Raw genomic sequence first — 112,761 nt, 5'->3', positions numbered from 1 at the left:
CCAAATCAGCCTGACCACCGCGGCCGTCCTGTGGCTGTTCACCGGCGGTCTCGCACCGGGCGTGGATGCTGCGCAACTACGCGCTGACGTTCCTCGCGGTCACCTCACGCGTCCTCGTGCCCGTGTTCCTGCTGGTGCAGGTGCCGTTCGGCGGAGTGGACGCGGGATCTGCCGAAACGCTGATCCCGGTGGGCCAGGCAGCAGGCTGGATCATCAACCTGCTCGTCGTCGAACTCCTGCTCCGGCGGGGTCAGCGGCCGCCGACGCGCTCTCCCAGGCGTACCAAGCGGTTCGCGACGCGACGGGACGCGCCGGCGGCGTAGTCCCCGAGCCGTTCGGCGGCGCGGTCGGACAGCTTCGCGACCCGCCACGCGACGTCGTCCGCGCGATCGCCCGCTTCGTCGCCCGCGGTCGTGATCCGGTCGGCCAAGCGGCCGGTGCCGGCGGCGAGCAAGTCCTTGAGTGCCATGGCTTTCCCCTTGCGTCTAGAGCATCCCGGCACGGCGCCACAGCACCGCGCTCGGGCCGCCGATCAGGTCGTTCTCCCGCAGGAACCGGACGAGCTTCCGAGCCCCGAACGCCAGCGTCTCCCGCCGGTGCGCGCTCGACCGGGCCGCCTGGACCGCGACACCGGGGTCGATCCCCGCGCGCAGGTACTGGCGCGGCCGGGACAGCAGCCGCGACATCAGCAGCGCGCCGACGGCGACGACGATCCGCGCGAACTCCTTGCGCCACCACGGCGCCTCCGCCAGCTCGCGGACGAGGTCGTCGCGCGCGTACCGCACGTGCCGCGCTTCTTCCGTCACGTGGATCCGCATCACCGCGCGGACCACCGGCTGCACCGACTCGTCGTCGAGGTGCTCGCGCTGCAGCGCGTCGAAGATCTCCTCGCCGATCAGCGTCGCGACCCACATCGCCGGCCCGTGGAGGAGTGCCGGGAGGGCCTGCGCGGACCGCTGCAGCCAGCGGTTGTTGCGGTAGGGCCTGCCGTCGACGCGCTCGATCAGCCGCGCGAACATCGTGGAGTGCCGGCATTCGTCGGCGATCTCGGTCAACGCGTAGTGCACGTGACGGGTCGTCGGGTCCTGGCGGTAGGACGCGCGCAGCAGCATCTGCATGAGGATGATCTCGAACCAGATCCCGACACTGACGGTGTTCACGAGCTCCTGGCGCGACAGCTCGATCCGCTGCTCGCGGCTCAGCGTGTCCCACAGCGGGGTGCCGTAGAGGGAGACGAGCTTTTCGGGGATGAAGAACTGGTCCTCGTTCAGCGGAGCGGCCCAGTGGACGTCGACGTCCGGGTCGTAGGAGAGCCGGGCGCTGGACTTGAGCAGCCGCTCGGCCGTCGCTTCGCGATCACCCATGCCACACCTCCCTGTGTCGTGTAACACTAGAACGCATGAAACATTTTCCGTCAAGTTGTAAACCAGCCTAGGGTTGAGGCATGCGCGATCTCCTGAAGCACGCGCTCGAAGCCGAGCTCCCCGGCGACGAGACCGCGGAGCGGATCATGGGCGCGGCGCTGACCCAGGCCGAGGACTTCGGGCTGCGCCGGTTCACCGTCGACGACGTCGCGCGCCGCGTCGGCCTCTCACGGGTGACGATCTACCGCTACTTCCCCAAGAAGGACCAGCTGCTCAACGCGCTGGTCCTGCGGGAGATGAAGCGGTTCCTGACGAAGGTCGACGCCGTCGTCGAGGCGCAGGCGACCCCGGAGGAGAAGCTCATCGAGGGGTTGAGCTTCTCCCTGGGGTACCTGCGCGGGCACCGGCTGCTCACCCGGCTGCTGCGCACCGAGCCGGAGCTGATCCTGCCGCAGCTGACGGTCCAGGCGGGCGGCCTGTTCGCGGCGGCCCGCACCCGGATCGCGGCGCACTTCCACGCGGAAATCGCGGCGGGCCGGCTGCGCCTGCCGGCCGAGGACGTCGACGGCATGGCCGAGCTGCTGATCCGGATCGTCGTGTCGCTGGTCCTGACGCCGGAAACGGTCCTCCCGGTCGACGACGACGTCGAGCGCCGCCGGGTGGCGGAGCTCTACCTGGCGCCGATCGTCCGCTCGCTGCGGCCGGCCTAGTCCGAGACGGCTTCCGAGATCCAGGGCGCCACCGGCAGGTCGCGGTCCAGGCACTCGACCGACAGCCGGATCGTCCACCGCAACGCCTGCAGCACCAGGCTGTCCACCTCGTCGGGCGCCGCGTTGGCCAGGGCGATCTCCACCTGCTCCTGCGCCGCTTCGGTGTTGCCGTGGACCTCCGCCAGCAGTGTCCGCACCGCGGTCCGGACCGGCGGGTCGGCCTGGTCGATCGAGACCTCTTCGCCGTCTTCGTCGAAGACCTGGACCTTCACCGGCGCGCTGCCGCCGTCGCCGAGGGTGGAGACCATCGCGCTGCACTCGCCGAACAGCAGCAGCATCAACGCTTTCGTCTCGTCCGCGCGGGCCTGGGGTTCGGCGGCCGTCGGCGCGACCTCGACGAGGGCTTCGGCGTCGTCACCGAGGCTCAGCGCCGTCAGCGCGCGCTGAGCCTTCTCGACGAGCTCCTGCTCGTTCCAGTCCGCATCCACGTGCCCCATCAAACACCAGCGACGGCGGTCGTGGGGATACCTTGATCCGGGTCGGTCATCCGGCCGCGCGGAGCGCACCCAGCGCGAGCCGGGAGAGCAGTTCGGCGAGTTCCGAGTCACCGAGATGGCGGTTGTACGGCGTCGAGTTGATCAGTCCGAACACGGCGTGTGCCGCCGACCGCGCCTCGCGTTCTCCCAGCTCCGGCATGGCTTCGCGGATCGCGCGGACCCACACCTCGACGTACTGCCGCTGCAGCGCGCGCACCTGCTTGCGATCGGCGTCGGTGAGGTTCGCGAGGTTGCGCTCCTGGACGGTGATCAGCGCCGGGTGCGCGAGCGCGAAGCCGACGTGGAACGCCACGAGCCCGGTCAGCGTGTCGTCCGAACTGCCGGGCCGGTTCGCCCACGTCGTGCCGCCGTCGAGCAGGTAGCGGCTGATCGAGTTCAGCATCTCGCCGAGGATCGCGTCCTTGCTGCGGAAGTGCCGGTAGAGCGCGGGCCCGGAGATCCCGACGGCGGCGCCGATGTCGTCGATCCCGACACCGTGGAACCCGTGGTGGGCGAACAGCTCGGCGGCCGCGGACAGGATCTGTTCGCGTCGGTTCGCCTTCTCGCCGTTCACGAGCGGAGTGGGGTTGGCCGGCATCCGGCCATACTAGAGCCGCAGGTTAGCGAGCGCTAACACCCCGTGGTCCGGGCTCGGCCGGAGTCGACGGCGACCGCGATGGCCGGCTCCGTCTCGTCTCCACTGGCCCGGGCGGCGAGCGTCCCCTGGTTTCCGGCTCGACCCGGAGTCGATCATCGCGCAACGGTCGTAGTGCCCACATCGGGAATGCCCTGTTCGGCGCACTCGGCCGCCCCCTGAAGACCCTCGGGACCCCTGGTTAGCGAGCGCTAACACTGTTCCCGTCTTCCGGCGTGGGCCGAGTGGGTTACTTACAGGTAACTAGGGGTTCCTCGTGGGGCTTCCACATGCTGTGCTTTTGGGGTCGGTTCTGTCACAAAGGAGTGGCCCATGGGGGTTCCGATCCGTCTTTCCCGACGGTTTGTCGCAAGGTTGAGCACGGCTCTCGGGGCCGTCGTCCTGTCCACTCTCGGCGTCACGGGTCTCGCCCACGCCGCCGGGACCGTCTACGCCGCACTCGGCGACTCCTACTCCTCGGGAGTCGGGGCCGGCAGCTACGGCAGTTCCGGGAGCTGTTACCGCAGCTCCAACGCCTACGGGCAGCTGTGGGCCAACGCCCACAGCGGCACTTCGTTCACCTTCCTGGCCTGCTCCGGTGCCAAAACCGGGGACGTCATCAACCAGGCCAACTCCATCCCCTCGAACGCGACCCTGGTCACGGTCACCGTGGGCGGCAACGACGCCGGCTTCAGCGACGTGATCCAGACCTGCACCCTCGGCAGCGACGCGACCTGCACCGCCCGCGTCAACACCGCGAAGACCTACGTCAACAACACCCTGCCCGCGTTGCTGACCAACACCTACAACGCGATCAAGGCCAAGGCGCCCGGGGCTCGCCTCGTCGTCCTGTCCTACCCGCGGTTCTACACCGTTCCCGGCTCCTGCTGGGTCGGGCTCAGTGACACCAAGCGGTCCGCGATCAACTCCGGCGCGGACACCCTGGCGTCGGTGATCCAGTCCCGGGCGGCGTCGGCGGGCGCGACGTTCGTCGACGTCCGGCCGTCGTTCGTCGGGCACAACATCTGCTCGTCGTCCGACGACTACCTGCACAGCCTGACCTGGCCGGTGATCGAGTCCTATCACCCGACCGTGGCCGGGCAGTCGGGCGGCTACTACGCCCCGCTGCGGGGCGCTATCGGCTGAACCCGGTCCCCTCCGGTCGTGAAGGCCATCCCGGCGTGCCGGGGTGGCCTTCACGGCGTCCGGGCGACTGGACACCCACGTTAGCGGTCGCTAACATCGAGACGGAGGTTAACGACCGCTAACGTCGAGGGAGCCCATGGACACGCCGGCACTGGGGACCACCGCTGCCCCGGACAGCGAGGCCTACGCCCGCAACGCCACATCCCACGCGGAGCTGGTCGAGGACCTCCGCAAACGTTTGTCGAGCGCCCGGCTCGGCGGGCCCGAGAAGTCGCGCACCCGGCACGTCGAACGCGGCAAGCTGCTGCCGCGGGACCGCGTCGACACGCTGCTCGACCCGGGTTCGCCGTTCCTGGAACTCTCGCCGCTGGCCGCGAACGGACTGTACGACGACGAGGCGCCCTCGGCCGGGATCATCACCGGCATCGGGCGCGTCTCCGGCCGCGAGTGCGTGGTCGTCGCCAACGACGCCACCGTCAAGGGCGGCACGTACTACCCGATGACGGTCAAGAAGCACCTCCGCGCCCAGGAGGTGGCGCTCCACAACAACCTGCCGTGCGTCTACCTGGTGGACTCCGGCGGCGCGTTCCTGCCCCGGCAGGACGAGGTCTTCCCGGATCGTGAACACTTCGGCCGGATCTTCTACAACCAGGCGACGATGTCCGCGCGCGGTATCCCGCAGATTGCCGCGGTGCTCGGCTCGTGCACCGCGGGCGGCGCGTACGTCCCGGCGATGAGCGACGAAGCCGTGATCGTCCGGAACCAGGGCACGATCTTCCTCGGCGGGCCGCCGCTGGTGAAGGCCGCGACCGGCGAGGTCGTCACGGCCGAGGAACTGGGCGGCGGCGACGTGCACTCGCGCCAGTCCGGCGTCACCGACCACCTGGCCGACGACGACGCGCACGCGCTGCGGATCGTCCGCCAGATCGTCTCGACGCTCGGCCCGCGCACACCGCGGCCGTGGGACGTCCTGCCGACCGAGGCGCCCGCTGTCGACCCAGCCGAGCTGTACGGCGTCGTCCCGACCGACCCGCGCACGCCGTACGACGTGCGCGAGGTGATCGCGCGGATCGTCGACGGCAGCCGGTTCGGCGAGTTCAAGAAGGAGTACGGCGCCACCCTGGTCACCGGGTTCGCCCGGATCCACGGCCACCCGGTCGGGATCGTCGCGAACAACGGCGTGCTCTTCGCCGAGTCCGCGATGAAGGGCGCGCACTTCATCGAGCTGTGCGACAAGCGTTCGATCCCGCTGCTGTTCCTGCAGAACATCACCGGCTTCATGGTCGGGCGCGCGTACGAGGCGGGCGGCATCGCCAAGCACGGCGCGAAGATGGTCACCGCGGTGGCCTGCGCGCGGGTGCCGAAGTTAACGGTCGTTATCGGCGGCTCGTTCGGGGCCGGCAACTACTCGATGTGCGGGCGGGCGTACTCGCCGCGCTTCCTCTGGATGTGGCCGAACGCGCGGATCTCGGTGATGGGCGGCGAGCAGGCGGCGTCGGTGCTCTCGACGGTCCGGCGCGACTCGATCGAGGCCCGCGGCGGCGAATGGTCCACCGAGGACGAAGAGGCGTTCAAGGACCCGATCCGCGAGCAGTACGAGGCGCAGGGCAGCCCCTACTACTCCACCGCGCGGCTGTGGGACGACGGCGTCATCGACCCGGCGGACACCCGCACGGTGCTCGGCCTGGCGCTCTCCACCGCGGCCAACGCGCCCCTGTCCGATGTCAACTACGGCGTCTTCCGGATGTGATGATGTTCGACTCAGTGCTGGTAGCGAACCGCGGCGAGATCGCGGTCCGGGTCATCCGCACGCTGCGGGCGCTCGGCATCCGCGCGGTCGCGGTGTACAGCGACGCGGACGCCGAAGCGCGGCACGTCCGCGAGGCGCACACCGCGGTGCGCATCGGCCCGGCGGAAGCGTCGAAGAGCTACCTGTCCATTCCGGCCATCGTGGACGCCGCCGTCTCGTCGGGTGCGCAGGCCGTGCACCCGGGTTACGGCTTCCTGGCGGAGAACGCCGAGTTCGCGCGTGCCTGCGAGGCAGCCGGGCTCGTGTTCATCGGCCCGCCGGTCGCGGCGATCGAAGCCATGGGCGACAAGATCCGCGCCAAGGCGACGGTGTCGAAGGCCGGGGTGCCCGTCGTGCCCGGCGCGTCCGATGTGGACATCCCCGCCGGCGGGTTCGCCGAGGCGGCAGCCAAGGTCGGTTATCCGCTGCTGCTCAAGCCGTCCGCCGGGGGCGGCGGCAAGGGCATGCGGCTGGTCCACGAAGAGTCCGAGCTGGACGCCGCCATCGAGTCGGCGCGGCGCGAGGCCAAGGGCTCCTTCGGTGACGACACCCTGCTGATGGAGCGGTTCGTCACGACGCCGCGGCACATCGAGATCCAGGTCATGGCCGACCGGCACGGCGCCGTCATCCATCTCGGCGAGCGCGAGTGCAGCCTGCAGCGGCGGCACCAGAAGATCATCGAGGAAGCGCCGTCGGTGCTGCTCGACGAGGCCACGCGCGCGAAGATGGGCACGGCCGCGGCCGAAGCCGCGCGCTCGGTCGGGTACGTCGGCGCGGGCACGGTCGAGTTCATCATGTCGGCGCACGACCCGGACGAGTTCTTCTTCATGGAGATGAACACCCGGCTGCAGGTCGAGCACCCGGTCACCGAGCTGGTCACCGGTCTCGACCTGGTCGAGTGGCAGGTCCGGGTGGCCGCGGGCGAACACCTCGCCATCGCGCAGGACGACGTCGTCCTCAATGGACACGCTGTCGAGGCGCGCGTCTACGCCGAAGATCCGGCGCGCGGGTTCATCCCGACCGGCGGAACGGTGCTGGCGGTGCACGAGCCGGCCGGCGAGGGCGTCCGCGTCGACTCGTGGATGACGCGCGGCGCGGTGATCGGCTCGAACTACGACCCGATGCTGGCCAAGGTCATCGCCTGGGGCCCGGACCGCGCGGCCGCGCTGCACCGGCTCGACCGGGCGCTGGCCGACACGGCGCTGCTGGGTGTCGGCACCAACACGGCGTTCCTGCGCAGCCTGCTGGCCGACGACGACGTCCGCGCCGGCCGCCTCGACACCGAGCTGGTCGACCGGCGGCTGTCCGATCTGGTCTCGTCCGACGTGCCCGCGGAGTTCTTCGTCGCGGCCGCGCTGGACCGGTTCCTGGAGCTGCAGCCGTCGGGGTCCGTCGTGGACCCGTGGGACGTGCCGGACGGCTGGCGGATGGGCGGCTCCGGCGGGGTGACGTTCCGCCTGAAGTCCGGCCAGGCCAAGGCCGTCGTCCGGGTGCAGGGCACGCCGTCGGGCGCGACGGTCGTCGTCGACGACGCCGGGCCGGTCGAGGTTTCGGCCCGGCGTGACGGCGACGTGCTCGAGATCCGGCACGCCGGCGGTTTCCACCGCTACCGCCACGCCTGCGGTCCTGATCGGACGGTCTGGCTCGCCCGTGACGGACTGAGCTTTCCCTTCGGGGAGCAGGAGTTCGTGCTCTCGTCGCGCGGCGACGACGCCGGCGGCGGGCCGGTCACCAGCCCGATGCCGGGCACGGTGCTCGTCGTGAAGGTCGCCGCGGGCGACGTCGTGAAGGCCGGCACGCCGTTGCTGGTCGTCGAAGCGATGAAGATGGAGCACACGGTCACCGCGCCGATCGACGGCGTGGTCAGCGAACTCCCCGTCCGCGTGGGCCAACAGGTCGCACTGGACGAAACCCTTGCCGTAGTGACGCCCCAAGAGGAGCAGCAGTGATCGACTTCCGCCTGGACGAGGAGTACGAGGCCCTCCGCAAGACCGTCGAGGACTTCGCGCACGCCGAGGTCGCGCCGGTCATCGGCGAGCTGTACGAGAAGGAAGAGTTCCCGTACGCGATCGTCGCGAAGATGGCGGAAATGGGCCTGTTCGGGCTGCCGTTCCCCGAGGAGTTCGGCGGCATGGGTGGCGACTACTTCGCGCTGTGCCTGGCGCTGGAAGAACTCGCTCGGGTCGACTCGTCGGTCGCGATCACCCTGGAAGCCGGGGTTTCGCTCGGCGCGATGCCGATCTTCCGCTTCGGGACGCAGGAGCAGAAGGAGCAGTGGCTGCCGTCGCTGTGCGAGGGCACCGCGCTGGGTGGCTTCGGCCTGACCGAGCCGGGCGGCGGTTCGGACGCGGGCGCGACCCGCACCCGGGCCACTTTGGACGGTGACACCTGGGTCATCAACGGCAGCAAGGCGTTCATCACGAACTCGGGCACGGACATCACGCGCCTGGTCACGGTCACGGCCGTGACGGACGTGATGGAGAACGGCCGCAAGGAGATCTCGGCGATCATCGTCCCGTCCGGAACCCCGGGCTTCGAGGTGGCACCGAAGTACTCGAAGGTCGGCTGGAACTGCTCGGACACGCACGAGCTGTCCTTTTCGGACGTCCGCGTCCCGGCGGAGAACCTGGTCGGCGAGCGCGGCCGCGGGTACGCCCAGTTCTTGTCCATTTTGGACGAAGGTCGTGTCGCGATCGCGGCCCTGTCGGTCGGGCTGGCGCAGGGTTGCGTCGACGAGTGCCTGCAGTACGTGAAGGACCGCGTCGCGTTCGGCAAGCGGATCGGCGAGTACCAGGCGATCCAGTTCAAGATCGCCGACATGGAGGTCCGCACGCACACCGCGCGCCTGGCGTACTACCAGGCGGCGTCCAAGATGCTGCGCGGCGAGCCGTTCAAGAAGGAGGCGTCGATCGCGAAGCTGGTCGCCTCCAACGCGGCGATGGACAACGCACGCGACGCGACGCAGATCTTCGGCGGCTACGGGTTCATGAACGAGTTCCCGGTGAGCCGCTTCTACCGCGACGCCAAGATCCTGGAGATCGGCGAGGGGACCAGCGAGGTGCAGAAGATGCTGATCTCGCGCCACCTCGGCGTCGCCTGACGTGCCACGAGGGGCACCTCTCGCGGAGGTGCCCCTCGGTGGTCACTGCGGTTGTTGCTGTTGCTGCTTCTTGTCTTCCTCGGCCCAGGCGGCCTCTGCCTGCATCTGGATGTCGGTGAGACCGCGGTCGACCTGCACGATGTCCTTGCCGGCCCAGCCGACGAAGTTCTTCGAGCTCTTGGCGTCGGAGAGGGCCTTCAGCATCGGGTAGTAGTCCGGGGCCTTGGCCTTCAGCCAGTCGTCGACGAACTTCATCTTCTTGTAGCTGTCGCCGAACTTCGTCTTCAGCCAGTCCTCGTGCTTCTTGATCGTGGAGACGTCGTGGTCGCTCAGGTGCGACTTCGGCGGCGTCGGCTTCGGCGGGGCCGTCGGCGGGGGCAACGGCCGCGAGAAGTTCGGCGTGGTGCCGTCACCCGGAGGCCGGGTGCTCGGTGTGGCGCCACCTCCAGGGCCGTCGTGGGTCACAGCGGTGCCCGGTGGAGGCAACGGCCGCGAGAAGTTCGGGGTCGTGCCGTCGCCCGGGGGCCGGGTGCTGGGCGTCGCACCGCCGCCGGGGCCGTCGTGGGTGACGGCCGTGCCCGGCGGCTTCGGCAGCGGCCGCGAGAAGTTCGGCACCCCGCCACCGTGCGGCGGCAGGTTGCTCAGCTCGTGGCCCGCGCCCGAGGAGCCCGGCTTCCCCTTGACCAGCTTCGACAGCCCGGTGAGCCGGGCCAGCGTGCGCCCGGCGTAGGAGACGACTTTGGCGAGCTTCGCCATCATCGCCGCGACCTGCACCGAGACGGTCGCGACGCACTTGGTCACCCCGACGGCGATCGACGCGCCGAAGGTGGGGATGGCGAGCGCGAGGGCGATCAGCATCGTGGAGATGATGTCGCCGAGGATCGTCGTGATGATGTCGCGCAGCAGCGAGCGGACCGCGCCGATCAACGCTCCGGTGGTCTCGACCATGTAGCCGGCGACGTCGGCCGCCTTGGCGTTGGCGTCGATCCAGCCCTTCCGGTCGTTGATCGACTTCAGGAAGCTGTCGTAGCCCTTGCCCTCCCACTTCGTGATCGTCGCCTTGAGCGTGTCGTCCAGCGAGGTGCCGGTGTTGCGCAGCGACTCGCCGATCTTGTGCAGCTCGTTGGCGACCTTCGTGACCTCCGCGGGGTTGCCCGCGACCTGGTCCAGCGGCCACTTCAGGAACGAGACGTGCTCGATCAGCCAGCCCAGGCCCGCCGCGATCAGCTTCGCCAGCGGGTCCATGACGAACGCGACGGTGTCGAGCGCGGCGCTGATGACGTTGATGCCCAGCTCGACGCTGACGGCCGCGAGGTCGCCGCCGTGCTCGGTCTGGACCTTGCCGATCGAGTCGCCCACCTGCTTCCAGCTGTCGAAGACGCCGGCCCCGGTCGTGGAGTTCGATGCCGTGATGGGAACGGTCACTTGCCCAGCTCCGTCTCGAAGGTGCTCAAACCCTTGGCGGTGTTCGAGTCGTGGGTCGCGTAGGTGTCGGCGGCCTTCTTCACGTCGTCGGCGGACTTCCCGATGTCACCCACGAGTTTGTTGATCTCCCCGGTGATCACCGCCATCGTGATCCGCGAGGGCACGGCGAGCACCTGCGCGAGCAGGATGCCGAACGCGGCGTTGTCGAACCCGTTGGCCGCCTGCATCCGGTTCGCGGCGTCCTGCACCGCCGGTTGCGTGGTGCCCGACAGGAACTGGCTGAACTTCTGCAGCTCGGCCGGGTCGACCGAGAATCCTTCTCCGGAAACCACCGGTTCTCCTCCGTCCTACCAGGGGTTGCTCTCGTCGTCGTCCTCGTCCGGCGCGGGCCGGGGACGACGACGCGGCGGACCTTGCTGCGGTGGCGGCGGGCTCGGCGGGCGGTGTGGCGGCCGCGGCGGGCGGTCTTCGGCCTCCTGCTCCGGCAGGAACACGTCGCTCTTGTCCGGGGGCGGCGGTCCCTCGTCGGGAGCCGGCAGGAACTCGTCCAGCAGTGCGCGGGCGTCCGAGCTCTCGCCGACCATGCCGCTGAACGCGTCGGCGACCTGGGCTGAGACCTTCTGCTGCGCACGGCCGATCAGCTGCATCACCAGGCCGGACAAGGCTTGCGGCGGCCGCTCGTACGCGCGGGGGCCGAACCGGAGCTCTTGCAGGACGCCGCTCGGGCCGACGGTCACCGAGACGGCCCCGTCCGGCGCCTGCACCGTGGCGACGGCGGTGCGGAGTTTTTCCTGCGCTGCTGCGGCTTTTGCCCGAATTTCGTCGAGGTCGGCGGTGAACGCGGCCAACGGATCGCCGCCGGGCACTGACTCTGTCAATTTGTCCTCGTCGCAAGAGAGGTTGTGAACAGGGAAAGTCAATCAGCGCACCTTGAACTCCGGATGACACGGACAGAGCCACCGGCTGAACGCGACGGCCGATCGCCGACTGGATGCCAATATCTATACCGGTATAGTTATCGTCATGGTCGAGATCAAAACCGCAGCCGAGCTGGCGGTGATGCGCGAAGCGGGGCGAGTGGTCGCACGGGCGCTGCACGCCGTGAAGGAGGCCGCCGCGATCGGCGTCTCCCTGCGTGAACTGGACGAAGTCGCCGCGCAGCTGATCAGCGAAGCCGGTGCCAAGCCGTCGTTCCTGCACTACCAGCCGCGCTCCGCGCCCACGCCCTACCCGGGTGTCATCTGCGCCAGCGTCAACGACGTCGTCGTGCACGGCATCCCGACGGCGTACCGCATCCAGGACGGCGACCTGGTCAGCATCGACTGCGGCGCGATCGTCGACGGCTGGAACGGCGACGCCGCGATCAGCTTCGTCGTCGGCACCGCCGACCCGCGCGACCTCGCGCTGATCGAGGCGACCGAGCGCGCGCTGGCCGCCGGGATCGCCGCGGCCCGGCCCGGCGCGAAGCTCGGTGACATCTCCGCCGCGATCGGCGCCGCCGGCCGCGCGTCGGGCCACGGCATGCTCGACGACCACGGTGGTCACGGGATCGGCCGCGCGATGCACGAGGACCCGCACCTGGCGAACGAAGGCCGCGCGGGGCGCGGGATGCGGCTCAAGCCGGGCCTCGCGCTGGCGATCGAGCCGATGCTCACCCGGGGCGGCGACGCCTACCGGTACGCCGAGGACGGCTGGTCGCTGCACACCGCCGACGGCAGCCGCGCCGCGCACGTCGAACACACCATCGCCATCACCGAAGACGGCCCGCGCGTGCTCACCGTGCGGTAGACAAGGGGGATGGACAACACCGTCATCCGATCGGGTGATTCCGGGGACGCTGACACGCTGCTCGCCTTCTTCGACGAGGCCGTCGAATGGCTCGTCGCGCGCGGCAGCTCGAAGCAGTGGGGGACCGAGCCGTGGAGCCGGGTCCCGAAGCGCGTCGAACGCGTCAAGGGGATGGCCGCGGACCCGGGCCTGCGCATCGCGATGGTCGACGGCGAAGCGGCCGGCGCGCTGATCGTCTCGGAGGAGCACGACCCGCACGTCCCGCCGGTTGACGAGCGTGAACTGTATGTCCGATTGCTGATCACGTCCCGGCGGTTCACCGGGCGGCGCGTCGGCGGGCGGCTGATCGAGTACGCGCTCGACGAGGCGCGGCGGCGCGGCATCGACCTCGTGCGCGTCGACTGCTGGGCCGGCGGCGACGGCGACCTGCAGCGCTACTACGAGAGCCAGGGCTTCAAGCCGACCGTGCAGTTCCACGTCGAGGAGTGGGTCGGGCAGGTTCTCGAGCAACGCGTGGGGTAGCGCGATCGCGGGCCAGGGGTGACACTGTTGACGCGTTGCCAACAGACGAAGGAGTCGCCATGGCCGAGGAGCTCGCGGGCAAGGTCGTCGTCATCACCGGGGGCGGGCAGGGGATCGGCGCGGCGACCGCGTCGGCGCTGTCCCGGCTGGGCGCGCGGGTGGTGATCGGCGACCTCGACCAGGTCCGGGCCGAGAAGACCGCAGGGGAGCTCGACGCCGAGGCGCTGCCGCTGGACGTCACCGACATCAAGGGGTTCACCGAGTTCCTCGACGAGGTCGAGCGCCGCCACGGCCGGATCGACGTCCTGGTCAACAACGCCGGGATCATGCCGCTGGCCCTCCTCGAAGAAGAGAGCGACGCGACGACCCGGCGTCAGCTGGAGATCAACCTGCACGCCGTCATCCACGGCACCCGCGAAGCGGTGAAGCGGATGCGGCCGCGACGGTCCGGGCACATCGTGAACGTCGCTTCCTTCGCGGGCAAGGCCGGTTTCCCCGGCGCGGCGACGTACTGCGCGACCAAGCACGCCGTCGTCGGGCTGTCCGAGGCGGTGCACCTGGAGCTGCACGGGTCCGGCGTGCACATCTCGTGCGTGATGCCGGCGATCGTGCGGACCGAGCTCGCGAGCGGGCTCGGCGAGGCGAAGCTGTTCAAGTCGTCGCGCCCGGAAGACGTCGCCGACGCCATCGTGGCCACGCTGCGCAAACCCCGGTTCGAGGTCTTCGTGCCCCGATCCGTGGGAACTATGGGCAAGCTCACCCGGCTGCTGCCGCGGCGGGCCGGTGAAGCGCTCGCCCGTGCGCTGAAGGCGGACCGGCTTTTGGCTTCAGCGGCCCATTCCCCGGCTCGCGCGGACTACGAGGCGCGCGCCGCCGAGAGCGCACCCGGGGCGGGCACGGAGTAACTCGGACGGCCTAGCGTCTGTCCGATTTGGACGTGGGCGGTGTTGAGTCCCTCGGCGTGACCGGGCAAGATTGAGCGGAAGTGCCCGGGGGACGTCGCAGGAGGCTCGAGGAAATGGTTTCACCGCCCGCACGGCTGGCCGCCGCGGCGTCGAACGTGGTCGGCAAGGTGCTGCACGGCGGGGTCGCCGACCTGCGCCCGATGCCGCGGGTGCTGATCGATCAGGGGCCCAACCGCTCGGTCTACCGGATGACGCACAGCAGCCGCCCGGTGTCCGGGCCGCCGATCCTGCTGGTGCCGCCGCTGGCCGCGCCGGCGATCTGCTTCGACCTGCGCCGCGGCTGCAGCCTCCTCGAGCACCTGGTCGAGGGCGGCCGCAACGCCTACCTCGTCGACTACGGCATGGTCGCCTTCTCGGACCGCCGCCTGGGCATCGAGCACTGGATCGACGAGGTCCTGCCGCGGGCGATCCGCAAGGTGAGCGCGGACGCCGGCGGGCAGCCCGTGCACCTCGTGTCGTGGTCGCTGGGCGGGATCTTCTCGCTGCTGGTGAACGCCGACCAGCCGGACCTCCCGATCGCGTCGATCACGGCGATCGGCTCCCCGGTGGACTTCACGGCGATCCCGATCGTCGCGCCGTTCCGCCCGCTGGTGGACCTGACCGGCGGCCACCTCCTGACGCCGATCTACCGCGCGTTCGGCGGCGCACCGTCCTATTTGGTCAGCCGCGTGTTCCGCGCGACGGGCATCAGCAAGGAGATCACGAAGCCGATCGCGATCCTCTCGCACCTCGACGACCGCGACTACCTCGCGCAGATCGAGGCGGTCGACCACTTCATGAGCAACATGTACGCCTACCCGGGCCGCACGTTCGGCCAGCTGTACCACCGGTTGTTCCGCACGAACGACCTGGCGGAGGGCAAGGTGGACCTCAACGGGCGCATCATCTCGCTGTCGTCGGTCCGGGTCCCGACGCTGGTGGTGGCGGGCGAGAACGACACGATCGCCCCGCGGCCGTCGGTGGAGCGGGTGGTGGAGCTGCTGGACAAGGCCCCGGAGGTCCGCTTCAAGACGGCACCGGGCGGCCACCTCGGAGTGCTGACGGGCCGCAAGGCGCGCGGCACGACGTGGCGCTACCTGGACGAGTTCCTCGACGACCAGGCTTCAGCCGACTAAGTCGATCTCGAACGGCTCGGCCGCGCTGTAGCGGACGTCCGCCCACACCGCGCCGGGCAGGTCGTAGCGCCGGTGCGACGTCAGCTTCGGGTCGTGGCCCGGGATCTGCCCGGGGTTGTGGCCGACGCCCGCGCGGTCCGAGCCCCACGCGTAGATGTTCGACACCCACATCGGCCGCGCGAAGCCGTCGCCGCCCAGCCGGGGCCGGATGACGATCGCCCCGCCGGGACTGCCGGCCAGGTGGACGCGGACGATGTTCTCGCCCGCGTCCGGCGGCGTGACGGTGATGCGCTCGAGGATCTCGACGCCCACGTCGGGCGCGGTGACGGTGGGGTTGGCGGCGCGCTCGCGCAGCCAGTTCGTGTCGATGCCGACGGGGTCGATCTTGCGGCCGACGGGAACGCAGACGTCCTTGTGCCCGGCGTAGCGCTCGAGACCACGCGACATGTACCGCAGCAACGCGGCGACGAGCTTGGGGTAGGCGTCCCGTTGCGCGTCCGTCCAGCCTCCGGCACCCGCGGACTCGGCTTCGATGCCGAGGAACTCGTCGTTGACATCGAGGAACCCGAGCCACCGCGACGCACCGGCGTGGTAGGCACACCCGGCGGCGACGACGTAGACGGTGCCACTGCGCCCGAGCCCGAGGTTGCACAGCGGCCCGGCGAGATCGGCCCGCCCGTGCGTGACGACGTCGAGCGAGGGGTAGTCACCGGGAGCGGAGTCGGCGGTGGCGGTGTGGTGCCCGACAACCCCTTCGACAACGCGCATGCCCCCGTGGCCCCGGGTCTGCCACCCGGGCACTTCGACAACGGGGTAGCCGGTACTGCGAGCGGCGTCGACGAGCCAGGGGACGTAGATCGCCATCAGCCCTCCACCGCGTCGTAGGCACCGGCGTCGGCTTCGGTGTCGGGCGCGTCATGGGCGTCGATCCGCGAGGCGAGGGCTTCCCGGGCTTCATCGAGCGTCTTCGGGTCCTGCCGCCCGGCATCCCAGCCTTCGGCGTCCCATTCCTCGGGCGTCTTGATGGGGGTCGGGTCACCGGGCTCGTAAACGCGGGTCTCACTGGGGTCAGTCACAGTCGGCCTCCGGACCGCGAGGGTACCGGAGGCCGACGTACCGGCGCTTCACTTCAGTTCGGCGGACGACTTCCCGAGGATCCGGCGAGCCACGATGAGCTGCTGAATCTGCTGCGTCCCCTCGAAAATGTCGAGGATTTTGGCGTCCCGGGCCCACTTTTCGAGCAAAGACTCTTCGCCGTAAGCCCCGGTCAGCTCGACGCACTTCAGCGCGATCTCGACCACCGATCGCCCCGCCTTGGCTTTCGCCATCGATGCCTGCAGGGAGTTCGGCTTGCGGTTGTCCGCCATCCACGCGGATTCCAGCGTCAGCAAGTACGCCGACTCGTAATCCGCCTCCAGACGAAGGAACTCGGCCGCCGCCGCGTGCTGGGAGTTCGCCGGGCGGTCGTAGTCGATCTCCACGCCCGCCTCGGTGAGAATGCGACGAGTCTCCTCCAGTGCCGCCCGGGCCACGCCGATCGCCATCGCCGCCACCAGCGGACGCGTGTTGTCGAACGTCTGCATGACGCCCGCGAAACCCTTGGCCGTGTCGATTTCCGGCGTGCCCAGGAGGTTCTCCTTGGGCACACGGCAGTTCTCGAAGCGCAGTACTGCCGTGTCGGAGGCGCGGATGCCGAGCTTGTGCTCGGTGCGCACCACCTCGAAGCCCGGCGTACCCTTCTCCACCACGAACGACTTGATCGCCGCGCGGCCCTTGGACTTGTCCAGCGTCGCCCACACGACCACCGCGTCCGCGCGCTCGCCCGACGTCACGAAGATCTTCTCGCCGTTGATGACGTAGTGGTCGCCGTCGAGCCGGGCCGTCGTGCTGACCGCCGCCGAGTCCGATCCGAAGGACGGCTCGGTGATCGCCATCGCCGCCCACATGCCGGAGAAACGCTGCAGCTGCTCGTCCGTCGCGACCGAGCCGATCGCCGCGTTGCCGAGACCCTGGCGCGGCATCGACAGCAGCAGGCCGACGTCGCCCCAGCACATCTCGATCGTGCCGAGGACGACGTTGAGGTTGGCGCCGTTGCGGTTGCCCTTTTCCTTGTCCGGGCCGGACCGGCGGACACCCGCCGCGCCCGCGCCGCCCTCGCCGGAGGAGTTGAGCCCGTCCAGCAGCGCCGCGAACATGTCCAGCTCGCTCGGGTAGGTGTGTTCCGCGCGGTCGTACTTGCGCGAGATCGGCCGGAACACCTCGGCCGCGGCCTGGTACGCCTGGTTGATCAGGGCACCGGCCTTCTTGGGAGCTTCCAGGTTAATCATCGTTAACGCCTTTCGCGAAAGCCTAGAGAAGGACGGCGCCTTCCATGACGCCGATGGCGCGCAGGTCCCGGTACCAGCGCTCGACGGGGTGCTCCTTCACGAAGCCGTGTCCGCCCAGCAGCTGCACGCCCGCGCTGCCGATCTGCATGCCCTTGTCCACGGCGAGCTTGCGCGCCAGCGCGACCTCCCGCGCGTAGGGCTTGCCCTGCTCGGCCCGCGCCGCCGCGCGCAGCGTCACCAGGCGCAGGCCCTCCAGCTCGATCGCGATGTCGGCGACGGAGAACGCGACCGCCTGCCGGTGGCTGATCGGCTCGCCGAACGCCGTCCGCTCGTTGACGTAAGGCACGACGTAGTCGAGGACGGCCTTCGCGGTGCCGGCGGCCAGCGCCGCCCAGCCCAGCCGCGAAAGCCGGACGAGGTCGGTGAAGACGTCGAGCTTGCCGCCGCCGAGCAGCGCGCCCGCCGGCAGGTTCACGTGCTCGAGGTGCAGCTTGCCGGTCGCGGCGCCGCGCAGACCCATCGCCGGTTCGGACTCGATGGTCACGCCGGCGTTCGACGACTCGACGAGGAACAGTGCCGGTCCGCGGCCTTCGAGGTCGGCCGAGACGATGAACAGCTCGGCCTGCGCCGCGCGCGGGACCAGCGACTTCACGCCGTCGAGCTGGTAGCCCTTCGGCGTGCGACGCGCCTTCGTCGCGGGCTTGAACGGATCGTAGAGCGCTTTCTGCTCCTGCAACGCCAGCGCCGCGGCCGGCACGTTCTCGCCGACGAACGCGGGCAGGTAGTCGGCCTGCTGCTGCTCGTCACCCCAGCTGACCAGCGCGGTGCTCACCGCGGACGGCGCGAGCACCGCGACCGCGAGCCCCAGGTCGCCGTGCGCGAGCGCTTCCGCGACGAGCGCGTTGGTGACGACCGAGCGTTCGGTGCCGACGCCGCCGAGCTCCTCGGGGATGCCGACCAGGCTGATGCCCAGCTCGGCGGCCCGGGTCAGCAGGCCTTCGGGTGCCTCGAGCTTGGCGTCGGCGTCCGCGGCGGCCGGACGCAGCTGCTCGGCGGCGAACTCCGTCACGGTCTCGACGATGAGCTGCTGGTCTTCGCTCGGCGTGAGGTCGAACAGCCCGGTGTCGCCGGCCGGGGTGAGCCGGGCGGGCTTGCCCAGCTTCTGCACCGACTTGAACGACCGGGTCGCCGCGCCGGCGACGCGGAAGCCGTTGCGCGTCCCCGCGGTGACCAGGCCTTCGATGGGCTTGCGCAGCCCCGCCCGATCGACGACCTTGCTCCCGGCCAGCCGGGTCAGCGCGGACAGGCCCCAGCCCATCGCGTCCCGTTTCCTTGGCGCAGCCATGTGGCCCTCCATCCGTTACCTACTCGTGAGTAGGTTAACGCGGGAGGCGGCGCGGCGCCAGTGTGGGCTCACTTACGAGTGAGCCGGGCCGAGATCGCCCACAGTTCCCGGGCGTCGTCGTGGTCCCGCCGTCGTTCGAGCCGGGGCCGTCCGCCGTTCCGGTCACCCGGGCCGACGTAGGAGTTGCCGGGGACGTCCTCGGTCGCGGCGAACAGAATGGGCAGCGCGCCGTACTCGGCCTTCTTCTGCGCGATGACCGGGTAGAGCGCCCGCAGGGCCAGCGCCTGCACGCCGCCGTAGTTCCGGTCGATCCCGGTCCGCGCGACGCCGGGGTGGGCGGCGACGGCCCGGACGCTGCTCCCGGACTCGGTCAGCTGCCGGTGCAGCTCCTGCGTGAACAGCAGGTTCGCCAGCTTCGACTGGTTGTACGCGCCCAGCGGCGAGTAGCGGCGGTGCTCCCAGTTCAGGTCGTCGAGCTGGAGCTTCCCCCGCCGCGCGAGGTTGGACGAGACGGTAACGACCCGTCCTGTCAGGTGTGGCAGCAGCAGATTCGTCAGCAGGAACGGCCCGAAGTGGTTGACGGCCATGTGTGTCTCGAAGCCGTCGGCGGTCTTCGCGTACGGCACGGCCATCACGCCGGCGTTGTTGACCAGGACGTCGAGGTCGCCGGTCCAGCCGGCGGCGAACTCACGCACCGACGCGAGGTCGGCGAGGTCGAGCCGCCGGACGTCGGTGTCGCCCGGCGGCGGCGTGACGCGGGCGGGGTCGCGCACGGCGAGGACGACGCGGTGACCCCGGGCGGCGAGGTCGCGGGCGGTGATGGCGCCGAGGCCACCGCCGGCCCCGGTGATGAGGTAAGTGGTCATGGCTCGAGCGTCGCGGCGCCGGGACAGTCGTGGCAGAGCGCGTCGATCGGGGGATCGGCGATCCCTGGCACCGGCCGGGAGAGCGCCGATAATCGAGGACGTGGACCGTGCCGAACTAGCCGATTTCCTGCGCCGACGCCGCGAGGCCCTGCGCCCGCAGGACGTCGGGCTGCCGCCGGGGCAGCGCCGCCGAACGTCCGGGCTGCGCCGCGAGGAGGTCGCGACGCTGTCGGGCATGTCCACCGACTACTACACGCGGCTGGAGCAGCAGCGCGGGCCGCGGCCGTCGGAGCAGATGCTGGCCGCGATCGCCCGCGGCCTGCGGCTGACGCTGGACGAACGTGACCACCTGTTCCGGCTGGCCGGGCACACGGCGCCGTCCCGGGTGTCGCGCGCGGACCACGTCAGCCCGGCGTTGATGCGCGTGCTGGACCGGCTGCACGACACGCCCGCGCAGGTGATGTCGAACCTCGGCGAGACGCTCGTGCAGAACCGGCCGGCCCAGGCGCTGCTCGGGGACGAGACCGGCCACACCGGACCCGCGCGCAGCGCAAGTTATCGATGGTTCACCGACCCGGCGGAGCAGCTGCTCTACCCGCCGGCTGACCGCGCGCGCCACGCCCGGTTCCTGGTGGCGAGCCTGCGGGCGTCGTCGGGCAGCGACCCCCGCGCCGCCGAGCTGGCGCGGTTGCTGGCGGCGAAGAGCGCGGAGTTCGCGAAGCTGTGGGAGGCGCACGAGGTCTCGGTGCCGTTCGAGCGGCGCAAGACGATCGTGCACCCGGGCTTCGGCGAGATCGCGCTCGACTGCCAGCTGCTCCACACCGACGACTTCGCCCAGGTGCTGCTGGTCTTCACCGCGACACCCGGCACGGAGGACGCGGAGAAGCTGCAGCTGTTGTCGGTCGTCGGCCCGGAGCTGTTATGAGTGCTCGGTGTGCACCTGCCGCCGCCACTCGGCGAACCGGAGGCGTTCGAACCCGATGAGCCCGAGCACGATCCCGGCGACGACGAGCAGCAGCACGGCGGCGGGCACGTGTTCCAGCAGCGGCGTCGCGGCGACCAGCAGGATCCCGACGGTCAGCCGCTGGACGTTCCAGCTGCCGAGGTTGCGCTTGCGCAGAGCGCTCAGTGCGACGAGGTAGAGCGCGAGCCCGCCGGTGAGCGTCCAGATCGGCACGCCGTGCAGGGCCTCGCCGGGCGTGTGGTGCTCGGTGTCCGCGATGTAGAGGAAGGCCTTCTTCAGCCCGAGGGCGACGAGCACGATCCCGGCGATCAGCGGCAGGTGCAGGAAGGTGTAGGAGTCGGTGGCGAGCTTCGTGCGTTCGGTGCCGGTGGCCCGGGTCAGCCGGTGCTCGGAGACGCGCGCGACGACGTCGAAGTAGGTCCACCACATCCCGGCGGCCAGCGCGAGCCCGCACACGGCGGCCCCGACGACCAGCCACGACATCGGCAGCGACCCGATCCCGATCCCGATCGCGACGATCGACTCCCCGAGCGCGATGATCACGATCAGCCCGAACCGCTCGGCGAAGTGCGCGGGCGAGTTCAGCCGCCAGCCCTCGGGCCCGCTGAGGTAGACGTTGAGATAGTCGGCCAGCAGAGCGACGACCCAGAGGCCCAGCTGCCAAGGACCGGTCAGCGCGGTGCTCACGGCGAGCAGCACAACGGAGGGCAGCAGCCCGACGAACATCTTGAGCAGCACCTTGCGCAACCCGGGATCATGCCGCGCGGCCCCGAGGTAGGCGACGAGGTGCAGCAGCCGCACGAGCGCGTAACAGACGACGAAGAGCACGGGAGCGAACAGCCCACCGGGGAAGTCGACGAAGGCTTCGGGAATGGTGAGCGAGACGAGGAACATGACGGTCATGGCCCCGAACATCGCCAGCCGCGCGATCCCGTGATCGACGTGGATGGTGGTCCCGAGCCAGGCATAGGAGCACCAGCACCACCAGAGGACGGCGAGCATGGCCAGCCCCTGCCCGACCCCGAGGGGGCTCAGGTGGTCGGCCATCAGCTGGGTGGTCTGGGTGATGGCATAGACGAAGACCAGGTCGAAGAAGAGCTCGATGGTGGAGACGCGGTGGTCCTCATCCGCGCCAACCAGGTGCAGTCGTCTCGTGGGCACGCCGAATTATGGACGAAACAAGGACAAGGAGGTCTGGTTTCCGTGTAACGCCCTGCGCGAACATGGCCGAGCGTGCATGTGTCTGGGACACTGAGTGCGGGACGGGGAGGTGTTGTGCCTGTGCATTCAGCTGCGCTGCACCGGACGATCATGGCCGTGGACGTCGCCGGATACAACAACCCGAGTCGCACGATGGCGCACCTGCGCGAAGTGCACGAGGGTCTGTGGCGGGTCCTGCGCACGTCGTTCGCCGAGACGGGTATCCCGTGGGACTCGTGCTTCGTCGAGAACACCGGCGACGGCGCGATGATCCTACTGCCCCCGGACATCGCGAAGGCGGATCTCGTCGCCGAGTTCCCCGGCCGCATGCGCGACGAGCTGCGTCGGCACAATCACCTCCACGCGCCGGGGGCCCAGGTTCAGCTCCGCTTGGCGGTGCACGCGGGTGAAGTGGCGGAGGGCAGCCATGGGCGGATCAGCAAGGCGGTGAGCTTCACCTTCCGCATCCTCGACGCCCCGGAAGCCAAGGCCGTCCAGAAAGAAGCGGAAGCCGACCTGGCGGTGATCGCATCGGAACTGCTTTACGAGGACGTCGTCCGCGAAGACCCGGCCGCCGAGCCGGCGTCGTATCGCCGGATCTCGGTCAAGGTGAAGCCCGGGGAGACCCCCGCGTGGGCCTGGCTCCGCGTGCTCGGCGCCGTCACCAACGGCGGGATCGTCGCCACTCCCGCCTTCGCTCCTGCGGTGGCGCGCCGTGATGCTTTCCCGCTGTTGGTGGAGGCACTGCTCGCGGTGCCGTGCGTGCGCAAGGCGGAAAGCCGTCGGCTGCTGCTGGAGCTCTTCCCCCGTCGGGAAATCGCCGACGTCGTGCCGTACCACGCCGAGGACCGGCTGCACGTGATCGCGCTCGCCCGCACGTGCCAGCGGTTTGCCGACGGGCTCGCCGATCTGCTCGGCGCAGTGAGGACCATCGAGCCGGAATCGCCCCAGGTCGCGGCCCTCGCGGTGGTGATCGCGAACTGGCCGGCGCATCCGTTGAACTGATTCTTGTCCTACTTTTGCCCCTTTTCCGGCGCTGCCGGATCGGTAAACTCACGTTTCCCGGGCTCGCACGACGGGGGAGGTGGTTCGTCAGGTGTCGGCCGGCGAAAGGTTGTACGGACCAGGCCAGGAGTATCGGGCCTGGCCGGGCGCCAGAGTCGCGGTCCGTGAAGCGATCGTGAACGTTCTCGCCTCTGCCGGACTCGCCGTCGATCCGGCCGGTCGGGCGTTGCTCTTGGACCTGGTCCGCGACGATCTGGGTTTTCCGTTGACCGTTCCGGAGCAGGCCACCGGGCGGGACCACCTCATCGAAGTCGTCAACGCCTGCGCGAAAGCGGACGGCGGGATGAGCGCGCTCGCCGGAGCGGTCCGGATGATGCGCCCGGGCTCGCCGGAATCCGACGCGATCCGCCGGCTCACGCACCGGCCGAGAATGCACGACCTGCTGCCGGAATCGGAATCGTCGTGGCTGCACTCGGTGCTGGCCGGTGTCGTCCCGGTCCGGCTGGCGGCGCTGATTCGTCGTGCCGCGGGTAATGCGGGCCCGACGCCTGAGGTGAGAGACGCGTGGGAGGCCTTCTGTGTGCTTACCGACTTCAACACTCCACCGAGCGGGCTACCACCGTCGTTGACGTTCATCGAACTGGTCGCCGCGCAATGTCCACCGGAACTCGGCGACCGGCTGAGGGAATGGAATACCGCCCAGGCACGGCGGTTGCAGGCGGATGCTCGGCTGCACGAGCTACGCGTGGAACGGGAGCAGGCCGTGCCGGAAGAAGCCCGGCTGCACCTCATGATCGTCGTACAGCCGGATGGGATAGACCCGAGCCGGAGCTTGGTTTCCCATTGGCGGCAAGAGGACCCGTCGGAATGGCCACCGGCGCGCGGCAGCCTCGTCACGGTCGCCGTCGAACAGCTCGAACACCACGTCGACACGCTCGTCGTCGAAGCCGAGCGAGCTTGGTCGGAGTACCGCGGCGAGGTCGCGCTCGAGTTCGTGCTGCCGCGTTCGTTGTTGCACCTGCCGGTGCACTTGTGGTGCAAGGAGCACGAAACCGGCGATCCCCGGCCGCTGGTTCTCGACTACCCGATCGTCGTCCGTTCACTGGAACGGATGCGGTCTCGCCAATGGCATCGTGCCTGGCGGGTGCGCTGGGAAACGATGATGGCCGACCCATCGGCTGAACGAGTGTATTTCTGCGCGACCGAAGATACCGGGGAACGGCACCGCCTCGACGCGATTCTGAGCGACGAGAAATGGGTCGTCATGTTGCTCGACTGCGCGCCGCCGCTGCGTCCGAGACCTGGCGCGGACGCACTCGCGGCCGGACTGCGATCGGGTCTTCCGGCTCTGCTGTGGCACCCCGATGCTTCGCTGGATCTCCTGCGAGAGGTGGTCAAGTGGCTCGTCGAGAGCGGCGGACTCGACGATCTTCCGCTGCGCGTACAGGCTTCCCGGAGAGCGGCCTTCCGGGAGATGACCATTCCGGTGGACCTGACCGTGGCACGCAATCTGGTGATCCTCTGGGACGACCCGGACCGGCTGGTCTTCCTCGACGGGCCGCCGTTCCCGCCCGGCTCGCGGAAAGGGAGCCCCGATGAGCGAGACTGCGCATCCTGACGGCCGGCCGAGCTGGTGGATCTACCGGGGCACGGGTCGGCCACTGGGCGACATCGGCCTGATGGACCTGCTGCCACCGGCGCCGCCGTGGCGGAAGTTCGACGCCGGCCCGGCGCCCGAGGCGGGCCCGGCGCCCGAGGACGACCGTGAGACCGACCGCCGGCTCGGCGCTGCCCACCACCTCGCCGCCCGCCTCGTCGACCCGCACGAGATCGAGATGGTCAACGCGGCGCTGTACCTTCGGCGACCGCTGCTGGTGACTGGGCAGCCGGGCAGTGGGAAGTCCAGTCTCGCCTACCGGATCGCGCGAGAGCTGCGGCTCGGGCGGGTGCTGCGCTGGCCGATCGGCTCTCGGACGACGGTCAAGTCGGGCCTGTACGGCTACGACGCGATCGGCCGTGCACAGGCTGCGGCAGCCCGCTTCTCCATGGCCGGCGACCGGACCGGCGCGGTCGCCGAGCCGCCGATCGGCGAGTTCGTCCGGCTGGGTCCGGTGGGGACCGCGTTCCTGCCGCGGCGGCTGCCCAGGGTGCTGCTCATCGACGAGCTGGACAAGTCCGAGGCGGACCTGCCCAACGATCTCCTCAGCCTCTTCGAGGATGGCGAGTTCGACATCGCCGAACTGGTGCGGGTGCGCAGCCGAACGCCCTCGGTCGAGGTGTTCACCGCGGATCCGGATGGCATGGCCGAGATCATCGGCGGCCGCATTTGCTGCCACGCATTTCCGGTCGTGGTCATCACGAGCAACGGGGAGCGGGACTTCCCGCCCGCCTTCCTGCGCCGGTGCCTCCGCTACGAGACCAAGGAACCCAACGCCGAGCAGCTCGCGGCGATCGTGGCCGCGCACGCCCTCGAAAGCTCGGAGACGTCGCGGCTCGTCGAGGAGTTCGTCGCCCGCAGTGTGGCCGTGGGCAGTCTCCCGGCGGACAAGCTGCTCGACGCCGTCTATCTGGCCACGTCCGGAGCGTACCGTCCGGATGACGAAGAATCGTGGCCACGGCTGGTAGACGCCTTGTGGCGGCAGCTGAACCCCGCGGCTCGCTGACATGCACCGGCCGGACGGCGAGCCACCGGGTTCCGGAGTGTCCTGGAACGAGATCGGTGACGCGCTGTGGCTGGCCGCGGCGATCAAGGACGCTGATACCCACGCCCCACGCGAGGCAGAACCGGACGATGTCCGCGCGGTTGTCCCGGCAGGGCGAGATGAGCCGGCCGCGCCGGCTCCCGAGCCGCCCGAACCGACGACCCCGGAAGCCCGGCCTCCGCACCGGATGGTCGCCGGACTCTCGCGCGAAGCCGTCGCGCTGCTCTCAGCCGGCTCTGGGACCAGCAGTTCGCGTTCGGCGCCCGCCCTGCCCGGCGCGACGGACATCCTCCGTGCCCTCCGGGCGCTCAAGCTGACCCGGTCGTCGGAACGGGAGGAGGACGTCGTCCTCGACGAAGACCTCACTGCGGAGGCCGGTGTCGATGGCGGGATCTGGCTGCCGGTCACGGTTCCCGGGCGGGTCCGCGCGCTCGATCTCACGGTCGTGATCGACTCGGGGCCCTCCATGGCCTTGTGGCAGCAGGCGATCGACGCGTTCCTCGCCGTCCTTCGGCAACTCGGCGCGTTCCGGTCGATCCGGGTCCGGCTCCTGACCGCCGAAGGCGATCCGGACAGCGGCCCGGTGCGCCCCGTTCTCCGCGGAGGCACGTCGGATGCGCCGGCGCGCCGGCCGGCCGAGCTGCTGGACCCGACCGGGCACCGCGTCCTGCTGGTTCTCACCGACGGAGCCGGCCGGCTTTGGTACGACGACCTCGTCGCACCGATGCTGGCCCAGTGGGGCCGCACGATGCCGGTGGCTCTCGTGCACCTGTTGCCGCAGTGGTTGTGGAGTCAAGGCGGGCTGAACCCGCAGCAGGCCTTACTGGTCACGCCCGGGCCGCTTCGGCCGAACGGGACCTACGGCGTCGAATTGCCGGACGCCTGGCTGACCGCCGAAGAACCGCCAGGCTCGGACGCGCGCACGGTGCCGATCCCGCTGCTCGAGCTGGACGCGCGGTGGCTGGGCTGGTGGGCGGGGCTGATCACCCGGCCACACCGCGAGCCCCTCACCGGGACGGTGCTGCTGGTGTCCGACGAGCCGAACCCGATGCCGCGCATGGCGGACGAGCGAGCGGCTTCGGCAACCCCGTACGAACGTGTTCAACGGTTCCGAGGTGTCGCGTCGGAACCGGCGTTCCGGCTGGCCAAGCTGCTGGCCGCGGTCCCGGTCAGCCTGCCGATCGCCCGTTTCGTCCAGACCGAGCTGGTGCCCGGGGCTCGGACGACGCACCTCGCCGAGGTCTTCACCAGCGGTCTGCTGGAGATGCCCGCCGACACCGGTCAGGACGCCTGGGATGAGGTTGTCTTCGAGATCGCGCCTCCGGTCCGAGCCGCGCTGCTGGCCGTCAGTCGGCGGTCGGAGACAGCCGATGTCGTGATCGCGGCCACCGACCGGTTCGGTGCGGAGTACCCGGTGCTGGTGCGGCTGAGGGACGCGCTGGCCGATCCCGACGAGGCCCGCTTGCCCGCACGGGCCGTCGAACTGGCGCCGGAGGTGCGCTTGGAACAGGCCGTCATGCGGGCGCTCTCCGGACCGTACCTGGCCAGAGCCGATCGGCTGCGCATGCTGGAGCTCGAACTGGCCGCGGCCGGACCACCGGTGACCGAAAAGCGAGCTCGGCCGGTGGACGACGAAGCGGAGCCGTCGCCCCTTCGCCCGGGACCGGTGAACACCGACTCGCCCGTCGTCATGGGCGAGGTGCCCAGCCGCAACCCCGCGTTCGTCGGCAGGCGCGGACTTCTCGAATCACTGGCTCGCGAACTGGACCGCGAGTCCAGGGCGGTTTTGCACGGCATGGGCGGGATCGGAAAGACGCAGCTCGCGATCGAGTACGTCCACCGCCACCTCCAGGAGTACGACGTCGTCTGGTGGATCCGCGCCGCGCAGGAGATGCAGATTCGGGCGTCGCTGACCGAGCTGGCGCGCCAGCTACACCTGCCGGGCGCGGACGAGTCGGTCACCGCGGTTCCCGCGGTGCTCGAAGCGTTGCGGACGGGGTCGGCTTACTCGCGCTGGCTGCTCGTCTTCGACTCGGCCGGTAAGCCGGAGCGGCTCGCCCCGTTCCTCCCCGACGGTCCCGGGCGGATCCTGATCACCTCGCGCGAACCGGACTGGGCGGACACCTTCGCGGAACCGCTCGAGGTCAGTCTGTTCGACCGGGGCGAGAGCAAGGAACTGCTGTGCCGGCGGGATCCGGTGATCACCGACGAGCAGGCCGACCAGCTCGCGGGCAAACTGGGCGATCTGCCGCTGGCGCTGGCACAAGCCGCGACTTGGCGCGCGGAGACGGGGATGCCGATCGAGGAGTACCTGCGGCTGTTCGACGAAAAGGTCGCGGAGATTCTCGAAGCTTCGCCGCCGGCCGAGTACGAGGTGCCGATCGCGGCCGCCTGGAGCGTATCGTTCGACCAGCTGCGAACTCTGGACCCGGCCGCACATCAGCTGTTGCAGGTGTGTGCGTTCTTCGCGCCCGAACCCATCTCCCGGAACCTGTTCACCGGCGTGCACGGTGTTTCGATCGCCCCGGAGCTCGACATCGCCCTGCGCGATCCCATGCGGCTCGGCCGAGTGCTGCGCGACATCAACCGGTGCGGGCTGGCCCGGCTCGACCACCGCAGCGATACCCTGCTTTTGCACCGGCTCGTGCAGTTGGTGCTGCGCAACCGGATGTCGCCCGCGCAGCGAACAGTCATGCGGCACGGTGCACACATGCTGCTGGCCAAAACCGACCCGAACTCACCGGCGTCGACCGGGGAGTGGCCGCGCTACCAGGAGATCGTGCCGCACATGTACGCGGCCGAGCTGATCGGCAGCGACGAACAGTGGGTTCGCCGCCTCGTGATCAACCTGATGAAGTTCTTGTACCACTGGGGTGATCACCAGGGCGCCGTCGCACTTGCCCGGCGTGCTGTCCGCCGCTGGTCCGAACGATCGCGGGAGCGGAACGACGAGCGGCCGGATCCGCAGACGCTCGAAGCTTCCGAGCGACTCGGATTCTTCCTCTGCATGCTCGGCGGTTACGCCGAGGCGGCCGAGATCAACCAGCGTACGCTGCGGCTGTACCGCGAGATCGCCGACGAAGACTCGGAAGAAGTGCTCAACGCGCAGCTTTCGGTAGCCGTGGACAAGAAGGCCGCGGGTGAATTCTTCGAAGCCAGGGATCTGAACCTGCGAACTTACGCCAAGGCCACCAAGCTGTTCGGCGTCGATGACCCGGTCACGCTGGATGCCGCGTCCGACCTGGTCGTCTCCTGGCTGCTCACCGGTGAGTACGAAAAGGCGCACCGGCTTTGCACGGAGACTTACCGGCTCCGCCACCAAGTGCTCGGGCAGGACAATGCGGCGACGATCACGACGTTGACCCTGCTGGTGATCAGCCGCCGTGAGCTGGGCGACTTCGCTTGGGCCAGGGTGGAGCAGGAGAGGCTGGTCAAACGCGTCCGCGAACTGTTCGGAGAGGGCACGGTCGGAGTACTGCGGCGCAACCACTTTCTCGCCGTGGCGCGGCGCAAGGACGGTGACTACCCCGCGGCATTGACGCTCTCAGACAGTGCACTCAAGCAGTTCCGGCTCAGCTACGGCGAGGGACATCCGAACGCGATGGCGTGCGCGCTCGCCCATTCCATCGATCTGCGGCACGCGGGACGGCTCGACGAGGCGCTCGAGCTCGGTCTGCGGGTCCTCGAGCTCTACCGCCGCAGTCTGGGCGAGCACCACCCGCACACTCTCGTCGCCGAGGTGGACTTGGCTGTCACCTTGCGGCAGCGCGGAAGTGCGGAAGCGGCTACGCAGCAGGACGAGCGCTCCTTCGAGCGGTTGCGCGGCCGGCTCGGGGACGACCATCCCCACGTCATCGCCAGCGCGACGAACCTGGCCAACGGCTGGTACGCGCTGGGTGAGTTCGAGCGCGCCTTGTTGCTGGACACCGAAGTGCTGCTTCTGGCTCGTCATGCCCTCGGTGAACACCATCCCGGGACCCTGGCGACCCGGCTGAACCGGGCGCTCGATCTCCAGCGGCTCGGCCGAACCCCGGAGGGGCGGGCCGAGCAGCTGGAGGTGGTGGCCCGGATCCGACGCGTGCTGCGGAACGGCCATCCGATGGTGGCCGCGACCGAGCGGGGCATCCGGGCCGAGTGCGACATCGACCCGATGCCGTTGTAGCACCTGAGGTTCAGGCAGGGACCCGGCCGATCCACGCGGCGAGCTCCTCGACCGCGGGGGGCACCGCCGTGCCGGCCCGGAGGTCGCGGTGCACGGCACGGACCAGCTCCGGGCAGCCGAGCAGGGCGCGCGCCGCCGCACTGTCCTTTTCGGACAGTGTGAGACCGAGGCCGACGAGTGCCGCCGGGTCGTCGGGATCGGTTTCGAGGACGGCCCGGTAGCCGGCCACAGCGTCTTCGGTGCGTCCGTCCACGTACGCGTAGTCGGCGCGGACGGCGCCGGGCACCCGGTGCCAGAGTTCCGCCAGCCGGGCCTCACCGTGCTCGCCGAGCGCCAGCCGGACGAGGTCCGCGCGCGCGTTCTCCCACGCGCCGTCCGAGACGGTGTCCAAGACTACGGACCCCGTGAGGTCGACCGCGGGTGGCTGGGCGTCGCCCGCCAGCCACGCGCTCACGAGCTCCTTCACCGTGTCCAGTGCGGGCCGGAGATGGCGGGCCCGCCAGCCGGCGTAGTGGTCGGCGGCCAGGTTGTCGGCCCAGCGCGCGGCGACGGTCTGGACGGGCTCGTCCTGCCACAGCCCCAGTCGTTCAGCGATCCCATCGAGGAATCGCCGCCCGGCATCGGTCAGCGCGGGATCGTCCCGGACCGTCAGCAATGTCCGCCACGTCTGGCCACGCCAGTGTGCGAACTCGAAGGCCGCGAGGCGATCGTCCGGTGCCGCCGCCGAGAACGCCATCCAGCACCAGGTCACCCCGAAGAAGGCGTAGATGCCGTGCACGACTCCGCCCAGCGGTCGGGGGTCCTCGCGCCAAGGCGCGTAGAGCCGTTCGGTGCGGTCGTCGTTGTGCAGCCGGACCAGGTGCAGCAGTCCGCCGAGGCGGATGTGGTGGAACTCGTGAACCAGAGCGGCGGCCAGTTGTGCCGGGTCATCCGGCTCGGCGATCACCGCGCTGCCGAAGGCTTCCCCGGTCGACGCGCTGGGCAGCCGGAACGGGACGGCGGGTGCCGGGACGATCGAGTCGAGCCCTGCCGGCAGTGCCGCGGCGAACTCCGGCAGGTGGTCGACGATCAGTCGCCAAGCCCGGCTCAGCATGCCCCGCCAAGCCTCGAACGCCTCGGTGCTCAGCCGGTCGGGGCCGATCGGCTCGAACAGCCCGCGGTAGGGGTCGAGGTCATCGATCCGCAGCTTCAGCACGGCTGCCCCGGTGACGGGCGCGACCGGCCGGATACCGGACCAGCCCGCAGTGTCGGCTGCCCGGTCGGCGGGCACCGTTACGGACCCGTGGTCGTTGGCAATGCACACGATGCCGTGATGACTGCGGACCTGGGCGACCGAGAAGGTGTCCGGGTGGGTCAGCTGAGCCAGTCCGAGAGTGGGCAGCGCGACCCTTCCTTGCCAGGCCGGGACCTCGACGGCGAAGTCGAGCCCCGCGCGGATGGCCGCGGCCGCCGCGAGGGCGTGGACATGCCCGATGATCGCCCACGGCGGCTGAGCCGGGGTCAGCTGTTCGTGCAGCATCCGAGTCGCGTAGCCGGCCCAAAACCCGGTGTAGGGGTGAGCGAGCACGGTGTTCACTGCGTCCGGGGCCGCCGCCTCCGCCTGGCTCAGCAGGTCCCATGCCGCCTCCGGAGAAGGCAGCGGCTGGGCCGTTCCGAGTGCATTTTCCGCTTCGTCGATCAGCCAGCGGAGCAAGAGCAGCCGCCGGCTGCGTTCCGCCGCTCGCAGCGCGCGCACGCCCTCGGCGCCGCCTTCCCCGCGTGACAGCTGGTCGAACACCGACCAGGGCAGAGTGTGCTCGGCCGGTTCGGGAACTGTGCTGCACGGTGTCGGCACGCGAAACTCTTCCTAGGTCAATCGACCCGCTTGGCGCCGCCGCTCGAACTGGCGGTGACAGGAATGTGGGCGGTCCGCTCGACGGCATGACGCAATGAGCGGCGAAGCGCGGCGGAGTCGTATGCCCGTAGCACGGAAAGCGGCATGGCACCGAGATCGAGGAGGTCGGACGAGATCTCCGGGTCCCCGTTGCTGCCCGGCGATCGCATCGCGACGTCCCCTCTCAGTGGAGCCGGTCTGGAGGGGTGAAAAGTAGCAGGTGACGTCGTAGAGTGCCCGTGCAGGCTCCTGTGCGGAGTGCCGTGCAGGCAAGGTTACCTCTCCGAGCGTTGCGGAGATATCCCGATCCCGCTCGGCCCGATGTCACCCCTGAACCGTCCTCGTGTCGCGGGCGCCTCGGCAGCGTTCCCGGCGGCAACTCCGATTGCCGCGACGAGCGGCAGACGTGCCTCGACCGGGTCGCAATCGTGACCGTGCAGGTGCCCGGTGGCGTGGTTCGGGCACACAAAGTCGAAGTTCGCTGACCGTGTCACCTTTTTGCCCTTTTGTGACTACGCCGAACAGGTAAACTCATGATCTTCGGTGCGCTTCTCGGGGGTGGGAGGTGGTACTTCAGGTGGTGGCGAGGCAGGGGCAGCCCGGCCCGGGTATCGCGGTCCGCAAGGCAGTGGTGGACGTGCTCGTGGTGGCCGGCTTCGCCGACGACAAATCCATCCGCACGCTCATGGTGAGCGAACTGCGCGAGGCATTGGATCATCCGTTCACCTTTTCGGACCAGCTGACCGGACGTGACCAGCTGATCGAAATCGTTTCCGCGTGCTGCCGCATCGTCGAGGGCCTGAATGTGCTGGCAGGCGTGATCGAATTCCTCCGACCCGGCAGCAAGGAGTGCGCCGAGGTGCGCACTCTCGTGTCCTCGGTCCGGATGCACGAGGTCGTCCCGGAATCCGAGCAGGAGAAGCTGCGCGACCGGCTGGCGGGTTTCGCGCCGCCGGGTCTCGGCCTGGCCGTACGCCGTGCGGCCAGGTACGTTTCGCCGCCACCGTGCTACGAAGACGCGGCGGCCGCGTTCTCCGGGCTCGCCGACTTCAACGCGGGTCCCGGCGAACTCCCGCCCCTGCTGATCTTCGTCGAACTGATCGCCGCGGAATGCGAAGACCGCCTCGCCGGGGAACTGCGCGCGTGGGCTGACGGACAGGTCCGGCGGCTTCGCCTGGGGGACGCGCTGGAGCTGCTGCGGGAGGAACTGGCCGCGGCGCGGCCGGCGCCGTCGAGGCTCTACCTCCTGATCGTCGTACGGCCGGATCCCATCGAGGACGACCTGTACGAGGTGTCCTGCTGGCGGCAGGACGACCCCGAAGACTGGCCGCCCGTCAGGGGAACGACGACGCTCGTTCGCGAGAGCCGGCTCGAGGGGCACGTCGACGAGCTGGTCGCCGAATCCGAACGCGCGTGGTCCGAGGTGGCATCCGACGTCGTGCTCGAATTCGTCTTGCCACGTGCGCTGTTGAACCTGCCGGTGCATTCCTGGGCGACCGAGCGCGCCTCCGGCTCACCCAAGCCGCTGTACCTCAGCTACCCGACGGTCGTGCGATCGCTGGAACGGATGAGCTCCCCGCGCTGGCACCGCGTCTGGCGGCAGCGGTGGGAGTCGTGGATTGGCGACCCTTCGATCGAACGGGTGTATTTCTGTCGTTCCGGTGACCGCGACGATCGACTTCGGCTCGAAGCGATATTGAGCAATGAGCAATGGGGGATGACAGTGTTGACGGAATCGCCGCCGGTCAGCGCGACTTCGAGCCAGGACGAGCTTTTGCCGGCATTGCGCGCGGGAGTACCGGTCATCGTCTGGCACCCCACAGCCCCTTCGGAAGCCGTTCGTGAAGTGGTAGCCTGGCTAGCCGAAAGCAGTGGCGGATTGGGGGATTTGCCCGCGCTCGCAAGGGAGTCTCGGCTGGACGTACTTCGCGATCCGCCGTCGTCGAGCGATGGCGGCGCACTCACGGACCTGGTGGTGCTATGGGACGACCCCAACCGGTTGCTTCCCCTGGGCGAAACCGGGGTCATCGGGCACCCCGAAGGAGGTGCCGAGCGTGACCGAGCTTCCTGACAGCCGGATCGGCGGGTCACGGCATCCGGACAGTCCACCCGATTGGTGGATTTACCGCGGTACCGGGCGGCCGCTTCACGACGTCCGGCTGGCCGACCGGCTGCCCGGTCCGCCGCCGTGGCGGACGTTTCGAGGAGCCACGCTCCCGGAGCGGGACGCGGTCCCGCCCGACGACGGCGAAGCCGAACGCAAGCTCGGCACCGAGCTCAGCTACTCCGCCCGCGACGTCGACCAGCACGAGGTCGACATGGTCAACGCCGCGCTCTACCTGCGGCGGCCGTTGCTGGTGACCGGCCGGCCGGGAAGCGGCAAGTCGAGCCTCGCCTACCGCATTTCCCGCGAACTGGGGCTGGGCCGGGTACTGCGCTGGGCCATCACTTCGCAGACCACGTTCAAGTCGGGGCTGTACGACTACGACGCGATCGGCCGCGTACAAGCCACCGCGGCCCGGAAGGAGCTCGCCCGCGCCGATACCGGCGCGGAAGCGCCCACCGAGATCCCGATCGGCGAGTTCGTCCGGCTGGGCGAACTGGGCACGGCCTTTCTGCCGCGGCGGCTGCCGCGCGTGCTCCTGGTCGACGAGCTGGACAAGTCGGAGTCGGATCTGCCGCACGATCTGCTGGGGTTGTTCGAAGACGGTGAATTCGTGATCCCCGAGCTGGCGCGGGATGCCCGCCGTTCGACGTCGGCCGAAGTGTTCACCGCGGATCCCGGGTACACCGCCGGAATCGACCACGGGCGGGTTCGGTGTTCGGCCTTCCCCATCGTCGTCATCACCAGCAACGGCGAACGAGAGTTCCCGCCCGCGTTCCTCCGGCGGTGCTTGCGCTTGGAAACCCGGGAGCCGGACGCCGACCAGCTCGCGGCGATGGTCGCGGCACACGCGCTGGATCCGGCGAGCGATCAGGCCGGGCTGATCGAGGACTTCGTGACGCGCAGTGCCGCCGTCGGCGGCTTGCCCGCGGACAAACTGCTCGACGCGATCTTCCTGGCCACTTCGGGCGCCTATCGGCCCGAAGACGAATCGTGGTCGCGTCTCGTCGATGCTCTTTGGCGACAGCTCAACCAGCAGGTGCCGTGACATGCCGGAGCGGCCGGATCCCACCGCGGGCGACCACGACCTGACGTGGACCGAGTTCGGCGACGGTTTGTGGCTCATGGCGGCCATCGGTGGAACCGCGGATCCGGCTTCCCGCCCGCCCGAATCGCCGAAGCGTCCGGGCACTCGAACGCCGGAGTATCCGGCGGACCGGGGAGAAGGCCCGGAGCCCGTCCCGCCAGACGCCCGCGAACCTCCGCCCGACAGGGAGACCGCCGGGGACGGAACCCACCCCGATCCGCCGGTGGCGGATCGCCCCGCGTTCACCGAGCAGACCGCCGGAAGCGGCGGCCTGCTCACACTCGATCCGGAACGCGACCGGCCGGACGCGGACCTCGCCGGGGAGTCGGCCGCCCCGATCCTGCCGGGCGCGGCCGAACTCGTCCGCGCGCTGCGTCCTTTCAAGCGGAAGGTGGTCTCGAAGAGCCCTGCCGACGTGGAACTCGACGTCGACCGTACTGCGGAGGAGGCGGCCCAAACCGGGATCTGGCTGCCGGTCACCCGCCCGCAGCGTGGCCGGTGGCTGGACCTGACGCTCGTCGTGGATTCGACGCCGTCGATGGCGCTCTGGACACCGACGGTCAACGCGTTCGTCCGGCTGGCCGAACGGCTCGGTGCCTTCCGAACCGTTCGCGTCCGGCTGCTGGAGACCGGCAAGACCGGACCCTCCGAAGGCGGTGCGGTGCTCGGCCCGACCCTGCGCGGTGGGACCGCCGACGCCCCGGCGAGGGGCGCCGGGGAATTGATCGGCAAGGCGGGCCGCAGCGTGCTGCTGCTGATCACCGATGGTGTGAGCGACGCATGGCACCGGGATCTGATCTCACCGATGCTCGCCAGGTGGGGCCGGTCCATGCCGGTCGCGATCGTGCACCTGCTGCCCCAGCGCCTCTGGGCGCGGGGCGGGATGGAAATCCACCAGACGGTGCTGACCGCGCCGGGCCCGCTGCGGCCCAACGGGACCTACGACGTGCGTGCGGCCGACCCGTTGCTGAACCCGGCCGAAGCGGAGGAGGTCACCGCAGGCGCGGTGCCTGTGCCGGTGCTGGAACTGCACGATCGCTGGCTCGGCTGGTGGGCCTCTCTGGTGACCGGAGTGGGCGGCACTGCGAAGAAGGCGCCCGTCGTGCTGGCTCGCGACGAGCCACGGCCGGCCGACATCGACGCCGAACCGGCGATCGAACGGTCCGCACGCGAAAAGGTGAAACACTTCCACAGTTCTGCTTCGCCGTCGGCGTTCCGGCTCGCAACGCTGTTGGCCGCGGTGCCCGTGGACGTGGGTGTCGCCAGGATGTTGCAAGCCGAACTCGTCCCGGGTTCCGGGCCGGACCACCTCGCCGAGGTCTTCACCAGCGGGCTGCTCGAACGGGCCCGGGACGGAACCCCGTGGGACCGCGCACAATGGGAGTTCGCCGGTCACGTGCGGCAATTGCTGCTGCGGGGCGCCCGTCGGTCGGACACGGCGCACGCCGTGATCAGCGCATCGAGGCGGTTCGGCGACCGTAAACCGGTGCTCGTGCGGCTGCAGGCGGCACTGGCCGCTCCGGACGCCACACCGGATCCCGTTCTTCCCGCCGCGACGCCGGCGGAGATAGCGTTGGAACGTGACTTGATGCGCGCGTTGTCCGGTCCGTATTTGTCAAGAGCCGACAGATTGGAGAGCCGGCTCGCGGGCATTGGTCAGCCGGAAGAACTGGCGCACTCCGGTGTCCACGGGAGTAGGCTAGGGGTTGGTCAGCCCGGCTACCGACCCACTACCATCCCGGCGGTGAGCGAGACGATGTCGCAGGAACTCAAGCCGTCGGGTTCCTCGAGCGAACCTGTAGCCGACGTCCATCCCGATACCGAGACCGGGGGCAATTCGTCGTCGGCGGGCGACACACCATCGACGGTACGGACGAGGATCCTCCGGGAGATCGCCGACTCGACGACCCGGAGCGAACGCCGGTCCGGCGACGAAGCACCACCCGTTTGGGGCACAGTTCCGCCCAAGAATCCGAATTTCACCGGAAGGCGTGAACTGCTCGATCAATTGGGCGAACGGCTCGGTGCGGGAACGACGGCGGTCCTGCCTGCGGCATTGCACGGAATGGGCGGTATCGGCAAGACGCAGATGGCGGTCGAATACATCTACCGGCACCTGCAGGACTACGACATCGTCTGGTGGATCCAAGCCACCCAGTCCACGCAGATCCGGAAGTCGCTCACCGAACTCGCCCAGCACCTGCGGCTGCCAGGCGCGGACGAAGCCATCACCGCCGTACCCGCGGTCCGCGAGGCGTTGCGGCTCGGCCGGCCGTACCGGCGGTGGTTGCTGGTTTTCGACTCCGCTGAAGATCCCGAGATGGTCCGCCCGTTCTTCCCGGTCGACGGTCCGGGGCAAATCCTCGTCACTTCGCGCAATCCCGGCTGGGCCGGGATCGCGCGGCCGCTCGAGGTGGCCGTCTTCCAGCGCGAGGAAAGCAAGAACCTGCTCGGTATGCGCCGCTCGGGGCTGGTCGACGCCGACGCCGACCTGATCGCCGACAAGCTCGGAGATCTGCCGCTGGCCATCGAGCAGGCGGCGGCTTGGCTGGCCGAGACCGGTATGACGGCCCAGGAATACCTCCGGCTGTTCGACGAAAAAGTCACCGAAATCCTCGACACGTCGGCACCGAGCGACTACGAAGTGTCCGTCGCCGCGGCGTGGAACGTCTCCTTTGACGAGTTGAGTTCGCGGAGTCCCGCCGCTCACCAGCTTTTGCAGGTTTGTGCGTTCTTCGCACCCGAACCGATCTCGAGAAGCCTTTTCGTCGGGGGGCGCGGGATTTCGGTCGCGTCCGAGCTCGATGCCGCGTTGAGCGATCCGATGCGGCTGGGTCGCGCCATTCGTGACATCAACCGCTACGGCCTGGCGAAGATCGACCACCGTAGTGACACTCTGTTGCTGCACCGATTGGTGCAGCTCGTACTGCGAAACCGCATGAGCGAGCAGCACCGGCTGGAAATGCGCCACGGCGCGCACCAGCTGCTGGCGAACCTGGACCCGAGGAATCCCCCGTCGCCGCAGCACTGGCCGCGTTATCAGGAGATCCTGCCGCACATCTACGACGCGGAGCTGACCGAGTGCACCGAGCCTTGGGTGCGTCAGCTGGTGGTCAACCTGTTCGCGTTTCTCTATCACTGGGGTGACCACCAGGGCGCGCTCGCCCTCGCCGAGCGGGCGGTCAATGCCTGGGCGACGGATCGAGAGCAGCGGGAAGCACGGGGCGAGGAGCTTATTGAGAACCCGCCTCTGCTGGAGCTTGGCGCGTCCGAGCGGCTGGCCTTCTACTACTGGGTCGTCGGTCGCTACGACAAAGCGGCTGAAGTTGCGAAGGCGACACTTGCTCGATACACCGAAGCTGTGGGCGCGGACAGCGAAGAAACGCTGAAAGCTCAGCTCACCTACGCGGTCATCCTGAAGGCACGTGGGGATTTCTCGGAAGCACGACGACGCAACGGTGAGATCTACGAACGGGCCAGCAGCCTGCTCGGCAACGACGATCCGATCACTCTGGGAGCCGCACACGAGTTCATCGTTGCCCTGCTCCTGACCGGCGAGTACACAAAAGCTCGCGAGCTTGCCGAGGAAACCTACAGCAGGCGTAGTCAAATTCTCGGGTTCGACAATGACAACACGATCGGTACGCAGGTGTTGTTCGTGCTCGCGCGCCGTGAGCTCGGGCATTACCCATGGGCGCGGATCGAGATGGAACGCATCGCCGAACGCGCCGAGCAGCTGTACGGTGGCGACAGTGTCGGCACGCTCCGCCGCCGCTACTACCAATCAGTGGCCTGCCGCAAGGACGGTGACCACGATGCCGCACTCGAGCTGTCGAGGGACGCACTGCGCAGGTTCCGCATGCGCTACGGGAACAACCACCCGAACGCGATGGCTTGTGCGCTGGGTCATTCCATCGACCTCCGGCACGCGCGTAAGTTCACCGAAGCCAAGAATCTCGGCGAAGAGGTCTTCGACCTCTACCGCCAGAATCTCGGGGAGAGCCACCCGCACACACTGTCCGCGGCACTCGACCTCGGCGTGACCCTCCGGCTCAGCGGCGACCCGGCAAACGCCCGCGTGATCGACGAACGGTCGCTGGAGCAGTTTCGGGACAAGCTCGGCGAAGACCACCCGCACACGATCGTGTGTGGGATCGACGTGGCGAGCGATCTGTTCGCCCTCGATCGGGTGGCGGAGGCCGCGGAGCTGGATGCCGATCTGCTGGACCGGTCACGGCGCGTTCTGGGCGATGATCACCCCACCACGCTCGCCGTGCAGCTCAACCGTTCGTTGGACCTGCGGGCCATCGGCGAAGCTGTCGAGGCGGACGTTCTGTTCGAAGACGTGGTCAAGCGATATCGCTTCGTGCTCGGGGAGAACCACCCCGGCACGGAATCGGCAACACGCGGCGTCCGGGCCGACTGCGACATCGACCCGATGCCGTTGTAGTCGCTGGTGTCAGGTTCGAGCCGGTCAATGGGTGAACCGGCCGAGCCAGCCGGCGATCGCTTCGACGGACGGAGTGGGTTCCGGCTCGTCGAGCAGTAGACGGCGGTGCACCGCCCGGACCAGTTCCGGGCGGTGCAGCAACGCTCGTGCCGCCGGCCCCGTGCTGTGGGCCGAGAGGGCAAGACCCAAGCCTGCCAGCGCCGCCGGGTCGTCCGGGTCCGCGGCCAGTGTGCGACGGTAGCCGGCTGCCGCTTCCAATGGCCGTCCGGCGACGAAGTGCAGGTCGGCCTCGGTCGCTCCGGGGACCGAGGAACCATGCGCGAAGGCGCGGGCGGCGCCGTCCGGGCCGAGCCGGAGCCGGATCAGATCCGTACGGGAGTCTTGCCACTCTCCGTCCGGCACAGGCGTCGGCACTCGCGGTTCCGGCATGCCCACGCCGAAGAGTCGCGGTCGCGAGAGCCCGGCTCTCCAGGCCGCCGTCAGTTCGGCGACCGTGCCGGGGTCGGGTCGCAGGTGCCTGATCCGCCAAACCGCATAGTGGTCTTGGGCGGCGAAACGTGCCCACGTGCTTGGACCGGACGCGACTGTTTCGTCTTGCCACGGCTGGAGTTTCGCGGCGACGCACTCCAGGAACCGGCGGCCCGCCGCGGTGAGGCTTTCGTCAACACGAACCGCGGCCAGCGTGCGCCAGACCTGTCCGCGCCACAGTGCGAATTCGAACGCAGCGAGCTCGTCCGCGGGATCGGCCGCGGCGCAGGCCCGCCAGAACGCGGTCACGCCGAAAAAGGCGTAGATACCGTGCAGGACGCCCCCGAGGGGACGAGGGTCGTCGCGCCACGGTGCGTACAACCGCTCCCTGCGGTCGTCGCGGCTCAGCTGTACCAGGTGGAGCAGGCCGCCCAGCCGGATGTGCTGGAATTCGTGCACGAGCGCGGCCGCGAGTGTGGCGGGATCGTCGCCGTAAGCCACGATCGCGCTGCCGAACGCCTCGCCGGTCGATGCGCTGGGTTGTCGGAAAGGAACAGCGGGCGCGGGGACCAGCGAATCAAGCCCGACCGGGAGAGCCTCGGCGAGCTCGGGCATTCGCTCGGTGAGCAGCTGCCAAGCCTTGTCGAGCACCGTTCGCCACGATTCGAGCTCCGTCGGGTTCAGTCTCTCCGGTGCGATCGGTTCGTACAGTCCGCGATAGGGATCGAGGTCGTCCAGCCGGACGGCGAGCCGCTGATCCCCCGACCACGACACAGCTTCCCGGAGACCGAGCCAACCCGGTGCATCGGTGGAGGGGCGGGCCGGTAGCCGGACTCGCGAGTTCCGAGCGCGGATTTCCACGCCCCCGGGGCCCCCTCGGATCTCGGCGACAGTGAACGGTGCTTCGGCAGGCAGGTGCGCCATTCCGAGCGTCGGCAGGGCCACTTTCCCGCGCCAGACCGGCAATTCGGTTTCGAAGTGGATCTTGGCGCGGACAGCGGCTGCGGCCGCCAAGCAGTGCACGTGCCCGGCGTGTACCCAGAACGGGCAGACGCCGGTGACGTCCTGACGGTAAAGCCGCGTCGTGTAGCCGACCCACGTTCCGGTGTACGGATGGGCGAGTATGGCTTCGAGTGCTTGCGGGGCTGCTCGTTCGACCCTGGCCAGCAGTTCCCACGCCGTTTCGGGGGAGGGCAAGGGACGGTAGAGGTCTTCGGACTTCGTCGCGACCTCGACCAAGCTCCGGATCAGGAGCAGCCTCCGGCTGCGTTCGGCTGCGCGAAGTCTGCGCAGAGGATCGGCGCCGGCATCGCCGCGGGCGATCGCGTCGAAGTCCGGCCACAGCAGCTGGTGGCGACTCAGCTCCGCGCCGGAGTAGTCGGGTTCGACCGACTCCATGGTCAATCGACTCGTTTCGCGCCTTGGCTGCCACTGGCTGTCACCGGAATATGAGAAACGCGTTCCACCGCATGTCGCAATGCTTTGCGCATTTCGCCGCCGTCCAGCGTGCGCAGTCTGGCGAGCGAAACGCCGCCGAGGTCGACAAGTTCCGATTCGATTCCTTGTTCCACGCCGGCACGTGCTGCCTGCATCGCGCTTTTCCCCTTCCGCAGGGAGAGCGGACCCCGTCGGCCCACTTGGTATTGTCCCGCATTCCCCGCGCTTGCAACAGGGACGCACGCCTTAGGCCGTTCGGGTCACGCCGAGCACGGTCTGCAGCAGTGTCGTCAGCTCGGCTTCGAAATTCGGCCGCGCCGCCAGGCGTCGGGTGCGGGCCAGGTCGTTCGCGATCGTCAGGGCCGCGTGGACCGTGATCTTCGCTTCCCTTGCGGGCAGCTCAGGGCGGACCGCCGATAGCAGCGTCACCCACTGGGCCACGTAATCCCGTTGCACGCGCAATAGGTCCGCCTTGTCGCGGTCCGGCATCGTCACGCGGTCGGCGGAAAATGACACCAGCAGTTCCGGCGTGTGCAGAATCGTGTGCACGTACGACGCCGCCAGCCTGTGCAGTGCCGCGCGTTCGTCGGTGGCCTGCAATGCCCGCTCGGCCGCGAGGGCCAGGCGGTCGGCCGCTCGGTGGCCGATCGCCACCATCAGGGCCGCCTTGCTCGGGAAGTGGCGGTATACGCTCGGGCCCGCGATGCCCGCAGCCGCTCCGATGTCCTCCATGCTCACGTCGTGGAAGCCGCGCTGGGCGAACAGGGCTGTTGCCTCCGCCAGGACCTGCTCTCGGCGGGACGGCGTGCCCAAGCGCAAGGACGGCGTGTCGGGAGGCGCCGTCGCGGGCGTCGGGAGTGTGGCGTTGAGCACACCGAGGGCCAGTTCGACCAGTAACTGAGCGAAGCGGCGGCGGGCCACGGTGGTGTGGTGGACCGACACGCTGCCGAACACCGACAGTGCCGCCCAGCAGAGCAACTCGGCGTCCTCGGCGGATAGCTCCGGTCGTTGGACGAGCAGCGCTTTCGACCACGCCGCCAGCGCCAGCGTCGAACGGCGGGCGATCTCCCGCTGGTCCTCCTTCGGCAGGTGACGCCCCTCCCAGCGCCACAATGCCGCGATCTCACGGCGTTCGACCGCCTGCGTCGCGAGCCGGCCGAGGAGGGATTCCAGCTGGTCGGACGCAGGAATCGAGTCCGATAGCGCCGAAGCCGTCGCCGCCTCCAGGTCCTCGAAGCCGCTCAAGACCACGTACGCCAGGATCGCCTGCTTGTCCGCGAAGTGCCGGTACAACGCCGGCCCCGTGACGCCCGCTGCGTCCGCTATGTCCTTGATGCCGACCCCGGGGAAGCCGCGCGCGCGGAACAGCTCCGCCGCCACCGCGGCCAGCTGGGCCTTGCGGTCGCGGGGGCGCACGCTGCGTACGGAGTCGGTCATGGTGAAAGAACGATAGCGGCTAACGGCACACCTGCAACCCATTGACACCATGGGGTTATCCGGCGATATGTTAATGGCCATTAGCACTACTGGCCGGTATCATCGGCCACGGTACGAAGACGTCCCACCCGCTCGCGAGGAGTTGTTCTGTGAGTAGCGAGGCCTACATCTACGAGGCGATCCGCACGCCTCGCGGCAAGAACAAGGGCGGTGCCCTGCACGGCACCAAGCCGGTCGACCTGGTGGTCGGCCTGATCGAAGAGCTCAAGGTCCGCCACCCGAACCTCGACCCCGCCGTGATCGACGATGTCGTGCTCGGCGTCGTCTCGCCGGTCGGCGAGCAGGGCGCGGTCATCGCGCGCACCGCCGCATTGAACGCCGGCCTGCCCGAGACCGTCGCGGGCGTGCAGCTCAACCGCTTCTGCGCCTCCGGCCTGGAGGCCACCAACACCGCCGCGCAGAAGGTCCGCTCCGGCTGGGACAACCTGGTCATCGCCGGCGGTGTCGAGTCGATGTCGCGCGTGCCGATGGGCTCCGACGGCGGCGCGCTGTTCATGGACCCGGCCACCGCGTACGACAACTACATCGTCCCGCAGGGCACCGGCGCCGACCTGATCGCGACCATCGAGGGCTTCTCCCGCGAGGACGTCGACCGCTGGGCCGTCCGCTCGCAGGACCGCGCCGAGGCGGCCTGGTCCGGCGGCTACTTCGCCAAGTCCGTCGTCCCGGTCAAGGACATCAACGGCGTCACGGTCCTCGACCACGACGAACACCGCCGTCCCGGCTCCACCGTCGAGGGCCTCGGCAAGCTCAAGCCGGCCTTCGCGGGCATTGGCGAGCTGGGCGGCTTCGACGCCGTCGCGCTGCAGAAGTACCACTCGGTCGAGAAGATCAACCACGTCCACACCGGCGGCAACTCCTCCGGCATCGTCGACGGCGCCGCGCTGGTGCTCGTCGGCTCCGAGCAGATCGGCAAGACCTTCGGGCTGACGCCGCGCGCCCGGATCGTGGCGACCGCGTCGATCGGCTCCGAGCCGACGATCATGCTCACCGGCCCGACCCCGGCCACCGAGAAGGTCCTCAAGACCGCGGGCCTCAAGCCCGAGGACATCGACCTGTGGGAGCTCAACGAGGCGTTCGCGTCCGTCGTGCTCAAGTGGATCAAGGACCTGCACCTCGACGAGGAGAAGGTCAACGTCAACGGCGGCGCGATCGCCATGGGCCACCCGCTCGGCGCCACCGGCGCGATGCTGGTCGGCACCGTGGTCGACGAGCTCGAACGCCGCCAGGCGCGCCGCGCCCTGGTGACCCTGTGCATCGGCGGCGGCATGGGCGTCGCCACCATCATCGAGCGGGTGTGAGGACACTAATGGCTGAGAGCAAGACCATCCGCTGGGAGCAGGACTCCGACGGGATCGTCACGCTGACCCTCGACGACCCCAAGCAGTCGGCGAACACGATGAACGCCGACTTCCGCGAGTCGCTCGGCGTGACCGTGGACCGCCTGGAGGCCGAGAAGGACTCCATCACCGGCGTCGTCATCACGTCCGCCAAGAAGACCTTCTTCGCCGGCGGCGACCTGAACGACCTCATCCAGGCGAAGCCCGAGAACGCGGTCGAGTTCACCGAGTCGTCCGGCCTGATGAAGGGCCAGATGCGGCGGATCGAGCAGCTCGGCAAGCCGGTCGTCGCGGCCATCAACGGCGCCGCGCTGGGCGGTGGCCTCGAGATCGCGCTGGCGACGCACCATCGCATCGCCGCCGACGTCAAGGGCAGCCAGATCGGCCTGCCCGAGGTGACGCTGGGCCTGCTGCCCGGCGGCGGCGGTGTTGTCCGCACTGTCCGATTGCTGGGCATCCAGAGCGCGCTGCTGAACGTCCTCCTGCAGGGGCAGCGGCACCGCCCGGCCAAGGCGCTCGAGCTCGGCCTGGTGCACGAGCTGGTCGGCACGGTCGAGGAGCTCGTCCCCGCCGCGAAGGCGTGGATCAAGGCGAACCCCGAGGGCGGCGTCCAACCGTGGGACGTCAAGGGCTACAAGATCCCGGGCGGCACGCCGTCGAACCCGAGCTTCGCGGCCAACCTCCCGGCGTTCCCGGCGAACCTGCGCAAGCAGATCAAGGGCGCGAACATGCCGGCGCCGCGGGCGATCCTGGCCGCCGCGATCGAAGGCGCGCAGGTCGACTTCGACACCGCGATCCTGATCGAGACGCGCTACTTCATCAGCCTCGCCACCGGCCAGGTCTCGAAGAACATGACGAAGGCGTTCTTCTTCGACCTGCAGACCATCAACTCCGGCGGCTCGCGGCCGGACGGTTTCGAGAAGTACACGGCCAAGAAGGTCGGCGTGCTCGGCGCCGGGATGATGGGTGCCGCGATCGCGTACGTGTCCGCGAAGGCCGGCATCGACGTCGTCCTCAAGGACGTCTCGCTCGAGGCGGCCGAGAAGGGCAAGGGCTACGCGGAGAAGCTGGAGCAGAAGGCCCTTTCGCGCGGCAAGACCACGCAGGAGAAGTCGGACGCGCTGCTGGCGAAGATCAAGCCGACCGGTGACCCGGCCGACTTCGCGGGCGTCGACTTCGTCATCGAGGCCGTGTTCGAGAGCGTCGAGCTGAAGCACAAGGTGTTCGGCGAGATCGAAAGCGTCGTCAACGCCGACGCGGTGCTCGGCTCCAACACCTCGACGCTGCCGATCACCACCCTCGCCGAGGGCGTGCAGCGGACCGAGGACTTCATCGGGATCCACTTCTTCTCGCCGGTGGACAAGATGCCGCTGGTCGAGATCATCTGCGGCGAGAAGACGTCCCCGGCGACGCTGGCGAAGGTCTTCGACTACACGCTGCAGATCAAGAAGACCCCGATCGTCGTCAACGACAGCCGCGGCTTCTTCACCTCGCGCGTCATCGGCACGTTCATCAACGAGGCCGTCGCCGCGCTGGGCGAGGGCGTCGAGCCGGCGTCGATCGAGCAGGCGGGTTCGCAGGCCGGCTACCCGGCGCCGCCGCTGCAGCTGATGGACGAGCTGACGCTGACGCTGCCGCGCAAGATCCGCAAGGAGACGAAGGAGGCCGTCGAGGCCGCCGGCGGCACCTGGAAGGCGCACGCGTCGGAAGGCGTCATCGACCGGATGGTCGACGAGTTCGACCGCAAGGGCCGCTCGACGGGCGCGGGCTTCTATTCCTATGACGACGAGGGGAAGCGCGCCGGTCTCTGGCCGGGCCTGCGTGACGCCTTCAAGTCCGGCTCCGCCGAGGTCCCGTTCGAGGACCTCAAGGAGCGGATGCTGTTCGCCGAGGCGCTCGAGACGGTGAAGTGCTTCGACGAAGGCGTGCTGACGTCGGTGGCGGACGCCAACATCGGCTCGATCTTCGGCATCGGCTTCCCGGCGTGGACCGGCGGTGTCATCCAGTACATCAACCAGTACGAGGGTGGCCTGCAGGGCTTCGTCGACCGGTCGCGCGAGCTGGCCGCCCGGTACGGCGACCACTTCGAGCCGCCGGCTTCGCTCGTGGAGAAGGCCGCCAAGGGCGAGATCTACGAGTAAGGGCTGACGCCGGAGGCCGTCACCGGGAGTCCCTGGTGGCGGCCTCCGTCATGTCACTACTGCGTGGACTTGAGTTCTTGCCGTCCTTCATTCAGCCAGCGCAGCCCCATCACGGTGCCGTCTGCGCCCATCGACACCACCCCGCCCCAGTCGCTCTCCACCTCGGCAGAGCGATCGGTCCATTGTTTGAACGCGCGCGGAGTCTCCTCCAGGTAGGAACTCAGGTCCTTGTCCCGCGCGAGAAGGGTGTGAAGAACCTTGGGCACACCTGAGAACACTTCGACCCGGCGACGATCGAACCGGAAGACGTGATCGGTGCCGACCAGTTCCGTGCCGCCGAGGGAGACGTGGACGTCGCATTCGGCGTTCGTTGCGTGCTGGGAGTAGTCGTCTCCCAGACGTGACTGCTGTCGCGCGGTCAGGTAATGCCCGGCGCTCTCGCGGTCTCCGACGAAGGCGAGAACCCCGGCCGCTGCAGTGCGCACCAGAACGCGGGAGAACCATTCGTAGTCGGCAGCGGGGATGTTGAACCCCGACCGGATGCCGGGCTTACCATCGTTCGTGGGCTGTGGGATCTGCGGGAATGCGTTCAGCTGCTCGACTGGCCCAGTCAGGTCGGGCACTGGAGCGCCCGCACCTTGCAGGATGCCGTCGCCAGGTGGATCGAGCACACCGATGGCGATCCCGCCTTCTGCAGCCAAAGTTGTCGACATGAGCAAACTTGGTGCCGGACCGCCGTCGAGTGCTACCGCATGCACGCGTTCGGCAGCTCGCGCTAGTTGTTCGAGCTGCATGTTCGCTCGGCCGTGCGTGCCGCGGCACTCGACGATGACCAGGCGGAGCGGTCCGTTGGCTTTCCTGCCGACGATGAAGTAGCCGGGCCGGGTTCGAGTGTGATGAGAACCCTTCGACTCCTTGCCACGCAGTGCCCAGCCTGCTTCGAGGGCGACTTCGGCGTCGACGACTTCGAAGTGGTGACCGGGAGCTGTCCGACTCAGTACCTCACGAGCCGCACGGAGCGCGAACGCCGTTCCAAGATCCTGAGCCTGAACCGATTTACGGTGGTAGCGCGGGTGCTTTCCATTGGCGGAGAGCTCCATGCGACCGTGGTGGTTGCTCTGTAGCGTCGTCAGGTACCGGAGGTAGTTCCAGTGCTGGGAAATGCCGCGAGAAGGGTTCTGCCCAGCGAGTACGGTCGCCCGCCCGAGCGTGTGGAGTAGTTCCCATGGTGTGGTCGCCATGCCGTGTCGGTGAGCGGCGGGCGCAAGTGGGATCAGCGAAGGCTTCCGAGGTATTTCCCCTTTTTCCTCCTTGGCTCGCTTGTCGGCTTCCTTGCCTGCAAGTCGCTCGACTCGGCCGGCGAGGTCCGCTGTCGATTCGATGGCCACGTGCGCCCGCTGCCGGAGTTGTTTCATCGGATCTTCGATCATCAGGTCTTCCCTCCCGCTCGTCCTGGATGTCGCCCCTTCCATTCACCTGCTTGCAATCGATGTTGTCTGCCGCTCATCCGGTCATTCACCGCAGCAGGTGCGTCACTTTCAGTGATTTTTCGAAGGTGTCGCCGAGGAGCGCGACGCCGTGGTCTCCTGGTTGGCGCCTTCGTCGTGTCCGTCTGTTTGTCCGCTTCCGTTCGCCCAAAAGCCACGGATTGCGGGTTAATCTCCGCCCATGCGCCGTCCTGTCACGGTGGCACTGGCCGCCGCCCTGCTCGCCTCGACGTTGACAACGATGTCGGGCGCCGCTGACCTCAGCGCCGCCGACTACGTCGACCCGCTGATCGGCTCCGCCGGGGACGGCAACACCTATCCCGGGGCCACCGCGCCGTTCGGGATGCTCGCCTGGAGCCCCACCAGCACGCGCGGCGACCAGACCAGCACCGGTGCTGCCAACGGCTACCAGTACGACGCCACCCGGATCCGCGGCTTCGCGTTAACGCACGTTAACGGCGCCGGTTGCAACCCCGGTGCCGCCGGTGACGTGCCGATCCTGCCGTTCGCCGACGACGTCACCTCCTCGCCGACCGCCGACACCACCGACGCGATCTACGCGAGTAACTTCGGTCACGCCGACGAAGCGGTCACGACGGGACGGTACCGTCTCGGCCTGCAGAACGGCGTCACCACGGACGTCGCAGCCACCGAACGCACCGCGATCGGCACTCTGCAGTACCCCGCGGGCAAGCCCGCCAGCCTGCTCTTCCGCACGTCGAACTCGCTCAACGGCAGCGAAGACGCCGAGACCCACCTCGACGCGGCGAACCGCAAGGTCACCGGCTCCGTCCTCACCGGCGCGTTCTGCGGCCGCCGCGCGAACGGCGGCGTCAACAACCGCAAGTCCTACTACCGGCTGTACTTCACCGCGCAGTTCGACCAGCCCTTCGTCGGGACCGGGACGTGGAAGGACGCGACCCTGCAGCCGGGCGGCACCGACCAGACCGGCGGTGAGGGTTACGCCACCGGGAAGGACCGGGCCGGACGCGGCTCCGGCGGTTACGTCACCTTCGCGCCCGGCAGCAAGGTGACCATGCGGATCGCGATCTCCTACGTCTCGCTCGAAGGCGCGGAACGCAACCTCCGGGCCGAACAGCCGGTGAAGTCCACCGTGGACAGCATCGCGGACAAGACCAAGAAAGCCTGGAACGCCGAACTGAGCCGGGTCGACGTCCAGGGCGGCACGGCCAACCAGCGGATCGTCTTCACCACCGCGCTCTACCACAGCCTGCAGCAACCCAACCTCGTCAGCGACGTCGACGGCCAGTACCTGGGGATGGACCGCAAAACCCACCGCGTCGAACGCGGCCAGGACGCGCAGTACTCCAACTTCTCCGGCTGGGACCAGTACCGCGCGCAGATCCAGCTCTTGGCCCTGCTCGAACCGCGCGTCGCCGGGAACTTCGCGCAGTCGCTGTACAACTACGCGAAGCAGAACGACGGCGTCTGGGATCGCTGGGTGCACGTCAACGGCGCGACGCACGTCATGACCGGCGACCCTTCGGCAGCGACGATCGCAACCTTTTACGCCATGGGCGTCCGCAACTTCGACTACCGCAGCGCGTTCGATTCGCTGTACAAGCAGGCGACAGTTCCGCGTCCGGAGGGCCTGCAGGACGGCGGCTGTCCTGGCCAGTGCGTCGGCCAGCGGCCCAACCTCGCGCAGTACCTGTCGTCCCACTACGCGCCCAACGACGTCTGCCACTGCTGGGGAGGTGCCGCCGAGACACTGGAAGACGCGGTCGCCGACTCTGCAATCGGACATTTCGCAGAACAACTCGGCCGCACTCGCGAAGCTGCGGAGCTGCACGCCCGGGGTGCTTACTGGCTGAATGTGTTCAACAAAGAGACCGGGTACGCGCAGGCCCGCAACGTCGACGGCAGCTGGGTGACGCCGTTCGACCCGGCGAGCGACCGCGGCTTCGCGCAGGGCAGCGCTGCCGCCTACACCTGGATGGTCCCGCAGGACGTCTCCGGACTCGCGGACGCCATGGGCGGCAAGGCGAACGCCGTCACGCGGCTCGACGGCTTCTTCCACGACGCCAACGGGAACTGGCAGCTCAAGGGCGGCGGCCCGCTCAAGTACGACCCGACCAACGAGCCCGACATCCACGCGCCGTGGCTGTACAACGAGCTCGGGCAGCCGTGGAAGACGCAGGAGACCGTGCGGCAGCTGGTGAACTCCGTCTACACGACCGGACCGTCCGGGCTGCCCGGCAACGACGACCTCGGCACGATGTCCGCCTGGTACGTCTTCGCGGCCCTCGGGATCTACCCGCGGACGCCGGGCTCGGGCGAGCTGCTGCTGTCGAGCCCGCTGTTCCCGGCCGCCGTGATCCGGCCGGCGGGCGGCGCGCCGATCCGGATCACGACGTCGGGGAGCGGGAAGTACGTGGCCGACGTCCGCCGGAACGGCAGGCCGCAGCGCGACTGGAAGGTCGACGCCTCGTTCCTGCACGGCGGAAGCCTGGACTTCCGGCTGTCCGAGACGCCGACCGGCTGGGGGAGTTAGGGCTCCAGCGCGACGTGCGGCAGCCGGCGGTCCAGCCACCGCGGCAGCCACCACGCGCGTTCCCCGAGCAGCCGCATGATCGCCGGGACGAGTAAACAGCGGATAACCAGCGCGTCCAGCAGCACCGCGACCGCCAGGCCGAGGCCGAACTGCGCGAGCATCCGCGACGGGTCGAGCAGGAACGCGCCGAACACCAGCACCATGATCGCGCCGGCCGCGGTGATCACGCCGCCGGTCGAGGCGAGTCCTTCGCGCACCGCGAGCCGCGCGTCGCCGGTGCGCCGCCACTCCTCGTGCATCCGCGACACCAGGAACACCTCGTAGTCCATCGACAGCCCGAACACGATCGCGAAGATCATCACCGGCACGAACGCCTCGATCGGGCCGGGTTGCGCGCCGAACCAGCCGTCGCCGAACACCAGCGTCATGACACCCAGCGAAGCGCCGATGCTCAGCAGGTTCAGCAGCGCCGCCTTGAGCGGGATGAGGATCGACCGGAAGACGACCATCAGCAGTAGCGCGGACAGCCCGACGACGACCAGCACGAACAGCGGCAGCCGGTCGGCGACGGCGTCGGCGAAGTCCGTCGCGGCGGCGACCGACCCGCCGACCAGGTAGTGCCCGGGCAGCGTAGGCAGGACGTCGGTACGCAGGCGAGTCACCAGCTCTGCCGTCGCCACGTCCTGGGGTGACGTCGTCGGGAACAGGAGGACGGTCTGGTTAACCGGCGTTAACACGTGCGCGACTCCGGGCGTCGTAGCCAACTTCTGCTGCAGCGCGACGGGGTCGCCGTCTTGGGTGACGATCGCGAGCGGACCGCTGAAGCCCGGCCCGAAGCCCTCGGCCAGCAGGTCGTACGCCTGCCGCGTCGTCGAGCCCGCCGGGTCGGTGCTCGCGTCGGCGAACCCTAGCCGCATGCCCGCGGCGGGGATGGAAAGCCCGACAAGCAGTGCGAGGCCGATCGCGAGCGGAGCCACCGGACGACGCTGGACGCCGTCGGCGAGCCGTCGCCATGCTTTGCCGTGGTCACGCCGCGCGGCGTGCCGGCGGATGCCGCGTTCGAGCCGCTTGCCGAACAGCGACAGCAGCGCCGGCAGGAGCGTCACCGACGCGAGCATCGTCATCAATACGGTGAGCGCGACGGCCAGCGCCACCCCGCGCAGCCCGCCGAGCCCGAGTGCGAGGAGGCCGAGCAGCGCGATGATCACCGTCGTCCCGGCGAACAACACCGAGCGTCCGGCCGTGTCGAGCGCCCGGCGGGCGGCGGCGTCGCGGTCGTACCCGGCCAGGATCTCGCTTCGGTAGCGGGAGAAGATCAGCAGCGCATAGTCGACGCCCACCCCGAACCCGACCAGCATCATCAGCGGTGAGGTGTAGCTCGCGATGTCGACGAAGTGCGAGACGACCGTGATCACGCCGAGCGTGCTGCCGACGGCGAACACCGCGGTGAGCACCGGCAGCCCGGCCGCGAGCAGTGAGCGGAACAGGAACACGAGGATGACGAGCGCGGCGAGCAGCCCGACGCCTTCCGCGGGCCCGCCGCCTTCGGAGATCCGCTCGATCGGATCGCCGGCGAGCGCGACGGTCACCGGCCCGGCTTGCTTCGCGGTGTCGGCGAACTTCACGATGTCGTCGTACGGGAGATCGGTCGAGGGCACGTCGAAGGTGACGGTCGCGTAGCCGATCCGGCCGTCCGACGACAGTGTCTCGAACGGCCCGGTCACCGACCGCACGTGCGGCTGCAATCGGACATTTCCCAGAGTGTTTTCGACCGCGGCGCGCTGTGTCGCGAGCCCGTTGTCCTCCTTGAACACGATCTGCGCGGTCGCTCCGGACTGCGCGGTGTTCTTCAGGAGGTCGACGACCTGCTGCGACTCGGTGCCGGGCAGCGAGTTGTCGTCGTGGAACGCGCTGCCGGTGAGACGGGAGGTGAACGTGACGCCGATGAGGACCAGCGCCCAGAGTGCGACGGCGAGCCACCGGTGGTGCTGCGCCCAGCCGGCCAGGCGGGCCAGCCTTCCCCCAGTGGGGCGAGTGATGGTGTCCATGGGGCACAAGGATTCGCCGGCGGGACACTACTGCGCGTCGCGCAGCGGAGGACACTTGCCCTGCTCCCGGCGGTGTCCCTTAAGGCGTTTCCCGTACCCCCGGGGGAGTACGGCTAGGGGGTGAGCCACCGCGGCGTCACCGCGCCGGACTCGTAGGCGAGGACGACGAGCTGCGCGCGGTCGTGCGTGCCGGTCTTCGTCATGATGCGGCTGACGTGCGTCTTCGCCGTCGCCGGGCTGAGCGTGAGCTCGCGCGCGATCTCGTCGTTCGACAAGCCGGCCGCGACCAGGGAAAGCACCTCGCGCTCGCGGTCCGTGAGCCGGTCCAGTGCCGGAGCGGGAGAGGGGCGCGTGACGCGCGCGGCGAACTCCGAGATCAACCGCCGGGTGATCGACGGCGCGAGCAGCGCGTCGCCGCGGGCGACCACGCGCACGGCGTGGATCAGCTCTTCGGGCTCGGTGTCCTTGACCAGGAACCCGCTCGCACCCGCGCGCAGGGCGCCGTAGACGTCTTCGTCGAGGTCGAACGTCGTGAGGATGACGACCTTCGTTTCGTTCAGCGAGGGGTCTTCGAGCAGGTGCCGCGTGGCGGCGAGACCGTCGAGCACCGGCATCCGGATGTCCATCAGCACGACGTCCGGACGGTGGTCGTGCGCGGCCTGCAGGGCTTCGCGGCCGTCGGCGGCTTCCGCGACGACGTCGATGTCCGCCTCGCCGTCCAAAATGGACCGGAAGCCGGCGCGGACCAGCCGCTGGTCGTCGACGAGCAGGACCCGGATCATCGGGTCATCATCGCACCGGCAGCCGGGCGCGCACGCGGTAACCGCCGCCCTCACGCGGTGCCGCGGTCAGTTCGCCGCCGAGCGCCCGCGTACGCTCCGCCATGCCGCGGATCCCGGTGCCCGGCGGGGCGTCGCCACCGCTTCCGTCGTCGTCGACCTGCACGGACAGCGCGTCGGCGCCGTAGCCGAGCCGGACGACGACGGTCTTCGCCCCGGCGTGCTTCGCGACGTTCGTCAGCGCCTCCTGCACGACGCGGAACGCGGCGTGCTCGACGTCCGGCGGCAGGTCCCGGGCGACGCCGTCGATCTCGGTGCGCACGGTCAGCCCGGACGCGCCGACCGACTCGGCCAGCTCTGCCACCCGCGAAAGGCTCGGTTCGGCCTGGCGGAGCATGCCAAGCGTCGCGCGCAGCTCCTGGAGCGCGGTCTTGCTGGCGTCCTTGATGGTGCCGAGGGCTTCCTCGGCCTGCGCGGGGTCGCGGCGGTGCAGCGCGGCGCCGGCCTGGACGTTGATCAGCGCGAGGTGGTGGCCGAGGACGTCGTGCAGCTCGCGGGCGATGCGCAGCCGCTCGTCGGTCGCGCGGGTCCGGGCCTCGGCCTCCTTGGTGCGCTCGGCTTCTGCGCGGTAGTGCGCGACCGCACCCCCGGCGACGAGCGCGACGAACCAGCCGGTCATCAGGAAGAAGGCGAAGTTGTCGACGTGCCGTCCGCTGCGCGAGCTGATCTCCCCGGCGGCGACGCCCGCCATCGCGGCGACGACGAGCAGCGCGGCCCCGCGGATCCGCCCGGCCGCGGCGGCGTTGTAGAGCGTGTAGGCGAAGGCCAGCAGGACGAGGCCGTCGGGATCGGTGAGCGGGTAGTAGAGGGCGCAGCTAACGAGCGTTAACGCGGCGACGCCCAGCGGGTACTTCCGCCGGAAGAAGACCGCGGCGCAGCCGAGAACGGTGAGGACCCAGCCGAGCGCCGCGTGGTGGGCGGGCTTGGCGCCGTCGTTCAGGACGGTGAACAGCGAACCGGCGAGCACCGCGACGGTGACCGCGAGCTCGGGTGCCCATCGCCGCAACCAGGACATGCGCCGAGTCTAGGCGGCGTAACAAACCTTCCGGGGCGAGCGACTTCGCGGCATTGATTGGCATGGCTAAGGAGTCTTCGTGAGCAAGAAACTGGGGTTGGTCCTGGCCGCGGGCCTGCTGGTCGCGGGCTGTGGCGTCGGCGCTGTGTCGCCGAAGGACGCCGGGAACGTCGGAGTCCTCGATGCTCCGACGTCGACGTATTCGATGCCCACGTATTCCGTTCCGGTCACGACCGCACCACCCACGTCCGATGCGCCGGTGGTCACCACTACGCCGACCCAGGCGCAGGCCGTCGCGCCGAAGACGACAGCCGCCAAGCCCAAGGCAGCGCCGAAGACCACCGCGCAGGCCGCGCCGAAGCCGGCCGAGTGCGGCGCCGACTACTACGTGAACTCCTCCGGCAACTGCGTCCACCGCCCCAGCGACAACCCGTCCGGAGCGACCGCGCTCTGCAAGGACGGCAGCTACAGCTACAGCCAGCACCGCTCCGGTACGTGCTCCGGCCACGGAGGCGTGCGCACCTGGCTGTGACGAGAGCACCAATCGAGCGGAAAACCCCCGGAGCGTAGGTACAGTGCATGAAGTTGCATGATGCGTACTAACTACACACCGGGGGTGTGCTGGTGTCCCGACCCGAAGGGTCCGGTCGCGCGATCGTCGTGGTGCTCGCTTCGTGCGGGCTGGTCGCGTCGTTCATGCAGACGCTGGTCGTGCCGCTCATCCCGGTGTTCCCGCGGCTGCTGAACGCCTCGGCGGCCGACGCGTCCTGGGTCGTCACCGTGACGCTGCTGGCCGCGGCCGTCATCACCCCGGTCAGCGGACGGCTCGGCGACCTCTACGGCAAGCGGCGGATGATCCTCGTCAGCCTCGCGCTGCTCATCGCCGGTTCGGTCGTCTCGGCCACGAACAGCGAGCTCGTGTTCCACATCATCGGCCGCGGGCTGCAGGGCTGCGCGATGGGTGTCATCCCGCTCGGCATCAGCATCATGCGCGACGAGCTCCCGCCGGAACGCGTCGGCGGCGCGATCTCCCTGATGAGCGCGACGCTCGGGGTGGGCGGCGCGATCGGGCTGCCGGTCGCGGCCATCGTCGCCGAGAACGCCGACTGGCACGTGCTCTTCTGGATGTCCGCCGCCCTCGGGCTGTTCTTCGTGCTGCTGATCGTCAAGTTCGTGCCGGAGTCGCCGGTGCGCACGCCCGCGCCGTTCGACTACTTCGGTGCGCTCGGGCTGGCCGCCGGCCTGGTCTGCCTGCTGCTGCCGGTGGTCAAGGGCGCCACGTGGGGCTGGACCAGCACGCCGACGCTGGGGTTCGCCGCCGCGGCCGTCGTCATCCTGGCCGGCTGGGGCACCTACCAGCTGCGGCGGCGCGACCCGCTGGTCGACCTGCGCGTGTCCGCCCGCCGCCCGGTGCTGTTCACGAACCTGGCGTCGATCATGGTCGGGTTCTCGATGTACGCCATGGCGTTGTCGTTCCCGCAGCTGCTGCAGGCGTCGGCGTCGACCGGGTACGGGCTGGGCCAGACGATGGTCGAGTCCGGACTGTCCCTGGCGCCGAACGGCCTCGTGATGATGCTGCTCTCGCCGGTCTCGGCGCGGCTCATCACCCGGTTCGGCCCCCGCCCGACGCTGATGACCGGCGCGCTGGTGATCGCCCTCGGGTACCTGTTCGCGATCGTGCTGATGGACAACGCCGCCGAGCTGATCACGGCGTCGGTGATCATCGGCGCGGGCGTCGGGATCGCGTACGCGGCGATGCCGGCGTCCATTATGGGCTCGGTGCCGGTCACCGAAACGGCGTCCGCGAACGGCCTCAACTCCCTGATGCGGTCGGTCGGCACGGCGATTTCGAGCGCGGTGATGGCGGCGATGCTCGCCCAGCTGACGATCACCGTCGGCGGCCTGTCCGTGCCGTCGCTGTTCGGCTTCCGCGCGACGTTCGCCGTGGCGGCGTTCGCCGCGCTGGCGGGCGTGCTGCTGGCCGGGCTGGTGCCGAAGACGCGGGTGGCGCCGGAGCTGGTCGGCGTCGCTTAGTCCTTGCGCGCCACCAGCGCCAGCCCGCCGCACTCGGCCGGGTTCGCGGGCACGTCGGCCGGGTCGTCCGGCCGCCACTGCGGGATGAAGACGATGCCCGGGTCGAGGATCTCGAAGCCGTCCACGAGCGCGCGCAGCTCGTCGGCCGTGCGGGGCGTCACCGGGTTCGCGCTCTTCTGGTACATCGCGACGGCGCGGGCGGTGCCGTCGCTCTGCTGCTCCGGGGTCGCCGATGACATCGCCAGGTAGCTGCCGGGCGCGAGCGCGTCGCGGTAGGCGCCGATCAGCCGGGCCGGGTCGCGCTCGTCCGGGATGAAGTGCACGAACAACGCCATCACGACCATCACCGGCTGGTCGAGGTCGAGCATCATCTCGGTGGTCTCGTGCTCGAGGACGTCGTCCGGGAACTCGGCGTCGGCGTGCACCATCACCGCGTTCTCGTTGTCCTCCAGCACGATCTCGCTGTGCGCCACGGCGACGGGCTCGTTGTCGACGTAGACGACGCGCGCGGTCGGGTCGATCCCGTGCGCGACTTCGTGAACGTGCCCGACGGTCGGCATGCCCGAGCCGATGTCGAGGAACTGCCGGATGCCCTGGGCCATCCCGAACCGGATGGCCCGGCGCAGCCACTGCCGGTTCAGCTGCGCGCGCTCCCGCGCGTTCGGCTGGGCGGCCAGCACCTGGTCGGCGAACATCCGGTCGACGGCGTAGTTGAGGCGGCCGCCGAGGATGTAGTCGTACACGCGCGCGGGGTTCGGCTTGTCGAGGTCGATGCCGCGCCGCGCGTACTCGTCTTCACTCATCCGCCGCTCCAGTGATCGTGGTGACGGCGAGGATAGCGGGTCATCCGATCAGGTGGCTCGTGTCGTTCAGCGTGTGCAGTGTCCGATTGCGGAAGCGGTCGTCCTCGTGGAGCACGGTGATGCCGCCGGCACTCGCCCGGAACGAGGCGTACGCGCAGGCAGCGACCGGCAGGCCGAGCCACGCCGCGACGACCCAGCTCAGCGAGCCGCCGTGGGTGACGACCACCTGGTGCTCCTCGCCGGCGGAGCGGATGCGGTCCATCGCGCGGTACACGCGGGTCACCCACTCGAGCTTGGTCTCGGCGCCCTCGATGCCCTCGTCGTGGTCGAGCCGCTCACCGGTGGCCGGGGGCGGCACGAACCGCTCGTCGAGCCAGGACTGCGGCTGCCCGCCCGCTACGCCGTAGGACTTCTCCCGCAGATCGGGCACGAGCGTGGGCTCGACCCCGAAGAGGCTCGCGATCGGCGCCGCGGTCTCGACCGTGCGGCGCAGGTCGGAGCTGTACAGCCCGATCCGCGCCGCGCGGGGGACGAGGTCGTGCAGCCGGGCCGCGACCGCCCCCGCGTGCAGGCGGCCGCGAGCCGTGAGCGCGGAGTCGAACCAGCCGCCGACCCGGCCTTCGACGTGGTGCGTGGCCTCCGGATGCGTGACGACGTAGACCCGGCGCATCCCTAGTTCTTGCGCGCCACCAGCGCGAGCTGGCTCGCCAGCTCCGGGTGCTCACCGACCTCGTCGGGGTCGTCCGGCCGCCACTCCGGCGTGAACACGATCCCCGGCGGCAGGATCTCGAAGCCGTCCAGCAGCGCACGCAGCTCGTCTCGCGAGCGCGCCACGACGTTCGTGCCGCTCTTCTGGTACATCTCCGCCGCGCGGCGGACTTCCTCGCCCTGGCCCTCGAACGTGCCCGACGACAGCGCGAAGTAGCTGCCCGGCGCGAGCGCGTCGCGGTAGGTGGCGATCAGGCCGGCCGGGTCGCGCTCGTCCGGGATGAAGTGCACGAACGCGGCCATGATCAGCATGACCGGCTGGTCGAGGTCGAGCAGCATCTCGGTGGTCTCGTGCTCGAGGACGGCCGCCGGGAACTCGGCGTCGGCCTGCACCATCTCCGCGTTCTCGTTGTCCTTCAGCACGATCTCGCTGTGCGCGACGGCGACCGGCTCGTTGTCGACGTACACGACGCGCGACGCGGGGTCGATCGCCTGGACGACCTCGTGCACGTGCCCGACGGTCGGCATGCCCGAGCCGATGTCCAGGAACTGGCGGATGCCCTGCTCGGCGCCGAAGCGGACGGCCCGGCGCAGCCAGCGCCGGTTCATCAGGGCCAGCTCCTTGGACTCCGGCCGCACCGCCAGGATCTTCTCGGCGAACATCCGGTCGATGGCGTAGTTGAGCTTGCCGCCGATCAGGTAGTCGTACACGCGGGCCGCGTTCGGCTGGTCGAAGTCGATCTCGCGCTTGGCGTGCTCGTCGGTCATCGCTGCGCCACGAGCGCCAGCCCGCCCGACTGCTCCGGCGGATCCTCGAGCGGGCCGTCCGGGCGCCACTCGGGGGTGAAGACCACGCCCGGCGGCAGGATCTCGAAGCCCTTCATCAGCGCCCGCAGCTCGTCGGGCGACCGCAGTGTCAGGGGCGTGCCGCTCTTCTCGTACAGCGCAACCGAGCGCTGCGACTCCTCGCCCTGCCCCTCCCACGTGCCCGACGAGAGCGCGAGATAGCTGCCCGGCGCGAGGACGTCGCGGTAGGTGGCGATCAGCCCGGCCGGGTCGCGCTCGTCCGGGATGAAGTGCACGAACGCGGCCATGATCACCATCACCGGCTCGCTGAAGTCCAGCATCGCCTCGACGGTCGGGTGCTCCAGCACCTCGTCCGGGTACTCGGCGTCGGCCTGGACCATCGCCGCGTTGTCGTTGCCCTCCAGCACGATCTCGCTGTGCGCGACCGCGATCGGCTCGTTGTCGACGTAGACGACCTGCGCCGCGGGATCGATCGCCTGGACGACCTCGTGCACGTGCCCGACCGTCGGCATGCCCGAGCCGATGTCGAGGAACTGCCGGACACCCTGCTCCGCCGCGAACCGAGCCGCGCGGCGCAGCCACGCCCGGTTGACCAGCGCCATGTGCCGCGCGTTGGGCAGCACGCCCAGGATCCGGTCGGCGAACATCCGGTCGACGGCGTAGTTGAGCTTGCCGCCGATCATGTAGTCGTACACGCGCGCCGCGTTCGGTCTTTCGAGGTCGATGCCCCGCTTCGCGTGTTCGTCTTCGCTCATCCGCCGCTCCCGGGGCTCAGGTGTGACGGCGAGGATAGCCGGGTCAGAGCAGCGGCGGCACCACTGCGTCGATGAGGTGCGGACCCGGTTCCGCGAAGGCGCGCTGCAGCTGCTCGGCGAGCTCTTCGGCAGTCGTCGCGCGCGTCGCCGGCACGCCCATGCCCTCCGCGATCTTCACGAAGTCCATGTCCGGCCGCGACAGGTCGAGCAGCTCGTTCGCCTTCGGCCCGCCCTGCGCGCCGACCCGCTGCAACTCCAGCCGCAGGATCGCGTACGCGCGGTTGTTGAGCAGCACCGTCGTGACGTTCAGGTTCTCGCGCGCCTGCGTCCACAGCGCGGAGATCGTGTACAGCGCGCTGCCGTCCGATTGCAGGTTCAGGACGGGACGGTCCCGTCCCGCCACGGCCGCGCCGGTGGCCACCGGCATGCCGTAGCCGATCGCGCCGCCGGTGAGCGTCAGCACGTCGTGCCGCGGAGCGCCGGCCGTCGCCGTCGGGAGCAGCAGGCCGGACGTGTTGGCTTCGTCGGCGATGATCGCGTTCTCCGGCAGCAGCGCGCCGATGACGTCGACCCAGTTCTGCGGGGTCAGCGGCCCGCTCGGGAGCGCGGGCCGGGACGGCTGCTGCAGCACCGGCTCGGTGTCCGCGGCGACGAGGTCCGCGACCTCGTTCAGCGCGCGCGTGACGTCCTGGCCGACCGCCGCAAGCGTGTGCACCTGGGCGCCTTCGGGCACCAGGTCGCTCGCCTTGCCGGGGTAGGCGAAGAACGACACCGGCGCCTTCGTGCCCGCGACGACGAGGTGCTTGACCCCGTCGAGCTGATAGGTCACCTGCTCGGCGAGATAGCCGAGCCGTTCGATCGTCGGCAGGCCCGCACCGCGCTCGAGACGGGACGGGAACGTCTCGACGAAAACCTTCGCGCCGGTCGCGGCGCCGATCCGGCTCGCCGCGCGCAGGCCCTCCTCGCGGCACGCCGCCCCGCCGATGAGCAGCGCCACCGACTCGCCGGTGCCGAACACCGCGGCGACGTCCTTGACGGTGGTCGCGTCGACGGCCTGCGGAACGCGCGGCGGAACCGGCGCGCACGTCTCGCCGCCTTCGCCCCACGAAGCGTCGGCGGGCAGGATCAGCGTCGCGACGCGGCCGGGCGCGTCCTGCGCGGCGGCGACCGCGGCGGCGGCGTCCGCGCCGACATCCTTGGTGTGCTCCGAGCGGCGCACCCAACCTTCCAGCGAGCCCGCGACGGCCTCGATGTCCGACTCCAACGGCGCGTCGTACTGCTTGTGGTAGGTCGCGTGGTCGCCGACGACGTTGACGATCGGCGTGTGCGCGCGCCGCGCGTTGTGCAGGTTCGCCAGGCCGTTGCCCAGGCCGGGGCCGAGGTGCAGCAGCGTCGCGGCGGGCTTGTCCGCGATGCGCGCGTACCCGTCGGCGGCACCGGTGACGACGCCCTCGAACAGCGCGAGCACACCCCGCATCTCCGGGACGGTGTCGAGTGCGGCGACGAAGTGCATCTCCGACGTGCCGGGGTTCGCGAAGCACACCTCGACACCGGCGTCGACCAGCGTGCGGATCAGGGACTGGGCGCCGTTCATCTCGCTCATGCAATTCCTTCGGGGAAGAGAACGCCGGGGTTGAGGATCCCGGCGGGGTCGAAGCTCTGCTTGATCCGGCGCATCAGCTCGATCTTCGCCGGGTCTTCGAGTTCCTGGTGGTAATGCGCTTTGGTGCGGCCGAGGCCGTGCTCGCCGGAGATCGCGCCGCCGAGCTCCATCGCGAAGGCGAAGATGTCGGTGAGCAGCTGCTTCCGCTTGTCCGCGTCCTTGCAGAAGATCGCGAGGTGGACGTTGCCGTCGCCGGCGTGCCCGCAGCCGAGCGCGCCGCCGCCGGCGGCCATGGCCAGCTCGCGAGCCTTGGTGATGAACTGCGGCATCGCGGTGCGCGGCACGACGACGTCGATCACGTCGTCGGCGCCGGCCGCCTTCGCGGTCCAGAAGGCTTTCTCGCGGGCTTCGATCAGCTTGCGCGCGGCGGGTCCTTCGAGGACGTAGACGTCGGTGGCGCCGAGTTCGCCGAGCAGTTCGCCGACGGTCTCGACGTCCTCGTGCAGGCGCCCGTTGTCCCGATTTTCCAGCGCCACGACGAGATAGGCCTCGCTGGTCTCGCGGATCTTGTCCGGGACGCCGAGCTCGAGCTTCTCGTTGTAGACGATCGCGGCCATCGTCATGTTGTCGATGTACTCGAGGATGTGCGGCGCGAGCCCGCTGGAGACGATCGCCGGCACGGCGGCCATCACCTGGCCGAAGTCGCCGAACGGGGCGAGCACGGTGGCGCCGTGGGTGAGCCGCGGGTGCAGTTTGACGGTGATCTCGGTGGCCAGCGCGAGAGTGCCCTCGGAGCCGATGATCAGCTGCGTGAGGTCGTAGCCGGTGGAGATCTTCGACGTCTTGCCGCCGGTCCGGAGGATCTCGCCGGTCGGCAGGACGGCCTGAAGGCCGAGGACGTTGTTGCGGGTGACGCCGTACTTGACGGCGCGCATGCCGCCGGCGTTCGTCCCGACGTTCCCGCCGACGCTCGCGCTCAGCTCACCGGGGTAGACGGTGTAGCTGAGCCCGGCTTCGGCGGTCTTGACGTCGAGCTCGGCGAGCGTGACGCCCGGCTGCACGACGGCGACGTGGTTCCCGGTGTCGACTTCCAGGACCGCGTTCATCCGCTCGAAGGAGATCAGCAGCCCGTCTTCGCGCGGTCGCGCGGCGCCGGAGAGTCCGCTTCCGGAGCCTCGCGCGGTCACGGGCACGTTGTGTTCTGTCGCGGCCTTCAGCAGCTCCGCGACTTCTTCCGCGGTTGCCGGCTTCGCGACGTACGCAGGCTTCTGCGGCTCCGCGGTCAACGCTTCGTCGTGCGCGTAGTCCTCGGAGATCGCCTCGCCGGTCAGCAGGTTCTTGTCTCCGACGATCTCGGCCAGCCGTGCTGCCACGTCGCCCATCGACAGTCTCTCCTCCGCGCCGTTGCTGTGGTTACCGCAGCGTAGTACGTACCGCCGGTACGCCGCTATGAAGGATTTTCACATTAGCGCGAGGGAGGTGGGGCGGGCGCCGGAGCGCCCGCCCCGGAGTGTCAGCCGATCGGCCACGGCGGCCGGCAGTCCTGCCGCGGCAGTTCGATCGACGAGTTCGTGTACACGCCGTCGGCCAGGGTGTTGTCCATGATCGGGCGTTCGACGTAGCACCAGTGCTGGGCGAAGTAGCCGCCCGGCGCCTCGAGGGTGTCGAAGTGGCACACCCCGTCGGTCTGGATGCAGTAGCGGATGTACGGGATGCCGCCGAAGTCCGTTCGGCCCGGGCCGAACGAGACGTACCCGCCGAACGGCGACGGCGCGCCCGCACCCGCCGGGATCACCGCGCTGATCCCGCGTCCCGGCGGCCCGACCGGCTGCATCGGGTCCGCGTACAGCTTCGCGTTGAAGTGGCTCTTGTCGACGTTGACCACGCCGTCCGCGATGTCGTTCAGCAGGAAGTTCGCGACGATCGCGCCCTGCGAGTACCCGACGACGGTGAACTCGCCGCCCGGGTCCTCGTTGAAAGCGTCCTGGGCGACGCGCTTCGCCTCCTCACGGCCGATGGCGACGCTCTGGTCCATCGGCGTCGCGCCGCACGGTCCAGGGAGTCCGGACGCGCCGGCCGGGTAGTTCACGACTTTGCGGATCCCGCCGCGCAGCCACGCTTCTTGGTACTGGTCGGCGTTCCCGTTGCAGGTGCCGCCGATCAGGATGTAGTAGTGCGCGCCTTCGGCGTGCGCGGCCGGTGTGGTGACGAATCCGGTGACGAGCGCCGCCACCGCCGCGCCGATCAGCGAAAGCCGTTTCAGATTTTTCACTTCGCAGTCCCCTCCGTCAGTTGATCACTGCGCCGGGGACGTTAGGGAGGGGCGATGAAATCCGGATGAAACCGGTGATCAGGCGATTACCGAGCAGGATTTAGTTCAGGCTAAATCTCTGGTGGGTGACTCGGCGCCGGGCGAAGCTTCCCGACATGACATCGACGTACACCTTCGAAGACGGCGTTTCCGTGCGGCGGCTCGGTTTCGGCGCGATGCGGCTCACCGAGTGGGACCACGTCCCCGACGGCGCTGCCGCGGTCGCACGCCGCGCGGCCGAGCTCGGCGTGACGTTCTTCGACACGGCCGACGCCTATGACCTGGGGTTGAACGAGGAACTGCTCGCCGACGCGCTGCACCCGTACGACGGGTTGTTCATCGCGACGAAGTGTGGCCACGCGCGTCCGAGCCGGGGCGAGTGGGTGCCGCTCGGCCGGCCCGAATACCTGCGGCAGCAGGCGGAACTCTCGTTGCGGCGCCTGCGTGTCGAACGTCTCGACCTGCTGCAGCTGCACCGGCTCGACCCGCAGGTGCCGCTCGCCGACCAGATCGGCGCGCTCGCGCGGCTGCGGCACGAGGGCAAGATCGCGCGGATCGGGTTGTCCGAGGTCAGCGTCGCGCAGCTGGCCGAAGCGCGGGCCATCGCGCCGATCGCGAGCGTCCAGAATCGGTACAACCTGACCGACCGCGTGTCGGACGACGTCCTCGGCTACTGCGAGCGCGAGGGGATCGCGTTCGTGCCCTGGCTGCCGATCGCACGCGGTGACCACGCGACGGCCGGCGGAGTGCTCGGAAAGGTCGCGGCCGGGCTCGGCGCGACACCCGCCCAGGTGTCCCTCGCCTGGTTGCTGCGCCGGTCGCCGGTGGTGATCCCGATTCCCGGCACGTCGTCGATCCCGCATCTCGAAGAAAACTGCGGTGCGGCCGGAATCACGATTTCCGACGACGATTTCGCGCGGCTGGGCGAACTGGGGTGAAACGGCCTGGCCGCGGTTTCCCGCGGCCAGGCTCTAGTGTTCCGCCTGGATCAGACGAGCCAGCCGAGAACGTGCGCCAGGTGCGCCAGCGCGCCGGTGAGGATGTCGTGGCAGTAGTGGGCGTGCTGGGCGAACATCTGCATGGAATGACTCCTTGATGAATAACTCATTGACTTCCCTGGAGGGCTCCCTGGTGGGGAGCGAAAGCAGGTTTTCACCGAGCCGGCGAACTGTCAAAAAGTCATTTCCAGGAGACCCTGGCGCCGCGGAATCTTCCCATGCTAAACACGTAATCCCTTCGTGTTTGACGCCGGGGTGCCCGTTTCGAAGGTCAGCCACTGTGGGTAACGGTCGTCCGAAATCTCACTGTCGGTAATTCCGACCTTGATCCGGCATCCTGGGTAGCTGACTAGCTCGATCTAGTGATCACCGGCCACGAAAAGTGATCTCGCGATGATCACCCTTTCGAGTGGCCAGGCGCAGCAAAAAGGGGACGCCGGGTGCGGTCATCACACCCGGCGTCCCCTTGCCGGACAAGGGATTCAGACTCGCGCGAACGAGAGCGTCTCGCCCTCGACACCCCGCAGCCAGAGGTCCTGCGCGGCCGCCGCCATCTCGGCCAGGCCCTCCTCGATCGTGGCGAACACGTTGCCGGGCACCCAGCCCGCGTCGCCGTTGATCAGCAGGTTGTTGCGCCCGTAGAAGATCGCGAGGTCGGTCGCGCCCTGATCGCTGTGCGCCTCGCTGCCGTCGTCGTAGCCGTACGCCGGGTTGCCGATCTCCCAGGCTTCGAACCCGAAGTACACGACGTCGCCGGGGATCGGCGTGATCGTCGGGTTCTCCCGCCCGGGCTTCGGCTCCGCGAAGGGCGGCACGAGCGTGTAGACCTCGTTGCGTGCGTACTTCGCGTGGTAGGCCGAACCGCTCTGCGGCAACGCGTCCCACACCGCCTTGCACGTCCGCGGTGCCTCGTCGTCGAGCAGCCGGGCCCGGCAGGACACCCCGCGCTTGTCGAGGGTGATCGTGATGTACCGGGCCATGCTCAGCTCCCCGTGACGGACGCGACGACCTCGCCCCAGATGCGCAGCGCGTCGTCGACCTGCTCGGCGTTGACGATCAGCGGCGGCACCATGCGGACGACGTTCATGTACGGCCCGCACGTGAGCAGCAGCAGTCCGCTCTTCGACGCGGTCTGCTGCGCGGCCGCCGCGGTGGCGGCGTCGGGCTCGCCGTCGGCGGTGGTGAACTCCGAGCCGACCAAAAGCCCGAGCCCGCGCACCTCGCCGATCGCCGGCGTCTTGTCCGCGATCACCCGTGCGCCTTCGAGCAGCTGACGCCCGCGCTCGGCGGCGTTCTCCACCAGGTTCTCGTGCTGGATGACCTCGAGCGTCGCGATCGCCGCGGCGCACGAGACGGCGTTGCCGCCGTACGTGCCCCCCTGCGAACCCGGGAACGCCTTCGCCATCAGCTCCTGCGAAGCCGCGATGCCCGACAGCGGGAAGCCGCTGGCCAGGCCCTTCGCGATGAGCACGATGTCGGGGGAGATGTCGAAGTGGTCGTGCCCCCAGAACTTGCCGGTGCGGCCGAAGCCGGTCTGGATCTCGTCGAGGACGAGCAGGATGCCGTGCCGGTCCGCGCGCTCGCGCAGGCCCGCCATGAACTCCGTGTTCGCCGGGACGTAGCCGCCTTCGCCGAGCACGGGCTCCACGAAGATCGCGGCGGTCTCGTTCGGCGCGCTGACCGTCTGGAACAGGTAGTCCAGCTCCCGCAGCGCGAACTTCGTCGCGGTCTGCTCGTCCCAGCCGTAGTGGTAGGCGTAGGGGAACGGCGCGACGTGCACGCCGGACATGAGGGGACCGATGCCGGCGCTGAACCGCGTCCCGGACGTCGTCATGCTCGCCGCGGCGACGGTCCGGCCGTGGAAGCCGCCCTGCATGACGATGACGTTCGGGCGCTTCGTCGCCTGCCGCGCGAGCCGCAACGCCGCTTCGACGGCTTCGCTGCCCGAGTTCGCGTAGAAGAGCGAGTCGAGCCCGCTGGGCAGGACGTCGCCGAGGCGCTTGGTCAGCTCGAGCAGGGGCCGGTGCATCACCGTCGTGTACTGCCCGTGGACGAGCTTGCCGATCTGCTCCTGCGCCGCGCGCACGACGTGCGGATGGCAGTGCCCGGTGCTCGTGACGCCGATGCCGGCGGTGAAGTCGAGGTGGCGTTTGCCGTCGACGTCGTAGAGGTAAACCCCTTCACCGTGGTCGACCACGACGGGCGTTGCCTGCTTGAGCAGCGGAGATAGCTGGGCCATGGCAGCGTGCTCCTTGGTCGGTTGAGCGGGTTGTCGATTGTTGACAATATCCATAGCATGGCCCTCGGGACAACACGTGAGGAGCAGTCGGGATGAGCGCGAGCACCGAGTCCGGCGTCGTCGACGCGGTCGGCAAGGAACTGTTCATCGGCGGCAAGTGGGTCGCCGCCGAGTCGGGGAAGACGTTCCCGGTGGTCGACCCGGCCACCGGCAAGGAGCTGTGCCAGGTCGCCGACGCCTCGCCGGCGGACGGCGTCACGGCGCTGGACGCTGCCGTCGCGGCGCAATCGGACTTCGCGAAGATGGCGCCGAGGGAACGCGGGGAGATCCTGCGTCGCGGGTACGAGCTGCTGATGAAGCGCCAGGACGAGCTCGCCCTGCTCATGACCCTGGAGATGGGCAAGCCGCTCGCCGAGTCGAAGGGCGAGATCGCGTACGCCGCGGAGTTCTTCCGCTGGTTCGCCGAGGAGGCCGTCCGGATCGACGGCGGCTTCGCGACCGCCCCGAACGGCACGGGCCGGTTCCTCATCACGAAGCAGCCGGTCGGGCCGACGATCCTGATCACGCCGTGGAACTTCCCGATGGCGATGGGCACCCGCAAGATCGGCCCGGCGGTCGCCGCCGGCTGCACGATGGTGATCAAACCCGCCGCGCAGACGCCGCTCTCGATGCTCGCGCTGGCCGGCATCCTCGCCGAGGCGGGGCTGCCTGAGGGAGTGCTCAACGTTCTGACGACCAGCGACTCCGGCGGCGTGATGGAGCCGCTGATCCGCGATGGCCGCGCCCGCAAACTGTCCTTCACCGGCTCGACCGGCGTCGGCCGCAAGCTCCTGGAGCAGTGCGCCGACAAGGTGCTGCGGACGTCGATGGAGCTGGGCGGCAACGCACCGTTCCTGGTCTTCGACGACGCCGACATGGACGCGGCGATCGACGGGGCGATGCAGGCGAAGATGCGCAACATCGGCGAGGCGTGCACCGCGGCCAACCGCTTCTACGTGCAGCGCGGCGTCGTCGAGGAGTTCTCGCGGCGGCTGACCGAGCGGATGCAGGCGCTGCCGATGGGCCGCGGCACCGAGAAGGACGTCGTGGTCGGCCCGCTCATCGACGACAAGGCCGTCGACAAGGTGACGGAGCTGGTCAAGGACGCCACCGACCGCGGCGCGAAGGTGCTCACCGGCGGCTCCGGGGTCGACGGCCCGGGCCACTTCTACCAGGCCACCGTGCTCACCGACGTCCCGCAGGAGGCGCGGCTGACGCACGAGGAGATCTTCGGGCCGGTCGCCCCGATCACGCCGTTCGACACCGAGGACGAGGCGGTGGCCAAGGCGAACGACACGGAGTTCGGCCTGGTTTCCTACGTCTACACCAGCGACCTCAAGCGTGCGCTGCGTGTGTCGGAAGCCCTCGAAGCCGGGATGATCGGCCTCAACCAGGGCATCGTGTCGAACCCGGCGGCGCCGTTCGGCGGGATCAAGCAGTCCGGGCTCGGCCGCGAGGGTGGCACGGTCGGCATCGACGAGTTCCTCGAGACCAAGTACATCGCGGTGGCCCTGTGACGGCCTACCGCATCGCGAGCATCCCCGGCGACGGGATCGGCGTGGACGTCACGGTCGAGGCCCGCAAGGTCCTCGACCGGGCGTCCGCACTCTTCGACTTCTCCCTGGAGTGGACGGAGTTCGACTGGAGCTGCGAGCGGTACACGCAGGCCGGGTCGATGATGCCGGACGACGGCGTCGCGCAGCTCTCGGCGTTCGACGGCATCCTGCTCGGCGCGGTCGGCTTTCCCGGCATCCCGGACCACGTTTCGCTGTGGGGCCTGCTGATCCCGCTGCGGCGCGCGTTCCAGCAGTACGTCAACCTGCGCCCGGTGCGGCTCCTGCCGGGCACGACTTCCGTTCTGGCCGGGCGGAAGGCCGAGGAGCTGGAGCTGGTCATCGTCCGGGAGAACTCCGAAGGGGAGTACTCCGCGATCGGCGGCCGACACAACGCCGGGCGGCCGGACGAGTTCGTGCTGCAGGAGTCGGTCTTCACGCGCGTCGGCGTTTCGCGAATCATCCGGTACGCCTTCGAACTGGCGCGGACGCGGTCTTCGCGTGTCTGCTCGGCGACGAAGTCCAACGGGCTCATCCACTCGATGCCCTTCTGGGACGAGATCTTCGCCGAGGTCGCGGCCGAGTACCCCGATGTCCACAGTGAACAGATGCACGTGGATGCGTTGGCGGCACGCATGGTCCAGGCGCCCGACCGGCTCGACGTCATCGTGGGGTCGAACCTCTTCGGCGACATCCTGAGCGACCTCGCGGCCGCGATCACCGGCGGGCTCGGCATGGCACCGTCCGGCAACATCAACCCATCGGGTGAATATCCGTCGATGTTCGAGGCGGTCCACGGGAGCGCTCCGGACATCGCCGGACAGGGCATCGCGAACCCCGTGGCGCAGATCCTGGCGGCCGCGATGCTGGTCGAACACCTGGGTGAAACCGTTGCCGCGCAAGCGATCCGCACCGCAGTCGACCGGGTGCTCGACGAGGGCCGGGTGCGCACCCCGGACCTCGGCGGCACGGATACCACAGAACGACTCGGCACGGCGGTGGCCGAAGCGCTGGGCTGAGTTTTTGTCGGTGCCCTCCGGCACGGTGGTCGCAATCCACTGAGGGGGAGGAGCCACCGATGTGCTTCGAATGTGAGAACCCGGACAGATCCGGTTACCTGGAACGGCTTCGCGACGGCGTGGCCGGCCGGGGCTGGCTCGTGCAAGGAGTCGAGGGCAGCGGGGCGTACCCGCCGTGGGCCTACACGATAGGCCTGAGCGGGTACGGCCTGCCCGAGCTCGTCGTGACGGGCATGCCGCTGCCGGAGGCTGCCGAGCTGCTGAACGACTTGGCCGCGCACTCGCTGCACGCGTCGCCACCCACGCCGGGTGAGCGCGTCCTGCTGCGGGGCGGCCCGGTGATCGAGGCGGTCCGGCTGGCGGAGCCGTCGGTGCACCTGGTGTTCGCGGAAGCGTTGTACGGCCCGGAAATCCGCGCGCTGCAACTGGTCCACGCGGACTCGCAGGGCCGTTTCCCGTGGTCGCCCGACTACCGCGACGGCCGTGGCGGCCAGCCGGTGCTGGGGGTGCGTGATGGCGCTTAGCTGCGGGTGTTCGCCGCCGTCCAACTGCTTCCCCGTACCCGTGCGGGCCGTCCACGTACGCCTGCCGGATCCTTCGGAACCCGAGCCGGTCGTTCGGATGCGCGTGCCGCGGCAACGGGTGCACGCCCCCGTTTTCCGATCGCGCGCGGCTTTCAGGACGCGGCTGCCGGACCTTCGCTCACGCGTTGCCCGGCACCGGCGGGGCGTGCCCCTCGATGAGGCTCGTCCCCGGCGCGAGGCGCTGGACGGCGTCCTCCATGTGGGAGTCGAGCAGCGCAAGCGCCGTTTCCTCGTCGCCGTCGCGAAGGGCCTGGATGAGTTTCGTGTGCTCCTCGACGCGTTCCTCGACCCGCTGATAAGTGCTCTGCAGGGCGGTCAGGCACATCCGCGTCTCGATGAGGAGGGTCCGGGCCATCCGGACGAGCCGCTTGCTGCCGGAGGCGTTGATGAGGGCCTCGTGGAACCTGAGGTCCGCGGTGGAAAGCGCGCTCGGGTCGTCTTCGCTCGCAGCCGTCGCCATCTCCGCGACGGTCCGTTCGAGCACGTCGGCGATCCGGTCGCGTTCCCCGCCGCGCACGGCGCGGATCATCGCGGCGCGTTCGATCGCCGATCGAGCTGCATAGATGTCGTAGACGTCGCCGGGCTCGAGGTCGATCACGAAGAGCCCGCGGTGCCGTTCGCTGCGGAGGAGCCCTTCCGACACGAGATGCTGCATGGCCTCCCGGAGTGGCCCCCGTGACACCTGGAAGCGGGAGGCCAGCTCCGTCTCGCCGAGCTGGGTGCCCGGCGGGAGGGCGCCGGTCATGATCGCGTCGCGCAGCTGACGCGCGATCACCGCGGCCGTCGACTCGCGGCTGACCGGTTCGATCTCGGGCAGCATGCCCGGTGGCAAGGCCATGTCAGGCGCTCCCGTCCGGCAGCTGCCGGAACAACGCGCCGAGGGAGCGGACGAGCCGGTGCCGCCCGGTCAGGCGCAGGCCCTCCCAGACGGTCACCTGGTTGGCGGTCAGCACCGGCTTCTTCAGGGCGGCTTCGACGATGTTGATCTCCTGGAGCGTCCGCATCGCAGTGTCCGGCACCAGCACCGCGTCGGCGTCCGGGTGGTCGTGGCGCACGGCGAGTTCGACGACGGCTTCCGACGTCATCGCGCCGACCTCGGCGGCCGTGATGATGTCGGCGCTGGCCATCGCGACGACCTCGATGCCGCCGGCCTTGAGGAAGTCCACGAACAGCCGGGCGATGTCGTCCGGGTAGCTGGCGGCGACGGCGACCCGCTTGACGTCCAGAGCACGCGCGGCGTGCACGAACGCGAAGGAGGTGCTGGAGGCCGGGACCCCGGCGACGGCGGCGAGGCGGTCGGCCTGCTCGCGGGCGCCGTCCCAGCCGTAGACGAAGCTGCCGCTGGTGCAGGCCCAGATGACCGCGTCCGGCTCGTGCTTCCGGAGCAGGGTGGCGCCGTCGGCGAGGCGGGTCTCGCTGCCGAGGTCCAGCAGTTCGGCGACCGCGTGCTTGTCGGTGCCGTAGATGTGCTCGACCGCGAGGCGGATGTCGCCCTCGTCGGCGGCCGCGCCGCCGAGCAGCTGCTCGGCCAGCGGGTAGTCGTCTTCGGCCGCGTGGTCGGGGTAGATGAAGCCGATGGTGGTCACGAAACCTCCGGAGGGACGCAAATTGTCGACAATCCTAGAGGGGCGGTCAAGGAATACCTTTCACGACACGTCACGAAGCCACTTACCCGGTCCGACGATGGGCAGGTTCATCCGGCGCAGGCACGCCCACATGGTCAGCTGGTTGGCCGTGAGCACCGGCTTGCCGAGCGCGGCTTCCAGGGGCTCGATCAGGTCGTAGGTGGGAAGGTTGGTGCAGCTGACGAAGATCGCTTCGGCTTCCCCGTGGTCGGCGGCGAGGATGCGTTCGGCGATGGTCCGGTAACTGACCTTCCAGATGCCGCCGCCCAGCCCGAGGTGGTCGCTGGCGACGGTCTCGACGTTCAGCTCGCCGAGGAAGTCGTGCAGGGCGCGGGTGAGGTCGGCGTCGTACGGCGTCAGCACCGAGACGCGGTGCAGGTCGAGCTGGTGCAGCACTTCGGCCAGCGCGCCCGAGGTGGTGACGGCGTCCGGGGCGCCGGCGTCGCAGATCGCCTTGGTCAGGGAGCGTTCGTAGTCGACGCCGTTGACGAAGCTGCCCGACGTGCAGAGGTAAGCGACGACCTCGGGCTCGACGTGCAGCACGTCGCGGGTCGCGCTGGCCAGGTGGTGGCTGTCGCTGACGAGGCGGGCCATCTCCATGCTGACCGGCACCGGCTCGTACGGCGTCCGGGCGAGGTGCAGGGACACCTCCATCGGCACCCACCGCCAGAGCTCGCGCTCCAGCGCCAGGTCGAACGGCGCGATGACGCCGATGCCGCGTTGCGCCAGCGGGCCTTCGAACGCCAGGAAGTCGAAATCCAAGGCTCAGCCTCCGGAATACGTCTGAACTTGATGACACGTCCGGTGCTCCGGGGGTCGTTCCTCGGATTGTTGACAATCATACGAGCGACTTTTACCGTGTCAACGTGATCGCCTCGGAAAACCGGGAAACTCCCGTCCTGTCCGTGCTCTGCGGCGAGCACCGTCCACCGGACATGCGTGCTGTCGAATCCGGGGCGGTCGTGCGTTACACGGACGCGGCGGGTCTGTCCGAAGCTCTGTCCGGAGCCGACGCGCTCTTCGTCTACGACTTCCTCTCCACGGCCGTGCCGGGCGCCTGGCACGCCGCCGATCGGCTGCGCTGGCTGCACATCGCGAGCGCGGGTGTCGACCCGGTGCTGTTCCCCGGGCTGGTGGAGAGCGACGTCGTCCTGACCAACTCGCGGGGTGTCTTCGACGACGCCATCGCGGAGTACGTGCTCGGCGTCGTCCTCGCCTTCGCGAAGGACTTCGCGCGGTCGCACGACCTGCAGCGCGAAGGCCGCTGGCTGCACCGCGAGAGCGAGCGGATCGCCGGGCGCGAGGTGGTGGTCGTCGGCACCGGGCCGATCGGCCGGGCCATCGCGCGGCTGCTGCGCGCGGCCGGGATGCGGGTGAGCGGTGCCGGCCGCCGGGAGCGCACCGGCGACCCGGACTTCGGCGTCGTGCACGAGTCCTCGCAGCTCGACGCGTTCCTGCCGCACGCCGACTACGTCGTCGCCGTTGCGCCGCTGACCGAGCACACCAAGGGCATGTTCGACGCGCGGGCGTTCGCCGCGATGAAGCCGTCGGCGCGGTTCGTCAACGTCGGCCGGGGTGAGCTGGTGGTCACCTCCGACCTGGTCGCCGCGCTGGACGGCAAAACCATCGCCGGCGCCGCGCTCGACGTGTTCGACACCGAGCCGCTGCCGTCCGACAGCCCGCTCTGGACCATGCCGGACGTGCTGATCTCGCCGCACATGTCGGGGGACTTCATCGGCTGGCGGAACACGCTCGTCGAGGTGTTCACCGAGAACTTCCGCCGCTGGCTGGCTGGGGAGCCGCTGCGCAATGTCGTCGACAAGACGCTCGGCTACGTGCCGTCGGGGAACCAGGGAGCCGGATGAACGACAGGATGCTGACCGCCAGCGAGCTCGTCGCCGCCTACGCGACCGGTGAGCTCTCACCGATCGAGGCGACGCAGAACGCGCTGCAGGCCATCGAGGACCGCGACGGCGAGTGCAACGCGTACTGCCTCGTCGACGCCGATCGGGCGCTGGAACAGGCCAAGGCGTCCGAGGTCCGCTGGCGGGACGGCAACCCGATCGGCTGGCTCGACGGTGTGCCGTCCTCGATCAAGGACATGTTCCTGACCCAGGGCTGGCCGACCGTCCGGGGCTCGAAGAGCATCGACCCGGACCAGCCGTGGGACGTCGACAGCCCGGTCGCCGCGCGGATGCGCGAGGCCGGCCTGGTCGTGCTGGGCAAGACCACCACGCCCGAGATCGCGTGGAAGGGCGTCACCGACAGCCCGCTGCGGGGCATCACGCGCAACCCGGCGGACCCGTCGAAGACGGCGGGCGGGTCGAGCGGCGGGAGTGCCGCGGCGGTTGCGGGGGGGATGGGCGAACTGTCCGTCGGCACCGACGGCGGCGGCTCGGTGCGGATCCCGGCGTCGTTCTGCGGGATCGTCGGGCTCAAGCCGACCCACGGCCGGATCCCGCTCTACCCGGCGAGCCCGTTCGGCCCGCTGTCGCACGCCGGTCCGATGGCGCGGTCGGTGGACGACACCGCGCTGCTGCTGGACGTCCTGTCCACGCCCGATTACCGCGACCCGGCCGCGCTCGCGCCGCCGGTGGCGTCGTTCCGCGAGGCTGTCCGCCGGGACGTCCGCGGCCTGATCGCGGCGTTCTCGCCGACGCTCGGGTACGTCGATGTCGACCCGGAGATCGCCGCGATCGTCGCGGCGGCGGTGCGCGCGCTCGGTGACGCGGGGCTGCACATCGAGGAGACCGATCCGGGGTTCGCCGATCCCAAGCCGGCGTTCGACATCCTGTGGTCGTCCGGGGCGGCGAAGCTGCTCGACTCGTTCCCGCCGGGTTCCGCGGACCGCACCGACCCGGGCCTGCGCAAGGTCTGGGAGCTGGGCAAGACGTGGTCCGCGAGTGACTACCTCGACGCGACCGCCGAGCGCGCGGCGCTCGGCATCCTCATGGGCGAGTTCCACACGCGCTACGACGTGCTGATCACCCCGACCGTCCCGATTGCCGCGTTCGAGGCCGGGCACGACGTGCCGCCGGGCAGCGGGCTGAGCGAGTGGCCGGAGTGGACGCCGTTCACCTACCCGTTCAACATGACCCAGCAGCCGGCGATCAGCGTGCCGGCCGGCCACACGTCGGCGGGGTTGCCGGTGGGCCTGCAGATCGTCGGGCCGCGGCACTCGGACGACCTCGTGCTGGCGGTGGCGAAGCTCCTGGAGGAAGTGCGGCCCTGGGCGACGGCCTGACCACACGTGAGGGTGAAACCCGGGCCGGGGCGGGGAAAGCTGTGCCACTGTCGGCCGGGTGAACGCTGAAGGCTGGCGGTACGAGCGCGCCATTCCGACCGTGGACGTCGCAGGACAGTCGACCCGGGTGGTGGTGGGCCTGATCGAGCAGGGTGACCGCTTGACCGCGGCGCTCCGGGTCGACGACGGCAAGGCCGCTCTGGTCCCCTTGGAAATAGGTGGCGAGCTGCTGAAGGCGTTGAGGGAGACACTGGAGAGCTGGTGGCGCATCGACGGCCACCGCGACCTGACCCCGGAACCACACGCGGGCCGCTGACACGCGCGATCAGTCGACTCCACATTCGCCGAGCCTTCGCCGTCCTGCTTCCGTCACCCGCAACGCGCGTCCGCCCGGGCGGCGGCGTACCCATCCCTCGTCGAGCAATGCCGTCAGCAACGCGGTCCCCAGGGCTCCCGCGAGATGAGCGGTGCCGTGCGACCAGTCGAGGCACGCGCGCACCGCCGGTCCGGTCCCGCGCAGCTCGGTGATCCCGAGCGCCGCCAGCAGCGGATGGTCGAAGGTGCGCACCGCGCCGGTCGCGCCGGGGGCCAGCTCGTCGACCACCCCGTGTTTCCGCAGCAGCACGGCCAGGTCGATCCTCAGCTGTCCGGCCAGGTGCCCGTAACACGCCCGAGCCAGCAGCAAGGGCCCCGACGGCGGATCGGGCTGGAGTCGTGCGGGCAGCCGAGGCGGCGCGAGCGCCGCCAGTGCCTCCACCAGCTGGGCCACCTCCGGTCCCGCGAGGCGGTGCAGCCGTTGGCGGCCGGCGTCGGTCACGACCACCAAGCCCGCGTCGCACAGGCGGCGCAGGTGAGTGCTCGCCGTGGAGGGCGCGACCCCGGCGACCGTTGCCAAGGCCCGGGCGGAGTGCGCGTCGCCGTCCATCAGCTGCAGGAGCATCGCTGCTCGGGCCGGTTCGCCGATCGCCTGCGCGACCGCGGCGATGTCGGGCTCGGCGACCATGCCGGCAGGCTAACCGTTCGCTCCGGATCGAAGCATTTCTGTGGCACCCTGCGCCCCATGACCAGTGATCGCTACTTCGAGGACTACGTGCGGGGCACGACCCACGATTGCGGCAGCGTCGAGGTGACCGAGGCCGACATCCTCGACTTCGCTCGCCGCTATGACCCGCAGAGCTTTCACGTCGACGCCGTCGCCGCGGCGGACGGGCCCTTCGGCGGGCTGATCGCCAGCGGCTGGCACACCGCGAGCCTGATGATGCGGCTCTACGCCGACCCCTACCTGTCCACTGTGTCCAGTCTGGGCAGTCCGGGCGTCGATGAGCTGCGGTGGCCGCGGCCGGTGCGGCCGGGCTCGGTGCTGCGGCTGCGAGCCACTGTCACCGAGGCCCGGCTCTCGCGCTCGAAGCCGGACCGGGGGCTGGTGCGCACGCAGGTCGAGTTCGTCGACGCCGAAGACGACGTCGTCTTCAGCGCGAGCCTGCTGAACCTCATCCTGGTGCGCCCGGGCTGACCGGTGCGTGGCGGACCAGCCCGCGCACCTGCGGGTTGAGCAGCACGACCGCCGTCGCGCCGACGATCAGGGCCGCGCCGCCGAAGAGCGTCGCCGAACGGCCGGCGTGCTCGGCCAGCGGACCGGCCGCGATCTGGCCGAGCGGCATCGCGATGAACGAGCCGAGCATGTCGTAGGAGTAGACGCGGGCGAGCTTCTCGGGCGGCACGTTCTCCTGCAGCGAGACGTCCCACGCGACCCCGAACTGCTCGATCGCGACGCCCGCGAGGAACATCGCGAGCAGCAGCGGCAGCAGGTACGGCGTCTGCCCGAGCGCGAGCATCGGCAGCGCGTCGACCACGACCAGCGCGACGCCGACCAGCAGCATCCGCCGGGGCTGCCACCGCGCGGCGACGAAGCCGCCGAGCAGCGCCCCGGCGGTTTGCACCGCCAGTGCAAGACCCCAGCCGGTGCGGCCGAACGTGTCGTCGGCGACCAGCGGGCCGATCACCCGGAGCGCGCCCGCGTTCACCGCGTTGACGATCATGAACTGCAGTACCACCATCCACACCCACGAGCGGGTGCGGAACTCCCGCCAGCCTTCCGCGAGCTCGCTGAGGGGGCGGCTGCCGGGGATCCGCTCGCCGCGCGGGAGACGGATCCGGCGGTAGGAGAGCGCGGCGGCGAGGAACAGGACGGCGTTTCCGGCGAGCGCCCACCCGGAGCCGGCGAACGCGACGAGGATCCCGGCGAGCCCGGCGCCGGCGATGCGGCCGGCGTTGGAGAGCAGCCGGGCCAGCGCGTTCGCCTGGGCGAGCAGCGGCGAGGACACGGTCAACGGCGTGAGCGACGCGGCCGCGGGCAGCGAGATGGCCGAGACGGCGCCGTTGACCAGGCTGAGCCCGACCAGCAACGGGATGGAGGCGAACCCGCAGAGGACGCTCGCGGCGATGGCGGCCTGCGTGAGCGCGGCAGCAGTCTCGGTGCCCTGCAGGATCACCGACCGCGGCAGCCGGTCGGCGAGCATCCCGCCGAACAGGATGAGCAGCACGTTGGCGATCGACCGCGCCCCGACGACGATCCCGAGATCCACGGCCGACCCGGTCAAGTCGACGACGGCGAAGGCCAGCGCGAAGGGCGCGACGGCGTTGGCGAAGTCGGCGAAGGTCCGCCCGGTGACGAGGGCGCGGAAGCGAGGTTCGCGCAGCGGGGCGAGGAGTGGGGAGGTCATGGGAGCGGCTCCGGAGGGACGGTGCGGGAGAGCGAGCGGCCGCGATGGCGGCGGTGGGACGCGGATCGGCGGCTGGGCTCGCGCGGTGACGAGAGTTGGCGGGTCGCGGCGACGGCGGCGCTGAGTTCGCCCTTTGGCAACGTTGGCGCGGCGGCGGAACCGGACTTGCGCGGCAACCCGTCTCCCGCTGGCACACTCACCGAGCTTCCTCAGTACCCGCGTCCGCGAGTTCGAACAGCGCCACACTCGCGCTGACCCGGACTGTCCCCGGGGATCGCGGGGGTTGGGCCGCCGCGTGGAGGTCCTGGCTCAGCTCTGATGCCCGCTCCAGGAGGCGGGCCCAGATCGAGGGGGCCACCCACAGCTCCGCGTCCGTCAGCGACGCTCGCCGGCCGGGGGCCCGGGAACCTGCCCGCCGCAGCAGCTCGCCCGCGACTGCCTTCGTCAGCAGTTGCTCCTCCGCCGGGTTGCGCGTCGTCAAGCGGCGGCCCGACTCCGGGTCGTGGCGGTAGCGCTTTGCGCGGCCGCCGCGGATGGTGACTTCCTCCGCGACGTCCAGGAGGCCTGCTTCGTGCAGGCGGCGCAGGTGGTAGCTGGTGTTCGCCTGCGTTTCGCCCAGCTCGCGCGCCGCCTCGGCCGCGCTCATCGCCGTTCCCGTCAGGAGCGACAGGATCCGCATGCGCAGCGGGTGCGCCAGTACGCGCAGGTTGTCGTGGGGCATGACGCCAGTCTGGCACAACCGTCAAAGAGTTATTTGGGGGTCTCGTTGGCCGGGAAGATCGCCCCAGTGATCCGACGTCTGTGCTGTGCTGGACGCATGCGTATGACGATCTTAGGCCGCAGCGGCCTGGAAGTGTCGAAGATCGCCTTCGGCACCTGGCAGCTCGGCGGCGACTGGGGCACCTTCGACGAGGACACCGCGATCGCGGCCATCCACCGCGCCCGCGACCTCGGCGTGAACTTCTTCGACACCGCGCAGGCGTACGGTCGCGGCCGCTCCGAAGTGCTGCTCGGCCGCGCACTGCGCACGCAATCGGACATCGTCGTCGCGACCAAGGGCGGCATCAACCCGCGCGCCGAACGGCCGCGCGACTCCCGCCGCGCGTGGCTGACCCAGGGCCTCGACCAGAGCCTGCGCAACCTGCGCCGCGACCACATCGACCTCTACCAGGTGCACTGGCCCGACCCGGACACTCCGGCCGCGGACGTCGCCGGGCTGCTGCGGGAGTTCGTCGACGCCGGCAAGGTCCGGCACGTCGGCGTCTCGAACTACAACGCCGGACAGCTGGCGGACCTCGGCGTGGCGGAGACACTGCAGCCGCCCTACCACCTGTTCCGCCGCGGCATCGAGACCGACCCGCTGCCCTACGCTCGCGCGCGCGACCTCGGCGTCTTCGTCTACAGCCCGCTCGGCAGCGGCCTGCTCACCGGCGCGCTCACCCCGGACACGACGTTCGAACCCACCGACTGGCGCTCGAAGTCGAGCGCCTTCCAGGGTGACAACCTGCGCCGCAACCTCAAGATTGTCGACGAGCTCCAGGCGTTCGCCGCCCGGCGCGGTCTCCAGGTCGGGCAACTCGCCATCGCCTGGACGCTCGCGCGGCCCGGGGTGCACGCCGCCATCGTCGGCGCGCGGCAGCCGAAGCACATCGAGGCGAGCGTTGCCGCCGCGGACGTCGAGCTGACGTCGGATGACTTGGCCGAAATCGACCGCATCACCGCCGACGCCGTCCAGGTGGCCGGCGCTGCTCCGGAGGGGATCGCCTAGAGCGAAAACTCGGTGCCGTCCGCCGGGAGCAGCGCGCCGGCGGACAGCACGGCCGCGTGCTCGGGCGACGCCGGGGCCAGCACCGGGTTCGTGTTGTTGAGGTGCGTGAACGCCCAGAGCCCTGGCCGCCCGGCGATCCGGGCCAGGCTCGCGGTGATCGGCAGGTGCCCCATCGCGAGCTGGTCCGGCCCGCCGACGCCGGCCATCTCGTCCGGTGCGTGGAACGTTCCGTCCAGCAGCACCAGCGAAGCACCCTCGACAAAGGAATCGAACTCGTCGGGCCAGCTCTTCAGGCACGGCGCGTACACCAGCACGCCGCCGGTCCGCAGATCCGTGACGCGGTAGGCGACGACCCACGGGCCCTCCCCACCGGGCGGGGCGTACTTCGGTTTCTTGTCGCTCACCGGCAGCACATCGACCCGCAGTCCGGGCAGGTCCACGAGGGACGTCCAGCCGCCGTAGCCGTCGACGATCGCGCGCAACGGCGAGAGCGCGTCCAGCACGGCGTCCGGCGCGAACACCGGGAGCCCGCGAGTCTCGCGCAGCATCAGCAGGCCCAGCGTGTGGTCGAGTTCGGCGTCGGTCAGCAGCACTCCGCGCAAGGGGATCTCGCGCGGGCCCGGCCCCGCGCGCAACGGCGGAGTGGCGAGGATCTGGGCCCGGATGTCCGGGGAACAGTTCAGCAGGTACCAGCCGGCGCCGTCCGCGCTGATCGCGACGCAGTCCTGGGTGCGCGGGGGCAGCCCGGCCGTGCACAGGCGGCACGCGCAGTTCCACTGCGGACACCCGCCGCCCGCCGCGGTGCCGAGCAGGATCACCTTCACCGGCGCATCACCAGGTCCGTCTCCGGAGGCCGGGCCAAGACGAGATCCACGACCTCGTGCTGCGGCGATCGCGAACACACGGGGTCGGTCGCCGCGGCATCGCCGGTGAGCAGGAACGCCTGGCAGCGGCAGCCGCCGAAGTCGACGCCGCGACGGTCGCACGTGCGGCACGGCTCGCTCATCCAGTCCTCTCCGCGATAGGCGTTGAACGACGAGGAGTCGTACCAGATCTCGGCGAGCGGGGTGTCGCGGACGTTGGACAGCGAGAGCGTCGAAATCGCCGACGCCGCCGGGCACGGCAGCACGGTGCCGTCCGGCGCCACCGTCAGCTGTCGCGCGCCCCAGCCGTACATGCACGGCTTCGGATACGGCTCGTAGTAGTCGGCGACGACGTAGACGATCTCCATCGTGCCGCGCAGTCGCGAGACGGCCGCGCGCACCACCGGCTCGGCCGCCGCGAGTTGCGCCGGAGTCGGCATCAACGCCTCACGGTTGCGCAGCGCCCAGCCGTAGTACTGCGTGTTCGCCAGCTCCAAGCGGTCCGCGCCCATCCGCTCGGCCAGCTCGATGATCCCGGCCAGCTGGTCGTGGTTGCGCCGGTGCAGCACCACGTTCAGCGACAACGGCAGCCCGGACGCCTTCACCAGCTCCGCCGCGGCGAGCTTGTGGTCGAACGCCCGCGCGCCGGCCAGCAGGTCCGAACGTTCCCGCGTCGCGCCCTGCGCCGACAGCTGGACATGCGCGAGTCCGTGCGACACCAGTTCGTCGAGCCGCGCGGACGTCAAGCCGAGCCCGGACGTGACGAGGTTGACGTAGCACCCGAGCGAACTCGCGTGCGCGACCAACGCCGGCAGGTCGGGCCGGGCCAGCGGTTCGCCGCCGGACATGTGCACCTGCAGCACACCCAGCTCACGCGCTTGCGAGAACACGGAGATCCAGTCCTCCGTGGACAGTTCGGCCTCGCGGGAGATCAGCGAAACCGGGTTCGAGCAATAAGGACAGTGCAGCGGGCAGCGGTGGGTCAGCTCGGCCAGCAGCCCGAGCGGCGGGGTCACGTCCATGCGACGACCCGCCGTTCGCCCAGCCGGGCCAGCACGTCGAGGACGTCCTGCTCCCGGACACCGCTGAAGCGCTTGCCCAGCACCGCGGTGATGGCGGTGACGGTTCGCGCGCCGTCGCAGAGTTCGAGCACCGCGGCCGCGGTGGCGTTGGGGACGAGCACGCCTTCGGGGAACAGCAGGACGTGCGTCTCCCGGACGTGGTCGAACGACAGCCGCACGCCGCGGCGCAGCTCGGGAACGGAGCCGGCGGCGATCATGCGCGCTCGATCGCGTCGAGCATCGACCACAGGACGTCGCACTTGAACGACAGCGCGGCGATCGCGCGGTCCTGCTGCTCGCGCGTGACGCAGTGGCGGACCACGATGTCGAGCGTGTCCTTGCCCTCGCCGGAGACCTTGTCGATGCGGTTGGTGAAGTAGTCGAGGTCCGCCCGCGCGATCCACGGGTAGTGCGCGAGCATGTCGGCGACGCGCTGCTGCATCAGGTGCCCGGCGAACATCTCGGTGAGCCCGGAAGCGACGGCCTCCCACCACGGCTTCGTCCGCGCGAAAGTCACGTAGGCGTCGACGGCGAACCGGACGCCGGGAGCGACGTGCCGTTCGTCGAGAACTTCGTCGCGCTCCAGGCCGACCGCCTCGCACAGGCGCAGCCACCGCTCGAGCCCACCGCCGTCGTGGTAGACGATCCGGTCGAGCCACTGGCGCCGGATCTCCGGCAGCGGGCAGTTGCTGATGATCGCCGCGTCCTTCTGCGGCAGCTGACACTGGTAGTACCAGCGGTTGGCCGCCCAGATCCGCAGCCCGTGCTCGTCGAGCTCGCCCGCGTGCAGCCGGCGGTGGAACGGGTGCGTGCCCCAGTAGCGGTCCGAAAGACCGCGCAGGGCCCCGATGAATGCGCTTTCCGCGAGCGGCTCGACGGGCATCGGTCAGTCCGCCATGCGGGCCGCGTAGGCGGTCACCTCCATGGGAGTTTCGTACTCGACGAAGTCGGGGGTCGTCCACACCTCAAGGGATTCGGTCATTTCCTGCTCCTCTCCCGGGACTGGTCGTCGCCACCGTAGGAGCGAGACGAGCGCGGTGGCCAGAGCAGTTCGGAAAGTTTCCTTCCGATGGCGCAGCGGGGTGCCGATCAGCGGGGCTACTTGACCGCCGCTTCCAGCTCCACCAGCGCGGTGTCCAAGTGGGTCAGGATCCGCTGCAGGTGCGGCACGCTGCGGCGGCAGCCCGTGACGCCGAAGTCGAGGTTGTCGCCGTTGCTGGTCAGGGTGATGTTCACGGCCTGGCCGTCGAGCAGCACCGACGCGGGGTAGATGCCGTCGAGTTGCGCGCCGTTCCAGTACATCTGCTTGCGTGGGCCGGGCACGTTGGAGATCACCAGGTTGAACGGCGGCCGCGTGTTGTTGACGATGCCCGGGATCGGCGAGACGCCGAGCTGCGCGACGTTAACGGCCGATAACAACAGCGTCTGCAACGGCGTCAGCTCCGAGAACAGCCGCTTGCCGTTGCGCATCGACTGGTGGATCGTGACGAGCCGCTTGCCCGCGTCCGGCAGGTCGGTGGCGAGGTTGCACAGCAGCGCGCCGATGTTGTTGCCCGCCGCCTCGCCCGGGTCGTTCTGGCGGCGCAGCGACACAGGCACCATCGCGACCAGCGGTGCGTCCGGGAGCGCGCGCTGCTCGATGAGGTAGTCCCGCAGCGCGCCCGAGCACATCGCGAGCACGACGTCGTTGCGCGACACCCCCGCCGCGCTGGCCACCTTCCGGACGCGGTCGAGCGACCACGACTGCGCCGCGAACCGCCGCGCGCCGCCGATCGGCACGTTGAACATCGTCCGCGGCGCCTGGCCCGGCAGGGTCACCGTGTGTTCGCCGAACGCTTCGCGCGCCACCTTGATCGCGGCCGGCGCCAGCCCCGCGAGCTGGTTGGCGGTCTTGCCCGCGGTCTCCAGGAACGAGCGGGGGCGCTTGGCGGGCTTTTCGCCGGGTTTGCGCCGGCTGCCCCACCAGGGCGGGCAGTCGAGGTCCGCAGGATCGTCCGACAGCGTTCCCTGCAGCTGGCGCAGCGCCGACACGCCGTCCATCAGCGCGTGGTGGACCTTGGTGTAGACGGCGAACCGGCCGTCGGCCAGCCCTTCGATGAGGTGCGTTTCCCAGAGCGGCCGGTGCCGGTCGAGCAGGGTGCTGTGCCAGCGGGACGTCAGCTCCAGCAGCTCGCGGATGCGGCCCGGCTGCGGCAGCGCCGAGTGGCGGAAGTGGTAGTCGAGCTCGAGGTCGGTTTCGGCGCGCCAGGCCACGTGTCCCATCGTGTTCACGGGACGCGCGGGGCGGCGCCGGAAGACCGAGCGCATGTTGTCCGATTCGAGCAGCGAACGGCGGGCGTCGCGCAGGTAGTCCGGCCCGGCGCCGTCGGGCTTCTTGAACAGCTGGAGACCGCCCACGTGCATCGGATGCTCGCGTGTTTCGACCAGGAGGAACATCGAGTCGGTCACGGGCATCATCGCCATGGGACATCACCTTCCGCACTCGGCACGCCGACTCTACGCGCTCGGCGGCCGACGGTGGATCACGTTCTACATTGGCGAGTATGACCGTCCGCGGCGCTGGGGAAACGTCCTTGCTTTCGATTACGCAGCCACCGATGGCCGAGTGTGTCGTGATCGGCGGCGGTGTGATCGGGGTGAGCTGCGCGTTCCGCTTGGCGGAAGCCGGCGTCGACGTCCTGCTGCTGGAGCGCGACGGGCTCGGCGAGGGCTCGACGGCGAAGGCCGCGGGCGGCATCCGGTCGTCGTTCACCAACCGCGTGAACGTCGAGCTGGGACTGCGCGGGCTCGCCGCGTACAGCGCTTTCTCGCGCGACTTCGGAGTCGAGATCGACTTCCGCCGCGACGGCTACCTCTACCTGCTCACCGACCCCGCGGACGTGCGTGCAATCGGACATTGCTCGGAGCTGCAGCGCGAGTACGGCGTCCGCAGTCACCTGCTGGACCCGGCTGAAGTCCGGGGTGTCCTCCCGCTGCTCGAGACGGCCGGGATCATCGCCGCACTCTGGTCTCCGGACGATGCGAAGGCGACGCCGGACGCCGTTGTCCAGGGCTACGCGAAGGCGGCCCGCGCGTGCGGCGCGAAGCTGCGGACCGGGGTCGAAGTCACCGGGATCGAGCGCGACGGCGATACGTTAACCGGCGTTAACACGACGGCGGGGTTCGTCCGGACCGGCGCGGTCGTGTGTGCGGCGGGTGCGTGGTCGGGACGGATCGGCGAGCTGGCCGGCCTCGACCTCCCGGTCCGCCCGTTCCGGCGCCAGGTCGTGTTCACCGGGCCGGTGCCCGGGCTGCCGGACGCGGTGCCGCTGACCATCGAGATGCCCTCGGCGTTCTACTTCCACCGCGAGGGCCCGGGCCTGGCCATGTCGTTCTGCGAGGACGACGGCTTCCCGGGCTTCGGCACGCAGTACGAAGCGGGCGACTGGCTGCCGCGGCTGGCCGAGCTGGCGGGCCGTCGCATCCCGGCCGTGCTCGACGCCGGGATCCGCACCGCCTGGGCCGGGTTGTACGAAGTGACGCCCGACCGCAACCAGATCGTGGGGGAAAGCGTCCTGCTGTCGCGGTTCTTCTACGCGACCGGCTTCTCCGGGCACGGGTTCCAGATGGGACCGGCGACCGGCGAGCTGATCCGGGACCTCTACCTCGGACGAGAGCCGGCCGTGGACATCACCGGGCTCGACGTCCGGCGGTTCGCGAGCGCCGATACCGCACCGGCCGAGCACAACATCGTCTAGGGGCTGATTGCCAGATCGTTCAACGATCTGGCAGTATCCGCGCCGTGGCTGTGAGTGGTGCTCGGGAGTTGGTGGACGCGCTCGAAGGGCTGGGGACGGAGATCGTTTTCGGCCTCCCGGGGGTGCACAACCTGCCGTTGTGGGAGGCGCTCGCCGAGACCCGCATCAAGCTCGTCGGGGTCCGCCACGAACAGACCGCGGGCTACGCGGCCGACGGCTACGCGCGCGCGACCGGCAAGCTCGGCGTCGCCCTCGTCACCACCGGCCCGGGGGCGGCCAACACCCTCGCCGCGGTCGGCGAAGCCATGGCGTCCGCGGCTCCGGTGCTGGTCATCGCCACCGACATCCCCTCGACGCTGCGGCGCCCCGGCGTCGTCCGCGGCGTGCTGCACGAGACGTCCGACCAGCAGGCGATGTTCGCGCCGGTCACCAAGGGCGGCTTCACCGTGCGGGCCGCCGACCAGATCGGCACCACCGTGCACCGCGCGGCGCGGCTCGCGCTGCAGCCGCAGAGCGGCCCGGTCTACCTCGGCGTGCCCACCGACTACCTGCGCGAGACCGTGCCGCACCGGCGCCCGCCCGCGCCGCACCGCAAGCCCGACGGCGACGTGCCGGACCTCGCGCGTGCCGAAGCACTGCTGTCCGACGCGGAGCACCCGCTGATCTGGGCCGGCGGCGGCGCGCTGCGGTCCGGGGCGGGCAACGCCATCGGTGCGCTCGCCGAGAAGATCGCCGCGCCGGTCATCACCACGTTCGGCGCCCGCGGCCTGCTCCCGCTCGACCACCCGTGCCTCGCCCCGAACCCGGTGCACACGCCGGAGGTCGGCGAGCTGTGGGACGAGGCCGACGTCGTGCTCGCCATCGGCACCGACTTCGACGGCCTGATGACGCAGAACTGGCGGATGCCCCAGCCGCGCAAGCTCGTCGCGATCAACGTCGACGCCGACGATGCCGCCAAGAACTACCCGCCGGACCTGACGCTGGTCGGCGACGCGCGCGCGATCGTCGAGCGGCTGCTGCCCAAGGAACGGCCGGGGCTGGACGACATCACGCTGCGGCTGGCCGGCATCGGCCGCCGGGTGCGCCAGCGCATCCGCGACGAAGAGCCGCAGGCCTACGACTTGCTGTCCACTTTGGACGAGGTGCTGCCGTCGGACGCGGTGATCGTGTCCGACATGTGCGTCGCCGGCTACTGGGTCGGCGGCTTCCACCGGGTGCGGGCGCCGCGCAAGCTCGCCTACCCGATGGGCTGGGGCACCCTCGGCTACGGCTTCCCGGCGTCGCTCGGCGCCGCCGCGGCGGGCGTCGGGCGCGCCATCTGCATCACCGGCGACGGCGGTTTCCTCTACGCCTGCGGTGATCTCGCCACGCTCGCGCAGGAACAGCTGCCGGTCACGGTCGTCCTGGTCGACGACGGTGGCTACGGGATGCTGCGCTATGACCAGGAACGCGAAGGCCTCCCGCGTCGCGGAGTCGACTGGGACAGCCCGGACTTCGTCGGCCTCGCACGGTCCTTCGGTGTGCACGCCGACCGCGTGTCCGGGTTCGGGCGTGCGTTCCGGCGGCTGCTCGGCGAGTTCGTCGAGTCGGACGAGCCGAACGTCTTGGTCGTGAAGGCCAAGCTGAAGCCACCGCTGAACACGTCGCCGCGGTGGTACCGCACATGAGGATCGGCGTCGACATCGGTGGCACGTTCACCGACCTCTGCGCGGTGGACGAGACCGGGATCGTCGCGGTCGGCAAGGTCCTCACCACCCACGACGAGCCGGCGCGCGCGGTCGAGGTGGGCCTCGATGCGCTCCTCGCGGACGCGGGCATCGCGGCGGCGGACGTCGAGCAGGTCGTGCACGGGACGACGCTGGTGACGAACGCACTGATCGAGCGCAAGGGATCGCGCACGGCGCTGCTCGCCACCGCGGGCTTCCGGGACGTCCTGGAGATGCGCCGCGAGCACCGGTACGAGCTGTACGACCTGCACATCGAGCTGCCCGCGCCGCTGGTCCCGCGGCACCTGCGCTTCGACGTCCCGGAACGGATCCTGGCCGACGGTTCCGTCCACATCGGACTCGATGAGGGGTATGTCGCGCGGCTCGGGAGGGAGCTGGCGTCACGCGGCATCGAGGCGGTCGCGATCTGCTTCCTGCACGCGTTCACCAACCCCGCGCACGAGCGGCGCGTGGCCGAGATCCTGGCCGAGGCGGCGCCCGGACTGCGGGTCGCGCTGTCTTCGGACGTCGTCCCCGAGATCCGCGAGTTCGAACGGACGTCGACGACGGTCGCGAACGTCTACGTCCAGGACCTGACCGAGCGCTACCTGCGCGACCTCGAACACCGGCTGCGGCGGCTCGGGATCACCGGCGCGCCGCACATCATGCTGTCCAACGGCGGACTTGCCACCGTGGACACCGCGGCCCGCAACCCCATCCGGATCCTCGAGTCCGGTCCGGCCGGAGGAGCGCTGGCCGCTGCGTCGATCGGCCCCGCGGACCTGCTGGCCTTCGACATGGGTGGCACGACGGCGAAGCTGTGCCTGATCGCCGGCGGCGCGCCGCTCGTCACCCACCAGTTCGAAGTGGACCGCAAGTACCGGCTCCTGCCCGGATCCGGGCTGCCGGTGCAGGTGCCGGTCATCGACATGATCGAGATCGGCGTCGGCGGTGGGTCGATCGCCCGGATCGACGCGCTCGGCCTGCTGACCGTCGGGCCCGACTCGGCCGGGTCCGAACCGGGCCCGGCCTGCTACGGCCGCGGCGGCACCGAGCCGACGGTGACCGACGCCGACCTGGTCCTCGGCTACCTCGACCCGGTGTACTTCCTCGGCGGCGGCATGAAACTCGACGCCGCGGCGGCGCGCGAGGCGATCGGCCGTATCGCCGGGCCGCTCGGCGTGAGCGTCGAAGAGGCCGCGTGGGGCGTGTTCACGAGCGTTAACGAGGACATGGCGAACGCCGCCCGGGTGCACGCCGTCGAGCGCGGCCAGGATCCGGCGAAGCTGCCGATGTACACCTTCGGCGGCGCGGGCCCGGTGCACGGCGTCGGGGTCGCCCGCGCGCTCGGGGCGCCCTCGGTCGTCGCGCCGCCCGCCGCCGGCGTGCTCAGCGCGGCCGGGTTCCTCACCGCGCCGCTGGCGTTCGACTTCGTCCGGTCGGCCCGCGCGGCCGTGCACGATCTGGCGTGGGAGCAGGTCGACGCGCTGTTCTCCGAGATGGAAGCCGAGGGCACGGCGCTGCTCGCCAAGTCCGGAGTGGACGACGTGACCCATCGGCGGGTCGCCGAGATGCGCTACGCCGGGCAGGGCTACGAGATCCGTGTCCCGGTCCGCGGCGGCAGCTGGCCGGACGCGCTGATCGACGAGTTCACCGCCACCTACCGCGCGCTGTACCGGCGCACGGGTCCCGAGGTCGGGGTCGAGGTGCTGAACTGGCGGGTCGTCTCCAGCGGTCCCGCGCCGGACGGCACGCTGCGGCTGCACGCGCAGGTCACCGGTGGTGACGCGCGCAAGGGCACGCGGAAAGCCTACTTCCCCGCAGCCGGGGGATTTGTCGACACGGCCGTCTTCGATCGGTATCTGCTCCAGCCGGGCACCCGCGTCGACGGACCGGCCATCGTGGAGGAACGCGAGTCCACAGTGGTCGTCCCACCCGGTGCCCACTGCGTCGTCCGAGGTGACGCGGCACTGGAGGTGACGGTGTGACCGTCGACCCCATCCTGGTCGGGCTGTTCGGCAACCGGCTGCACTCCATCCTCGCCGAGCAGCAGAACGCACTGGTCAACACGGCTTTCTCGGCCGTGGTCCGCGAATCGCTCGACCTGGCCTGCGCGGTGTTCGACTCGCGCGGCGAGATGCTCGGCCAGTCCGTCGGCGGCACGCCCGGGCACATCAACGCGATGGCCACCGGCATGCACCACTTCGTCGCCGCCTACCCGCCGGAGACGCTCGAACCCGGCGACGTGCTGCTCACCAACGACCCGTGGCAGACGGCCGGGCAGATCAACGACATCACCGTCGCGACGCCGGTGTTCCGGCGCGGCCGGCTCGTCGCGTGGTTCGCGTCCTGTTGTCACGCGCCGGACATCGGGGGCCGGCTCGTCTCCGCCGAAGCCCACGAGGTCTTCGAGGAGGGCCTTCGGCTGCCGATCCTCAAGTTCCTGCGCGCGGGCGAGGTCAACGCCGATCTGGAACGGCTGATCCGGGCCAACGTCCGGACGCCGGAGGAGACCATCGGCGACCTGTACGCGCAGGTCACCGGCAACGAGGTGGGCGCGGCGAGCCTGCTGAAGCTGCTGGACGAGTTCGGGCTCGACAGCCTCGACGACGTCGCCGCCGAGATCATGAACCGCTCCGAGAAGGCCCTGCGCGACGCGCTTCGCGAGCTGCCGGATGGCATCTACACCAACGAGATCGGCACGGACGGCTTCGACGACGAAGAGATCGTCCTGCGTGTGACGGCCACTGTGGACGGTGACGAGATCCACCTCGACTTCGCGGGGTCGTCGCCGCAGAGCCGACGCGGGATCAACGTCGTGCTCAACTACACGCGGGCGTACGCGTCGTTCGCGGTCAAGGCGGCGATCTCGCCGGAGGTCCCGCACAACGCCGGGTCGTTCCGTCCGGTGCACGTCACCGCGCCGGAAGGCTCGGTGCTGAACTGCCTGCCGCCCGCGCCGGTCGCGTCCCGGCACCTGATCGGGCACTTCCTGCCGTCGCTGCTGATCGGCGCCTTGCCCGGCGCCGCGATCGCGCCGAGCGCGGACGCGCTGTGGATGACGATCTGGCGTGGTCCCGGGTTCATGCTCAACGTCTTCCAGACCGGGGGCATGGGCGCCCGGGTGGACAAGGACGGGCTGAACACCACCGGATTCCCCAGCGGCCTGCGCTCGACGCCGACCGAGGTCATCGAGACGATGGCGCCGCTCGTCCAGCGTTCACGCGAGTTGCGAGTGGACTCGGGCGGTGCCGGGCGGTGGCGCGGCGGCCTCGGCCAGGTGACGACGATGACCGCGCGCGACCAGGATTCCTGGAGCGTCAACGGGAACGTCGACCGCGTGCGCGCCGCGGCGTCCGGTGTGGACGGCGGAACGCCCGGTGCGGCCGGTCGGTTCGGGCTCCACGAAGGTGAAGACCTGCCCGCGAAGAGCCGGGTGACGTTGGCGCGCGAGTCCGTTGTGGACGTCACGCTGCCCGGCGGAGGTGGCTACGGGCCGCCGTTCGCGAGGCCGGTGGAGGCGGTGCTCGACGACGTCGTCGAGGGGTACGTCTCGGTGGCGGCGGCGCGTGCGGTGTACGGCGTCGAAGTGCGCTACCTCGGGGAACCGGACGCGCTCGTCCGGCTGCCCGAGGACTACGAGGTGGACGACGAGCAGACAGCTCGGTTGAGGGCAGGGGAGTGACATGAGTCGGTTGGCCGGCAAGGTGGCGGTCGTCTTCGGTGGCGCGCGGGGCATCGGCCTCGCCACGGTGAAGGAGTTCCTCGCCGAGGGGGCGACGGTGTTCGCCTCCGACATCCGTGAGCCCGCGGAACAGGTCGACGGCTACCGGCACTCCATAGTGGACGCCACCGACGAGGACGCCGTCGGAGCGTTCGTCGACGGCGTGCTCGCCGAAGCCGGCCGCATCGACGTGCTGGTCAACAACGTCGGCATCCACCTCGGCAAGCCCCTCGCGGACACGACGCTCGCCGAGTTCGACAACATCTTCGCGCTCAACGTGCGGGCCGCCTTCCTCGGCACCCGCGCGGTGCTGCCGCACATGATCGAGCGGAAGGCCGGCAGCATCATCACGACGTCGTCGAACGGCGGCGTGATGGGCCGCCCCGGCGACCCGGTCTACAACGCCACCAAGCACGCGCTGGTCGGGCTGACGAAGTCGATCGCCGTCGCCCACGCGCACCAGGGTATCCGCGCGAACACGGTGAACCCGGGCGCGATCGACACCGACATGCTGCGCAGCACGCTCAACTCGCCTGAGGAGTTCGAAACCAAGCAGCACCAGCTCGTCGCGAGCACGCCCGCGGCGCGCGTCGGCGAGGCGTGGGAAGTCGCGAAGGCCGTCGTGTTCCTGGCCAGCGATGAGTCGCGGTTCATCAACGGCGTCGTGCTGCCGATCGACGGCGCGAAGGCCGCGGGCGCCATGCCGGGCAACCGCTACAGCCTCGACTTCGAACTCGGCGTCAGGTAGCGCCGTGTCCGTCGATCCCTCGGGGCTGGAGAGCGAGCGGCACCTGCTCGAGCGCAGCGGCACGGCCGAACGGGTCGCCGCGATCCTGCGGCAGTACATCACCGACGGCGTCTTCGCCCCCGGTGAACGACTGTCCGAGCCGGTGATCAGCTCGGCGCTCGGCGTCTCGCGCAACACGCTGCGCGAGTCGTTCCAGCTGCTCGCCCACGAGCGGCTGGCGGTGCACGAGCTCAACCGCGGCGTGTTCGTGCGCGAACTGACCGTCGAGGACATCGAGGACCTCTACGTCGTCCGCCGCGCCACCGAATGCGGTGCCCTGCGGCGGGCGGCCGAACGGTCCGCTGTAGACCTGACGCCGGTCGAACAGGCACTTCGGGACGGCCGCGCGGCGGCCGCGGCCGAGGACTGGCCGGCGGTCGGCACCGCCAGCATCCACTTCCACCAGGCGCTGGCCGACCTGGCCGGCAGCGAGCGCATCTCCGCGACGATGCGCCAGGTGCTCGCCGAGACGCGGTTGTTCTTCGTCCTCAACGAGAACACGCGCGAGTTCTACGAGCCGTTCCTGGAGTGCCACGAGCGGATCCTGCGCGACCTGCGGTCGGGCCGGTTCGGCGTCGCCGAGGCCGCGTTGGACCGTTACCTCCGCGACGCCGAAGCCCTGCTGCTGGTGCTCAGCAGGTGAGGTTCGGGGCGATCCAGTCGGCGAACTCGCCCGCCGCCCCGTCCCCGCCGTCGTCCACGGCGATCGCCAGCTGCTGGACGCCGGTGACCGGGACCGTCACCTTCTGCGCTTTGACGCCGGGACGGGACAGTCCCGTCGCGAACAGCTCCCGGCCGTCGCCCAATACCCGGAAGGTCACCGTGGCCTGCGGGCTCGCCGCGTCGTCGACGCCGTACTGCGTGGTGAACGTCTTGCACTTCCCGCCGGGGTACAGCCGGACCACCGACGGCGCGTGCACGCCGATGCCGCTGTTCGGCTGGTACCCGACGCCGCCGACGGACATCGCGCGCCCGTTGTTCACGCTGCCGCGTTCGACCACGCCGAGCCCGTTCTCCGAGTACAGCCACGGCCGCGTCGACACGAACGTCGTGCCGGTCGCCGGCGCGGACACCAGCGGTACCTCGGCCGAACCCGCGGCGGTGCGCGGACCCACCTCGGTCGTGTAAGTGCCGTTCGCCGCGACCAGCACCTTCGCCGCCGGGGTTCCGGTCGGCCGGAGTGTGATGTCCCGCGTCACCGTGCTGCCCGGCGAGACGCGCGGGACGGTGACCTGCGCGGACCCGTCCAGCTGCCAGCCGGCCGGCGCGGTGATCGTGTACTGCGCGTCGGTGATCGGGGTGTCGCCGTCGTTGGTCAGCGTCACCGTGCCGTCGACCGCCTGGCCGGCCAGGAACCCCTCCGGCAGCTGCACGCCCAGCGTCACCAGCGGTTCCGCGGGGACGGGCTGCCCGGGCCACACGCGCAGGAAGACGCCGGACAGCGCGGGCACGGACGCACGCAGCGTCCCGGTGCTGGTCAGCTCGGCGCCGGTCCAGAGGTTCCGGACGCGGTAGGCGGACGCCGCCGCGATGCCGGACTCGGCGAGGGCGAAGGGGATCGTGCGCGCGTACCCGCCGCGGTTGAGCAGCAGCACGGCGACCGAGCCGTCGGTCATCGGCTTCGCCCAGATCTCGCCTTCGCTCAGGTCGCGGACCTTGCGCCCCGGCGTCCCGGACCAGTCCTGGTCGACCGCGATGACGTCCCGGTTGCCGATGGTGTCGAGCGGGAACGACTCGTTGGGCATGAGCGGCGCGTTCAGCAGCGCCCACAGCGAGAACTGCGCGCGCCGGGGCGCCGGGTCGAGGAAGCTGAAGTTGAGCTGGCCGGGGTCGCTCCAGCCGCCCGTACCGGTGCGGCCGGCGAGCGCGGGCTGCTTGTCGACCTCGTTCATCACGGCCGCGAGCGGCTCGGTGAGGGCGGCGTTGAGCTGCCACGTGTGGGCGCCCGCGGCGGGCGCCCACTCCCACTGGCGGTAGCCGGGCGGGAGCATGTCGAGCGTCGCGAGCGTGATCGGCCGGCCGGTCTGCTTGAGCGCGTCACTCATCTTCTTCACGCGCGCGGCGGCGTCGTTCTCGCCACCGCACGTGTCGTATTCCAGGTAGTCGACGCCCCAGTTCGCAAACGTTTGCGCGTCGAGGTCTTCGCGGTCGCGCGAGCCGGGCATCGAGCTGCCGCAGATCAGCGCGCCGGTGCCGCTGTGCAGCCCGAACTTCAGCCCGTTGGCGTGCACGTACGCGATGAGCCCGGGCAGGTCCGGATACTTCGCGATGTCCGATTGCAGCTTCCCGTCGGCGGTGCGCGTCTTCGCCGCCCAGCAGCTGCTGATGTTCACGTAGGTGTAGCCCGCGTCCCGTAAACCGCTGTTAACCAGCATGTCGACGGCGGCGCGGACCTTCGCGTCGTCGATCCGCGGGCACTGGTTCCAGCCGCGCGACCACGAGATCCCCATCGGCGGGGTCGCGGCGATGACGGGTTCGTCGGCGGCCGCGGGGGCGATGACCGCGCCCGCGAGACCGAGCAACGTGAGCAGCAGGACGCAGAACCGGCGCATGGGACCTCCCGGGGCCGCGGACAAGACGCCCAGGGTAAACCGGCAGAAGGGAGAAAACGCCGCCCCCGGACGAGTGGCCGGAGACGGCGCGTGGTGCGTGAATTCCCGTGCTCAGCAGGTGATCGTGGCGTCCGCCCAGTCGGCGTGGTCGGAGTCGTTGGTGTCGCCGCCATCGGTGACGACGAGGTCGAGCACCTGAACGCCGGCCAGGTTCGCCGCGAGCTGCCGCGCGGGCAGGCCCGCCGTCATGACGTCGGTCGCGGCGAGCTCCTTGCCGTCGCCGAGGACCCGGAACGCGACGCTGCCCTTGGCCTTCTCGTCGTCGTGGCCGACGGACGCGCCGAACGCCGTGCAGCCGCCGCCGAGGTAGAACCGGACGCGCGACGGCGCGTGGACGCCGAGGCCGTCGTCGTAGGTCACGCCGCCGATGGTGATCTTGTGCCCGTCACCGGCTTTCGACTCGCCGTTGCTCGTGCCGCGTTCGACCGGGCCGTAGCCGTTCTCCGCGGAAAGCCACGTCGCCTTCGACAGGGGTGTCACACCCTTCGCCGGTGGGACCACGAGCGGTGCGCCGCCGTCGGCGGTTAACGAGCGTTTACCCCAGGCCGTCCAGTATGCGGCTGTCGCGGTCAGGGTCACGCGGTCGCCGCCCGGGGTGATCGGCTTGACGGTCCAGGACCGTTGCCACGACCGGCCCGGCGCGACCGCCGGGACGAGCACGTCGGCGCGGCCGTCGAGCTGCCAGCCGGCCGGGGCGGTCAGCTTCACCTGCGCGGCGACGAGCGGGGTGCTGCCGTCGTTGGTGAGCTTGAGCGTCGCGGTGAACGGCTTGGCGGCATCGGCGAAGTCGGGCGTCTGCACGGTGAGCGTCGACAGCGGGGCCGCGTTGGGGAACTTCGCGGGCCAGACCCGGAACACGGCGGCGCCGTGGCTCGGCACCGACGCCCGGAGCGTGCCGGTGGACTCGGTTTCGGCGCCGGTCCACAGGTCGCGGACGCGGTAGTCGCGGGCCTTCGCAAGGCCGAGTTCGGCGGTGATCGCGGACATCGGCGCCGCGGTCAAGCCGCGGTTGAAGAGCACGACCGCGGCCGAGCCGTCGGACATCGGCTTGGTCCAGACCTCGGTGTCGCCGTCGTCGCGCAGGCGGTAGCCCTGCTTGCCCGCCCAGTCCTGGTCGAGCGCGATGATGTCCTTGTTCTCCAGGATCTTCTTCGTCGTGTCGGACATCGAGCGCAGGTCGTTGCCGGCGAGCAGCGGCGCGTTCATCAAGGCCCACAACGCGAAGTGCGCCTGGTACTCGGTGGTCGTCATCTTGCCGTTGCCGACTTCGAGCATGTCCGGGTCGTTCCAGCCGCCCGGCCCGGAGTAGCCGGCCAGCGGGACCTGCTTGTCGAGGATCCCGGTCATGCTGCTCCAGCTGTCGCTGATGTCGCCGGTCGTGCGCCACACCTGCGCGCCGGCGTCCTTACCCCACAGCCACGGCTGGTTCTCGCCCCACTCGCAGAGCGCGTAGAGGATCGGGCGGCCGGTCTTCTTGAGCGCTTCGCCCATCTTCGTGTAGCGCTCGATCGCCGGGCGGCTCTGGTTGTTGCAGTTGTCGTACTTGAGGTAGTCGACGCCCCAGTCGGCGAACGTCCGCGCGTCGACGTCCTCGTGGTCGAGACCGCCGGGCATGGTCTTCTGGCAGGTCAGCGTGCCGGCGCTGGTGTAGATGCCGAGCTTGAGCCCGCGGTCGTGGACGTAGTCGGCGAGTGCCTTGATGCCGCTGGGGAAGCGGGCGTGGTTGGCCTCGAGCTTGCCGTCGGCGGTGCGGTTCTGTTCGGCCCAGCAGTCGTCGATGTTGACGTACTGGTAGCCGGCCGCCTTCAGGCCGGAGCTCACCATCGCGTCCGCCGTCTCGCGGATGAGCTCTTCGTTGATGTCGCAGTGGAACTTGTTCCAGCTGTTCCAGCCCATCGGCGGGCGAGCGCCCAGCTGCGGTGGCGGGGGTGGTTCGGCGGCTTGGGCCGGGGCGGGGGACGCGATCGCGGCGGCCACGACGGCGGCCGCGAGCCCGAGAAGAAGACGCATGATCCCTCCAGGAGTGCGCAACTCTGCACAAACTCACTCAACAACAAACACCATCGATAGGTCGGATGTCTACGGCCGTTAGGAGGAACACCTTGCGGAAATCCGGGCCGTGGGAGAGAAAGGGCCGTGACTTCGATGCCTGCTGACCACGCCGGTCTCCGCCCGCTGGACGGGATCAAGGTCGTCGACCTGTCCCGCATCCTCGCCGGGCCGTACTGCACGCAGTATCTCGGCGAGATGGGGGCGGACGTGGTGAAGGTCGAGCCGCCCGGCCACGGCGACGACACCCGCGGCTGGGGGCCGCCGTTCGTCGGCGAGAGCGGCGAAGCCGTGTACTACCTCGCGGCGAACCGGAACAAGCGCGGGATCGTGCTCGACCTCAAGAGCGACCGCGGCCGCGAAGCCCTCCGACGTCTGGTGGCCGACGCCGACGTGCTGGTCGAGAACTTCCGCCCGGGGACGCTGGAGAAGTGGGGGCTCGGGTATGCGGCTTTGTCGGATCTGAACCCGCGGCTGATCCACGTGTCGATCACCGGGTTCGGGCAGACGGGCCCGTACCGCGACCGCGCGGGCTACGACCTGGTGGCCCAGGCGCTCGGCGGCGTGATGTCGCTGACCGGCGAGCCCGGCGGTGCGCCGGCGAAGGTCGGGCTGCCGGTGGCGGACCTGAACGCGGGGACGTGGGCGATCATCGCGGTGCTGATGGCGTTGCAGGCCCGGCACACGACCGGCCGCGGCCAGTACCTCGACGTGTCCCTTTTGGACAGTCAGCTGGCGTGGCACGTCTACGCCGCGGGTGCGGTGTTCCACGACGCGCCGCGCCCGCGCCGGATGGGCTCGGCGCACCCGAGCATCGTCCCGTACCAGGCGTACCCCGTGTCGGACGGCTGGCTGATCATCGCGGTGGGCAGCGAAAAGCTGTGGCACGCGTTCTGCGGGGTGCTCGAGCTGGGCATCGCTTCGGACGCGCGGTTCTCGTCGAACGCTCTCCGGGCCGCCCACCGGGACGAGCTGAACGCGCTGCTGGAGCCGGTGCTGAGGACGCGAACGGCGGCGGACTGGCTGAAGTCCTTCGACGCGGCGGGCATTCCGGCGGCCCCGATCAACGAACTCGACGACGTGTACGCGGACCCGTGGACCGAGGCCCGTGACCAGGTGGTCCGGTTGCCGCACCCGACGGTGGGAACGTATGTGGGGACGGGGTTCCCGGTGAAGGCATCGGACACCCCGGCGCGTCCGACGTCGGCGCCGCCGACCTTGGGGCAGCACACCGCGGAGGTGCTGGCGGAGCTGGGGTATTCGGCGGAGGAGATTGCGGAGTTCTTGGACTGAATGGCGCAGGACGCCGATCGCCCACGCGGCGAGGCCCGGCACCAGCTCAGGATCGGACCGGGTGCGCCCGGAGAGCGGGAACCACCACGCGACGGTGCCGGCGCGGGGAAGGCGAGGACCGTCGGGCCGGTCTGCGCCTGCCGGAGCGCGCGGTGAAGACCCGGCGGCTCGGTGGTCGCCTTGTGAAGCACTTCCCGATTCCGCCGGGCGAGCGGGCCGAGGTGGTGGTCGTCGGTTTGCCACCGGCGTGGGATGCGCACCCTCACGAGAGCGGCGGGGCGGCGTCGCCGTTACCGGTTGCGGTGCCGTTCGGGCCAGTCCCGCGCCGTGAAGTGTGCACGATGGAGTGTTCGCGCTCGTCGCTTCGCCCTGGTAGGGATGGGGGACGGACTGAGGAGGACCGATGTCAGCACAGCACGCCCTTTGGCACCCGTTCGCCGACATGGGCGCGGTCGACGGCGATCGGATGGTCATCACCCGGGGTGAGGGCTCCTACGTCTGGGACGACGCCGGCCGCCGGTACTTCGATGCCACCGCGTCGCTCTGGTACGCGAACTTCGGGCACGGGCGGCCCGAGATCACCGAGGCCGTCACGAAGCAGCTTCGGACGCTCGATTCGTACAACCTGTTCGGCTACAACGCGAACGAGCCCGCGATCGAGCTGGCCGACCGCGTCGCCGCGCTGGCGCCGACGCCCGGGTCGAAGGTCTTCTTCGGCTCCGGTGGCGGGGACGTCATCGACACCGCCGTGAAGCTCGCGCGAGCGTACTTCGCGCACACCGGACGTCCGGAGAAGGTGCACGTCATCGGCCGTGCGCAGGGCTACCACGGCACGCACGGCTTCGGCACCGCCGTCGGCGGCATCCCGGCCAACGCGGCCGGCGTCGGGCCGCAGCCGCCGGAGTTCTCGCACGTGCCGTTCGACAGCGCTGCTGCCTTGGAAGCCGAGATCGAGCGGGTGGGCGCTTCCCGCGTCGCGGCCTTCTTCTGCGAGCCGGTGATCGGCGCGGGCGGTGTGCTGCTCCCGCCGGACGGCTACCTCGAGGAGGTGGCGGCGATCTGCCGACGTCACGACGTGCTGTTCGTCGCGGACTGCGTGATCGCGGCGTGGGGCCGGCTCGGCACGTGGTTCGGCATCGACCGCTGGGCGGTGCAACCGGACATGATCACGACCGCGAAGGGCATCACCGGCGGCACGATCCCGCTGGGCGCGCTCGTGGTCGCCCCGCGGGTGGCGGAGCCGTTCTTCACGGGCACGCCGGGCGCCCCGATCTTCCGCCACGGCGCGACGTACGCGGGGCACCCGGTCGCGTGCGCGGCGGGCCTGGCGACGCTGGACATCTACGAGCGCGACGGCCTGATCCCCCGCGGTCGCGAGCTGGAGAAGCCCCTGGCCGACGCGGTGTCCGGGGTCGCCGACCACGCGCTGGTCGCGGAGGTCCGGGCAGTCCTGGGCTTCCTCGCGGCGGTCGAGCTGACACCGGAGGTCATGGACGCCGACCCGGGAGCGCCGGTGAAGCTGCAGCGCGCGTGCCGGGACGAGGGCGTGATCGTGCGGAACCTCGGACGCGGGGTCGCGGTGTCGCCGCCGCTGATCGCGGGCGAGCCGGAGCTGGACCTGCTGGCCTCGGCACTCCCGAAGGCCCTGGACCGCCTGGCGGCGCAGAGCTGACGCGGTGAACGACTCTTTCCTGTCCTCCGACAGCAGGAAAGAGTCGTTCACGACGTCCGGGCGCCGCTCACGAAATGCAGAACTCGTTGCCCTCCGGGTCCGCCATCGTCACCCAGCTGTGCGGCCCCTGCCGTCCGCGGTGCAGGAACTTCGCCCCGCGTGACGTCAGCTTCTCCAGCGTTGCCTCGACGTTGTCCGCGCCCACCCACACGTCGATGTGGAGCCGGTTCTTCACCGTCTTCGGTTCCGGAACCTCCTGGAAGAGGATCCGCCGGGGTGGACCCTCGGGTGGGGAGTCCGGGTGGCGGATCGCCGCCCCGGTCCGCCACACCAGTGATCCGTGGTACGTCCGGGTTTCCTCCTCCTTCGCGTACCCCTTCGCGATCATCTCGCGGATGAAGTCCTCGTCCGTCGGTTCCACCGGCCAGCCGAGCGTCTCCGCCCACCAGTCGGCGAGCACGTGCGGGTCGGCCGTATCCACCACTACCTGGAAGTCATGCGCCATACGGGCACGTTAACGACCGAGTCCGACATTTTCCGGAGCATCGGGTCCTCGGGGACGACCGTGAAGCGCCACTTGTCGACGCCGCCGCCCATGATCTCGGCGTAGCGGCGGGCGCCGTCGGCGTTGGCGAACCGCACCTGCTGGCCGTTCGTCAGGTGGGTGATCTTGACCGCCATGACAACCTCCGAAGTCTGTGGGCCGGCCCAGGAGCTTCCCCCTCCGAGGCCGGCGAGCACAGTAGAACACACGTTCGACCGGGTACGCCAGTGGATCCCCCACGCAGGTGAGAACCCCAGGTCAGAGCGGTCGGATCATCGCCACGCGCGGCCAGGCGTCGAGGCCGCGGGCCGCCTCCGCGTGGCGGATCGCCCGCAGCCCGTCGCCGATCTCCCAGTCCGCCAGCACCCGGAACCGCAGCCGCTCGTAGTACGGCGCGTTCCACGGCACGGCCGCGAACGTCGTGAGCGTCAGTGCCGGCAACCCGCGCGCGGCCGCCCATTCGGCGAGGGTCTCGATCAACGCGCTGCCGAGCCCGCGCCGCGCGTGCGAGGGCCGCACCGAGACCTGCTCGACGTGCGCGTGCCCGTCGACGACCTCGGCGACGAGGTAGGCCACCGGCTGGTCGGCGTCGTCCACGCTCACCCAGGCCCGGCCGGCGGACTGGTAGACCGCCAGTTCCGCCACCGAGCCCGGGTCGTCGTCGGCGATCGCGGCCATGTCGACGGCGCGGAAGAGGCTGCCCGCCTCGCGTTCGATGCCGATGAGGGCGGGCAGGTCGTCGGGGCGCGCGAGCCGGATCACGAACGCATTCGTACGCGTCCGGCCGGGATTTTCACAGCGAATAAGACGAAATCGTGCGCTGGATGCGGTTCGCGTACCCCTGCAAGGCCGTGATCGCGGTGTGCCGGGCCTCGTCGGTGATCCGCGCGGCCGGGCCGGCCAGGCTCAGCACGGTCGGCCGCCGCCCGTAGGTGGGCACCGGCACCGAACACGCCCAGACGCCTTCGTCGATTTCCCCGGAACTGACCGAAAACCGGTTCTCCAGCGCGTGCTTCAGCTCGTCGCGCACGATCGTGCCGCGCTGCTCGACGATCGGTGCCAGCCGCCGGTCGCGCTCGATCTCCGGCAGCAGCGCGAGCAGCATCTTCCCCGACGCGCCGACGCCGAGCGGCACGGAATGCCCCGGCTCGAACGTGAACCGCATGGCGCGGTCGCACTCGACGCGGTCCGCGCACACGGCGGCGTCGCCGAACTGCTGGAAGAGCATCACCGTCTCGCCGAGCTCGCGGGCCGCTTCTTCCATGGACGGCTTGGCCAGCCGCACGAGGTCGTTCGCCAGCTGCGCGGCGCGCGCGAGCGGCATCACCTGGCTGGTGAGGTGGTAGTGCCCGGCCCGGCCCTCTTCGAGCAGCTGCAGCTCCTTGAGCAGTGCGACGTAGCGGTAGGTCGTCGCGACCGGGGTGCCGATCGTCGCGGCGAGCTCGGCGACGCTGGCCTCCCAGCGACGTTCGGAAAAGGCGAGGAGCAGCTGGAGGACCTTCCGGGAACTGCTGGCACCGGGGGTGCGGCGCGGTGCGGTGGTGGCGGAACCGTCGACGGCACTGACGGCAGGCGTCATCATGACCTCTCGGTGAGACAAAAACGACCTTCGCTATCACACGGGGTGAATAAATTAGCACGTTGTGTTAAACGAAGGCCAGCAATCCGCCGACCACCCCGCCTTTTGGGAAAACCGCGGGTCAGAGCGTGAGGAACTCGCCCGGTTTCGTCACCACCGGTGACTCGACGTAGAGACCGCGGTACTCGTCCTGGATCCCGGAGTTGTGGACCTGCAGCGCGAGTGGTCCGACGCGCCCGGCGGTCTTGTCCGTGAACCGCAGCACTTCGACGCCCTTGCAGGTCACGGCCGTTCCGGTGAGCGGGCAGCAGGCCATCCGGGCCACGCCGGTGGCCGCGTCGCCGATCAGCTCGCACTGGGCCCACTTCTTGATGTCGATCGTGGTGTGCGGCAGCTGGGTGAACAGTTTGCCGCCGCCGTCGTTGTGGCCGGGCCGGTAGTCCCAGTGGCCGCCGTTCGGCGGCTGGAACTGGATGGCGCTCAGCGCGTCGCGGATCGGATCGGTGGTGCCCCAGATCAGCACGGTCGGTTTGTGGTTGCCCTTGACCTGCCGGACATTGAATATCCACCGAAACGTGCCGACCTGCGTTTTGTTGTAGTACAACCAGCCGCGTGCGGTGCCATTCCCGTGGATGACGCCGTTCTTCGCCGACCACAGCCCGGTCTTGGACGATGTCCAAGGGCTCAAATCGGAGCCGTCGAACATCGAGACCAGATTCGGGTCACCGTAAGGGTTGTCCGCCGCCTGCGCGGCCGGGGCGAGTACCGAGCCCGCGACGATTCCCGCGGCCAGCACGCCAAGGAGCTTCCGGAACATCCTGCCGTCCTCTCGACGAACGCGATGGGCATTACGTTCGGACGGCGGATTTCACGCTACGAGCCGCGCGGGTGGAGCGTCAACCGCGGTCCCGCTCATCGGTCAGGAACGGTGTCAGCAGGCCCGGCACGGCCCGGTCGGCCAGCGCGAGCCCGGCGGACTCGCCGACGTCGAGCACGCGGTAGTGCCCCTTGCCCGCGGCGACCGGCGCGATGATCGTGACCAGCCCGGCCCGGCGCTGGAAGTACGAGCGTTCGACGACGACGCCGGTCATGCCGTCGCAGCGGACCGCCGCGGTGCCGCGGTCGAGCGAACCCGAGCGCGTCACGAGGTAGCGGCCGGTGAGGGCGTGCCCGAGGCCGCGGTAGCGGTCCCAGCCGACCAGCGCGGCGAACGGCAGCAGCACGAGCGCGGCCTGCCACGGCCAGTCCGGCAGCGCACCGAGCCACGCCAGGCCGTACAGCGCCGCGGCGAGCAGCAGCACCCCGACGATGGCCCGCGAGAGCCGCCGGTACAGCGCCCGTCGCGGGTGGCGCACCAGCGGCGTCGCGGCCGGGTCCTCACCGAGCACCTCCGCGACGACCTCGTGGGCCTTCGCCAGCGGCGCGGGCGGGAGCAGCAGCCCGCCGCTCTTGTCCGCGCCCTTGCCCTCGCGCAGGCCGCCGGCGATGGCGACGCAGCGGGCGCCGCCGGCCAGCCGCAGCGGCAGCGGCTCACGGATTTCCACGCCCCGCAGGCGGTCCTCCTCGATCGACACCGAGCGCGTCGTGATCAGGCCGCGCCGGATGTGCAGCGTGCCGGCGGGTTCGCGGGTGAGCCGGAAGTTCCAGAACGACAGCACGTACCCGCCGATCGACAGCAGCGAGACGAGCACCAGCAGCCCGGCGGCGGCCAGCACCAGGCTCACCCACGTCGGCGTGTCGGCGAAGTGCCCGACGACCGTCTGGACCAGCGAGAACTGGATCGGGTCGAAGTGCAGTTCGTGCGCGAAGTGGTAGACGGTGCCGACCGCGGCACCGACCACCGCCAGCCCGGACAGCGTGAACGGCGCGTACCGCAGCCACTTCTTGTCGACCACGGCGACGACCTGCTCGGGCGGCGCGGGTGCCGCGGCGGTGTCTTCGGTCGCCGTCTCCACGGCCTTGCGGTGCAGCAGGAGCGTGCGCAGCCGCTGGGCTTCCGCGACCGTGACGGCGTCGAGGACGAGCTCGTCCTTGCCCGGCCCCTTGCCGTGCGAGTGCCGTCCGGTGCCGATCCGCGCGGCCGCCAGCTTGAACAGCCGGTGCTTCGGCTCGGAGGTGACGTCGACCGTGCGGATCCGGTCGCGGGGGATGGCCCGCTGCTTGCGCAGCAGCAGCCCGGTGTGCCACTCGACCTGGGTTTCGGTGATCCGGTAGCGCGAGGTCAGCACGTGCGAGACGCCGGTGCACACGGCGATCGCGGTGAAGACGAGACCGATCCACTGCCACGGCTCGCCGTGCCCGACGAGCAGCGCGCCCAGCAGCACCGGCAGCGACCGCACCAGGTCCAGCACCGGCCGGATGAGCAGCATGCGCCGGTCGAGGCGGTGCCACGGCGCTTCGCGCGTGCCCTCGGCGGGCAGCGTCACGACGGCTTCGGGGCTGCTCATGTCGCGTCGCCCCGGATCGCCTGCGTCGTCTTCGTGAGCTCGTCGGCCAGTTCCAGCGCGCGGTCGTGCCGCAGGCCCGCGATGCGCAGCGGACCGGCCGCGGACGCCGTCGTCACGGTGATCTTCGCCAGCCCGAACAGCTGCTCGAAGGGGTCGCGCTCGATGTCGACGGTCTGGATCCTCGACACCGGGGCGATCCGCCACTCCTGCTTCAGCCAGCCCGCCTGCGTGTAGACGGCTTCGTCGGTGACCTCCCACCGGTGCACTCGGTAGCGCCACTGCGGCATCACGATCAGGTGCAGCGGAGCGAGCACGCACGAGATGATCAGCGTGACGTCGAGGAACGCGGGCGGATCGTCGCTGGTCACGACGATGACGGTCTGCACCCCGATCAGCACGATCCAGAGGATGGCGGCGGTCGCCGTCCAGTAGCCGATGGCCCGGCGGCTGACCCGGTGCGCGGGCGGCCGGAGCCGCAGCGCCGCTGTGTTCGTGCTGTGTTCGCTCACACCGTCAAGCGTGCCCGATCGGCGCCTTGCGTGCCCACGACAAGTGTCACGATGGCGATTCGGTCCGTCCTCGATCGCTTGCCGTTACGATCGGCCACACCGTCGGAGGAATGGATTCGCCGTCGGGGTGTGTTGTGCTTGGTGGATTGCCGCATCAGCGAGCTGGAGGACCCGGTGGGACTCGATCCCGACGACCTGTACGAGGTGGACTCGGACGTCCCCGACCTGACCGGAGCGGTGCTCATGCACCACTTCGAAGGGTTCATGGACGCCGGTTCGGCGGGCCGTCTGCTGGCCGAGCACCTGCTCGGCGGCGAGCACCGGGTGGTCGCGCGCTTCGACGTCGACCGGCTCATCGACTACCGCTCGCGCCGGCCGACGATGACCTACGCCGTGGACCACTGGGAGGACTACGACGCCCCGGAACTGGTCGTCCACCTGCTGCACGACGGTGACGGGACGCCGTTCCTGCTGCTGTCCGGCCCGGAGCCCGACCACGACTGGGAGCGGTTCTGCCGCGCGGTCAAGAACCTGATCGAGCGCTGGGGCGTCCGGCTCACCGCCGGCTTCCACGGCATCCCGATGGGCGCGCCGCACACCCGCCCGCTCGGCGTCACCGCGCACGCGACCCGCAAGGACCTGGTCGGCGAGCACCAGCCGCTGCCGAACCGGCTGCAGGTGCCGGGCAGCCTGGCCGCGCTGCTGGAGTACCGGCTCGGCGAGTGGGGGCACGACGCCGTCGGGTTCGCCGCGCACGTGCCCCACTACCTCGCGCAGTCGACATACCCGGCCTCGTCGCTGGTCGTCCTCGACGCGCTGGGCCGCTCGACCGGGCTGAGCCTGGCCGAAGGCGAGCTGCGCACCGCGGCGGACCTCGCCGACGCCGAGATCAACCGCCAGATCGCGGAGTCCGACGAGATCGCCGACGTCGTCCGCGCGCTCGAGCGGCAGTACGACACGTTCATCGAGGCTTCCGAGCGGGGATCGCTGCTCGCGGAATCGGTCGAGCACATGCCGACCGCGGAGGAGCTCGGGTCCCAGTTCGAGCGGTTCCTGGCCGAGCAGAACGGCGGCGACGCCTCGGAGCGCTGATGACCCGCTACGACGAGATCGGCGTCGGCTACGCACGGGGGAGGCGCACCGACCCCCGCTGGCTGACGCCGGTGCTCGACGCGCTGGGCCCGGCCGCTTCGGTGCTCGATGTGGGTTCCGGGACGGGGTCGTACGAGCCGCCCGCGCGGCGGGTCGTCGCGGTCGAGCCGTCGGCGGAGATGATCCGGCAACGGCGGCCCGGCGCGGCACCGGTGGTGCGGGCGGTCGCCGAGGCGCTGCCGTTCGCCGAGGGTTCCTTCGACGCCGCGCTGGCGGTGCTCACCGTGCACCACTGGGCCGACTGGCGCCGCGGTCTCGACGAGCTGCGCCGGGTCGCGCGCCGTCAGGTCGTCCTGGCTTACGACACCGCGCTGCACAACGACTTCTGGCTCGTGCGGGAGTACGTGCCGGAGGTCGCTTCGCTGGAGTCGTCCCGCCCGTCGGCGCCGGAGATCGCGGCTTTCCTGGGCGCGGCTTCGGTCGTCGAGCTGCCGGTGCCGTGGGACTTCACGGACGGCGTGTTCCCGGCTCACTGGCGCCGTCCGGAGGCGTACCTCGATCCGGCGGTGCGGCGGTCGTGCTCGGCACTCGCGCAGACGCCGCCCGACGCGGTGCGCCGGGGAATTGCCCGATTGCGGGCAGACCTGGAGTCCGGGCGGTGGCACGAGGAGCACGCGGAGCTGCTCGGCCGGACGGAGTGGGACGCGGGGTTCCGGCTCATCGTGTCGTGAGCTACCGTCCCGCGATGAACGACACGAAGAACCGTTCCCCGGTAACAAAAACCCTGCGGCGCACCCTGGGTAAGCTGCTTCACCAGGCCGCCGCGAAAGTGCACGACCCGTACACCGATCAGCTGAACCGGATGGCGGCCGAGCTCCGCGAAGAGATCATCCGGCAGGGTGACCGGGTCCTCGATCGGGTGGTGGAGTTCGAGATCCGCAGCCGGCGCGACATCGTCTACGCCGGCGACCAGGACGCCGCGCTGGAGAGCAACGTCTTCGCCCGCGAGAACCTGGTCGGCGCCCAGCACTTCGGCCGTCCGAAAGAGACTCTCGAGTACGCGCTTTCCCTGGCGCCGCAAGGCGGGATGGCGCTGGAGTTCGGCGTCGCGTCCGGCAACACGCTGCGGACGATCGCCCGCGCCCGGGGCGGCCGGGAGGTCTACGGCTTCGACTCCTTCGACGGGCTGCCCGAAGCGTGGCTCAACGGCATGCCCGCCGGCGCCTTCGCCCGCGACGACCTGCCGGACGTCCCGGGTGCCGAACTGGTCGTCGGCCTCTTCGCCGACAGCCTCCCGGGCTTCCTCGGGACGCACCCGAAGCACGTCGACTTCCTGCACGTCGACGGCGATCTCTACAGCTCCGCGAAGACCGTCCTCGACCTGTGCGGGCCGCGGCTGCGCGCGGGCAGCATCGTGCACTTCGACGAGTTCTTCAACTTCCCCGGCTGGAAGCGGCACGAGTACCGCGCGTGGACGGAGTACGTCGAGCGCACCGGCGTCGAGTTCGAGTACGTCGCCTACACCTACAGCGACAACCAGGTGACGGTGAAGATCACGAAGCCGTAGGCGGCCCATCGGGGATTTCGCGCAGCTCCAGCGTGCCGACCTCGGCCCACGGGTGCCGCGACGCGACCTCGATGGCCGTCGAACGGTCCGCGCATTCGAGGATGTTGTAGCCGCCGACCTGCTCCTTGGTCTCGGCGAACGGGCCGTCGGTCAGCAGGACCGAGCCGTCGCGCCCCCGGATCGTCTTCGCCTCGGCGGGCGGGTGCAGGCCCACACCGCCTTGCCGGACGCCGCGCCGTTCGGCCTCGGCGGCCCATTCGTGGCAGCGCCGCGCCATCTCCGGGCCGGCCGCCGCCGCGGCGCTTTCGTCACCGCACAGCAGGAGCAGGTATCGCACGGCGCCAGCATGCCACGCGGGCTCAGCCGTGGCAGCCGCCTTCGTTCAGCGGGCCGAACGACGGCAGGATCAGCCCGCACAGGTAGCCGTCGATCCACCGGCCGTTCCCGGAGAGGTTGGTGCCGAGCCGGACCAGCGGCGCGAACCCCCGGATGCCCGCGGCGAGCGCGTCCTGGTTGCGCTGCAGCATCGACGTCAGCTGGTCGAGCTGGGTGAGCAGCGGGCCGAGCTGCGTGTCGTTGTCGCTGATCAGCCCGGACAGCTCGGTGGCGAGCCGCCGCGAGCCGTCGAGCAGGGAGCTGATCGCCTGTTCGCGGTCGCTCACCTCGGCGAGCAGCTGGTTCCCGTCGTCTAGCAGCTGCCGCACGGCGGCGTCGCGGTCGACGAGCGTCTGCGAGACGACCCGCGTGTTGCCCAGCAGGGAAGCGAGCTGCTGGTCGCGCGTGGCAAGGGTGTCCGACAGCCGCGACAGCCCGCTCAGCGCGGCGCGGACGCTCTGCGGGGTGTTCGCGAGCGTCGCCGACAGCGTGTCGAAGCTCTTCGCCAGCCGCGCCGTGTCGATATTGTCCACAGTGGACGAAAGCTCCCCGAACGCCGCGAGGATGTCGTAGGGAACGCTGGTGCGGGACCGCGGAATCGGCTTGCCGGGGTCGAGCGTTCCGTCGCCCTGCGGGTCGAGCGCGAGGTACTTCTGGCCCAGCACGGTCTTCAGCCGGATCGCCGCGCCCGTCGTGTCGCCCAGCCACGCGCCTTTGACCCGGAAGGAAATCAGCACGCGGTCGCCGCGCAGCTTCACGTCCGAGACGCGGCCGACCTCGACCCCGGCGATGCGGACGTCGTTGCCCGCGAACACGCCGGCCGCTTCGGTGAACTCGGCGGAGTAGGTCGTGCCGTCGCCGATCACGGGCAGGGAACGCGCGTTGAGCGCCGTGAGCACGCCCAGGGCCAGCACGGTCAGGCCGGCGAGCGCCGTCCTGACCGGGACCTCGGCGGCCCGGCGTATTGACATGGCGTCAAGAGTGACGTACGCCACGCCGGGTCGCCAGCCGAGTCCCCCGATGAGACGAAGATCGGCGCCTCACGCGGACGTGAGCGCGGGGTACTCACGATATTCCAGCGCGTTGGCCGCGCGGTCGGTCATCCAGGTGAACACCTTGCCGAACAGCCGCGTGCTCAGCATCCGGTAGGCGCGGTTGCGGCTGCGGATCTTCGCGGCGGTGCGCGGGGCGAGGAAGTTGCCCGAGCCCTTGCCGTTCTTCTGCCCGACCGTGGCCGGCTTGCGCAGGCGCTCTTCGTACTTCGCGAACGCCGTCACGTGGTCGCCGCCGGCCGCCGCGAGCTCACCGGCCAGCACCTGGGCGCCCATCATGGCGAGCCCGGTGCCGGACCCGCCGGGCCCGGCGCACCAGGCGGCGTCGCCGAGCAGCACGACCCGGCCCTTCGACCAGCGGTCGAGGTGGATCTGGCTGATCGAATCGACGTACAGGTCGTCCGCCTCCGGCAGCGCCTCGAGCAGCCGCGGCGTCTCCCAGCCGGTGTCCGCGAAGAGCCGCGCGACCAGGGTGCGCTGCTCGTCCGCGGTGCGGCGGCGGAACTCGACGCCGTCGGCGGCGAAGACCAGGCCGACGTGCAGCCGGTCCGGGAGGCGGTGGCTGCCCACGGTCAGGCCGCGGCCGGGCTCGTTGTACATGACGCTGGTGTGGTCGAGGCCGAGGTGGTTGGGCGCGGTGAACCCGGCGATCCCGAACCCGAGGTCGCGGCGGAACTCCGTCTCGGGCCCGAAGGCGGCGGCCCGCACCCCGGAGTGCACGCCGTCGGCCCCGACGACGAGGTCGAACCGCCGCGGCGCGCCGTGCCGGAAGGTGACGTCGACGCCGTCCGCGGTCTCGGTGAGGCTCGTGACACGGTCGCCGAAGACGTATTCGGTGTAGTCCTCGGTGTGCTCGTAGAGGATCCGCGCGAGGTCGCCGCGCAGGATCTCGACCTCCCCGCTCCAGGCGGCGCCGGGCACGGTCAGCTGCGGCCGCGCGTCGAGGCCGAGCACGGTCTGGTCGCCCATGGCGGTCTCGAAGCGGCGGACGTCGTCGAGGATGCCCATGGCCTTCAGGAGCTTCACCTGCTCACCCCGGAAGTCGACGGCCTGCCCGCCGGGCCGCAGCGCGGGCGCGGTCTCGACGACGGTCACGCGGTAGCCGTGGCGGCGCAGCCAGTAGGCCGCGGCCGGGCCGGCGATGCTGGCCCCGGACACGAGCACGGTCTTGGCAGTCATCGGAGGGTCCTCTCGGGTCGGTGGTGATGACCCCAAGCTGCTCCCTCGCGCTGACGGTCCGCGCACGATTCGCTGACCGTTCGGCCGGTGGTGTCCGGTTCGAGTGGCTAGCATGACGCCCGTGGACCGCTCCGCCGCAGACCGGATCCCGCAGGACGGCGAAGACGCCGCCGTCGAGGCGCGCATCCTCAACGCCGCCGCGCACCTGATCGCCGACGAGGGCTTCGGCCGGCTGAAGATCGGGGCCGTCTGCGCGCGGTCCGGCTACGCGCGGTCCGTCATCTTCCAGCACTTCGGCGACAAGGACGGGCTCGGTCAGCGGCTGGTCGAGTACGCCGTTGAAGAGTTCACCACCGCCTACAGCGAGGCCGTCGCGGCCCGGACCGGCTCGGCCACCGCGACGCCGATGGACATGCTGCGCGCGCTGCTCGACATCATCTTCGAGCTCATCCGCACGATGCCGACGCTCAACCAGGCCTTCCTGGCGTGCTGGGGCGACGCGGCGGCGGAGTACTCGGCCCTGCGCGGCGCGCTGACCGAGGCCGACCGCCGGTTCCGGTTCGCCATCGCCCAGACCCTGGCCAGCGGCGTCGCGGACGGGTCCATCACCGGGGTCCGCGACGCCGACGCGTACGCGGGGGCGCTGCTGGCGCAGCTGCGCGGGATCTCGATGCAGGCGCTGATCGACCCGGACGGCGTCGACCTGCGCGGCGTCCGCGCCGAGCTGGAACGCGGCATCGACCGGCTCTCGGCGGGCTTCCGCGGCAGTCTTTAGAGCGCGAAGACGATCCCCCGCAGCACGATCACGCCGATGAAGACCAGCGTGAAGGCGAGGTCGAGCGAGATCCCGCCGATCCGCACCGGCCGCACGACCCGCCGCACCGGCCCGATGACCGGCTCGGTGGCCGAGTAGGCGAGGCTGCGCGCCCGCCGCGCCCACGGCGGGCTGTCGGCCAGCATTCCCACCCAGTCCAGCACCATCCGCGCGATCAGCACGAGCAGGTACAGGCTCAGCAAGAAGCCGAGCAGCGTCCCAAGTGCACCCATGGTTCCTCCTTGTCACCCTGACAACGCGGAGGCGCCGCGGGGAGTGCCAGTTCTGTCCGATTCACAGGTTTTCGACAGGATCACCCGCCCAGCGGCTGATGGCGAACCGGCTGCCGTCACGCCGCACTTCGGCCGCGCCGGGGCCGGCGAAGTGCGCCGGGACGACGAGCTCGCGCTCGTCGGCGGCGCGTTCGAGGACGCGGCGCCGGGTGACGGCGGCTTGCTGGTCGTCTTCGCAGAAGCAGCTGCTGTGCTGGGGTGCGAGAACCTGGACAGGGCTGTGCAGCAGGTCGCCGACGAACACGGCGCGCTCGCCGCCGGAGGCCAGGCGGACGACGGACGAACCGGGCGTGTGGCCGGGCGCGGGTTCGAGGGTCAGGTTGCGGTCGATGCGGTGCTTTCCCTCCCACAGCACGGCTTTGCCGAGTACGGGCGCGATGCTGTCGGCGTAGACGAGCAGGCTGCCTTCGCGGCGCAGCTGGTCGTGCTCGGTGCGCGGGGCGGGCCGCCGGTGGGCGTTGCGCGGGTCGAAGTACGTCTGGTCGGCGCGGGGGATCAGGTAGGTGGCGTTGGGGAAGGCGGGAACCCATTCGCCGTTGCGCCGCAAGGTGTTCCAGCCGACGTGGTCGTAGTGGATGTGGGTGTTGACGACGACGTCGACGTCTTCGGGCCGGACGCCGGCATCGGCCAGGCGGTCGAGGAAGTTCGTCGTCAGGTGGTCGAAGAGCGGGATCTGCGGGCGGTCTCGGTCGTTGCCGACGCCGGTGTCGACGAGGATGACCCGGCCTTCGCTGCGCAGCACCCAGGTCTGGACCGTGCCGCGGTAGCCGCCGGTCTCGGGGTTCCAGTGGTCGGGCGCGAGCCAGTGGGCGTTGTCCTGCCAGAGCTCTGGCGGGCTGGGGACGATGGTCCGCGCGGGGGCGATCTCGCCTTGCCACTCGAGGACCTTCACGACTTCGACGTCACCGATGTACATGACTCCACTCTGACGCTCTCATTTGAGCTTTCCAATGCTCTCTCGGCTCACATTGATGCGCGAACGTCTTATAGTTGTCGTGTGGACCTCTTGAGCGACGCAATCGCGGCGGTGCGGATCGGGCAGCCGACCTCGAACCGGCTGCGGGCCGGCGCCGAGTGGTGTTACCGCTTCGCGCCGTACGAGGGCGCGGGCTTTCACGTGCTCCTGCGCGGCAACGGCTGGCTGATCCCGCCCGACGGCGACCCGGTACCCCTGGGCGCGGGCGACGTGGTCCTGGTCCCGCACGGCAGCGAGCACACGCTGTCGTCGCGGCCGGACGCGTCGGGTGCGGTGCCGTTCGAGACGGCGGTGCCCGAGCCGGACGGCCGGACGGAGTTCCTGTGCGGCAAGTACCGCCTGTCCCAGGCGCGCCGTCACCCGGTGCTGGCGAGCCTGCCGGAGGTGGTGCACATCCCGGCTCAGGTCGGCGGCGCTCCGGAACTCCGGGCGGCGATCGAGCTGCTCGGCGCGGAGGTGACGTCGTCGCGCCCGGGTTCGGCCACCGTCCTCGCCGGTCTGCTGGACTTGCTGCTGGTGTACTTGATCCGCGCGTGGCTGGCGGGAAACCCGGGCGCGGGCTGGCCCCAGGCGTTGCGCGATCCGGCGATCGCGTCGGCGCTGGAGGCCCTGCACGAAAATCCCGGGGCACCGTGGCGCATCGAGGATCTGGCGTCCAGGGCAGGCCTGTCCCGCGCGACGCTCGCCCGCCGGTTCACGGCGTTGACCGGCCACTCGCCGATGGCGTACCTGACGTGGTGGCGCTTGACGACGGCAGCGCGCTTGTTGCAGGACACCGACCTTCCCCTGCCGTCGATCGCTTCGAGGGTCGGCTACGGCTCGCCTTTCGCGTTCTCGCACGCGTTCAAGCGCGAGTTCGGTGCCGCGCCGGGAAACTACCGGCTAGGGTCCCGATCATGAATCCGGTTACCGCCGCTGACCTCGACGCGGCCATCGCCTGCCTGGCCGACGCTGTGCGCCCGGCGGCGTCCGAGGATTGGGCGACCGCGACGGGCACGGGCGACCTGGACGCTTGGCACACGGCGGAGCACGTCGGCGACTGTTTGCTGTCGTACGCGGCTCAGCTCGTCTCGCGTCGTCCCAGTGGTTACGTGCCTTTCCTGGCGTCGTTGGCGAAGGACGCGTCCTCGGCCGACGCGCTGGAGTTCGCGTTGGCGGGCAGCACAATTCTCTCCGCGGTGGTCCGAACGTCCCCGCCGGAGGCCCGCGCGTACCACCCGACGGGCACCGCGGACCCGGGCGGCTTCGCGGCAATGGGCTGCGCGGAGGTGCTGGTCCACGGGGAAGACGTGGCCCGCGGCCTCGGCCTGGCACTGGACCCGCCCCGCGAGGTCTGCGCGCGGACGGTGTCGCGGCTGTTCCCGCACCTGGGCGACGTCTCGGAGTTGGATCCGTGGACGGCGTTGCTGTGGGCTATGGACCGCGTCGAGGTTCCGGGCCGTGCGAAGCAGACCGGGTGGCGCTGGCGCGGGGCCCCGCCGGAGGAATGAGTCGCACCTGGGCTGCTACCGCTCGTCGTCTTCGGATCCGGGCAACTCGGCGAGCTGGGTCAGTGCGCCGGCGTCGGCGGTGCTGTGCCGGGCCAGTTCGGTGAAGAAGTGCGCCACGTGCGTGGTCTCGAGGTGGGCCCGGAACGCGTCGGTGTCGGCGTAGATCTCGTAGAGGCGAAAGGTTCCCGGGTCGCCGATGTCCCGGAACGACCGGAACTCCACGCAGCCGGGCTCGCGCCGCACCGCGGTGGTGAGCACCGCGATGGCGGCGGCGAGCCGGTCTTCGTGCCCGGGGATCGCCCGGACGACGGCGATCATCGGCCGCTCGCCGGGCGGGAGGTCGTCGCCGACCTCGGGCACGAACCGCCGGTCGGTCACGGGACCACGACCGTGGTCCCGGGCAGGACCAGGCGGACGTCGACCTCCGGGGCGAGCCGCGCGACCGCGTCGGCGTAGTGCCGGGGGTCCCGGTCGCCCTTGGTGATCATCCGGTCGCCCAGGCGGCCGCTGTGGAAGGCGTAGTGGTGCGGCACGGCCATCGCCGGCTTCAGTGCGGCCGTC

The 112,761-nt window shown here is 70.2% G+C and carries 105 protein-coding genes (2 of these 105 running past the window's edge); 47 read left to right on the top strand and 58 right to left on the bottom strand.

The features are described from left to right. Positions 1-14, top strand: partial view of a hypothetical protein gene (locus QSK39_RS04330; protein WP_285476361.1) — the final stretch only. The gene continues 214 nt to the left of window position 1, outside the view; the window shows 14 of its 228 coding nt (coding positions 215-228); the start codon falls outside the window, past its left edge; its stop codon occupies positions 12-14. A 51-nt stretch (positions 15-65) separates the two neighbouring features. Beyond that, positions 66-323 carry a hypothetical protein gene (locus tag QSK39_RS04325; protein ID WP_502873242.1) on the top strand — a complete coding sequence of 86 codons (258 nt, stop codon included), beginning with the start codon at positions 66-68 and terminating at the stop codon, positions 321-323. On the opposite strand, the gene QSK39_RS04320 is transcribed toward QSK39_RS04325, so the two are convergent. Both QSK39_RS04320 and QSK39_RS04315 read right to left on the bottom strand, forming a co-directional pair. Further along, positions 251-469: a hypothetical protein gene (locus tag QSK39_RS04320; RefSeq protein ID WP_284744335.1), complete on the bottom strand. Its 219-nt coding sequence runs from the start codon at positions 467-469 to the stop codon at positions 251-253. The two genes, QSK39_RS04325 and QSK39_RS04320, sit on opposite strands and share 73 nt — an antisense overlap. A gap of 16 nt (positions 470-485) precedes the next feature. Then, the gene (locus tag QSK39_RS04315; protein WP_285476360.1) at positions 486-1,364 is read right to left on the bottom strand and encodes an AurF N-oxygenase family protein; all 879 of its coding nucleotides are present in this window, start codon (positions 1,362-1,364) and stop codon (positions 486-488) included. A gap of 80 nt (positions 1,365-1,444) precedes the next feature. Here QSK39_RS04315 and QSK39_RS04310 point away from each other — a divergent pair, with 80 nt between their 5' ends. Next, positions 1,445-2,074 carry a TetR/AcrR family transcriptional regulator gene (locus QSK39_RS04310; RefSeq protein ID WP_285476359.1) on the top strand — a complete coding sequence of 210 codons (630 nt, stop codon included), beginning with the start codon at positions 1,445-1,447 and terminating at the stop codon, positions 2,072-2,074. Here QSK39_RS04310 and QSK39_RS04305 read toward each other — a convergent pair. Together QSK39_RS04305 and QSK39_RS04300 are read right to left on the bottom strand one after the other, a co-directional pair. After that, positions 2,071-2,571, bottom strand: a complete 501-nt coding sequence (locus tag QSK39_RS04305; RefSeq protein ID WP_155541161.1) for a hypothetical protein — start codon at positions 2,569-2,571, stop codon at positions 2,071-2,073. The two genes, QSK39_RS04310 and QSK39_RS04305, sit on opposite strands and share 4 nt — an antisense overlap. Before the next feature lie 46 nt (positions 2,572-2,617). After that, positions 2,618-3,208 (bottom strand): SACE_7040 family transcriptional regulator, encoded by a 591-nt coding sequence (locus QSK39_RS04300; protein WP_285476358.1) that lies wholly within the window; start codon positions 3,206-3,208, stop codon positions 2,618-2,620. Between the two features lie 411 nt (positions 3,209-3,619). Between QSK39_RS04300 and QSK39_RS04295 the strand changes: the two genes are divergently transcribed. The 4 genes from QSK39_RS04295 (at position 3,620) to QSK39_RS04280 (ending at position 9,279) form a co-directional block, all read left to right on the top strand. Further along, positions 3,620-4,390 (top strand): SGNH/GDSL hydrolase family protein, encoded by a 771-nt coding sequence (locus QSK39_RS04295; protein ID WP_285476357.1) that lies wholly within the window; start codon positions 3,620-3,622, stop codon positions 4,388-4,390. Between the two features lie 136 nt (positions 4,391-4,526). After that, positions 4,527-6,140, top strand: coding sequence for a carboxyl transferase domain-containing protein (locus QSK39_RS04290; RefSeq protein WP_285476356.1), 1,614 nt, complete (start codon positions 4,527-4,529; stop codon positions 6,138-6,140). A gap of 2 nt (positions 6,141-6,142) precedes the next feature. Then, the gene (locus QSK39_RS04285) at positions 6,143-8,128 is read left to right on the top strand and encodes an acetyl-CoA carboxylase biotin carboxylase subunit (protein ID WP_285476355.1); all 1,986 of its coding nucleotides are present in this window, start codon (positions 6,143-6,145) and stop codon (positions 8,126-8,128) included. Next, on the top strand, positions 8,125-9,279 hold the full coding sequence (locus tag QSK39_RS04280; protein ID WP_285476354.1) for an acyl-CoA dehydrogenase family protein: 1,155 nt from the start codon (positions 8,125-8,127) through the stop codon (positions 9,277-9,279). Before QSK39_RS04285 ends, QSK39_RS04280 begins: the two co-directional genes overlap by 4 nt. Before the next feature lie 42 nt (positions 9,280-9,321). Here QSK39_RS04280 and QSK39_RS04275 read toward each other — a convergent pair whose 3' ends face one another. Genes QSK39_RS04275 through QSK39_RS04265 form a run of 3 tightly spaced genes read right to left on the bottom strand, consistent with a single transcriptional unit; the run spans position 9,322 to position 11,582 of the window. Further along, positions 9,322-10,704, bottom strand: coding sequence for a hypothetical protein (locus tag QSK39_RS04275; protein ID WP_285476353.1), 1,383 nt, complete (start codon positions 10,702-10,704; stop codon positions 9,322-9,324). Continuing rightward, a complete protein-coding gene (locus QSK39_RS04270; RefSeq protein ID WP_285476352.1) occupies positions 10,701-11,036 on the bottom strand; it encodes a hypothetical protein in 336 nt (111 codons plus the stop codon). Before QSK39_RS04270 ends, QSK39_RS04275 begins: the two co-directional genes overlap by 4 nt. Before the next feature lie 15 nt (positions 11,037-11,051). After that, complete coding sequence (locus tag QSK39_RS04265) at positions 11,052-11,582, bottom strand: YbaB/EbfC family nucleoid-associated protein (protein WP_285476351.1); 531 nt, start codon at positions 11,580-11,582, stop codon at positions 11,052-11,054. Between the two features lie 145 nt (positions 11,583-11,727). Here QSK39_RS04265 and map point away from each other — a divergent pair, with 145 nt between their 5' ends. From map to QSK39_RS04245, 4 genes are all read left to right on the top strand, one after another. Next, on the top strand, positions 11,728-12,492 hold the full coding sequence (gene map / locus QSK39_RS04260; protein ID WP_285476350.1) for a type I methionyl aminopeptidase: 765 nt from the start codon (positions 11,728-11,730) through the stop codon (positions 12,490-12,492). A 9-nt stretch (positions 12,493-12,501) separates the two neighbouring features. Then, the gene (locus tag QSK39_RS04255) at positions 12,502-13,014 is read left to right on the top strand and encodes a GNAT family N-acetyltransferase (RefSeq protein WP_285476349.1); all 513 of its coding nucleotides are present in this window, start codon (positions 12,502-12,504) and stop codon (positions 13,012-13,014) included. A gap of 59 nt (positions 13,015-13,073) precedes the next feature. Continuing rightward, positions 13,074-13,919 carry an SDR family oxidoreductase gene (locus QSK39_RS04250; RefSeq protein ID WP_285476348.1) on the top strand — a complete coding sequence of 282 codons (846 nt, stop codon included), beginning with the start codon at positions 13,074-13,076 and terminating at the stop codon, positions 13,917-13,919. A 113-nt stretch (positions 13,920-14,032) separates the two neighbouring features. Continuing rightward, positions 14,033-15,094: a polyhydroxyalkanoate synthase family protein gene (locus QSK39_RS04245; RefSeq protein ID WP_285476347.1), complete on the top strand. Its 1,062-nt coding sequence runs from the start codon at positions 14,033-14,035 to the stop codon at positions 15,092-15,094. On the opposite strand, the gene QSK39_RS04240 is transcribed toward QSK39_RS04245, so the two are convergent. From QSK39_RS04240 to QSK39_RS04220, 5 genes are all read right to left on the bottom strand, one after another. Further along, positions 15,083-15,958 (bottom strand): peptidoglycan recognition protein family protein, encoded by an 876-nt coding sequence (locus tag QSK39_RS04240; RefSeq protein WP_285476346.1) that lies wholly within the window; start codon positions 15,956-15,958, stop codon positions 15,083-15,085. The two genes, QSK39_RS04245 and QSK39_RS04240, sit on opposite strands and share 12 nt — an antisense overlap. Continuing rightward, on the bottom strand, positions 15,958-16,170 hold the full coding sequence (locus tag QSK39_RS04235; RefSeq protein ID WP_285476345.1) for a hypothetical protein: 213 nt from the start codon (positions 16,168-16,170) through the stop codon (positions 15,958-15,960). Before QSK39_RS04235 ends, QSK39_RS04240 begins: the two co-directional genes overlap by 1 nt. A gap of 48 nt (positions 16,171-16,218) precedes the next feature. After that, positions 16,219-17,421: an acyl-CoA dehydrogenase family protein gene (locus QSK39_RS04230; RefSeq protein ID WP_285476344.1), complete on the bottom strand. Its 1,203-nt coding sequence runs from the start codon at positions 17,419-17,421 to the stop codon at positions 16,219-16,221. A 22-nt stretch (positions 17,422-17,443) separates the two neighbouring features. Beyond that, positions 17,444-18,739 carry an acyl-CoA dehydrogenase family protein gene (locus QSK39_RS04225; protein ID WP_285477924.1) on the bottom strand — a complete coding sequence of 432 codons (1,296 nt, stop codon included), beginning with the start codon at positions 18,737-18,739 and terminating at the stop codon, positions 17,444-17,446. Positions 18,740-18,834: 95 nt separating this feature from the next. Further along, positions 18,835-19,632: an SDR family NAD(P)-dependent oxidoreductase gene (locus tag QSK39_RS04220; RefSeq protein WP_285476343.1), complete on the bottom strand. Its 798-nt coding sequence runs from the start codon at positions 19,630-19,632 to the stop codon at positions 18,835-18,837. A gap of 100 nt (positions 19,633-19,732) precedes the next feature. On the opposite strand from QSK39_RS04220, the gene QSK39_RS04215 reads away from it, so the two are divergent. Continuing rightward, positions 19,733-20,557: a helix-turn-helix transcriptional regulator gene (locus QSK39_RS04215; protein WP_285476342.1), complete on the top strand. Its 825-nt coding sequence runs from the start codon at positions 19,733-19,735 to the stop codon at positions 20,555-20,557. On the opposite strand, the gene QSK39_RS04210 is transcribed toward QSK39_RS04215, so the two are convergent. Then, a complete protein-coding gene (locus QSK39_RS04210; protein ID WP_285476341.1) occupies positions 20,552-21,757 on the bottom strand; it encodes a low temperature requirement protein A in 1,206 nt (401 codons plus the stop codon). The two genes, QSK39_RS04215 and QSK39_RS04210, sit on opposite strands and share 6 nt — an antisense overlap. A gap of 150 nt (positions 21,758-21,907) precedes the next feature. Between QSK39_RS04210 and QSK39_RS04205 the strand changes: the two genes are divergently transcribed. The 4 genes from QSK39_RS04205 to fxsT (QSK39_RS04190) all read left to right on the top strand — a co-directional run bounded on the left by QSK39_RS04205 (position 21,908) and on the right by fxsT (QSK39_RS04190) (position 29,665). Beyond that, positions 21,908-22,801, top strand: a complete 894-nt coding sequence (locus tag QSK39_RS04205; protein WP_285476340.1) for an effector-associated domain 2-containing protein — start codon at positions 21,908-21,910, stop codon at positions 22,799-22,801. Between the two features lie 175 nt (positions 22,802-22,976). After that, positions 22,977-24,419, top strand: coding sequence for a VMAP-C domain-containing protein (locus QSK39_RS04200; RefSeq protein ID WP_285476339.1), 1,443 nt, complete (start codon positions 22,977-22,979; stop codon positions 24,417-24,419). Further along, complete coding sequence (locus QSK39_RS04195; protein WP_285476338.1) at positions 24,397-25,464, top strand: AAA family ATPase; 1,068 nt, start codon at positions 24,397-24,399, stop codon at positions 25,462-25,464. Before QSK39_RS04200 ends, QSK39_RS04195 begins: the two co-directional genes overlap by 23 nt. Positions 25,465-25,501: 37 nt before the next feature. After that, a complete protein-coding gene (fxsT, locus tag QSK39_RS04190) occupies positions 25,502-29,665 on the top strand; it encodes an FxSxx-COOH system tetratricopeptide repeat protein (protein WP_285476337.1) in 4,164 nt (1,387 codons plus the stop codon). 10 nt (positions 29,666-29,675) lie between these two features. Here the strand turns inward: fxsT (QSK39_RS04190) and QSK39_RS04185 are convergent, their stop codons facing one another. Further along, positions 29,676-31,499 carry an aKG-HExxH-type peptide beta-hydroxylase gene (locus QSK39_RS04185; protein ID WP_285476336.1) on the bottom strand — a complete coding sequence of 608 codons (1,824 nt, stop codon included), beginning with the start codon at positions 31,497-31,499 and terminating at the stop codon, positions 29,676-29,678. A gap of 670 nt (positions 31,500-32,169) precedes the next feature. On the opposite strand from QSK39_RS04185, the gene QSK39_RS04180 reads away from it, so the two are divergent. The 3 genes from QSK39_RS04180 to fxsT (QSK39_RS04170) are packed head-to-tail and all read left to right on the top strand — an operon-like array spanning position 32,170 to position 39,179. Next, positions 32,170-33,609, top strand: coding sequence for a VMAP-C domain-containing protein (locus tag QSK39_RS04180; RefSeq protein WP_285476335.1), 1,440 nt, complete (start codon positions 32,170-32,172; stop codon positions 33,607-33,609). Continuing rightward, the gene (locus QSK39_RS04175) at positions 33,593-34,690 is read left to right on the top strand and encodes an AAA family ATPase (RefSeq protein ID WP_285476334.1); all 1,098 of its coding nucleotides are present in this window, start codon (positions 33,593-33,595) and stop codon (positions 34,688-34,690) included. The genes QSK39_RS04180 and QSK39_RS04175 overlap by 17 nt, the downstream gene beginning before the upstream one ends. Before the next feature lies 1 nt (position 34,691). Further along, positions 34,692-39,179, top strand: coding sequence for an FxSxx-COOH system tetratricopeptide repeat protein (fxsT, locus tag QSK39_RS04170; protein WP_285476333.1), 4,488 nt, complete (start codon positions 34,692-34,694; stop codon positions 39,177-39,179). A gap of 24 nt (positions 39,180-39,203) precedes the next feature. Here the strand turns inward: fxsT (QSK39_RS04170) and QSK39_RS04165 are convergent, their stop codons facing one another. From QSK39_RS04165 to QSK39_RS04155, 3 genes are all read right to left on the bottom strand, one after another. Further along, positions 39,204-41,045 (bottom strand): HEXXH motif domain-containing protein, encoded by a 1,842-nt coding sequence (locus QSK39_RS04165; protein ID WP_285476332.1) that lies wholly within the window; start codon positions 41,043-41,045, stop codon positions 39,204-39,206. A gap of 2 nt (positions 41,046-41,047) precedes the next feature. Further along, the gene (locus QSK39_RS04160) at positions 41,048-41,239 is read right to left on the bottom strand and encodes a hypothetical protein (RefSeq protein ID WP_285476331.1); all 192 of its coding nucleotides are present in this window, start codon (positions 41,237-41,239) and stop codon (positions 41,048-41,050) included. A 91-nt stretch (positions 41,240-41,330) separates the two neighbouring features. Beyond that, positions 41,331-42,521, bottom strand: coding sequence for a TetR/AcrR family transcriptional regulator (locus QSK39_RS04155; protein ID WP_285476330.1), 1,191 nt, complete (start codon positions 42,519-42,521; stop codon positions 41,331-41,333). Positions 42,522-42,670: 149 nt separating this feature from the next. On the opposite strand from QSK39_RS04155, the gene QSK39_RS04150 reads away from it, so the two are divergent. Continuing rightward, positions 42,671-43,882, top strand: a complete 1,212-nt coding sequence (locus QSK39_RS04150) for an acetyl-CoA C-acetyltransferase (RefSeq protein WP_285476329.1) — start codon at positions 42,671-42,673, stop codon at positions 43,880-43,882. Positions 43,883-43,890: 8 nt separating this feature from the next. Next, entirely contained in the window at positions 43,891-46,062 is a 2,172-nt protein-coding gene (locus QSK39_RS04145) for a 3-hydroxyacyl-CoA dehydrogenase NAD-binding domain-containing protein (RefSeq protein WP_285476328.1), read from the top strand. Between the two features lie 56 nt (positions 46,063-46,118). Here the strand turns inward: QSK39_RS04145 and QSK39_RS04140 are convergent, their stop codons facing one another. Then, entirely contained in the window at positions 46,119-47,492 is a 1,374-nt protein-coding gene (locus QSK39_RS04140) for a hypothetical protein (RefSeq protein WP_285476327.1), read from the bottom strand. A 238-nt stretch (positions 47,493-47,730) separates the two neighbouring features. On the opposite strand from QSK39_RS04140, the gene QSK39_RS04135 reads away from it, so the two are divergent. Continuing rightward, on the top strand, positions 47,731-50,064 hold the full coding sequence (locus QSK39_RS04135) for a GH92 family glycosyl hydrolase (protein ID WP_285476326.1): 2,334 nt from the start codon (positions 47,731-47,733) through the stop codon (positions 50,062-50,064). Here the strand turns inward: QSK39_RS04135 and QSK39_RS04130 are convergent. The 3 genes from QSK39_RS04130 to QSK39_RS04120 all read right to left on the bottom strand — a co-directional run bounded on the left by QSK39_RS04130 (position 50,061) and on the right by QSK39_RS04120 (position 53,966). Next, positions 50,061-52,112 (bottom strand): MMPL family transporter, encoded by a 2,052-nt coding sequence (locus tag QSK39_RS04130; RefSeq protein ID WP_285476325.1) that lies wholly within the window; start codon positions 52,110-52,112, stop codon positions 50,061-50,063. The genes QSK39_RS04135 and QSK39_RS04130 overlap by 4 nt on opposite strands. Before the next feature lie 113 nt (positions 52,113-52,225). Beyond that, a complete protein-coding gene (locus QSK39_RS04125) occupies positions 52,226-52,894 on the bottom strand; it encodes a response regulator (RefSeq protein WP_285476324.1) in 669 nt (222 codons plus the stop codon). 7 nt (positions 52,895-52,901) lie between these two features. Continuing rightward, positions 52,902-53,966 carry a sensor histidine kinase gene (locus tag QSK39_RS04120; protein WP_285476323.1) on the bottom strand — a complete coding sequence of 355 codons (1,065 nt, stop codon included), beginning with the start codon at positions 53,964-53,966 and terminating at the stop codon, positions 52,902-52,904. 79 nt (positions 53,967-54,045) lie between these two features. Between QSK39_RS04120 and QSK39_RS04115 the strand changes: the two genes are divergently transcribed. Both QSK39_RS04115 and QSK39_RS04110 read left to right on the top strand, forming a co-directional pair. Further along, on the top strand, positions 54,046-54,498 hold the full coding sequence (locus QSK39_RS04115; RefSeq protein ID WP_285476322.1) for a DUF3761 domain-containing protein: 453 nt from the start codon (positions 54,046-54,048) through the stop codon (positions 54,496-54,498). Positions 54,499-54,584: 86 nt separating this feature from the next. Continuing rightward, the gene (locus QSK39_RS04110) at positions 54,585-56,000 is read left to right on the top strand and encodes an MFS transporter (RefSeq protein ID WP_285476321.1); all 1,416 of its coding nucleotides are present in this window, start codon (positions 54,585-54,587) and stop codon (positions 55,998-56,000) included. On the opposite strand, the gene QSK39_RS04105 is transcribed toward QSK39_RS04110, so the two are convergent. From QSK39_RS04105 to QSK39_RS04075, 7 genes are all read right to left on the bottom strand, one after another. Then, positions 55,997-56,803: an SAM-dependent methyltransferase gene (locus QSK39_RS04105; protein WP_285476320.1), complete on the bottom strand. Its 807-nt coding sequence runs from the start codon at positions 56,801-56,803 to the stop codon at positions 55,997-55,999. The two genes, QSK39_RS04110 and QSK39_RS04105, sit on opposite strands and share 4 nt — an antisense overlap. Before the next feature lie 40 nt (positions 56,804-56,843). After that, positions 56,844-57,473, bottom strand: coding sequence for a histidine phosphatase family protein (locus QSK39_RS04100; RefSeq protein WP_285476319.1), 630 nt, complete (start codon positions 57,471-57,473; stop codon positions 56,844-56,846). A 2-nt stretch (positions 57,474-57,475) separates the two neighbouring features. Then, a complete protein-coding gene (locus tag QSK39_RS04095; RefSeq protein WP_285476318.1) occupies positions 57,476-58,279 on the bottom strand; it encodes an SAM-dependent methyltransferase in 804 nt (267 codons plus the stop codon). Then, positions 58,276-59,073, bottom strand: coding sequence for an SAM-dependent methyltransferase (locus QSK39_RS04090; protein WP_285476317.1), 798 nt, complete (start codon positions 59,071-59,073; stop codon positions 58,276-58,278). Before QSK39_RS04090 ends, QSK39_RS04095 begins: the two co-directional genes overlap by 4 nt. Before the next feature lie 43 nt (positions 59,074-59,116). Then, positions 59,117-60,667 (bottom strand): acetolactate synthase large subunit, encoded by a 1,551-nt coding sequence (locus tag QSK39_RS04085; RefSeq protein ID WP_285477923.1) that lies wholly within the window; start codon positions 60,665-60,667, stop codon positions 59,117-59,119. 5 nt (positions 60,668-60,672) lie between these two features. Continuing rightward, positions 60,673-62,058 (bottom strand): FAD-binding oxidoreductase, encoded by a 1,386-nt coding sequence (locus QSK39_RS04080; RefSeq protein ID WP_285476316.1) that lies wholly within the window; start codon positions 62,056-62,058, stop codon positions 60,673-60,675. A 131-nt stretch (positions 62,059-62,189) separates the two neighbouring features. Beyond that, on the bottom strand, positions 62,190-62,948 hold the full coding sequence (locus tag QSK39_RS04075; RefSeq protein WP_285476315.1) for a PE-PPE domain-containing protein: 759 nt from the start codon (positions 62,946-62,948) through the stop codon (positions 62,190-62,192). 155 nt (positions 62,949-63,103) lie between these two features. Here QSK39_RS04075 and QSK39_RS04070 point away from each other — a divergent pair, with 155 nt between their 5' ends. Then, positions 63,104-63,925, top strand: coding sequence for an aldo/keto reductase (locus QSK39_RS04070; protein WP_285476314.1), 822 nt, complete (start codon positions 63,104-63,106; stop codon positions 63,923-63,925). Between the two features lie 542 nt (positions 63,926-64,467). Here the strand turns inward: QSK39_RS04070 and QSK39_RS04065 are convergent. Together QSK39_RS04065 and QSK39_RS04060 are read right to left on the bottom strand one after the other, a co-directional pair. After that, positions 64,468-64,965, bottom strand: a complete 498-nt coding sequence (locus QSK39_RS04065) for a DUF3830 family protein (RefSeq protein ID WP_285476313.1) — start codon at positions 64,963-64,965, stop codon at positions 64,468-64,470. Between the two features lie 2 nt (positions 64,966-64,967). Then, complete coding sequence (locus QSK39_RS04060; protein WP_285476312.1) at positions 64,968-66,224, bottom strand: aspartate aminotransferase family protein; 1,257 nt, start codon at positions 66,222-66,224, stop codon at positions 64,968-64,970. A gap of 92 nt (positions 66,225-66,316) precedes the next feature. Here QSK39_RS04060 and QSK39_RS04055 point away from each other — a divergent pair, with 92 nt between their 5' ends. Genes QSK39_RS04055 through QSK39_RS04045 form a run of 3 tightly spaced genes read left to right on the top strand, consistent with a single transcriptional unit; the run spans position 66,317 to position 69,359 of the window. Next, entirely contained in the window at positions 66,317-67,780 is a 1,464-nt protein-coding gene (locus QSK39_RS04055; RefSeq protein WP_285476311.1) for an NAD-dependent succinate-semialdehyde dehydrogenase, read from the top strand. Continuing rightward, positions 67,777-68,835, top strand: a complete 1,059-nt coding sequence (locus QSK39_RS04050) for a tartrate dehydrogenase (protein WP_285476310.1) — start codon at positions 67,777-67,779, stop codon at positions 68,833-68,835. Before QSK39_RS04055 ends, QSK39_RS04050 begins: the two co-directional genes overlap by 4 nt. A 59-nt stretch (positions 68,836-68,894) precedes the next feature. Further along, positions 68,895-69,359 carry a DUF4262 domain-containing protein gene (locus QSK39_RS04045; protein ID WP_285476309.1) on the top strand — a complete coding sequence of 155 codons (465 nt, stop codon included), beginning with the start codon at positions 68,895-68,897 and terminating at the stop codon, positions 69,357-69,359. A 178-nt stretch (positions 69,360-69,537) separates the two neighbouring features. Here the strand turns inward: QSK39_RS04045 and QSK39_RS04040 are convergent, their stop codons facing one another. The 3 genes from QSK39_RS04040 to QSK39_RS04030 are packed head-to-tail and all read right to left on the bottom strand — an operon-like array spanning position 69,538 to position 71,806. Next, entirely contained in the window at positions 69,538-70,257 is a 720-nt protein-coding gene (locus QSK39_RS04040; protein WP_284744289.1) for a GntR family transcriptional regulator, read from the bottom strand. Between the two features lies 1 nt (position 70,258). Then, positions 70,259-71,005 (bottom strand): maleate cis-trans isomerase family protein, encoded by a 747-nt coding sequence (locus QSK39_RS04035; protein WP_285476308.1) that lies wholly within the window; start codon positions 71,003-71,005, stop codon positions 70,259-70,261. 60 nt (positions 71,006-71,065) lie between these two features. Continuing rightward, on the bottom strand, positions 71,066-71,806 hold the full coding sequence (locus QSK39_RS04030) for a maleate cis-trans isomerase family protein (RefSeq protein ID WP_284744287.1): 741 nt from the start codon (positions 71,804-71,806) through the stop codon (positions 71,066-71,068). A gap of 104 nt (positions 71,807-71,910) precedes the next feature. Here QSK39_RS04030 and QSK39_RS04025 point away from each other — a divergent pair, with 104 nt between their 5' ends. From QSK39_RS04025 to QSK39_RS04015, 3 genes are read left to right on the top strand one after another with little or no spacing between them, the layout of a single operon-like run. Continuing rightward, on the top strand, positions 71,911-72,909 hold the full coding sequence (locus QSK39_RS04025; protein ID WP_285476307.1) for a D-2-hydroxyacid dehydrogenase: 999 nt from the start codon (positions 71,911-71,913) through the stop codon (positions 72,907-72,909). Further along, on the top strand, positions 72,906-74,288 hold the full coding sequence (locus tag QSK39_RS04020) for an amidase (protein ID WP_285476306.1): 1,383 nt from the start codon (positions 72,906-72,908) through the stop codon (positions 74,286-74,288). Before QSK39_RS04025 ends, QSK39_RS04020 begins: the two co-directional genes overlap by 4 nt. A 58-nt stretch (positions 74,289-74,346) precedes the next feature. Then, on the top strand, positions 74,347-74,604 hold the full coding sequence (locus QSK39_RS04015) for a hypothetical protein (protein WP_285476305.1): 258 nt from the start codon (positions 74,347-74,349) through the stop codon (positions 74,602-74,604). 9 nt (positions 74,605-74,613) lie between these two features. Here QSK39_RS04015 and QSK39_RS04010 read toward each other — a convergent pair whose 3' ends face one another. Further along, positions 74,614-75,291, bottom strand: a complete 678-nt coding sequence (locus QSK39_RS04010) for an ArsR/SmtB family transcription factor (RefSeq protein ID WP_285476304.1) — start codon at positions 75,289-75,291, stop codon at positions 74,614-74,616. Between the two features lie 57 nt (positions 75,292-75,348). On the opposite strand from QSK39_RS04010, the gene QSK39_RS04005 reads away from it, so the two are divergent. Continuing rightward, positions 75,349-75,801, top strand: a complete 453-nt coding sequence (locus QSK39_RS04005; protein ID WP_285476303.1) for a MaoC family dehydratase — start codon at positions 75,349-75,351, stop codon at positions 75,799-75,801. On the opposite strand, the gene QSK39_RS04000 is transcribed toward QSK39_RS04005, so the two are convergent. Both QSK39_RS04000 and QSK39_RS03995 read right to left on the bottom strand, forming a co-directional pair. Further along, positions 75,779-77,011 (bottom strand): MFS transporter, encoded by a 1,233-nt coding sequence (locus tag QSK39_RS04000; RefSeq protein ID WP_285476302.1) that lies wholly within the window; start codon positions 77,009-77,011, stop codon positions 75,779-75,781. The genes QSK39_RS04005 and QSK39_RS04000 overlap by 23 nt on opposite strands. 196 nt (positions 77,012-77,207) lie before the next feature. Beyond that, a complete protein-coding gene (locus tag QSK39_RS03995) occupies positions 77,208-77,732 on the bottom strand; it encodes an ArsR/SmtB family transcription factor (RefSeq protein WP_285476301.1) in 525 nt (174 codons plus the stop codon). Between the two features lie 102 nt (positions 77,733-77,834). Here QSK39_RS03995 and QSK39_RS03990 point away from each other — a divergent pair, with 102 nt between their 5' ends. Next, positions 77,835-78,779 carry an aldo/keto reductase gene (locus tag QSK39_RS03990; RefSeq protein WP_285477922.1) on the top strand — a complete coding sequence of 315 codons (945 nt, stop codon included), beginning with the start codon at positions 77,835-77,837 and terminating at the stop codon, positions 78,777-78,779. On the opposite strand, the gene pqqB is transcribed toward QSK39_RS03990, so the two are convergent. The 6 genes from pqqB to QSK39_RS03960 all read right to left on the bottom strand — a co-directional run bounded on the left by pqqB (position 78,776) and on the right by QSK39_RS03960 (position 83,166). After that, the gene (gene pqqB / locus QSK39_RS03985; protein ID WP_285476300.1) at positions 78,776-79,603 is read right to left on the bottom strand and encodes a pyrroloquinoline quinone biosynthesis protein PqqB; all 828 of its coding nucleotides are present in this window, start codon (positions 79,601-79,603) and stop codon (positions 78,776-78,778) included. The genes QSK39_RS03990 and pqqB overlap by 4 nt on opposite strands. Continuing rightward, complete coding sequence (pqqE, locus tag QSK39_RS03980; RefSeq protein ID WP_285476299.1) at positions 79,600-80,664, bottom strand: pyrroloquinoline quinone biosynthesis protein PqqE; 1,065 nt, start codon at positions 80,662-80,664, stop codon at positions 79,600-79,602. Before pqqE ends, pqqB begins: the two co-directional genes overlap by 4 nt. Continuing rightward, a complete protein-coding gene (gene pqqD / locus QSK39_RS03975; RefSeq protein ID WP_285476298.1) occupies positions 80,655-80,921 on the bottom strand; it encodes a pyrroloquinoline quinone biosynthesis peptide chaperone PqqD in 267 nt (88 codons plus the stop codon). Before pqqD ends, pqqE begins: the two co-directional genes overlap by 10 nt. Next, positions 80,918-81,586 (bottom strand): pyrroloquinoline-quinone synthase PqqC, encoded by a 669-nt coding sequence (gene pqqC, locus QSK39_RS03970; RefSeq protein ID WP_285476297.1) that lies wholly within the window; start codon positions 81,584-81,586, stop codon positions 80,918-80,920. Before pqqC ends, pqqD begins: the two co-directional genes overlap by 4 nt. 3 nt (positions 81,587-81,589) lie before the next feature. After that, positions 81,590-81,685 (bottom strand): pyrroloquinoline quinone precursor peptide PqqA, encoded by a 96-nt coding sequence (pqqA, locus tag QSK39_RS03965; protein ID WP_284744275.1) that lies wholly within the window; start codon positions 81,683-81,685, stop codon positions 81,590-81,592. A gap of 116 nt (positions 81,686-81,801) precedes the next feature. Continuing rightward, positions 81,802-83,166 (bottom strand): WS/DGAT/MGAT family O-acyltransferase, encoded by a 1,365-nt coding sequence (locus QSK39_RS03960; RefSeq protein WP_285476296.1) that lies wholly within the window; start codon positions 83,164-83,166, stop codon positions 81,802-81,804. Positions 83,167-83,300: 134 nt separating this feature from the next. Between QSK39_RS03960 and QSK39_RS03955 the strand changes: the two genes are divergently transcribed. Genes QSK39_RS03955 through QSK39_RS03930 form a run of 6 tightly spaced genes read left to right on the top strand, consistent with a single transcriptional unit; the run spans position 83,301 to position 91,300 of the window. Beyond that, positions 83,301-84,440 carry an NAD(P)/FAD-dependent oxidoreductase gene (locus QSK39_RS03955; protein WP_285476295.1) on the top strand — a complete coding sequence of 380 codons (1,140 nt, stop codon included), beginning with the start codon at positions 83,301-83,303 and terminating at the stop codon, positions 84,438-84,440. 44 nt (positions 84,441-84,484) lie between these two features. Beyond that, positions 84,485-86,107, top strand: coding sequence for a thiamine pyrophosphate-binding protein (locus QSK39_RS03950; protein ID WP_285476294.1), 1,623 nt, complete (start codon positions 84,485-84,487; stop codon positions 86,105-86,107). Continuing rightward, entirely contained in the window at positions 86,104-88,134 is a 2,031-nt protein-coding gene (locus QSK39_RS03945) for a hydantoinase/oxoprolinase family protein (protein WP_285476293.1), read from the top strand. Before QSK39_RS03950 ends, QSK39_RS03945 begins: the two co-directional genes overlap by 4 nt. After that, complete coding sequence (locus QSK39_RS03940; protein ID WP_285476292.1) at positions 88,131-89,831, top strand: hydantoinase B/oxoprolinase family protein; 1,701 nt, start codon at positions 88,131-88,133, stop codon at positions 89,829-89,831. Before QSK39_RS03945 ends, QSK39_RS03940 begins: the two co-directional genes overlap by 4 nt. A 1-nt stretch (position 89,832) precedes the next feature. Continuing rightward, positions 89,833-90,618 carry an SDR family NAD(P)-dependent oxidoreductase gene (locus QSK39_RS03935; RefSeq protein WP_285476291.1) on the top strand — a complete coding sequence of 262 codons (786 nt, stop codon included), beginning with the start codon at positions 89,833-89,835 and terminating at the stop codon, positions 90,616-90,618. A gap of 4 nt (positions 90,619-90,622) precedes the next feature. Further along, positions 90,623-91,300, top strand: a complete 678-nt coding sequence (locus QSK39_RS03930) for a GntR family transcriptional regulator (RefSeq protein WP_285476290.1) — start codon at positions 90,623-90,625, stop codon at positions 91,298-91,300. Here QSK39_RS03930 and QSK39_RS03925 read toward each other — a convergent pair. Next, on the bottom strand, positions 91,290-93,209 hold the full coding sequence (locus QSK39_RS03925; RefSeq protein WP_285476289.1) for an NPCBM/NEW2 domain-containing protein: 1,920 nt from the start codon (positions 93,207-93,209) through the stop codon (positions 91,290-91,292). The two genes, QSK39_RS03930 and QSK39_RS03925, sit on opposite strands and share 11 nt — an antisense overlap. Before the next feature lie 111 nt (positions 93,210-93,320). Next, positions 93,321-95,279, bottom strand: a complete 1,959-nt coding sequence (locus QSK39_RS03920) for an NPCBM/NEW2 domain-containing protein (protein WP_285476288.1) — start codon at positions 95,277-95,279, stop codon at positions 93,321-93,323. 135 nt (positions 95,280-95,414) lie between these two features. On the opposite strand from QSK39_RS03920, the gene QSK39_RS03915 reads away from it, so the two are divergent. Further along, entirely contained in the window at positions 95,415-96,611 is a 1,197-nt protein-coding gene (locus QSK39_RS03915; RefSeq protein ID WP_285476287.1) for a CaiB/BaiF CoA transferase family protein, read from the top strand. 403 nt (positions 96,612-97,014) lie between these two features. Continuing rightward, a complete protein-coding gene (locus QSK39_RS03910; RefSeq protein ID WP_285476286.1) occupies positions 97,015-98,283 on the top strand; it encodes an aminotransferase family protein in 1,269 nt (422 codons plus the stop codon). A gap of 67 nt (positions 98,284-98,350) precedes the next feature. On the opposite strand, the gene QSK39_RS03905 is transcribed toward QSK39_RS03910, so the two are convergent. From QSK39_RS03905 to QSK39_RS03875, 7 genes are all read right to left on the bottom strand, one after another. After that, positions 98,351-98,788: a VOC family protein gene (locus QSK39_RS03905; RefSeq protein ID WP_285476285.1), complete on the bottom strand. Its 438-nt coding sequence runs from the start codon at positions 98,786-98,788 to the stop codon at positions 98,351-98,353. Continuing rightward, entirely contained in the window at positions 98,767-98,964 is a 198-nt protein-coding gene (locus QSK39_RS03900; protein ID WP_004561810.1) for a hypothetical protein, read from the bottom strand. The genes QSK39_RS03905 and QSK39_RS03900 overlap by 22 nt, the downstream gene beginning before the upstream one ends. A gap of 121 nt (positions 98,965-99,085) precedes the next feature. Then, positions 99,086-99,589 carry a GNAT family N-acetyltransferase gene (locus QSK39_RS03895; protein WP_285476283.1) on the bottom strand — a complete coding sequence of 168 codons (504 nt, stop codon included), beginning with the start codon at positions 99,587-99,589 and terminating at the stop codon, positions 99,086-99,088. Positions 99,590-99,620: 31 nt separating this feature from the next. Continuing rightward, complete coding sequence (locus QSK39_RS03890; RefSeq protein WP_353051051.1) at positions 99,621-100,406, bottom strand: IclR family transcriptional regulator; 786 nt, start codon at positions 100,404-100,406, stop codon at positions 99,621-99,623. A gap of 121 nt (positions 100,407-100,527) precedes the next feature. Beyond that, positions 100,528-101,223: a 3-keto-alpha-glucoside-1,2-lyase-like domain-containing protein gene (locus QSK39_RS03885; RefSeq protein ID WP_285476281.1), complete on the bottom strand. Its 696-nt coding sequence runs from the start codon at positions 101,221-101,223 to the stop codon at positions 100,528-100,530. Positions 101,224-101,302: 79 nt separating this feature from the next. After that, positions 101,303-102,853, bottom strand: a complete 1,551-nt coding sequence (locus QSK39_RS03880) for a PH domain-containing protein (protein WP_285476280.1) — start codon at positions 102,851-102,853, stop codon at positions 101,303-101,305. Then, on the bottom strand, positions 102,850-103,362 hold the full coding sequence (locus QSK39_RS03875) for a PH domain-containing protein (protein WP_285476279.1): 513 nt from the start codon (positions 103,360-103,362) through the stop codon (positions 102,850-102,852). Before QSK39_RS03875 ends, QSK39_RS03880 begins: the two co-directional genes overlap by 4 nt. 174 nt (positions 103,363-103,536) lie before the next feature. Between QSK39_RS03875 and QSK39_RS03870 the strand changes: the two genes are divergently transcribed. Genes QSK39_RS03870 through QSK39_RS03860 form a run of 3 tightly spaced genes read left to right on the top strand, consistent with a single transcriptional unit; the run spans position 103,537 to position 106,021 of the window. Then, positions 103,537-104,454 carry a proteasome assembly chaperone family protein gene (locus tag QSK39_RS03870; RefSeq protein WP_285476278.1) on the top strand — a complete coding sequence of 306 codons (918 nt, stop codon included), beginning with the start codon at positions 103,537-103,539 and terminating at the stop codon, positions 104,452-104,454. After that, entirely contained in the window at positions 104,454-105,185 is a 732-nt protein-coding gene (locus QSK39_RS03865; protein WP_285476277.1) for a class I SAM-dependent methyltransferase, read from the top strand. Before QSK39_RS03870 ends, QSK39_RS03865 begins: the two co-directional genes overlap by 1 nt. Positions 105,186-105,199: 14 nt before the next feature. Further along, positions 105,200-106,021, top strand: a complete 822-nt coding sequence (locus QSK39_RS03860; protein ID WP_285476276.1) for a class I SAM-dependent methyltransferase — start codon at positions 105,200-105,202, stop codon at positions 106,019-106,021. Here the strand turns inward: QSK39_RS03860 and QSK39_RS03855 are convergent. The 3 genes from QSK39_RS03855 to QSK39_RS03845 all read right to left on the bottom strand — a co-directional run bounded on the left by QSK39_RS03855 (position 106,008) and on the right by QSK39_RS03845 (position 108,627). Continuing rightward, positions 106,008-106,358, bottom strand: a complete 351-nt coding sequence (locus QSK39_RS03855) for a YciI family protein (protein WP_285476275.1) — start codon at positions 106,356-106,358, stop codon at positions 106,008-106,010. The two genes, QSK39_RS03860 and QSK39_RS03855, sit on opposite strands and share 14 nt — an antisense overlap. Before the next feature lie 22 nt (positions 106,359-106,380). After that, positions 106,381-107,367: an MCE family protein gene (locus QSK39_RS03850; RefSeq protein ID WP_285476274.1), complete on the bottom strand. Its 987-nt coding sequence runs from the start codon at positions 107,365-107,367 to the stop codon at positions 106,381-106,383. Positions 107,368-107,436: 69 nt separating this feature from the next. Continuing rightward, positions 107,437-108,627 carry an FAD-dependent monooxygenase gene (locus tag QSK39_RS03845; RefSeq protein WP_285476273.1) on the bottom strand — a complete coding sequence of 397 codons (1,191 nt, stop codon included), beginning with the start codon at positions 108,625-108,627 and terminating at the stop codon, positions 107,437-107,439. A 112-nt stretch (positions 108,628-108,739) separates the two neighbouring features. Between QSK39_RS03845 and QSK39_RS03840 the strand changes: the two genes are divergently transcribed. Beyond that, positions 108,740-109,402, top strand: a complete 663-nt coding sequence (locus QSK39_RS03840) for a TetR/AcrR family transcriptional regulator (RefSeq protein ID WP_285476272.1) — start codon at positions 108,740-108,742, stop codon at positions 109,400-109,402. On the opposite strand, the gene QSK39_RS03835 is transcribed toward QSK39_RS03840, so the two are convergent. Together QSK39_RS03835 and QSK39_RS03830 are read right to left on the bottom strand one after the other, a co-directional pair. Next, a complete protein-coding gene (locus QSK39_RS03835) occupies positions 109,399-109,674 on the bottom strand; it encodes a YggT family protein (RefSeq protein ID WP_285476271.1) in 276 nt (91 codons plus the stop codon). The genes QSK39_RS03840 and QSK39_RS03835 overlap by 4 nt on opposite strands. Before the next feature lie 61 nt (positions 109,675-109,735). Further along, on the bottom strand, positions 109,736-110,650 hold the full coding sequence (locus QSK39_RS03830; RefSeq protein WP_285476270.1) for an MBL fold metallo-hydrolase: 915 nt from the start codon (positions 110,648-110,650) through the stop codon (positions 109,736-109,738). A gap of 81 nt (positions 110,651-110,731) precedes the next feature. Between QSK39_RS03830 and QSK39_RS03825 the strand changes: the two genes are divergently transcribed. Together QSK39_RS03825 and QSK39_RS03820 are read left to right on the top strand one after the other, a co-directional pair. Next, positions 110,732-111,610 (top strand): AraC family transcriptional regulator, encoded by an 879-nt coding sequence (locus QSK39_RS03825; protein WP_285476269.1) that lies wholly within the window; start codon positions 110,732-110,734, stop codon positions 111,608-111,610. Then, positions 111,607-112,200 (top strand): maleylpyruvate isomerase mycothiol-dependent enzyme family protein, encoded by a 594-nt coding sequence (locus tag QSK39_RS03820; protein ID WP_285476268.1) that lies wholly within the window; start codon positions 111,607-111,609, stop codon positions 112,198-112,200. Before QSK39_RS03825 ends, QSK39_RS03820 begins: the two co-directional genes overlap by 4 nt. A gap of 15 nt (positions 112,201-112,215) precedes the next feature. On the opposite strand, the gene QSK39_RS03815 is transcribed toward QSK39_RS03820, so the two are convergent. Further along, entirely contained in the window at positions 112,216-112,578 is a 363-nt protein-coding gene (locus QSK39_RS03815; protein ID WP_285476267.1) for a putative quinol monooxygenase, read from the bottom strand. Then, positions 112,575-112,761 carry the 3' portion of an MBL fold metallo-hydrolase gene (locus QSK39_RS03810; protein WP_285476266.1) on the bottom strand. The gene runs 569 nt beyond the window's last position, so only the last 187 of its 756 coding nucleotides appear in the window; its start codon lies off the right edge, out of view; its stop codon occupies positions 112,575-112,577. The genes QSK39_RS03815 and QSK39_RS03810 overlap by 4 nt, the downstream gene beginning before the upstream one ends.

It is taken from the genome of Amycolatopsis sp. NBRC 101858, from assembly GCF_030269325.1.
In the GTDB taxonomy this organism is placed as follows: Bacteria; Actinomycetota; Actinomycetes; order Mycobacteriales; family Pseudonocardiaceae; genus Amycolatopsis; species Amycolatopsis ponsaeliensis.
This window is presented reverse-complemented; position numbering and strand designations above follow the sequence as displayed.

Excerpts from the sequence above, each read along its gene's own strand:
- QSK39_RS04045 (WP_285476309.1), top strand. The coding sequence starts at position 68,895 with ATGTGCTTCGAATGTGAGAACCCGGACAGATCCGGTTACCTGGAACGG.
- QSK39_RS03925 (WP_285476289.1), bottom strand. The coding sequence starts at position 93,209 with ATGCGCCGGTTCTGCGTCCTGCTGCTCACGTTGCTCGGTCTCGCGGGC.
- QSK39_RS04120 (WP_285476323.1), bottom strand. The coding sequence starts at position 53,966 with ATGTCCTGGTTGCGGCGATGGGCACCCGAGCTCGCGGTCACCGTCGCG.
- QSK39_RS03835 (WP_285476271.1), bottom strand. The coding sequence starts at position 109,674 with ATGGGTGCACTTGGGACGCTGCTCGGCTTCTTGCTGAGCCTGTACCTG.
- QSK39_RS04085 (WP_285477923.1), bottom strand. The coding sequence starts at position 60,667 with ATGAACGGCGCCCAGTCCCTGATCCGCACGCTGGTCGACGCCGGTGTC.
- QSK39_RS04240 (WP_285476346.1), bottom strand. The coding sequence starts at position 15,958 with ATGGCGATCTACGTCCCCTGGCTCGTCGACGCCGCTCGCAGTACCGGC.
- QSK39_RS04005 (WP_285476303.1), top strand. The coding sequence starts at position 75,349 with ATGACCAGTGATCGCTACTTCGAGGACTACGTGCGGGGCACGACCCAC.
- QSK39_RS04020 (WP_285476306.1), top strand. The coding sequence starts at position 72,906 with ATGAACGACAGGATGCTGACCGCCAGCGAGCTCGTCGCCGCCTACGCG.
- QSK39_RS04055 (WP_285476311.1), top strand. The coding sequence starts at position 66,317 with ATGAGCGCGAGCACCGAGTCCGGCGTCGTCGACGCGGTCGGCAAGGAA.
- QSK39_RS04090 (WP_285476317.1), bottom strand. The coding sequence starts at position 59,073 with ATGAGCGAAGACGAACACGCGAAGCGGGGCATCGACCTCGAAAGACCG.
- QSK39_RS04165 (WP_285476332.1), bottom strand. The coding sequence starts at position 41,045 with ATGGAGTCGGTCGAACCCGACTACTCCGGCGCGGAGCTGAGTCGCCAC.
- pqqA (WP_284744275.1), bottom strand. The coding sequence starts at position 81,685 with ATGACCGAATCCCTTGAGGTGTGGACGACCCCCGACTTCGTCGAGTAC.
- QSK39_RS03995 (WP_285476301.1), bottom strand. The coding sequence starts at position 77,732 with ATGCCCCACGACAACCTGCGCGTACTGGCGCACCCGCTGCGCATGCGG.
- QSK39_RS04135 (WP_285476326.1), top strand. The coding sequence starts at position 47,731 with ATGCGCCGTCCTGTCACGGTGGCACTGGCCGCCGCCCTGCTCGCCTCG.
- QSK39_RS04230 (WP_285476344.1), bottom strand. The coding sequence starts at position 17,421 with ATGATTAACCTGGAAGCTCCCAAGAAGGCCGGTGCCCTGATCAACCAG.
- QSK39_RS03850 (WP_285476274.1), bottom strand. The coding sequence starts at position 107,367 with ATGTCAATACGCCGGGCCGCCGAGGTCCCGGTCAGGACGGCGCTCGCC.
- QSK39_RS04290 (WP_285476356.1), top strand. The coding sequence starts at position 4,527 with ATGGACACGCCGGCACTGGGGACCACCGCTGCCCCGGACAGCGAGGCC.
- pqqC (WP_285476297.1), bottom strand. The coding sequence starts at position 81,586 with ATGCCCGTCGAGCCGCTCGCGGAAAGCGCATTCATCGGGGCCCTGCGC.
- QSK39_RS03955 (WP_285476295.1), top strand. The coding sequence starts at position 83,301 with ATGGCCGAGTGTGTCGTGATCGGCGGCGGTGTGATCGGGGTGAGCTGC.
- QSK39_RS03945 (WP_285476293.1), top strand. The coding sequence starts at position 86,104 with ATGAGGATCGGCGTCGACATCGGTGGCACGTTCACCGACCTCTGCGCG.
- QSK39_RS04325 (WP_502873242.1), top strand. The coding sequence starts at position 66 with ATGCTGCGCAACTACGCGCTGACGTTCCTCGCGGTCACCTCACGCGTC.
- QSK39_RS04315 (WP_285476360.1), bottom strand. The coding sequence starts at position 1,364 with ATGGGTGATCGCGAAGCGACGGCCGAGCGGCTGCTCAAGTCCAGCGCC.
- QSK39_RS03885 (WP_285476281.1), bottom strand. The coding sequence starts at position 101,223 with ATGTTCCGGAAGCTCCTTGGCGTGCTGGCCGCGGGAATCGTCGCGGGC.
- QSK39_RS03910 (WP_285476286.1), top strand. The coding sequence starts at position 97,015 with ATGTCAGCACAGCACGCCCTTTGGCACCCGTTCGCCGACATGGGCGCG.
- QSK39_RS04065 (WP_285476313.1), bottom strand. The coding sequence starts at position 64,965 with ATGGCCCGGTACATCACGATCACCCTCGACAAGCGCGGGGTGTCCTGC.
- QSK39_RS04125 (WP_285476324.1), bottom strand. The coding sequence starts at position 52,894 with ATGATCCGGGTCCTGCTCGTCGACGACCAGCGGCTGGTCCGCGCCGGC.
- QSK39_RS03890 (WP_353051051.1), bottom strand. The coding sequence starts at position 100,406 with ATGACGCCTGCCGTCAGTGCCGTCGACGGTTCCGCCACCACCGCACCG.
- QSK39_RS03840 (WP_285476272.1), top strand. The coding sequence starts at position 108,740 with ATGACGCCCGTGGACCGCTCCGCCGCAGACCGGATCCCGCAGGACGGC.
- fxsT (WP_285476333.1), top strand. The coding sequence starts at position 34,692 with ATGCCGGAGCGGCCGGATCCCACCGCGGGCGACCACGACCTGACGTGG.
- map (WP_285476350.1), top strand. The coding sequence starts at position 11,728 with ATGGTCGAGATCAAAACCGCAGCCGAGCTGGCGGTGATGCGCGAAGCG.
- QSK39_RS04195 (WP_285476338.1), top strand. The coding sequence starts at position 24,397 with ATGAGCGAGACTGCGCATCCTGACGGCCGGCCGAGCTGGTGGATCTAC.
- pqqE (WP_285476299.1), bottom strand. The coding sequence starts at position 80,664 with ATGGACGTGACCCCGCCGCTCGGGCTGCTGGCCGAGCTGACCCACCGC.
- QSK39_RS04105 (WP_285476320.1), bottom strand. The coding sequence starts at position 56,803 with ATGAGTGAAGACGAGTACGCGCGGCGCGGCATCGACCTCGACAAGCCG.
- QSK39_RS03820 (WP_285476268.1), top strand. The coding sequence starts at position 111,607 with ATGAATCCGGTTACCGCCGCTGACCTCGACGCGGCCATCGCCTGCCTG.
- QSK39_RS04220 (WP_285476343.1), bottom strand. The coding sequence starts at position 19,632 with ATGACCACTTACCTCATCACCGGGGCCGGCGGTGGCCTCGGCGCCATC.
- QSK39_RS03915 (WP_285476287.1), top strand. The coding sequence starts at position 95,415 with ATGCCTGCTGACCACGCCGGTCTCCGCCCGCTGGACGGGATCAAGGTC.
- QSK39_RS04100 (WP_285476319.1), bottom strand. The coding sequence starts at position 57,473 with ATGCGCCGGGTCTACGTCGTCACGCATCCGGAGGCCACGCACCACGTC.
- QSK39_RS04225 (WP_285477924.1), bottom strand. The coding sequence starts at position 18,739 with ATGGGCTGGGGCCTGTCCGCGCTGACCCGGCTGGCCGGGAGCAAGGTC.
- QSK39_RS04000 (WP_285476302.1), bottom strand. The coding sequence starts at position 77,011 with ATGACCTCCCCACTCCTCGCCCCGCTGCGCGAACCTCGCTTCCGCGCC.
- QSK39_RS04130 (WP_285476325.1), bottom strand. The coding sequence starts at position 52,112 with ATGGACACCATCACTCGCCCCACTGGGGGAAGGCTGGCCCGCCTGGCC.
- QSK39_RS04160 (WP_285476331.1), bottom strand. The coding sequence starts at position 41,239 with ATGCAGGCAGCACGTGCCGGCGTGGAACAAGGAATCGAATCGGAACTT.
- QSK39_RS04145 (WP_285476328.1), top strand. The coding sequence starts at position 43,891 with ATGGCTGAGAGCAAGACCATCCGCTGGGAGCAGGACTCCGACGGGATC.
- QSK39_RS03935 (WP_285476291.1), top strand. The coding sequence starts at position 89,833 with ATGAGTCGGTTGGCCGGCAAGGTGGCGGTCGTCTTCGGTGGCGCGCGG.
- QSK39_RS03960 (WP_285476296.1), bottom strand. The coding sequence starts at position 83,166 with ATGGCGATGATGCCCGTGACCGACTCGATGTTCCTCCTGGTCGAAACA.
- QSK39_RS03830 (WP_285476270.1), bottom strand. The coding sequence starts at position 110,650 with ATGTACATCGGTGACGTCGAAGTCGTGAAGGTCCTCGAGTGGCAAGGC.
- QSK39_RS03845 (WP_285476273.1), bottom strand. The coding sequence starts at position 108,627 with ATGACTGCCAAGACCGTGCTCGTGTCCGGGGCCAGCATCGCCGGCCCG.
- QSK39_RS03920 (WP_285476288.1), bottom strand. The coding sequence starts at position 95,279 with ATGCGTCTTCTTCTCGGGCTCGCGGCCGCCGTCGTGGCCGCCGCGATC.
- QSK39_RS04095 (WP_285476318.1), bottom strand. The coding sequence starts at position 58,279 with ATGACCGACGAGCACGCCAAGCGCGAGATCGACTTCGACCAGCCGAAC.
- QSK39_RS04155 (WP_285476330.1), bottom strand. The coding sequence starts at position 42,521 with ATGACCGACTCCGTACGCAGCGTGCGCCCCCGCGACCGCAAGGCCCAG.
- QSK39_RS04250 (WP_285476348.1), top strand. The coding sequence starts at position 13,074 with ATGGCCGAGGAGCTCGCGGGCAAGGTCGTCGTCATCACCGGGGGCGGG.
- QSK39_RS04080 (WP_285476316.1), bottom strand. The coding sequence starts at position 62,058 with ATGGGCGACGTGGCAGCACGGCTGGCCGAGATCGTCGGAGACAAGAAC.
- QSK39_RS04245 (WP_285476347.1), top strand. The coding sequence starts at position 14,033 with ATGGTTTCACCGCCCGCACGGCTGGCCGCCGCGGCGTCGAACGTGGTC.
- QSK39_RS03865 (WP_285476277.1), top strand. The coding sequence starts at position 104,454 with ATGACCCGCTACGACGAGATCGGCGTCGGCTACGCACGGGGGAGGCGC.
- QSK39_RS04205 (WP_285476340.1), top strand. The coding sequence starts at position 21,908 with ATGGCCGTGGACGTCGCCGGATACAACAACCCGAGTCGCACGATGGCG.
- QSK39_RS04010 (WP_285476304.1), bottom strand. The coding sequence starts at position 75,291 with ATGGTCGCCGAGCCCGACATCGCCGCGGTCGCGCAGGCGATCGGCGAA.
- QSK39_RS04255 (WP_285476349.1), top strand. The coding sequence starts at position 12,502 with ATGGACAACACCGTCATCCGATCGGGTGATTCCGGGGACGCTGACACG.
- QSK39_RS04310 (WP_285476359.1), top strand. The coding sequence starts at position 1,445 with ATGCGCGATCTCCTGAAGCACGCGCTCGAAGCCGAGCTCCCCGGCGAC.
- QSK39_RS04060 (WP_285476312.1), bottom strand. The coding sequence starts at position 66,224 with ATGGCCCAGCTATCTCCGCTGCTCAAGCAGGCAACGCCCGTCGTGGTC.
- QSK39_RS03900 (WP_004561810.1), bottom strand. The coding sequence starts at position 98,964 with ATGGCGGTCAAGATCACCCACCTGACGAACGGCCAGCAGGTGCGGTTC.
- QSK39_RS04305 (WP_155541161.1), bottom strand. The coding sequence starts at position 2,571 with ATGGGGCACGTGGATGCGGACTGGAACGAGCAGGAGCTCGTCGAGAAG.
- QSK39_RS03990 (WP_285477922.1), top strand. The coding sequence starts at position 77,835 with ATGACGATCTTAGGCCGCAGCGGCCTGGAAGTGTCGAAGATCGCCTTC.
- QSK39_RS04070 (WP_285476314.1), top strand. The coding sequence starts at position 63,104 with ATGACATCGACGTACACCTTCGAAGACGGCGTTTCCGTGCGGCGGCTC.
- QSK39_RS04040 (WP_284744289.1), bottom strand. The coding sequence starts at position 70,257 with ATGGCCTTGCCACCGGGCATGCTGCCCGAGATCGAACCGGTCAGCCGC.
- QSK39_RS04140 (WP_285476327.1), bottom strand. The coding sequence starts at position 47,492 with ATGATCGAAGATCCGATGAAACAACTCCGGCAGCGGGCGCACGTGGCC.
- pqqD (WP_285476298.1), bottom strand. The coding sequence starts at position 80,921 with ATGATCGCCGCCGGCTCCGTTCCCGAGCTGCGCCGCGGCGTGCGGCTG.
- QSK39_RS03860 (WP_285476276.1), top strand. The coding sequence starts at position 105,200 with ATGAACGACACGAAGAACCGTTCCCCGGTAACAAAAACCCTGCGGCGC.
- QSK39_RS04320 (WP_284744335.1), bottom strand. The coding sequence starts at position 469 with ATGGCACTCAAGGACTTGCTCGCCGCCGGCACCGGCCGCTTGGCCGAC.
- QSK39_RS04285 (WP_285476355.1), top strand. The coding sequence starts at position 6,143 with ATGTTCGACTCAGTGCTGGTAGCGAACCGCGGCGAGATCGCGGTCCGG.
- QSK39_RS03905 (WP_285476285.1), bottom strand. The coding sequence starts at position 98,788 with ATGGCGCATGACTTCCAGGTAGTGGTGGATACGGCCGACCCGCACGTG.
- QSK39_RS04300 (WP_285476358.1), bottom strand. The coding sequence starts at position 3,208 with ATGCCGGCCAACCCCACTCCGCTCGTGAACGGCGAGAAGGCGAACCGA.
- QSK39_RS03880 (WP_285476280.1), bottom strand. The coding sequence starts at position 102,853 with ATGAGCAGCCCCGAAGCCGTCGTGACGCTGCCCGCCGAGGGCACGCGC.